Source organism: Nonomuraea sp. NPDC050022 (genome assembly GCF_044460705.1).
GTDB lineage: Bacteria > Actinomycetota > Actinomycetes > Streptosporangiales > Streptosporangiaceae > Nonomuraea.
The window spans coordinates 56,529-171,871 of record NZ_JBITKE010000011.1 but is presented as its reverse complement, the minus strand read 5'-3'; the positions used below and the strand labels follow the sequence as shown (position 1 = coordinate 171,871).

Here is a 115,343-nt window from a genome sequence, read left to right as displayed (position 1 = left end):
TCATCAACAAGATCATCGAGGAGATCGACGAGGAGATCGACGGCATCCCGTAGGGCTACGGCTTGCGGGCCACGGCGCAGAACGCGTCCACCTCGTCGGGCACGCCGAACACCGAGGACTCCACCCGCCACCGGGAGACGGAGACGACGCCCGGATCCACCAGCTCCAGGCCGTCGAAGAACCGGGCGATCTCGTCCGGGGTGCGCAGGCGGTAGGAGTATGACTGCTCCTCGTCGTGGAGCCGTCCGGCCTCCGCGGCCGCGTCGGGCTTGATGGTGTTCGTACCGTCTTCGAACACCAGGTAGCTGCCCGACGGCAGGGCGTCCAGCAGTTGCCGCGTCAGCGCGTGCGCCTGGTCGTCGTCGAAGATCGTGCCCATCACGCCGAGGAGCATGAGCGCGGTCGGCCGGCTGAAGTCCAGCGTCTTGGCCGCGAACTCTAGGATGGCGGCCGGCTCGCGCACATCGGCCTCGATGTAGTCGCAGGCGCCCCGAGGGTCGCTGGCCAGCAGCGCCTGGGCGTGCACCAGCACCAGGGGATCGTTGTCGACATAGACGATGCGGCAGGACGGGTCCACCCGCTGGGCGACCTCATGGGTGTTGTCGACCGTCGGCAGCCCGGTGCCGATGTCCAGGAATTGCCGGATGCCGGCGTCCTCCGCCAGATAGCGGACGGCGCGGCCCAGGAACGCGCGGGCGTGGCGGGCGATATCCTCCATTCCCGGATAGATCTGCCGGAGTTGCTCTGCGTGCTCGCGATCTACCGGGTAGTTGTCCTTTCCGCCCAGCCAATAGTTCCACACCCGGGCCTGATGCGGCTTGTCGGCGTCGATCTTGGAGGGGAGTGCGGGATCGTTGTCGAAGGATTCATCCGCCACGACATCGTCTCCTCTTTTGTCGCTTATATATATCTAAGCTGAGTGTCCTGGCGTCTCGTCGCGCTGTCACGCCTTAAAGCGGGATCTCCTAACCTTCCAGATAAAAGTTGCCGCTTAAGACAGATGTCTGGTTGGCGCTTTCTGCCCAGAACCGTGCGCAGATGAACCGATCTTGACTGATTCCCGGGGGTTGGCGCAACTGTCACACGCCGCGCGGGGCACTCAGTCAGGTGCCGCCGGGCCCGCGGGCCAGGCGGCACAACCCGTACTCCAGAGAAGCGACGCTCAATTCTGGCGGATCAGCGAGGCGAGGATGTCGATGCCGATCGGGATCGCCTCCTCCACCACGTCGAAGTTCGCGCTGTGGTGCGGCCCGGGGCTGGCGCCGCCGATCATCAGGTACGCGCCCTTGCCCCCGCGCCGCTGCACATGCCGGATCAGCAGGTTCGCGTCGTCGCTCCCGGCGAACGCCTGGGTCCTGATCACCTCCGCCACCTCGGGCAGCGCACCGGCCACCTCGACGATGCGGTCGATCACCTCGTCGTCAGGGGACACGGTCGAGGACTGGCCCATCACGGCCAGCGTCACCTCGACACCCTGCGTGCGGGCGGCTCCTTCCACGACGGCCCGGATCCGGTCCACCAACTCGTCGACGACCTCGTCATCGGTGGCGCGCGCCTCGCAGGTCAGCACCGCCGCGGACGGCACGATGTTCACTCCGTCGCCGGCGACGAGCGTGCCGACGTTGAGCCGGGTGTCCGCGGAGCTGAAGCGCGGGATCGCCATGATCCCCAGTGCGGCCATGGCGGCGGCGAGCAGCGCGTTGCGGCCCGTCTCCGGCGAACCGGCGGCGTGGGAGGCCCTGCCGGTGAAGTCGACCTTCAGCTTGCGGGTGGCCATGCCGCCGGTGAAGCTGCCCACGACCGAGCCCAGGGCCAGTTCGCCCGCCATGTGCACGGCGAGCATGGTGTCGATCGGGTCTGCGGCCCCGGCGTCGATCATCGTCTGCGCGCCCCGTACGCCCTCTTCCGCGGGCTGGAACAGGATCCGCAGGGAGCCGGCGAAGTCGCGGTCGGCGAGACGGTGCAGCAGGCCCACGCCCATGGCCACGTTCGCGTCATGGCCGCACGCGTGCATCGCGCCGTTCGTCGCGGCGAAGCCGTTCGCGACCGGGAAGTGAGCGGGATCGTCTGATTCGCGCATCGGCAGCGCGTCGATGTCGATCCGCAGGCCCCATCGGGGGCCCGGCCGGTCGCCGGCCAGATCGACGACCATCGCGGTGCCGTTCTCCCGGAAGTATCTGGCGCTTTCGGCGGGAACGCCGGACGCGACCGCGCGAGCCTCCCACTCGTCGAGCGTTTGCGGTGACGGGTAGTTCACGACGGGGGAGAGGTCGTGGGCGTCCTTCCCGGTCAGGACGCGCACCGGCAGGCCGTCGATGGCCTGTTTGATCCGGGCCGCTGTCCCGATCTCCACGAACGCGGGTTCCGGATTGCGGTGCACTTCTCGCCGAAGCGCCCTGAGCTGCTCGAAGTCCACAAGACCCCTTCTCGCCACGATGATCGACGGCCGGACGGCCGCCTCGCTCAGGCTAGGGAAGGCACCGCGGAGCGGGGTCGATCGCGCGCGATCCTGCACGAAACACCAAATTTCCGAGCATGGTCCGCACGAAGTCGCGTCGAGCTAGTCCTCGAATACCGGCTGACCGCCGACCGGCACGTAACGCAGGCGCCGGCTGTCGAGGTCGAGGATGTAGCCGGTGCGCTTGGCGATCCTTGGCACGATCCATCGGTCCTTGATCGGCGCCTTCGGGAACAGCGAGGCCAGCTTGCCCTCGATCTCGTCCAGCTCCTGGAGATCGCGCAACCAGAGGAAGACCGCCAGATTGGTGGCGCCGGTCACCGACGCGCACATCCGTACATTCTCCAGCGACCGGAGCATGGAGACGAGGCGCTCCAGCTCGGAATGCTGGACGTCGAGCCACAGCACCGCCGCGGCCGACCAGCCCATGAGGGTGTGCGCGAAGTCGACGCGCCATCTGACCCAGTCCGCGGCGAGCAGCGCGTCGATGTCCCGGGAGATCACCGAGATCGAACGGCCCAGCTCTCGCTGCATGTCGGCGGCCGTCCGGCGTACGTCCGTGCTGAGCGCGGTGATCACGTCGCGGTGGATGGGCTTGCGGTGTTCGGGTGGTTCGGACGGCCGGAGCAGGCGCAACGCCTCGACCTGCTGGTCGGACAGCGCGTTGAGCCGCCAGCCCGATCCTTCGAGGAAGATCCGCCGCAGATAGTGCGTCTGGGTGCCGACGATGCCGGGGATCACGGCGATGTGCTCATCGATGTAACGGTCCATGGACAGCAGGGTGTGCGTCGAGACCATGATGTAGAGATCGCGGGGACCCGAGGTGCAGTGCACGCTGAAAATGGGTCCCTGTCGGCCGAGTTCGGCGATCACGTCGACGCGTCGGCCGGGGGCGCACCGGATCTCGACCAGAGCCGAGATCTCTCGCCCATGGGACCGCTGCCCGTCGGCCTCGAAGCAACTCGTCCACACCTGCCGCTCGTGGGTGAGCGCCGACCAGCGACGAGAAATCGTCGAAGGATCAACCCTAAGAATCCTCCCCAGTTGCGCCCAAGTGACCCGAGGGTGGATCTGGAGCGCGTTGATGATCTGAAAGTCCAGCCCGTCCACCATCCGTCCATCATGCAGGAAAGGCCAGGTCCCCCCCACGATCGGGCACCTCCGCAGATGTCACCACAAGATCAAGTAAGCATCGTGTGCCGGTAACACGCGGGAAACCTGCGGTAGGCGGCCTTTCCGGAAGGATCGTGCACCCGACCCGCCTTATCCCTCAATTCCGTGCAAAGTGGGTCGCGAAAACCCGCCACGTAGCACGCAGAACCTAAGCTCACGCCATTCCTTTCGCGGTTGGACCTGGAGGATTGGTGTATCGCAAATCGATTCTTGCGCTGTCGGTGACGGCCGCGGTCGCGCTGGGCGCGGTCGGCTGTGGTGCCGGTGGGGGAACCACCGACACCATCAACATGTCGCTGAACACCGATCCGGCGACCTTCGACCCGGCGCTCGCCAAGGGCGGCGACGACTTCACCGTGGCGCGCCTGCTGTTCGACACAGTGGTACGCAAAGACGCGGGCAACACCCTCGCGGGCGGGATCGCGTCCTCGTGGACCGCCGAGGACGCCGCGCACTACACGCTCACCATCCGCAGCGGGCTCAACTGCTCGGACGGTTCGCCGATCACGCCGACCGTGGTGGCGGCCTCACTGACGCGCTTCGCGGCCAAGGAGACGAGCTCCTCGGGCCGTACGCTGGCCCTGGGCGGGGCCACCGCGACGTTCACCCCCGATGACAAGGCGGGCACGGTGAAAGCCGAGTTGTCGGCTCCGTGGTCCGACTTCCTCACCGGGCTCACCCTGCCGCAGGCCGGGATCGTGTGCCCGGCGGGCCTGAAGGACACCAAGGGGCTCGCGGCGGGCAAGGTCGCCGGCGCGTTCTCCGGCCCCTACTCCCTGACGGCCTCGCAGCCGGCGGTGTCCTACCAGCTGTCGCTGCGCGAGGGCTACGCGGCCTGGCCGAAGTTCGCCAAGCCGCTGACGGGCGAGGCCGCCAAGCAGGTGATCCTCACGCCGATCACCGACTACGCGACGATCGCCACCCAGTTGCTGGCCGGCAGCCTGGACGTCGGGACGGTCAGCGACGAGAACGTGGCCCGCTTCGACGGCAACAAGGGGTTCACCTCGTCGGTCGCCTCGAACACCACGACGTACCTGCTGTTCAACGAGCGTCCGGGGACGGTGTTCGCGGACAAGCCGGAACTGCGCACCGCGGTGGCCCAGGCCATCGACGCCCAGGCCTTCAGCGACATCATCAGCGGCAAGCGCGGCAGCACGATCCTGTCGGTCGGGTCGGCCAAGCTGGCCTGCGTCAACACCGACAAGTCGCTGCTGGTCGCCCAGGATGCCGCCGCCGCCGGCAAGAAGCTGACCGGGGTCCGCTTCCGCATCGTCGGCACCACCCTGCTGCAGAGCGGCAACGACTACATCGCCGAGGCGCTGCGCAACGCCGGCGCCACCGTGACCGTCGACTCCCTCGACAACGCCAACTGGGCCACGCTGACCACGGCCGGCGGCAAGGACTGGGACATCAACGTCCAGGGCGACAACAACCAGCTGGGCGTCCTCACCTCCTCCCTGCTGCGGGTGATGGGCCCGGCCACCGAGGACGGCGGCCGCAACAAGACGGGCGAGCCCAACAAGGAGGGGTACGGCTTCGTCACCAAGGCGATGAGCGAGATCGACCGTAACGCGCAGTGCTCGGCCCTGCAGTCCGCGCAGAAGTCGTTCCTGGAGCGGGTCGACGCGATCCCGCTGGCGACCCTGCCCGCCACCACGGTCGCCGCCGCCGGGTTCGACATCCGGACCTTCGACGACTACCTCGACCCCGCCACGCTCCGCATCGTCAAATAAGCAAACAGCCGGAAGGCGCGTCAGTAATGGCCTCTCTCGATTCCACGCGTGCTCTGGGAGTCCCCCCACCGGACCCCCTGACCGGAGCGCGGCAGCGTCCGGCGCGGATCTCCTCCGCCTGGCTCCGGTTCGCCGTGCGGCGGCTCGCCAGCCTGGTGGTGATCTTCGTCGCGCTGCTGGTCGTGTCGTTCCTGATCGTCCAGCTCATCCCCGGTGATCCGGCGGTCGGCATCGCCGGCGCCAACGCCGACCTCGCCGACATCCAGCGCATCAGGGGAGAGCTGGGACTCGATCGCCCGATCTGGGAGCGATTCCTCGACCACGTGGGCGGCGTCCTCTCCGGGGACCTCGGTACGTCCTTCATGTACCGGCAGCCGGTGTCGTCGCTCATCGTGAACCGCCTGCCCTTCACCGCGACCATCGCGGTGACCGGCATCCTCGTGGTCCTGGTGATCTCGGTCCCGCTGGGCATGGTCGTCGGGGTGCTCACGCGTGGCGGCCGGCGCAAGTGGCTGGACGTGGCCTTCGGCATGGTCACCGGTTTCCTGGATTCGATTCCCGGCTACATCATGGCGTCGTTCCTGGTCGTGACGTTCGCGCTCGGCATCGGGCTGGTGCCGCTGTTCCCGCCGGCCTACACACCCCGCTTCGGGGCCGCGTCGTTCGTGCTCCCGGTCGTGGCCATCGCGATCGGCCCGATCTGCACCATCTCCCGTGTCGTCCGTCGCGAGATGGCGGTCGTGCTGGAGACCGACTACATGCGGACGGCCCGGGGCTGGCGGCTGCCCGCCCTGCGGCGTCACGTCCGCTGGGCGCTGCCGAACCTGCTCACCACCACGCTCACCCTGAGCGGGCTGATCCTGACGGGCATGGTCGGTGGCGCGATCATCATCGAATCGGTGTTCGCGCTGCCGGGCCTCGGCAGCGGCATCATCAAGGCCATCCTCGACCGCGACTATCCGGTCATCCAAGGCATGGTCCTCGTCATCGGCATGATCACCGCGATCATCAACCTCCTCGTAGACGTCCTGCTCGGACTGATCGACCCACGGACCCTCGGGGGGTCACATGTCTCCACGTAGCCGCTCGCGCCGCTGGAACCCCGGTCTCGTGCTCGGCCTGGGCGTGCTGGGCTGCGTCGTGCTGATCGCCGTACTGGCCCCGATCCTGTTCGCCGGCCAGGCGAACGCGCTGGGCCCGCGGTTCGCCGCTCCTTCGTCCGATCACCCGCTCGGCACCGACGCGGCCGGCCATGACGTGCTGCTGCGCAGCCTGGTCGCCACCCGCCTCACCCTGCTGATGACGGTCGGCGCGACGGCCATAGCGGTCGTCCTCGGTGTCGTCCTGGGTACGGGCGTCTGGCTCGTACCGCCCCGGGTCAGGGAGATCTGTCTGCGGGTGATCGACGCGATGGTGGCCTTCCCCGGGCTCTTGCTCGCGCTCGTCGTGGCGGCCGTGCTCGGCGCGGGCGGCTCCTCCGCGGTGATCGCCATCGGCCTGTCCGGCATTCCCTATTTCGCGCGCCTGACCGCGAATCTCGCCGCGAAGGTCTCCCAGCAGGAGTACGTCTCGACCGCCCGCCTCCTGGGCGTCAGCCACGGCCGGATCGCGATCAGGCACATGCTGCCCAACATGGCCGAGCCGCTGCTCGTGCTGTCGGCCTCGACGTTCGCGGCCACGCTCACGGCCATCTCCGCGCTGTCGTTCGTGGGCCTCGGCGTCCAGTCGCCCTCCTACGACTGGGGCAAGCTGCTGAACGAGGCCCTGCCGTCGCTCCTGGCGGGCCGGCCCTTCCAGATGGCGGGCTCGGCGGCCCTGGTCATCCTGACCGGGCTGGGCGCGGTCCTGATCGGCGACGGACTCGCCGCTGCGGCGAACCCGCGGGGGCGCACGATGGCGAGCCGGAGCGCGGCACCCTCCACCACCCCGGACGAGGCGGCGCCGGAGAGCGACCACCTCGCCGACATCCGCGACCTGTGGATCCACTCGGGCGACCAACCGCTGGTCAAGGGCATCTCCTTCGGCATCAGGCGCGGTGAGATCGTCGGCATCGTGGGCGAGAGCGGCTCGGGCAAGACCCTCACCGCGATGTCGCTCGCGCAGTTGCTGCCGGACGGCCTGACCTCGACGGCCGGCCGCATGGCCATCGGCGATCTGGACCTGCGCCGGCCCGTCGCGCCGGCGCTCATGGCGGAGGCGGTCAGCCTGATCTACCAGGACCCGGGCTCGACGTTCAATCCCGCGCTCCGCATGGGCGGTCAGCTCACCGAGGTGCTGCGTACCCACAAGGGGCTCGGCGCGCAGGCGGCCAGGCAGCGTGTGCTCGACGCGCTCAAGGTGGTCCAGATGACCAGGCCGGAACACCGCATGAAGCAGCACCCGCACGAGCTCTCGGGCGGCATGCGGCAGCGCGCGATGATCGCGACCGCGCTGGCCGTCGAGCCGCGCCTGATCATCGCCGACGAGCCGACGACGGCCCTGGACGTGACCGTCCAGGCCGAGATCCTGCGCGAGCTCAAGCGGGTCAACAGCGAGTTCGGCGCCTCGATCGTGTTCATCTCGCACGACATCGGGGTGGTACGCGCGCTGTGCGACCGCGTCCTCGTGATGTACCACGGGGAGATCGTGGAGGAGATCGCCGCGGCCGACCTCGCCGTGGAGACCGTCCGCCACCCGTACACGAAGAAACTCCTGGAAGCCGCACCCGACATCGACGGCCCCGTGGGCGGCCGGCCCGGCGACCCGGAGCACGCGAAGGAGCACTCGCATGGATGAGGCGATCGCCGTCGAGGTGCGCGACCTCGAGGTGGGCTACGGCTGGGGCGGCAACGCGACGCGCATCCTGCACGGCATCTCGATGGACGTCGCCCGGGGCCGTACGGTCGGCATCGTCGGAGAGTCAGGATCGGGCAAGTCGACGCTGGCCAAGGCGCTGGTCGGGCTCGTCCGTCCGACGGCGGGCAGCGTCAAGGTCGGCGGCGTGCACGTGTCCTCCGCACGCGGCGCGGACCGCCGGGCGATGCGGCGCAAGGTCCAGATGATCCCGCAGGACCCCTACTCCTCACTCGATCCCCGCCGCACGATCGGCGAGGCGCTCGCCGAGGCCGTGGACCCGCGCCGGGCGAAGGTGAAGACTCACCAGGAGGAGATCGTCCACTGGCTGGAGACCGTCAGGATGCCGGCCGACACCATCGACCGCTATCCCCACGAGTGCTCCGGAGGGCAGCGGCAACGGGTCGCCATCGCCCGCGGCCTGATGATCCGGCCCGAGGTGGTGATCGCCGACGAGATCACCTCGGCGCTCGACGTCTCGGTCCAGGCGGAGATCCTCAACCTCCTGGCGAGCCTGCGCCGCGAACTCGATCTGACCATGGTGTTCATCTCGCACAACCTCGCCGTCATCCGGCACGTGAGCGACGAGGTCGTGGTGCTCTACCACGGCGACATCGTCGAACAGGCCCCGGCGGCGGATCTCTATCAGCGCCCGCGGCACGAGTACACCCGCGCCCTGCTCGACTCGGTGCCGGGCGCGCCAGGCTTCGACATCCGGCCCAGGCCACGGAAGGACGCCTCTTGAGGCTGCAGCGCGATCTTCGGCTCACCAACGTCAGGATCATCGACGGCAGGGGAGGGCCGCCCATCGAGGACGGCGTGCTGGAGGTGACCTCGGACGGCGTCATCGGGTTCGTCGGCAGGGCGGCCGAGGCCCCGGACGGCCGCGACGCGGACGTACGCGATCTACGGGGCCGGACGCTGCTGCCCGGATTCATCGACTGTCACGTGCATCTGGGGTTCGCCCTGGCGAACGGGCCCTACCACCGCCTCCAGAACGATCCGGCGCTGATCCACCTGGAGTCCGCCGCGCGGATCCGGGAGACGCTCGAAGCGGGCATCACCAGCGCGCGCGATCTCGGCGGGCTGTCCGCAGGCTTTCGCGAGGCGATCGAGCGCGGGCTGATCGCCGGACCCCGGCTGAAGCTGGCGGTGAGCCCGATCAGTCACACCGCGGGCCACGGGGACTTCCACGTGCCCGGCGGAGAGGTCGCCTACACCGTGCCCGAGCTGATCGAGCTGGCCGACACCGTCGAGGAGGTCCGCCGGGCGACGCGCCGGGTGCTCCGCCAGGGGGCCGACCTCGTCAAGATCTGCACCAGCGGTGGCATGGGCAGCAGGCACGACCATCCCGACGACGAGGGCCTGCGCCTGGACGAGGTACGGGCGATCGTCGACGAGCTCGACCGGCACGGCGGCAAGCCGATCGCCGCGCACGCGCAGGGGCGCGTGGGGATCCTGACCGCCCTGCGGGGCGGGGTGACCAGCGTCGAGCACGGGTACGGCATCGACGACGAAGGACTCGATCTCCTGGAGGAGCGCGGCGCCTTCCTCGTCCCGACCCTGTCGACCGTGTTCGCGATCGACAAGGAGAAGATGCAGCCCTACCACTACGCCAAGAAGGTGAAGTGGTCCGAGATCACCAAGAAGAACATCGGTCACGCGATCGCGCGCAAGGCCAAGATCGCCCTGGGCACGGACGCCGGGGTCTGCCCGCACGCGCGGAACCTGCGCGAGCTCGGTCATCTCGTCGAGCTCGGCATGTCCCCGATGGACGCCCTCGTCGCCGGTACCCGGACCGGGGCCGAGGCGCTCGGCATCTCCGACGAGGTGGGCACGCTGGAGACGGGCAAGCTCGCCGACCTCGTGGTCACCGACGCCGATCCGCTGCGCGACATCCACGCGCTGGCCGATCCCGCGCACATCGAGATCGTGATGCAGGCGGGCGTCGTCATGAAGGACGACGTCATGAACAAGCTCGGGAAGGCCGACGGGCTGTCCCGCTGAGCGGGAGCCTGCTCGGCCATGGCACGCACCGCCGTGAGGGGGTGGCGCGGCCCGGATCTGTCGTTCACGATGAGGGCTCGGATCACCATGACAGGGAAGGGTCAAATCGCATGCGTTTACCTGTTCACCTGGCGCTGGTCGCCCTGGTCGCCGCCGCTCCGCTGACGGTCCAGCCCGTGGCGTCGGCCCAGGCGGCGGTGAGGTTCCACGCCGACTCCGGCGACTCATGCCTTCGCGGGATCACCGAAGGGACGCTGGACTGGCCGACCGTCAAGGTCGACGGGTATCTGTCCGATGACGCCGCCCTCTCGCCCTGCTCTCGGGACGGCATGTACTCCCGCGCCGTCTTCAACGCCTACAACGGCACCACCCTCGTCGACTCGGAGACCTACAAGGCGGACGACGCCCAGGTCCCGCTCTCCTTCTGGCTCTCGGATCCGGCGGGGGTCGCCGCCATCGATCGCGTGGTCGTACAGGTGTGCCGGTTCAGCAGCTCGCCGATCGGGGTCAGCTACTGCGGCAAGGCCGCGGAGTACAAGATGCCGTGAATATCGTCATGAAGGGCCTCTGGAAGGCTGGCGAACTATCCCGCTGAGCACGTCGTCCAGGGTGACCACGCCGAGCACCTGCCCCTTGTCGCCGGTCACGGCGGCGAGCTGGGCGCGGCGCTGACGCATGGTCGCCAGGACGTCCGCGAGCGTCGCCGTGCCGGCGATCAGCGGCAGGGCGCGGATCGGCAGCGGCTGACGGGTTCCGTGCCCGTTGAGCGCGTCCAGGACGTGCAGGTAGCCGCGCAGCTCGGCGGGGCTGTCACCGTGCACGGGGAAGCGGGAATGCCCGTGGCGGCCCGAGTATTCCTGCAGCCCGAGGCTGTCGATCGTCGCGGGGACGCTCACCACCTCGCCGATGGGCACCATGACCGTGTGGACCGGCCGGGCCTGCAGCGCGAGCGTGGCGATCATCCGGTCCCGCTCGTCCTGCCGCAGCAGTTTGTGCCGGCGGGACTCCTCGATCAGCACCGGCAGCTCCGCCGAGGTGTAGACGGTGTGGATCTCGTCGGCCGGCGGGATCCGCAGCAACCGCAGCGCCGCGCCCGCCATGGCCTGGATCAACGTCAGCACCGGGCCGATCGCCCGGGCCAGAACGAACAACGGGGGCACCAGCCACAGCGCCGCCGTGTCCGGGCCGGACAGTGCCAGGTTCTTCGGCACCATCTCCCCGATGATCACGTGCGCGGACACCACCAGGAGCAGCGCCAGCGTGAAGGCGACCGGATGCACCATCTTCTCGGGCAGCCCCACGGCCGCGAACAGCGGCTCCACCGCCCGCGACACCACCGGTTCGCCGAACGCGCCGAGCATCAGCGAGGCCAGCGTCACGCCCAGCTGGGCCGCGGCGAGCATCTTGGGCACCGTGTTCATGGCGGCGAGCACCGCCTGCGCCCGGCGCGAACCCGCCCGCGCCTGCGGCTCGAGCTGGGTGTGGCGCGCCGAGATGAGGGCGAACTCGGCGCCCACGAAGAACCCGTTGACCGCCAGGAGCAGCACCAGGGCCAAGCCGTCGCCGATGGTCACGGATGCTCCCGCCTCGGCGCGGTGAGGGTGACCTGCTCGATCCGCCGGCTACGCATGGCCTCCACCCGGAGCGTCCACCCGCCCACCTCCACCTCGTCACCCGGATCGGGGATGCGGCCGAGCCGGGCCAGCACCAGCCCCGCGAGCGTCTCGTAGGGCCCCTCGGGCATGCGGAAGCCCGTACGTTCCTCGGCCTCGTCCGCCGTCAGCACGGCCGGCACGCTCACCGAGGCGCCCGGCGCGAGCAGCGCGGCCTCGGGCTCCGCCGACTCCTCCTCCGGCAGGTCGTACTCGTCGGCGATGTCGCCGATCAGCTCCTCCACCAGGTCCTCCGCGGTGACGACGCCCGCGAAGCCGCCGTACTCGTCGATCACCACGGCCATCTCGACGCCCGTGGAGCTGAGCCGTTCCTGGACCACCTCCAGGCTCACCGACTCGGGCACCTGAACCGCCGGCCGGACGATCGCGGACACCGGCGTCCGCTCCCGCTCCTGCTCCGGCACCGCGCACGCGCGCGGCACGCTCGCCACGCCGAGGATATCGTCCAGTTCCGTACCGCATACGGGGATGCGCAGATGCCGGGTGCGGCGGGCCAGCCTGAGGAACTCGGCGACGCTGGTGGATCCGGCTATGGTCACGCAGTCCGTACGGGGGGTCATGGCCTCCGCCGCGATCTTGCCACCGAAGCGCAGGGCCCGCTGGAGCATGGCGGCCGTGCTCGGCTGGAGCGCCCCCGCCTCCGCCGACAGGCGTACGAGCAGGCTCAGCTCCTCGGGGGAGCGGGCCGAGGCGAGCTCCTCCTGCGGCTCGGCCCCCAGCCATCGGACGATGCCGTTGGCCACCGCGTTGCACAGCTTGATCAGCGGCCCGAACGCGGCGGAGAACACCCGCTGCGGCGGCGTCGCCATCCTGGCCACGGCCATCGGCCTCGACAGGGCGGCGTTCTTGGGCACCAGCTCGCCCAGGACCATCTGCGCCACCGTGGAGATGACGATCGCCAGGGCGACGGCGACGCCAGGAGCGGCGGGGACGCCGCCCAGAAGCGGCTCCAGCAGGCCGGCGATGGCGGGCTCGGACACGACGCCCAGCAGCAGCGACGTGACGGTGATGCCCAGCTGCGCCCCGGACAGGTGGAACGACAGCCGCCGCACCGCGGCCTCGATCCCCTGCGCGCCCCGGTCTCCGGACTCGGCCAGCTGGTGGACCCGTACGCGCTCGACCGTCACCAGGGAGAACTCCGCCGCGACGAAGATCCCGTTGGCCACGATCAAGGCCAGCGCCCCGAGCAGAAAGACCACATTCAGGATCACGGGCGAAAGCTAGCACCGGTGAAGGACTGGTGGAAGCCAACGCGGCGCGACGACCGGCACCTGGTGGACGTCAACGCGGCGCGACGACCGGCACCTGGTGGACGTCAACGCGGCGCGACGACCGGCACCCGCTGGGGTCGAAGACCGGCATCCGCTGGCATCGTGGACGGGCGTCGCCCGGCGAGTGGGAAGCTTGGGGCGTGCGTGTGATGCTGCTGGGTCCATTCGAGACGCGGGCCGACGACGGCCGTCCGATCGAGATCCCGGGCACGAAGTTGCGCGCGCTGCTGGCCAGGCTCGCGCTGGAGGCGGGCCGGGTCGTGCCGGTGGAGGTTCTCATCGCGGCCATCTGGGCCGATGAGCCGCCGGCGGGCAGCGCCAACGCCCTGCAGGCCCTGGTCTCCCGCACCCGCCGGTTGGTCGGCGCCGCGACCATCGAGTCGCAGCCGCCCGGCTACCGGCTGGCGATCGAGCCCGTCGAGGTCGACGTCACACGCTTCGAGAGGCTGGTGAGCACCGGCGACCTCGCGGCGCTGCGAGCGGCCGAAAGACTGTGGCGCGGGCCCGCGTTCGCGGAGTTCGCCGACCTGCCGTTCGCCGCGCACGAGGGAGTACGCCTGGCCGAGCTGCGCCTGTCGGCCGCCGAACAACGACTGGAGCTCGAACTGGCCGAAGGCACTGACGTCCTCACCGAGCTGCGCCCACTGGCCGCCGCCCACCCTTTGCGCGAGCGCCTGCAGGGCCTGCTGATGCGGGCGCTGTACGCGGCCGGACGGCAGGCGGACGCGCTGGACGCCTACGAGCGGACCCGGCGCACCCTGGCCGACGAGCTGGGCGTCGACCCGTCGGCGGAGCTGGCCGAGGTCCACCTGAGCCTCCTCCGGCACGACCCTCGGCATCAGCCTCGCCGTCGGACCCGGCGTAGCAATCTGCGCGCTCAGGTGACCAGCTTCGTCGGCCGGGAGGAGGAGCTGGCGCAGCTGACCAAGGCGCTGGAAGCCGCCCGCCTGGTCACCGTCGTCGGGCCGGGCGGCGCGGGCAAGACCCGGCTGGCCACCGAGGTCGCCCAGCGCTCCGCCGAGCTCGCCCCCGACGGCGTCTGGCTGGTCGAGCTGGCGGCGGTGACCGAGCCGCTCGACGTCGCCCACGCGGTGCTCACGGCGATCGGCGCCAGAGACTCCGGCTGGTTCGAGCCCGCGCCCGCCGACGGCACCCCGGCTCGCGGCACCCCAGCTCGCGACGCCCCGGACCGTGACGCCCCGGACCGCGAGGCCGCGGCTCACGATGCCCCGGCTCGCGATGTCATGGACCGGCTGGCAGAGGCGCTGGACCGGCTGTCCGAGGAGCTGGACGGCCGGCGGGTGCTGCTCGTCCTGGACAACTGCGAGCACGTCGTGTCGGCCGTCGCGCACCTGGCCGACCGGCTGCTCGGCGCCTGTCCCGACCTGCGCGTCCTGGCGACGAGCCGGGAGTCGATGGCCATCGCGGGGGAGAGCCTCTATCCCATTCCGCCCCTGGAGTGGCCGGCGGCCGCGGTGCGGGATCCGCAGACCTATCCGGCCGTGCGGCTCTTCGTCGAGCGCGCGGCCTTGGTCCGCCCCGGCTTCGTACTGAACGAGGAGAACACGGGCACGGTCGTCGAGATCTGCGGACGGCTCGACGGGATGCCGCTGGCCATCGAGCTGGCCGCCGCGCGGATGCGCGCGTTGAGCGTCGAGCAGATCGCCGCCAAGCTCGACGACCGGTTCCGCCTGCTCAGCAGCGGCAGCCGTACGGCACTGCCCCGGCATCAGACCCTGCAGGCGGTCGTGGACTGGAGCTGGGACCTGCTGTCCGGCCGCGAACGCGAACTCGCGATGCTCCTGGCCGCCTTCCCCGGCGGCGCCACGCTGGACGCGCTCGAAGCGGTGAGCGGACATGTCGCCGACACGCCCCAAGGTGTCAGCGGACCGCATGCCGCCGACGGCACGATCGAAGGGGCCAGTGGGCTGGACACCGCCGACGTGCTGGACGTCCTCACTGCCCTGGTGGACAAGTCCCTGGTCGAGCCGTCCGGTGAGCGCTACCGCATGCAGGAGACCGTCCGGTCGTACGGGATGGCGAGACTGACCGAGGCCGGGCAGGACCGGGCCGTCCGTGACCGGCACGCCCGCCACTTCCTCCGGCTCGCCGAGACCGCCGACCCCGAGCTGCGCAAGGCGGACCAGCTCCACTGGCTGGCGCGGCTGCGGGCCGAGGACGACAACCTCCTGGCCGCGATGAGGCTCGCGGCCGAGGCCGGGGACGCGGAGCTGGGCGTACGGCTCCTCGCGGCCGTTTGGTGGTTCTGGTACCTGGAGGGCAGGTCCCTCGAAGGCATGCACTGGGCGCGCGGCGTCCTCGACCTGCCCGGCGAGGTGCCCGAGGCCCAGCGCCCGGTGCGGCTGGTGCTGGAGGCGTTCGCCCACCACGGGCTCGGTGCGGTCGAGGCGGCCCAGCGGGCGATGTCCACCGGCCTGGAGCTGCGTGACCGGCTGGGCGGCGGGGTGTCGGGGTGGGTTCTGCTGCTCTTCGCGCCCATCTGGCTGGGCGATCCCGCGGGCGCCGCCCGTTCGGCCGATCGGCTGCTGCCGGGGCTCACCGGCTGGGAGCGCGCGACGGCGCTGATGACGCAGTCGATCGTGGCGGAGTACGAGGGCGAGGTCGCTCACGCCTTTACCCTCCTGGACGAGGCCCGCCGAGAACTGGAGGCCCTCGGCGAACGCTGGGCCTTGTCCTCGGCGTTACGCGTACTCGCCGAGCACCACGCCCGCCAGGGCGACCTGAGCGCCTCGATCGACGCGCGGGTGAAGGCGCTCCGCCTGGCCGGCGAGCTCAGCATCCTCGAAGATCAGGCGGCCATCCTGGCCGGCCTCGCGATCACCCGCGCGCGGCTGGGCGAGCTCGACCGGGCACAGAGCGACATGCTCGCGGCCTGGGACTTCGCGGAGCAGCTGCGCAAGCAGGAAGGCCTCGAATACATCCGGCTGGCGCGGGCCGAGATCCTGCTCAGAAGCGGCGATCGGGCAGCTGCCCGGCGCGAGCTCGATGCGGTGGAGGCCATGGCCCTCCACTCTCCGGTTCGGGCGTCGGCCGGCTGTTACCGGGCCATGGCCGCCCTGCTCGACGGCGACGCCGACGGCGCCCGGCCGCTCCTCGACACCGCGATCGAGCTGGCCGCCGACGCGGTGGACATGCCGACCCTGGCCGGCGCGGCACACCTGCGCGCCGCGCTCGCCCTGGCCGAGGCCGACCCCACGCGCGCCGCCCACCTGCTCGGCCTGGCCACCGCACTGCGGGGAACGACGGACCTGAGCGGCTTCGACAACCTGCTGCGACCCACCGAACGCGCCCGCGCCCTACTCGGCGAGGCGGCCTTCACCACGGCCTACGACCGCGGTGCCGCACTCACACGTGACGCCGCGATCCAGGCCGTACGCGGCCACTAGCGCGATGTCCACGACCGTTCGCCTCCTCTCCCTCCGGAGGGGGCGTCCCCGCAGGCGTGACAGACCGTCTCCCTCCTGGGGACCTCTGCCACGACGGGCCGTCACCGAGCTCGCGGTGCTGTCCTTCGCGAGTCATTGTCATATATTCATTATAAACAGCGGAAAGTCGGGGAAATCATGAGTGCAGAGCCGGGGCCGCGCCGCTACGACTCGTTGCGCCGGGCGACGCAGGCGCGGGAGACGCGGGCCGACATCGCCGGGGCCGCCCGCCGGCTCTTCGTCTCCCAAGGGTGGGCGGCGACGACCGTCCGCGACGTGGCGCGCGAGGCGGGAGTCTCCGTGCCGACGGTCTACGCGGTGTACGGGAACAAGGCGGGGCTGACCCAGGCCCTCGCGGACGCCGCCGACCTGTCGGCCGACGTCGCCCGGGAGCTCGCCGAGCTGGAAGCCGCGGCGACGGACCCCCGGCGGCAACTGGCGGCGATGGCCGCCTACGACCGGCGGCTGTTCGAGCGCGCGGGCGACGTCATCACGCTGGTGCGCGAGGCCGGTCGCACCGAGCCCGAGCTGGCGGCGGCCTACCGCGACGCCCGCCGACGGGGCGACGAAACCCGGGTCCAGGTGTTCTCCTCCTGGCCGGTCGGTGTGCTGCGGGACGGGCTGGACGTACGATCGGCCGTCGACATCTACGCGGCCCTGTGCACCATCGACGTCTACACCACGCTGACCACCGAACGTGGCTGGTCGCCCGATCGGGTCCAGCAGTGGTGGAGCGAAGCCCTGGCTCGCGAACTCCTGGCATGAGTGCCGGCCCGCCAACTCCTGGCCTGAAGCCCCTGGCTCGCGGAAGCCAGGAAAAAACTTCCGGCCGGATGTAGAGAACGGCCGCGCGACTCCGACTCCACCACGAAAGCGAAGAACACCGAGCGAAGGAGCGGGACATGCGCAAGATCATCTACTGGGTGCACACGTCGATCGACGGCCACATCGACGGGCCGAAGGGCGAGTTCGACTGGCCCGAGATGGGCGAGGAGCTGTCGGACTACTCCGACGCGCTGACCGACAGATCCGACACCTTCCTGTACGGGCGCGGCGTGTGGGAGGGGATGGCGAGCTTCTGGCCGAACGCCGAGTCGATGTCGAACCACCCGCACGTCCTCAGGTTCGCGCCCATCTGGCGGGACACCCCGAAGATCGTCTTCTCGACCACGCTGAAGGAGACCGACTGGGCCACCAGGGTCATCGGCGACAACCTCGCCGCGGAGGTCGCCGAGCTCAAGCGGCAGCCCGGCAAGGACCTGCTGCTGACCGGCGGCTCCCGCCTGGCCGCCGCCCTGACCGACCACGGCCTGATCGACGAGTACCACGTCGCGGTGCATCCCGTCGTGCTGGGCGGCGGCAAGCCGCTGTTCGTGCCCCGCGAGGACCGGATCAACCTGCGGCTCGCCGACTCGCGCACCTGCGACTCCCGCGTGGTGGTGATGCGCTACGACCGTACCCAGTAATGGGGCTAGGGGATGCGGCGGGCCGCGGAGGCCGTCCAGGTGCGCAGGTAGGACTCGGCGCCCGCGGCCATGTCCCGCACGATGTCCGGGCCGACGATGATCCGCATGTCCTCGATCCAGTCGGGCACCAGGCCGTAGTTGGCGACGCCGTCCGTGTTGACGTCCCAGACCCGATCGCCGGTACGCAGCCGGTCCAGGGAAACGCTTCCGTCGAAGGACGTGAAGGGGTACGTCACCGGGTTCGCGGCGTTGCCGGTACGAGGCGCGGGCAGCCGGCCCAGGCCGTTGGCGTCCAGGCCGTAGCCGTAGCCGGGGATCTGGTGCGCCTGCCTGAGCGGCTGGGTACGGCGCCACTCGGCGACGAAGTCCCGCGCGTCGTGCCCGTACTGCGTGATCATCCCGCCAAGGGCGTAGATCCGGTCGAAGTAGCTCGGGTCGGCCCAGCTGTGGGAGGAGATCACGCCCGGGTAGCCGGCCGCCTCGAGGATGGCGAGCGTACTGCCGGCGGCCTTCGCGCTCATGTGGTCGAGCTCCACCAGCATGCCCCGGCGGATCATCCCCTTGACCATGTACTCGCCCAGGGCGGTCAGCCCTCTGGTGTTGCAGTGCGGCGCCGGGGGATAGATCGGCAGCGAGACGCCCGGTGGCAGCAGCCCGGCCAGCTGGTCGGGCAGGACTCCGCCGGGATCGATCGGATTGTCGTGCTCGGGCCCGGTGCAGGTGCGCGCCTGCCAGAAGGAGCCGGTGCTGAGCAGGTTGCCCAGGTTGACGATGGCGCCCTGGGTGCCGGAGTCGAAGCGCACGCCGCACAGGGCGTTGTCGTACTTGTGGCAGACGAACATGCTCCGTACGCCGAGCGCGTACATCTCATCCAGCCCGCGGTCGATCTGCCCCTGGGTGCACTGCGGGATGCCGAGGATCTGGCGGCAGCCGAACGGCTCGGAGGTCTCGATCCCCAGAACGACGGCGAGCTTGCCCGCCTCGACCGTCCGCCTGGCCTCGGCCGGGTCGAGCACGATCCTGAACCAGCCCCGTCCGGGCCCGCCGTACTGGGCGTCGATGTAGTCCTGCAGCTCGCGGGCCCGCTGCGCCTCCAGCCTGATCGTGGTCATCTCGTCGCAGGAGTTCTTCCTCAGCGGGTAGATCGCGCACAGCTGGCGGTTGGCCACCAGGTCGTTGACCATGATCCGGAGCCCGCCGCGCCAGGCCCGCTCCACCCACGTGTAGTACGCCTGCTGGTGGGTCAGCGAGTCGTGCGCCGGCCAGTCGCGGAACGTGGGCCAGCCCACCGGGTCGTGGGTGCCGGTCGCTGAGCCGGTCCGGGTGAAGTTCTCGAACCAGGCCAGCTCGCCATGGGGATAGTGATCGGGGCAGTCCGCCAGGGCGCGGGAGATGCCACCTGGGTCGAAGGGCTTCCCGCACAGCAGCATGCCGCCGAACGCCTCGTAGGAGAACAGGTGGCTGTGCGCGTCGACGAACCCACGCACATCAGACGCCGCCGCCGCCGACCTGCCTTCCGCCGCGACCGCCGCCGACCTGTCTCCCGGAGTGGCCGGTGAGGACGCCGCCGACGATCTTCCCCCCGGCGGCGCCAGTAAGGCGGTCAGAAGGAGGAGGACGACGGCGATGGATCGGCGACGCATCACGGACACCTCACACGGCTGGGGGGCCTGCCGCCAGCATCCGCCGCCCGCGCCACTCCAACAAGGCCCAAACGTGAGCCCATCTCATCACCGCTGTTAGATGCGCTATGTCCGGTCTTTACGGGTTGGGCGTAGCTTGCTGTTGTTGGGCATAATCAAGGAGCTATTCGACACGTGGAGGAGACGCCGCATGAGTGACGAGGCCCGGTGGATCGCAGGAATCGACTCCAGCACACCGAACCTCGCCCGGATGCACGATTACTTCATCGGAGGCAAGGACAACTTCGCCGTTGACCGGGAGGCGGCCGAGGCCGTGCTGGCCACCGCGCCGGAGGTCCGGGTCATGGCGCAGGAGCACCAGGCGTTCCAGGGACGAGTGATCCCGTTTCTGGTGGAGCAGGGCATCACCCAGTTCATCAACCTGGGCTCGGGGCTCCCCAGCGAACCCAACACCCACGAACTGGCCCGATCCCTGGCCCCCGGCGCCCGCGTGGCCTACGTGGACAACGACCCGGTGGTGCTCGCGCACGCCCGCGCGATCCTGGCCCGAGGCGCCGGGACCGGCGTCGTCAAGGGCGACATCCTGCATCCCGCCGAACTGCTGGCCGACCCCGACCTGCGGGCGGTCATCGACCTCGACCAGCCGGTGGCGGTGCTGTTGTTCGGCGTCCTGCAGTACATCCCGGACAGCCATGAGCCCTTCTGGCACGTGGCCGAGCTGCGTGACGCGTTGCCGGCCGGCAGCCACATCGTCATCACGCACGTCGTCTTCGACTCCCGCCCTGAGGTGGCGGAGCCGATCGTCGCCCTCTACCGGAGGATGCTGGGCCACGCCGAGGGCGGCGCCCGTACGCGCGAGACGGTGCTGCCCTTCTTCGACGGGCTCGAACTGGTCGAACCCGGGCTGGTGTACGTCCGGGAGTGGCGGCCCGACAGCCCTTTCCAGTCCGAGAGACCGGAGAAGGCGTGGGTGATGGTCGGCGTCGGCCGCAAGGCCGGGCCCCCGCCAGAGGACGCCCACCCCTAGCGACGGCCCCGGCCGTATGCCGTGCCGACGTCCGGCGCACTACCGGTCGATGACGTCGATTCGGTAGTCATCACCGCCCCGCGCCCGGAACGTCACGGTATCTCCGTCCACCTTGTACGCGACCGGACGACCGTGCCCCGCCGTGACCCGCACCCCGCCCCGGAACGCGTCGTTACGGAGCTTGACCTCGCCGCCCTGGTCGGAGGTCAGACGGGCCTCCGACAGCCGCCCGGACGCCCAGCTCACCCCCACCGTGTGCGCGCCACGGGCACGCAGGCCCGTCACCCGGCCGTCCGCCCACGCGGCGGGCAGCGCCGGGAGCAGGTCGATCGCTCCCAGGTGGCTCTGCAGCAGCATCTCCGTCATGCCGGAGGTCGCGCCGAAGTTCCCGTCGATCTGGAACGGCGGGTGGGTGTCCCACAGGTTGGCCAGTGTGCTGGTCTGGAGCTGGTCGCGCAGCAGCTTGTGCGCGCGGTCGCCGTCGAGCAGCCGCGCCCAGAAGTTGATCTTCCACGCCTTGCTCCACCCGGTGCCCACGTCGGTACGGGCGTTGAGCGAGACCTTGGCCGCCGCCGCGAGCTCCGGCGTCGTACGCGGGGAGATCTGCCGCCCCGGATGCACCGCGAACAGGTGGGAGACGTGCCGGTGAGTCTCAGCCGGATCGTCGATGTCCTCCTTCCACTCCTGGAGCTGCCCCCACCGGCCGACCCGCAGGCCGGGATCCAGCTTGCCCAGCACGTCGGCGGCCGCGGCCGCCTGCTGCCGGTCGCCCACCAGGCCCGCGGCTTCACGCAGGTCGGTGAACAGCTGGAAGAGGATCTGCTGAGACATCGACGCCCCCGCGGTGGCCGGGCCGAGCTCGGGGGAGCGGCTGGGGATGGCGACGAGCCTGCCGTCCTTGGGGTCGGTCCGCAGGAAGTCGAGCCAGAACTGGGCGGTCTCCTTCATGATCGGGTACGCGGTCCGCTTCAGGAAGCGCTCGTCCAGCGTGAAGCGGTAGTGGTCGTAGAGCTGCTCGGACAGCCAGGCCCCCGATTCGGGGAAGAAGTAGGCGGGGTGGTCCCAGGCGCCGGTCTGGCCGAAGATGTTCGAGGCGTGGTGGGCGACCCAGCCGCGCGCCCCGTACATCTGCTTGGCGGTGACCCGGCCGGGTTCGCGCAGCTCGTTCACGTAGTCGTGCAGCGGCCGGGCGAGCTCGGCCAGGTTGGTCATCTCGGCGGGCCAGTAGTCCATCTGCAGGTTGATGTTGAGGTGGTAGTCCGACTGCCATGGCGGGGCCTCCTGGAGGTTCCACACACCCTGGAGGTTGGCGGGCAGCGAACCGGGGCGGGAGGAGGCGATGAGCAGGTAGCGCCCGTACTGGTAGAAGAGCTGCTCCAGCGCCCGGTCGGCGGCCGGGGACGCGCCGTTGCCGTACTGGGCGAGCAGCTCGTCGGTGGGGATGGCGGGCAGGCTTCCCCCCAGATCCAGCCGTACCCGGTCGAACAGCGCGGCGTGGTCGGCCCGGTGCGCGGCCAGCAGCCTTGCGTAACCCTGGCGCGCGGCGGCGTCGACCCGCGCCGTGAGCTTGGCGTGCGGATCCTCGCCCTTGTAGGTGGGGTAGTCGGCCGCGTAGTCGGTGCCGGTGCCGAGGATGAGGACCACCGAGTCCGCGCCGGTCACGGTGACGGTGCCGTCGGGGTTGTCGGTCCGGCTCCCGCCCTGGTTGAGCACCCGCAGCTGGGCCTCGTACGCCATCCCGTTGCTCGTCAGCGCCCCCTTCACGGTGAGCCGGCCGCGCTCGGCCGTGGCGCTCACCGAGCGGTTGGCCGGCACGGCGATGCCGGCGGTGAAGGTCACGCCGCTCGGCCGGTCGGTGGCGAGCCGGGCCACGATCACGCCCGCGGGCGCGGACGCGAAGTACTCGCGGCTGTGGCGGACGTCGCCGGCCGTGAACGACACGCCCGCCACCCCGCGCGCGAGGTCGAGCCGTCTGCGGTAGTCGCCGGTCTGCTCGGGCAGGCCGGGGAAGGCCAGGCGCAGGTCGCCGAAGCTCTGGTACGCGCCGAACCGGCGCTGGCGCGGCGTGTCCGACCTCAGCCCGAGCGCGGCCAGGACGTCCTCGGGCGGGATACCGCCCTCCTTCCAGATCCGCTCCCTGATGGCCTCCAGCGCGCCGGGCCGCGGGGCGTCCCAATTGCCGAAGTTGTAGTCGGCCACGCCGGGGCCGCCGGTCCACAGAGTCTTGTCGTTGAACTGCAGCCGCTCCGCTCCCACCCCGCCGAACACGGTCGCGCCCATGGCCCCGTTGCCGATCGGCAGCGACCGCGTCTCCCAGCCCTCGTTCGTGTCGGGGGCGGGCTCGTCGTACCAGAGCGTGTACGGCTCCGCGGCGGGCTCACGAGCCTGCGCCGGTACGGCCGGGGCCACGGTCAGCGCCGCGCCGAGAACCAGGACGATCGGCCCTGCCAGAAACCGTTTTCTCATCAAAATGCAACCTATACATCGGAGGTGTGGGTGGAGCGCTGATCGGAGGTCTAGCGGTCGCAGGTCGTGATCCGGGGATGCCAGCGGCAGGCGACGGCGGCGTATCCGCCCTCGTTGGGCACCGGCACCGACAGCCGGCCGCGGGGCCCGTCGACAACGTGGCTCTCGCGTACCAGGCCGGTCGGGCCGTCACGGACGACCTCGACCAGCCATCGGCCGCGCAGCATGCTCAGCGGCACGTCGAGCGTGCGCGCCGCGCCCGAGATCCCGGCCCCCACGAACCAGCGGTCGCCGCTGCGGCGGGCCAGCACCACGTGGTCGGCCGGGCGGCCGGACAGCAAACGCGTCTCGTCCCAGGCGGTGGGGACCTGCTCGAGGAAGCGTTCGGCCTCCGGCCTGGCCTGGTAGGACTCGACGGTGCCCGCCAGATCCTGCAGGCCGGACTCGTACGTCACCGCCAGGCCCAGCTCGTGCGCGTCGGAGGTGGGCCGCCCCGCCCGGTGGAAGGCCATCGGCGTGTAGTCCATCGAGCCGACGACGTTCCTGGTGAAGGGCAGGGTGGTGATGTGGGCGGTGGTGAGCGTGCGCTTCTCGCCGCCGTGCACGCCCTCCATGGTCATCACGTGCGGCCAGGTGCGGTGGATGCCCTTGGGGATGGTCGAGCCGTGGAAATTGACCAGGAGCCGGTTCGCCGCGGTCGCCGGGAGGATCTCGTCGTACCAGCGCAGCCGCTCCTGCGACTCGGAGTCCATGAAGTCGATCTTGACGCCGCGCACGCCCCAGCGGCTCAGGGTGGGCAGCCACAGGCCGCGTTCCTCCGGTGTGTCCAGGTCGCGGAAGTGGATCCAGACCACGATCCCCACGCCCTTGGCCCGCCCGTACTCCACGAGTCGCGGCATCCAGCTGGTGGTCGGCCAGTTCGGATCGGTGACGTCCCATTGGTCCTTCAGGAAGTACCACCCGGCGTCCACCGCCACGTACGGCCAGCCGCGCGCCGAGGCGTAGTCGACGAACGCCTGCTGCTTCTCCAGGCTCTGCCCCGCCTCCCTGCCGCCCGCCAGCCACGTCCACAGCACCTGACCCGGCGCTATCCAGGAGGTGTCGCGGACCCGGGAATCGGGCGCGAGGTCGTCCACCAGCGTGGACTCGGTGACCGTGGCCAGGTCCCCGGCGATCAGCACCCGCCATGGGGTCTGGCCGGCCTGCACTTTCTCATCCCAGAGCCGCAGAGCGTAGGTGCCGGTGCCCTCCTCGTGCGCCAGTCGCGGCCCGGAGTAGCCGCCGTCGAGGCCGGACTCGGTGATCAGGAGGTAGTCGCCGCCGGTCTCGAACAGCGCGGGCACCATGTAGTCGGCCGCGGGCGCGGTCAGGGCCGTGTACTGGACGAACGGGTTCTCGTAGTCGCGCCGGTGCTGGGCCAGCCAGGCGGTGGCGTTCTGGGGCAGCGCGTACGCGGACGTCTCGCGCAGAACGGGACCGTAGTCGGCCGGTAGCCGGTACCTGTAGGCGACACCGTCCCGCGCGACCCTGACGACCAGGTCGAGCCGGGCGCCGGTGGCGTCGGCGAAGGTGAAGGTCGCCTCGCGCATGAGTGCCGAACGCTTGAGCCGCTTGCCCACCGTGGTGGTGTAGCGCTCGGTCACCAGACGGTCGCGGCGATGCAGGAAGCGCAATCCCTGGGACAGGTCGGCCCGTTCGGTGACGATGCCGACCGGGCTCGGCTCCAGGACCCGGACACCGCGGCGCGTCGCGGCGAAGGTGAGGGTGCCCGCCTGGGGGTCGAGCGAGAGCTCCGCCGCCGGACCGCCGGGTAAGGCGGAGATCGTCCAGCTCGTGGCTGGGGCGGCAGAGGCAGGCAGGGCGGGCAGGAGGAAAAGGCACAGGAGGAGGGCGGCGCACAGACGTATCGGTGTGGCGGTCGGCATGACAGCTCCTGAGGGCCACATACATCGGATGTGTTCCCGGATGGTAACCCGTGCGGGTTTGTTTGACCAGAGCCAAGATCGGACCTGTCTCCAGCGTGTCAGATCCCGGGATCCAGTCGGAAAGTCAATCTCTTATCTGGCCCAGGTCGCTGCGCGGCAGCCGCGCGGGCCGGAGCGACCTGGCGGTGGCCGCCGGCGTCAATGTCCTGCTCCCCTCGCCGCTACGAACCGGCGGGCCCGGTGCGGCACAACGTCGGCGCAGGCACGGACAACAACCATGATCAACCGGGAACAACAAGAAGCCCCAGACTCTCGGCGGTTGCCGTGAGCTGGGGCTATGGCTCCTGCGTGAGCAGGTCTGCCATGGAGCATGGTGGACGATACTGGGATTGAACCAGTGACCCCTTCCGTGTCAGGGAAGTGCTCTCCCGCTGAGCTAATCGTCCTGGGAGGTGGAGACGGGATTTGAACCCGTGTAGACGGCTTTGCAGGCCGTTGCCTCGCCTCTCGGCCACTCCACCGAGCCGGAAGCTCCGAGCGGAAGACGGGATTCGAACCCGCGACCCTCACCTTGGCAAGGTGATGCTCTACCACTGAGCCACTTCCGCGTTGTCTCCGCTGGTGTGCGGCGACGAGAGAACTCTAGCGAATCCTGGCCGAGTCCCCAAACCGGAGGGTTCCCACCTGTTCGGCGTACCAGCTGATCCCGGACACGTGCTCGGCGATCTCGCGCAGGGTCCAGTTGGGGGAGCGCGGTAGATCCCAGGCGTCCGGGGCGGTGGTGTAGCGGTTCACGTAGGACTGGCCCAGGCGGGTCCAGCGGGAGCGGGCCTCCGCCAGGTCCAGCTCCGTGAAGCGGGCCCAGTCGGCTTCCAGCGTCACCATCCGGCCGTGCCAGTGGTCGTCCTGCGGGGTGGCGCCGGCCAGGAGCGCCTCGACTTCGGCCAGGTGGTCGATGAGGTGGTCCTGGATGCGGCGTACGGCTTTCGCCGGGGTCCACAGGTTGGCCCCGTCGGTCACGATGGGGGTGCCGTCCCAGGCGAGCCAGGTCTCGGCGATGGTGAGGCACCGGTCGACGGCTTCGGCGACAAGGAGCGCGGGATTGGTGGCGTTGTCTGTCATGGGTCGATCGTGGTCGTGGAATGGTTGGGGCAGCGTCTAAGCGTGGTGGCGACTGGAGGGCGCTGCGGCGGCACAGGGGCCGGGCCGTGGGGCTCGCCGTCGTGCCGAGCGTCTCGAGGGCCGGGTCAGCCGATGGTGTGGCCGCCGTTGACGGTGATGCGTTCTCCCGTGACGAACGCCGCCGCCTCCGAAGCCAGGAAGGACACCGCGCCCGCCACGTCGTCAGGCGTGCCCATCCGGCCGAGTGGGATATGCGCCCGGTACGTCGCCAGCTCTTCAGCGCCGATCTCGGCGTGCCGTTCGACGGGGATGAAGCCGGGCGCGACGAGGTTCACCGTGACGCCGTACGGTCCCAGCTCGCGTGCCCATGCCCGGGTGAGCTCGTGCTGGGCGGCCTTTGCGGCGATGTACGCGGACATGCCGGGCAGGGCGCGGTCCACGATGTCCGAGCCGATCTGGATCACGCGGCCCCGGCCCCGTGCCTTCATGCCCGGCAGGGCCGCCTGGATGAGGAGCGTGGGGCTCTTCACGAAGAAGCGGAGCTGGTCCAGGTGCGTCTGCCAGGTGAGATCCTCGAACGCGACCTTCGGCTGGGGGCCGGTCGCGTTCAGGACCAGCACCTCCACGGGGCCCAGCCGGTCGGTGACCTGGGCGACCAGGTCGGCCGTCGCGGCCTCGTCGGTGACGTCCCCCGCGAACGCCTCGGCCGATCCACCGGCGGCGCGGATGTCGGCGGCCACCCGGCGGGCGTTCTCGTGTTCGGAGTTGTAGTTGACGGCCACGGTGTGGCCGTCGGCGCCTAACCTGCGGGCGATCACGGCGCCCAGACCGCGGGACGCTCCAGTGACGAGCGCGATGCCGGCTCCCACTGCCGAGGCGTCGGCTACTCCTGCCGAGACGCCGGTATCTGCTGTCGACGGGACTGCCAACGGGACCCCCTGGTTAGGCTCACCCGCAGCCTAACCGGGCGCCGGGTGCGGCCGAAGGGGGCGATGCTTCGACGGCCGGCGAAATGTCCGTGGGTTAACGTCAAGTATGGCCGCCGAATACATCGCCCAAGACTCCGACATCGCGCCCGTCGCGGCGCTCATAGCCGACCCCACCAGGGCGGCCATTCTCACCGCGCTGCTGGGCGGTCGCGCGCTGGCCGCCGGGGAGCTCGCCAGGCTCTCCGGCGTGAGCGCCGCCACCGCGAGCGCGCACCTGTCCCGCCTGCTCGACGGGCGGCTCGTCGACGTCGTACGGCAAGGCCGCCACCGCTACTACCGCCTGGCCGGCCACGAGGTCGCCGAGGTGTTGGAGGTGCTCGCCAGGGTGAGCACCCGGCCGCCCATCCGGTCTCTGCGCCAGTCGCGTCAGGCCAGGCAGCTGGAGGAGGCGCGTACGTGCTACGACCACCTGGCCGGGCGGGCCGGTGTGGCGCTGTTCGACCAGCTGGTCCAGGGCGGTTTCCTGGTGAACCAGGAGGTCACGGACAAGGGGGAGCGGCTGCTGGCGGGGCTCGGGGTGGACATGGCGGGGGTACGGAAGACCAGGCGGCGGTTCGCCCCGGAATGCCTGGACTGGACCGAGCGCCGGGCCCACCTCGGCGGGGCTCTCGGCGCGGCGGTGACCGGGGCGCTGCTCGAGCGCGGCTGGTACCGGCACGGCACCGTTCCACGGGCCGTGGTGCTGACCGATGAGGGGAGAGAAGGGCTGGTCGCCCTGTTCTCCGGTGGCGAGGTCAGGGAAGGGCTGGCCAACCGGTTCTCCGGTGATGAGGCCAGGGACGGGCGGGCCGCCCGGTTCTCCAGTGGCGAGGGCGGGGAGGGGCAGGCCGCTGCGTTCGCCGGTAAGGAGCTAACATCACATACGCCGGTTACCTAAGCGGGAGAGTCATCATGCGCGACAACGGAGTCGTGAACGTCGGTCCAGAGCCCCTCACCTTCGACGACGTCATCCGGGTGGCCCGTCACGGCGCCCCCGTACAGCTCACCGACGACGCCATCGCCGCGATCTCCGCGGCCCGGCAGCTGGTCGACGAGCTGGCCGAGAGCCCGGTGCCCGCCTATGGGATCTCGACCGGGTTCGGGGCCCTGGCCACGCGGCACATCGACCCGGCTCTGCGCGCCCAGCTCCAGCGCTCGCTGGTCCGCAGCCACGCCGCGGGCAACGGTCCCGAGGTCGAGACCGAGGTGGTGCGCGCGCTCATGCTGCTGCGCCTGCACACCCTGGCCACCGGTCACACCGGCATCCGGCCGACCACCGCGAAGACGCTGGCCGCGCTCATCAGCGCGGGCATCACGCCGGTCGTGCACGAATACGGCAGCCTCGGCTGCTCGGGCGATCTGGCGCCGCTGGCGCACGTGGCGCTCACGCTGATGGGCGAGGGCGTCGTACGGGATGGGTCCGGAAATATCACCGCAGCGGAAGAGGCGCTCAAGCAGGCGGGCATCGAGCCCGTCGAGCTGGCCGCCAAGGAGGGCCTCGCGCTCATCAACGGCACGGACGGCATGCTCGGCATGCTCATCCTGGCCATCGACGACCTGACCATGCTCGTCAGGACCGCCGACGTGAGCGCCGCGATGAGTGTCGAGGGGTTGCTGGGCACCGACCGCGTCTTCGCTCCCGAACTGCAGGCGCTCCGGCCGCAGCCCGGCCAGGCCCTCTCCGCCGCCAATATGACGAAAATTCTGGATCAATCCGGCATCATGGCGAGCCACCGCGACCCGACCGCCTGCACCCGCGTCCAGGACGCCTACTCCCTGCGCTGCGCCCCCCAGGTGGCCGGAGCCGCCCGCGACACGATCGCCCACGCCGCGAACGTCGCCACCTGGGAACTGGCCAGCGCCGTGGACAACCCCGCCGTGCTCTCCGACGGCCGCGTCGAGTCCAACGGCAACTTCCACGGCGCCCCCGTCGCCTACGTACTGGACTTCCTGGCCATCGTCGCCGCCGACCTGGCCTCGATGTCCGAACGCCGCACCGACCGCTTCCTGGACGTGGCGCGCAACCACGGCCTGCCGGCGTTCCTGGCCGACGACCCCGGCGTGGACTCCGGCCACATGATCGCCCAGTACACCCAGGCGGCCATCGTCTCCGAGCTCAAGCGGCTCGCCGCGCCCGCCAGCGTGGACTCCATCCCCAGCTCCGCCATGCAGGAGGACCACGTCTCGATGGGCTGGTCGGCGGCCCGCAAGCTGCGCAAGTCGGTCGACGGCCTCACCCGGGTGCTGGCCGTCGAGGTACTCACCGCCGCCCGCGCCCTCGACCTGCGCGCCCCGCTGGAGCCGGCGCCCGCCACCGGCGCGGTGGTCAAGGCGCTGCGCGAGACCGTCCCGGGGCCCGGCCCCGACCGCTTCCTGGCGCCGGAGATCGAGTACGCCGTCCGCCTGGTCGCCGACGGCGGCGTGGTCGCCGCCGCCGAGTCCGTCACGGGCCGCCTAGCGTAATTTATCGCCGTATTTCGGGTCTCGCGCTGCTACGGCAGCGCGACGATCGCGTCCATCTCCAGCAGCAGCCCCGGCATGAACAGCTTCGACACCTCCACCGTCGTGCTCGCGGGCGGCGTCCCCGGGAAGTACTTGCGCCGCACCTGCCCGTACGCCACCCGATCGTCCATGTTCGTCAGGTACGTCCGGAGGAACGCCACGTCCTCGAACCCCGCCCCCTGATCGGCGAGAATCCGTCCCAGACACTGGAACACGTGCTCCGCCTGAGCCGCCATGTCCCCCTCCCCGACGAGCCGCCCGTTCGAGTCGAAGGCCGCCTGCCCCGAGACGTACAGCATGTCGCCCACCCGTACGGCATGGGAGTAGAAGCCGTTCGTGGCCGGCACGGTCGAGGGGTTGATCGGCACGGCCCGGTGCGCGGGCCGCCCGCCTACGTGGGCGGCGATGGCCGTCACGTCGTGGTCGCCGAGCCCGGCCGCCTCGGCCTCCTGCAGGCGTGCGCGGGCCGCGCTGGCCAGGGTGGCGCCCGGCCAGGCGGCCAGCGTCAGGTCCTTGGCCGCCAGGCCGAGCGCGTAGCGGGTCTCGGGGGCGGGCGTGCGCAGGCGTTCGGCCAGGACGCCCAGCGGGGTGGCCGACAGCACCTCGGCCAGGGCGTCGCGGTCCACCCCGTGCGCCTCCCCGTACGCGTAGGTCTCCGCCAGCAGCACCTGGGCCGGCACGAGGGCGCTCATGACGGCGAGCTTCATCGCCGCGCCCGCCCCCGGCGGCCCGCACTCGCGCACCGTGCCGAACACCGCCAGCACGTCGCGCACGCCCGCCAGATCACCGCCCGCCAGCACGGTCAGCGTGCCGTCGGCCGCGGGAGCGACGCTGCCCAGGACGGGCGCGTCCACCAGCTTCACGGAGGCGGGCAGCAGCGCGCGCAGCTCCCGCACCGCCTCCGGGCCGATCGTGGACATCTCCACCACCGTCGCGCCGGGCCGCAGCCCCGGCAGCGCGGCCGTCAGCACCTCGCGCACGGCGGCCGGGTCACGCAGCATCGTGATGACCAGCTCCGCCCCGTCGACCGCCTCGGCGACCGGGACACCGGTCCCGCGCCGCCATGTCGTCACCTGATGCCCGGCCTCGCTGAGCCGCCGGGCCATGGGGACGCCCATGCGTCCCTGTCCGAGAAATGCAATCACGTTCCCTAGTTAACTGACATGCGAGGCATTCCACCACCGACTAGATTGCATGTCAGCCATGACAGACACGAATGCCTTCGACACCGTCGCGCTCCGCCTCTTCGACGAGGTGGCCAAGAGCGGCTCGTTCACCGCCGCCGCCGAGCTGCTCGGATACACCCAGTCGGCCGTCTCGCGGCGGATCGCCGCCCTTGAGCGGGCCACCGGCGGGCCGCTGTTCGAGCGGCTGGCCAGGGGCGTACGCCTGACGCCGGCGGGAGTGGCGCTGCACCGGCACGCCGTCGCCGTGCTCGACCGGCTCGACCGCGCGTGCGAGGAGCTGACCGCGATCCACGGCGGCAGCGGCGGCACGCTGAGGGTGGGCGCGTTCGCCACGGCCAACGTCGATCTCGTGCCCGTGACGCTCAAGCGGTTCGCCGAGCGCCGGCCGGAGGTCGGGCTGCGGCTGGTCGAGGGGCTGACGACGAGGCTGATGGAGCGGCTGCAGGCGGGCGCGCTGGACGTCGCGGTGATCAGCGACTATCCCGCCGGCCTGCCCGCCGACGGCGGCCGGATCGTGCCGCTGCGCGAGGACCGGCTGCTGGTGGCGCTGCCGCGGGCGCACCGGCTGGCCGCCGAGCCCGACGTGGACCTGCGCGACCTGGCCGAGGAGACGTGGATCGAGGCGGCGCCGCGCGGACAGCCGACGCTGCTCGTCACCGCCTGCGCCGCGGCCGGGTTCACGCCGCGCAGCGGGCTGCGGGTGGCCGAATGGACCGGCAAGTTCGGCTGCGTCGCCGCCGGGCTCGGGGTGACGCTGGTGCCGGAGCTCGCGGCGCGGGCCGTACCCGCCGATCTGGTGTTGCGGCCCCTGAGGGGGTTGGTCCCGGCGCGCAAGGTGTACGCGGCCCTGCCCGAAGTGCCGCTGCCGTCCGCGCGGGAGTTCGTCCGATTGCTGGGAGAATGGCAGGTGTGTACGACGGCTTCGCCTCCGTAGGCAACCTCCTGGCCACCGGCCTGCGCGACCTGACGACCGACCTGGCCGCGCTCGACGGCGACGGCTGGTGGGCGGTGGTGGTCGACTATGAGGGCAAGGTGACGTGCGCCCGCTTCGACCACGTACGCCAGGGGCCCCTGCCCACCCCCAGGACCCCGTGGCACGGCCCCGCCCCCGACCGGTGGCACAGCTCCCTCGATCAGGCCGCCTACGAGCGCGGGGTCCAGGCCATCCGCGACTACATCGAGCGGGGCGAGGTCTACCAGGCCAACCTCTGCCGCGTCCTGACCGCGCCGCTGCCCCACGACGCCGACCCGCTGGCCCTGGCCGCCCGCCTGGCCACCGGCAATCCGGCCCCCTACGCGGCCGTCGTCCAGGTGCCCGGACTGAGCGTGGTGTCGGCCTCGCCCGAGTTGTATTTGTCGCGCGAGGGGGACCTGATCGAGTCAAGACCGATCAAGGGCACCGGCGCCACGGCGGACGACCTGCTGGAGAAGGACTACGCTGAGAATGTCATGATCGTCGACCTGGTCCGCAACGACCTCGGCCGGATCGCCGCCGTCGGCTCCGTCGAGGTGCCGTCGCTCTGCGCCGTCGAGGAGCATCCCGGGCTGGTCCACCTTGTGTCGACCGTACGGGCCAGGCTGGCGCCGGAGGCGGGCTGGCCGGAGCTGTTCGCGGCGACCTTCCCGCCCGGCTCGGTCACCGGCGCGCCCAAGTCGTCCGCGTTGCGCATCATCAATGAGCTCGAACCGGAGCCGCGCGGGCCGTACTGTGGGGCCGTGGGCTGGGTCGACGCCGACCGTCGACGGGCGGCGCTGGCTGTGGGCATCCGTACGTTCTGGATCGAAGCAGGCGAGATCCGCTTCGGCACGGGCGCGGGCATAACCTGGGGCAGCGATCCCCGGCGTGAATGGCTCGAGACCGAGCTGAAGGCGTCCAGGCTCATCGCACTGGCATCCTCAGGAGGAAATAGATGACCATCCCTGTCTGGGTCAACGGGGAACTGATCGACCCCGCGCAGGCGACCGTCTCGGTGTTCGACCATGGGCTGATGGTCGGCGACGGAGTCTTCGAGACCATCAAGATCGTGCACGGCGAGGCGTTCGCGCTCACCAGGCACCTCGACCGGCTCGCGCTGTCGGCTCAGCGCATGGACCTGCCCGAGCCCGACCTCGGGGCCATCGAGGACGGCGTCGGCAAGTGCCTGGCCGCCGCCCCCGACTGGCCGCTCGGCCGCATCCGCGTCACCTACACCAGCGGCCCGGGCCCCCTCGGCTCCGACCGCGGCGACCAGGGCACCACCTCGATCGTGATCGTCGACGAGCAGAAGCCGTTCCCCGGCACCGCCAACGTCACCGTCGTCCCCTGGCCGCGCAACGAGAACGGCGCCCTGGCCGGCGTCAAGAGCACCTCCTACGGCGACAACGCCAAGGCCCTGGCCCACGCCAAGGCGCGCGGCGGCGGCGAGGCCATCTTCGGCAACCTGGCCGGCAACCTGTGCGAGGGCACCGGCTCCAACATCTTCATCGTCCGCGACGGGCGGCTGCTCACCCCGACCCTCGAGTCCGGCTGCCTGGCCGGCGTCACCAGGGCGCTGGTGCTCCAATGGTGCGGCGGCGAGGAGGCCGACGTACCGCTGTCCGCCCTCTACACCGCCGAGGAGGCGTTCCTGACCTCCACCACCCGCGACATCCAGCCGATCAGGCTCGTCGACGAGACCGAGCTGCCGGTGGCCCCGGGGCCGATCACCGCGAAGGCGATGCGGATCTTCGCCGAGCACGCCGCCGCCGACCTCAACCCCTGAGCGGATGGCCGTCGATACACCCCGGCCGGGCGACCCGCTGCGGCTCGGCGGCTATCTGATCGTGGGCCGGCTCGGGCAGGGCGGGCAGGGCGTGGTCTACCTGGCCGAGAAGCCGGGTGGCGAGCGAGTGGCGATCAAGGTGATGGCGGGCGGCGTGGCGGGCGGCGTCGATCGCACGGCGCAGCGGGAGCTCGCCGCCGCCAGGCAGGTCGCCGAGTTCTGCACGGCCCGGGTGATCACCGCCGACCTCGACCACGACCCGCCCTACGTCGTGAGCGAGTACATCGACGGCCCCTCCCTGGAGGAGGTCGCGCCCCTGCGCGGCACGCCCCTCACCCGCCTGGCCATCGGCACGGTCACCGCGCTGACGGCCATCCACCGGGCGGGCGTGGTGCACCGCGACTTCAAGCCGGGCAACGTGCTGATGGCCCAGGACGGGCCGCGGGTCATCGACTTCGGCATCGCCCGGCTCGCCGGGCTCACCGCGACCAAGACCGGGCTGGCCGGGACACCGCGCTACATGGCGCCCGAGCAGTTCGGCGACGGGCCCGTCGGGGCGGCGGCCGACGTGTTCGCCTGGGGCTCCACGATGGCGTACGCGGCCACCGGGCAGGCGCCGTTCGGCGGGGACACGATCGCCGCGGTCGCCTACCGGATCCTGCAGGGCGAGCCCGACCTGGGCGATCTGGCCGAGCCGCTGCGCGGGATCGTGGCCCGCTGCCTGGCCAAGGACCCCGCGGCCCGTCCCACGGCGCGCGGCGTCCTGCTGGAGCTGCTCGGCGAGGACCGGCGCTCGGAAGAGGCCGACGTGCTCGAACAGGGCGCGCTGGCGGCGGCCGACACCTTGGTGGCCGGGCCGCCGCCGCCCATCCATCCCGGGCGGGCGCTGCTGGCGCGCAGGAAGATGCTGGCCGGGGCGGGCCTGGCGGCGACGGCGCTGCTGGTCAGCGGGGTGCTGCTCTGGGAGCGGGCGGCCGGCCGGGCACCCATCACACCGGCCGCCGCCACCGGTACACCCTCGCCTTCCACCGGCATGGCCGAGTCCATGGTCCCCCCGCCGCCGGCCAGGCGCGCGGAGCTGGTCGCGGCCGTGGAGGCGGCGACCATCGTGACGCCGCTGGCCGACTTCACCTACTCGGGCGGCCTGAGCGAGAGCGCGTACGCCGGCCAGGCCCAGGGCCGGCTCGTGTTCGGCGCGAGCGATGACACCACCACGGACTTCGACATGCGGGTCGAGTCGGTCGGCGACAGCCGGAAGGTGGTCGTCATAGAGAGCTCCGACACGCCGACCGTCTACCTGGACGGCAAGCCGGTGAAGGGCAAGGAGGCGTCGGCGGCGCTCTACTTCGCCGAGATGCTCCCCGTGACCGCGGGCATCGGCGCCCTGCTCGACGTGATCAGCCTGACGCCGCGGATCAGCGCGGAGGGGCGGTCCTACTCCGGCTCCCTGGTGACCAGCAAGGGCCCGCGGGCCCTGCAGGACAAGATCTCGGAGATCACCGGCGGGTGGACCGTCGATGACCTCGCCGACACCCAGCTCACCTGGAAGCTCACACTGGACCCGCGCGACAGGCCGGTCTTCTTCGACCTGTCCTGGCGCGCGCTCAACGAGAACATCCGGCTGGCCTCCTCCTTCGCCACCACCTACAGCAACTGGCGGGCGGGGACCATCACGGCGCCTCAGTAGGACTTCTGGGTCTGGACGTTGAAGTCGTCCATCTTGACCCGCTTGGCCGGGTCGGTCAGCGGATCCTTGATCTCGATGACGTCCAGGCCGCCCCGGATGTCACTGGAGTAGATGTAGCCGTTGTAGTAGTAGGCCGACCAGGACCCCGCGACGCCGTCGAACGGGGGCGGATCGAAGTAGCCGATCTCCTTGGCGTTGGCGGAGTCGGTGAAGTCCCAGATCGACACGCCGCCCTGATACCAGGACTGGACCATGATGTCCTTGCCCGGCACCGGGAGGAGCGAGCCGTTGTGGGCGACGCAGTTCTCGTCCTGCTCCTGCTCGCGCGGGATCTTGAAGTAGCCGCGCCGCTCCAGCTGCCCATTGGTGAGGTCGTAGATCGCGTCCGCGCCCTTGGTCCGCGGCGTGTCCCGGTCGCAGGTCGGCGCGGAGCCGCCGCCCAGCTCGTCGCTGAACACCACCTTGGTCGCGTCGTTGTTGAACGTCGCCGAATGCCAGAGCTGGAAGTTCTCCTCGTCGCGTATCCGCTGGAGCAGCTTCGGGTTGACCGGGTCGGAGATGTCGAGCAGCACGCCGTCACCGAAGCAGGCGGCCGCGGCCAGCTTCTTCTCCGGGAACGCCGTGATGTCGTGGCACCCGGCGCCCGTCTCCTCGCGGTCGGGGAAGAAGTTCGGCCTTGCCACGACCTTGGCGGCCTTGGGGTCCTTGGTGGGGATCTCCACGACCTGGAGGAGCTCGTGCGGCGGCGGGCACGTGTCCGACTCCGGCTCGGGGCCGGGCGACGACACGTACACGTACAGCGTCTCCCCGTCGGGGATCATCGTGTGCGTGTGCGAGCCGCAGTCGGTCGCGACGGCCGAGACGTACTTCGGGTTCTTCTTGTCACTGACGTCGAAGATCCGCAGCCCTTCCCAGGCCTGACTCTTCGTCGTGGAGGCGCAGCTCTCGTCGCTGCGCGGCTCGTCGATCGACAGGATCAGCAGGTCGCCGTAGATCGAGACGTCGTTCTGCTGCGCCGGGCAGGCGACCTGGCTGACGGTCTTGGGCTTGGTCGGGTCGCTGATGTCGTAGATCGAGAACCCGCCGAAGTTGCCCACGTACGCGTAGTCGCCCTGGAAGGCCAGGTCGGTGTTCCAGTCCATGGCGCCGTTGAGCGGAGCCGTGCGGGGCACGTGGGCGACCCGTTCGACGTTCGGGCTCGTCTTCGCGTCACCGGTCGGCTGGGCGGTGGTGAGGGGCTCACCCCCGTCTCCGGAGGGATCCTCCCCTCGCGGACCGGCGCTGCACGCGGCCATCAGCAGGAGTGCCGCGCACGCTGCCGCCACCCGTACCTTTCCGAAGATCACGCACTTCCCTCTCGTTCCTGGGTCACTATGGAAGCTATGTCAGAAAGGTCCCGATCGCGTGCGCTCATTCCCGCAGTCTTGGCGGCACTCGTGCTGCCCGTGCTGTCGGCGTGCGCCCAGGAGGCGGAGCAGCCGTCCGCGATCGGCACCGACGCTCCGGTGATCGTCCCACAGGGCCCGGGCAGCCCCGCCCGCACGGCCACGCCCGGCGAACGCCTCGGCCAGCCGCCGCCCGCCCCGGCCGCCGCCGACGTGCGTTTCGCCGAAGGCATGATCCCGCACCACCGGCAGGCGCTGGAGATGACCGGCCTGGTCAAGGACCGTACGACGACACCGGCCGTACGCCGCTTCGCCGAGCAGATCGCCAGTGCGCAGCGTCCCGAGATCACCGTCATGTCCTCCTGGCTCGCCTCCCTCGGCCGCCCGGTCCCCGCCGAGCACTCTCACGGCCCCGAGGGCTACGGCATGGCCACCCTGGAGGAGATGAACGCCCTGCGGGCGGCCCGCGCGGCCGCCTTCGACCGCCTGTTCCTGCAACTCATGGTCAGACACCACGGGGGCGCCCTGAAGATGGCCGGCGAAGAGCTCGCCGCCGGCACGGACCAGCCGATGAGGCGCATGGCGAGAGACGTCTACTCGGGTCAGAGCATCGAGATTACGAGAATGAAGGCGGCTCTGACCGAGATCACCCAATAATCCCAGCAAACCATCAGGAACCCGACATACCGTCTATGGTCATGTCGTCTCTGGCGCGGACCTCGGGCACGCGTTCACCGGGACCCCGACCTAATGATCAGACCCCGGGCGGCCCCGCACAAATCATGAGACCCCGGCCCAATCCCCGGACCGGGGTCAAGAATGCGCACGTAACGGCGCCCGGCCACCTCCACCGGAGGAGCGTGCCCCTGGACAGGCCCCAGCCCTGTGTGGAGGGTGGGGCCCACCGTGCTCTGCCGTAAAAGATCGAAAAGAAGTCAGCTCGGCCAGAGCATATTGGTGAGTTCGGCGTCGAGGTCCATGAAGTCGGTCTCGCGGCCGGCGGGCACCTTCTCGTAGGTGCGGTGGAGGAACTCGGTCAGCGGCGCCAGCGGCACCTCGAACAGTGCCTGGCCGAACGGCGAGGTCAAACTGATGTGCAGGGTGCGTTCGCCGTCGGCGCGTGCGGGCCATACCTGCACGTCGCCGTCGCCGACGCGTCTCACGATGCCAACTGTCAGCAACTCACGGGCAAAGATCCACTCGACCGGTTCGTCGTTCCCTACGTGGAAGGCCATGCGGATGGCGTACGGGTCGTCGGCCGTGTAACTCAGTCCGGCGAGCAGGGGGACGGTAGTACGGTCGGGGACCACAAGCCGAAGGCCAAGCTCGGCGGAGACGGTGGTGCTGTTCATCGTCAGCCAAACCTTTTCGTCGAAGGTCCCCTCTTCGGGGCTATCACTGCTCTGACGGACTTCGTCCTGAGCTATCACGCGGAACGAAGAAACCTGTAGGAAAGATTCCGCTCCTAGGCCCTTCTGTAACGCACATCACAGCTGGACATTTAGGCATCTACCTGGCTAAACGGCATCAATCGGGTCGTATTTACAAGGGTTTTGCGTGTTCGTGGAGCCTGTTCCGGGGGGCCCACCAAGAACGTTCCTTGAGAAAAGATCACGATCGGCACCTACCGGAACACGACGATGGTATGCCAACGAGCCGTCACGCCGATGGGCAACCGCACCCTTTCCCCGAATCGCCCTCCGCGCCTCCCGCCGCTTCGCCACCTGGTCCCGGAGTGCGGTATGGTTTTCCCGTCGGCGCCGCAAGGGGCCGCAGGGCGGGCGATTAGCTCAGCGGGAGAGCGCTTCGTTCACACCGAAGAGGTCACTGGTTCGATCCCAGTATCGCCCACCACGCTTGCCGCAGGCCAGAGGCTCGTTACTCGTCATGAGGAGCGGGCCTCTTCTCATGTGTGCGTCGCTGGTGCGGCCACACGGGCGCCAGATGGCGGTCGGCGATCACGGGTGGCCGGATGTGGACACCGACCCGGTCAGCCCGAGACACCCGCTGTGAGCAGAGTCCCCCTGGGATGTCGAGGCGCCCTGTGAGCTGAGACGCCCCGCCCACGCCCAAGATGGACAGGGCGTCTTCACGGCGCACCGCTACTTGGCGGCGTCGACGAGGTTGACGATGGCCACCGCGGCGCGGAAGTGCTTGTTGCGGCCGAGATCGCCGATGGTCTTGATGTTGAACGCCTTGGCCAGCGACTCGGCGTCGGCGTCGCTCACCCCGGCGAGCGCGCTCACGGGGGCGGTGGGCAGCTTCTCCAGGTCGTACTTCTCGAATGCCTTGTCGAGCAGCTTGTCGAGATTGGCGTTGATCGTCATGGCGCACCTCCGTGCGATGATCGGACAGCGGGTCACTGCATCTCCCACGGGGAGGTTTTCAGCCTTGTCGTGATCCGCCCTGGAACGACCCGGCCACCTTTCCTGGTCATGAGAGTGGCTTGCCGAATCTCTGGAACCGGTGCCGGACGACCTCCGGTCACACGGTCAGGGCTTGGCGGACATCGGGTCCGGCCCGCGCGCCGGCAAATCGTTTGAGGCGGGATGGCGCGGACGTGGATGATGGGATCATGGAGTATCGCGAGGCCGACGGCCGCGTTCCAGCCCGCCGGGAAGTCCTGGTGGAGCTGCACGGCTCGCTGGATCGTCGATACCGGCCCGAGGACGTGGCCGACCTGGTGCTGCGGGCCCTGGACGGGAGCGTGTCGCGCCGTGAGCGGGTGCTGCTGGAGCGGGCGGCCAAGCACTCGGCCCGTCGACAGGGCTGGTTCTCCTCGATGTCCGCCGACTACGCCCGGCCGGTCGGCGGTGCCCGGCAGGTCGCCGCCGCCACCCGGCTGTTCGACCGGACCGTGGAGGTCGACCCGGACGATCCGGAGTCGTTGCTCGAGTTCGCCGCGGCCATGGGACGCGACATCCGCTGGACGCCCCAGCGCACCGACTTCCTGGCCGACCGGCTCAACCGCGACGCGCGCGAGACGGCGGGCATGGAGCTGTCCAAACGGCAGTACAACCGTCGTTTCCGGATGCTGCGCCGGATCGCCGCCAAGACCGCCACGCTCGGCATCGAGCAGGACAAGCGTCGCCTGCTCATGGTGGGCGTCACCGGGTTCGGCACCGATATCCCGCTGGAGCGCTTCCTGGCCGACGCCGACGCGGCGTGCTTCGTGGCCTACTTCACAGCCCGGCGTAAGCTGCGCCGGGAGTTCAGCCTGTCGGGGCGGGAGAATCCGTTCGACGAGATCGCCGCGATGCTGCTGGAGCGGTGTACGGCCGACAGCGACTGGTGGCTGATCGCTCAGGTCCGTACCTCCCCGGACGTGCTGGAACGCCTGAGCGAGCAGGAGCGGGGCAGGCTGCTGGGCCAGTGGTCGGCGGTCATGCGCCACAGCGCCGACCTGCTGCGCGAGCGGTGGAACCCGCGCACGGACCGGACAACGATGATCGTACGGCGGGGCGACGACTCCAGCACGTGGAACAACCTCGCCACCGCCTACAACGCGGCCCGTTCCGGCTGGCTGGCGTCTCTGGCCTCGCTCGGCGCGCTCGACCTGCTGGAGGTGGCCTGCCCGGGAAAGGCGATGCGACTGATGGCCGGCGACCTGGTCGCCTGGCACAGCGGTGACGTCGACCCCAATACCGCGGTGTGGGCGGCGTTGCCGCTGCCGTGGGAGGTGCTGGACGGAAGCGCGGACTGCACGCGGACCCAGGTCGAGGCGGCGTGCCGTACGGCGAGGCTGGATCCGGAAAGATCCGGCTGGACGGGGCCCGCGCCCAGGCGCGGCGTGGCCGTCTTCCGGCCGACGCCCGAGCTGGTGCACGGGGTGAGCATCGCCGACCCGGTCTGGGCGGGGCTGCTGCGCCGTGCCGGGGTGTTCAGCGGCAAGCACGTCAAGCCGGAACTGGCCGACGACGCCACGCGCGGGCTGGCCTCCGGGGTGGTGGTCAGCGACCTGCCGATCAAGGACGCCCCATGAATCGAACCCGGTCGCCATTAATCCGTGGTGCCGGTGGAGATGATCGATTAGGTTGAGAGGCGGCCCGCTTGGTTCAGCGGTGGAACGCCTGACTCTTCGTACGGGCGGCCGCCGGTTCGAGCCTGGTCGGCGGTGCCTCGCACGATGGCATGGCCTTGCTGTAGCTCAGTGGTAGAGCGCCCGGCTCTGAGACCGGGTGGACGCCGGTTCGAGCCCGGTCGGCGAGGCCTCCATCGACCTGGCCCGTGAGGAATCGGGCAGAGCCCGCGTCGACGGAATTCCCTGAACTCCTCAAGGTCAGGCGATGTACTCTATTCCGGATTTGGGGCGGGCCGTTGCATATGCGCAGCTCGGCGTTTTCGATTCCTCGGGGGATGCCATGGAGAATGACGGGTTGTCTGCTGTCGTGCGGAGTCTTCTCGTGGCGGTGGAGGACCGCCCAGACGATGTGCCTCTCCGTGTTCATGTCGCGGGCCTGCTCGTCGATCAGGGGGATTCGGTGGCCGCGCTGGCGCACTGCTCCGCCGCTCTGGAACGTGATCCCGGCAACGCCGAGGCGCTTGCCGTCCTTTCCCGGGCGACGGATCGTCTGCGTGGCGTGTCGGCCCCAGCGGAGCCCGCGAAAGCGGCAAAGGCCGAATCGGGAAAGACCGAGTTTGACTGGGACGCCGCGGAGGGCGAGGTAGCAGGCATCGTCCAGCCCGCCCTGATCGAGGATCCCGGGGTTCTTCCGGATGGCGAGGCCGAGCGGCCTGACATGACCTTGTCGGACGTCGGTGGGCTGGAAGAGGTGAAACAGCGCCTGGAGGCATCATTCCTCGTTCCCATGCGCAATCCGGAAATGCGTCGCCTTTATGGCCGTAGCCTTCCTGGTGGCCTCCTGCTGTACGGACCTCCGGGATGCGGCAAGACCTTTCTCGCTCGCGCCATCGCCGGGGAACTGGGGGCGCGCTTCTACGCGGTCTCGATCTCCGACATCCTGGACATGTGGATCGGCTCCAGCGAACGCAACCTGCATGAGATGTTCGAGATCGCCCGCCGCAACGCGCCCTGCGTGCTGTTCTTCGATGAGATCGACGCGCTCGGCCAGAAGCGCACGCATCTGCGGACGAGCACCGCGATGCGCGGGACGGTCAATCAGCTGCTGACCGAGATGGACTCGGTGAAGAGCGCCAACGACGGCGTCTTCATGCTGGGCGCGACCAACCATCCGTGGGACGTGGACACCGCGTTGCTGCGGCCGGGACGGTTCGACCGCCTGCTGCTGGTGGCCCCGCCCGACGATTCCGCGCGCGAGGCCATCCTTCGGTATCACCTGCGTGACCGGCCTCTCGAAGGCATCGAGATCGCCACGCTGGTCCGGCGCAGCGGGCATTTCTCCGGCGCCGATCTGGCCCACCTCTGTGACACCGCGGCCGAGCACGCCATGCTGGACTCGGTCCGTACGAAGGAGGTACGGCCGATCCGGATGGCCGACTTCGATCAGGCGTTCGTCGAGGTGAAATCGTCGATCGGGCCGTGGCTGCAGGACGCCCGCAACGTGGTGATGTTCGCCGACTCCGCCGGCAAGTTCGATGATCTCCTCGCCTACCTCAGGCAGCGGGGCATGGCATGAACGATGGTCAGAAGGCGCTTCTGACCGCACGCAACCTCGTACAGCTGGGGAGATGGCGAGACGCGGCGAAGGCTTTGGGTCCCGCGCTGGCCTCGGAGGACACCGCGTACGAAGCTCTCTGCCTGCGCGCCGTCTGCCTGCTGAACGCCCGCTCCGAACTGAACGAGTTCTGGAGTTCAGAAGCCCACGACGCCGTGAAGGCCGCGCTGCGCCTCGACCCACACGAAGCGTGGGCGCATGGCCTGATGGCCTCCATGCTCCTGGACCGTTACCGGAACGCCGCCGCTCTCCGGGAGGCGACGGAGGCGGCACGACTGGATCCGGCGGGCGTATGGACACTCCGTGTGCTTGCGCAGTGTCAGCTGGCGGTCTTCAGGATCGACGACGCGCGGCGCACGGCCGAGGCGGCGGTCGAAGCCGATCCGCAGGATCCGATCGCCTACCTGACGCTCGCCGACGTGGCGCGCGCTGGAAACGACTGGGCCGGGGCCGAACGCGCGTACCGGGAAGGGCTCCGGCTCGATCCGAACGACGAGAGCCTCGCCCTGGGCCTGGCAGACCTGCTGTTCCTGCTCCGTCGTCCGCTCGAGTCGGCGGCGGTTTATCTCGCGGCCGCCCGGATCAATGCGAGGAGCGCCGCGCTCCCCAAAGCGCTCAGCGAGATCTGGTGGTACCTGAGGATCGCCAGGGACAGCTGGCAGCGGAATCCCCGGTCGATGTCCGCTCCGGCGATCGGCGGCATCACCGAACTGATACGACTCGCATGCTCCCCGCCGATCGACGCGGCCGTACGCGAGCTCCTCGCTGTGACGTCCAGGTCTCGGATCACGGTGGAAAAGTTGCTCGAACGGGCCCTCGACGTGTTCGGCTCGGTCGCCGGGCGCCTTGGCGCGGATCTGTACACAGGCCAGCTATCCGGCGAGCTGAAGAAATTCGATTATCCGATGCCGGAGCCGGTCCCGCCTGCCCAGGATCCGGACTGGAGCGTCCTGGACATGGAGGGCGATCCCATCCCTGATGACGTCTCTCGTTTTCGCCTGGCGGTCTCCACGTTGGAGTATGACGCCGAACTCACAGCCGAATACGGCAGCCAGTTCGACGCGGCGGCCGATGGGAGCGCCGGTCTGCGGGTGCGAGACGGTGATGACGCCGACTTTCACGAGATCATGGTGAAGATCCACGCGGAGACGACCAGACTCGCGACCGCCTATCGTGCCTGCGCCGACGCGCTGTCGGACTTCGCCCGCAGCGTGGAGCTGGCCAGGTCACAGGCATCCGGTGCAAGGATCTGGGCGGGGAGCGCGCACAGGGCGCATGATCAGGCCGTCCAGAACTTCCGTTCCCTGGTTCGGGCGCCGGCTCCGCCGGGCGGTGACTGGCGCGCCTTGGACGAGTTCATGGCCGAAGAGCTCATCCGCGATCTGTCCGATCCGCACAGGAAGGAACGATCCCTCGAGATCGCCCGAGAGGCGCGCGAGTGGGAAGAAGAACGCCAGGAGGCCAAACTTTCCGCCCTCAAGGCGCTCAACATCCGCGCTGAGGCCGAAAACCGCTGCGTTGAGGCGATTCGCTCCGTACTGCCGCCTGATGCCGCACAGCTTGCGGCTGTCGATGAGCGAGACGCCCTCCCAGTTCTGCCGCCGATGGTGGAGAGTCTGCCTGATGCCTCGGAGATCGAGCGATTGCTCGCGGGCTTGGACGGAACCTCCTGAGCTCCTTGCGAGCGCTCGTGCCCGATGATCAGGTGTGGCGCGGCACGTTGATCGGTAGCGTGGGAACCAGTTCATCGGACCCGGACAGGACGCGGGTCGAAGGGCGTCGGTCATCTCTTCGAACCAGATCACACCGGTGCTCGTCGCCACATCCGCGTCATCTCTCGGCCCGATGAACTGGTCAGGTCCGGTGCCGGCGCGGGTCGAAGTCCTGTCGGTTATCCACTCATAATGGGGCGGTCGCAGGTTCGAGTCCTGCCCGGGGCTTCGGCTTCGGTAGCTCAGCCGGCAGAGCACCTGAACACCGGTGGGCATCCCCACATCCGTGCCGGTTCCCGACCTGATCGCTCGTCAGTCCTGCCGTTGGCGCGGGTCGAATCTGATCGGCTATCTGGCATAACAGGTTCGAGTCCTGTCGGGTCGCTTGCGACCTGAAGCCGGTTGGAATCTCCACATCCGTGCCTGCGGCAGGACTGACGAGCAAGGGGAGCGGGTCGAACGTCGTCATCCGCTCCCCTTTCGCATATCCACATCCGCTCATGCGGGTCGAACTTGGAGGACGCCATGGCGCGTGATCCCCTTGCCGCTGTCTCGACGGTCGCCACGCCGCAGTCTCAGCCCATCCCAGGCCAGACGCAGGTGAAGAACGCTGCGGGCGGCTACGTCTGGTGCGTGTATGCCCTGACAGATCCGCTGACCGGCGCTGTCTTCTATGTCGGCAAGACCATCCGACTGCGGGTCCGGATCCGGGAACACCTGAACGACCGGACTGACAGCAAGAAGGCCCAGAGGATTCGGGCGCTGCGGCTGGCCGGGCTCGCACCAGCCGTGTCGATTCTCGAAGAGGGTACTGGTGACTGGTGCGAAGCTGAGCGGCGATGGATCGCCGAGCATCGCGCTGCGGGCGTGGTTCTCGCAAACCGGACCGATGGCGGCGAGGGGCTCCACGGGGCATCTGCTGAAACCCGGCTGAAGATCTCCCTCGCCCAACGGGCGCGCTGGGTTGGGGGTCGCCGTGAGCAGTCGCTAGCGATCAGTCGGCATCCTGAGCGGCGGCTGGCGATCTCGGAGGCGCTCAAGGGGCGGAAGAAATCACCGGAGCACGTCGCCAACTTGCCCCAGAATCAACGCGGATATGACTGGGCGCCGGACATCCTGGAGCGACGTCGCGAAGTGCTGCTTGAACGGGCAATGCCGGTCGCGCACTCGATGGAGCGCAGTCCTGCACAGCAAGAGCATCTGAAGCGCGTGCAGGAGGCCAACCGAGGTAGGCCGGGCTGGGCTCGCGGGCGTGTTCTCTCCGAAGCCGAGCGCGCCGTACGAAGCGCCGCCCTGACCGGCAAGCCGAAGACGTCAGAACACAAAGAGCGCATTCGCCAGGCTGCCCTGCGCAGGTGGGCACGAACGCGCGCCGCCGCCAATCAATTGCCACCAGACGGTGCTGAGTAGACGCCCTTGAGCGCCGCCAGCTTTAGAGGGAGGACATATCCATGTCCCGCGATCCACTCGCAACGTACTCTACGATCTCGACTCCGCAGACTCGCCCAATCCCCGGTCGCAATGATCAAATCCAGAACAGCGCTGGTGGTTATGTCGTCAGCAAGGATATCTGGGAGCGTGTTGAAGACTTCATCCTGCTTGGAACATCCGGCGGCACCTACTACGTCGGCGAGGACAAGCTGACTGCGGAGAACGCGGGCGTGCTGTTCCAGGCCATCGCTGAGGACGGACCGCGAGTGGTCGCTCTGCTGACGGAGGTTTCGGCGGCTCGCCCGCCCCGCGCCCCGAAGCAGCGCCCGGCCCTGTTCGCTCTCGCTGCGGCGTACGCGAAGGGCGACGCCGATACCCGCCAGGCCGCGAAGGTGGCGCTGGCGAAGGTGGCGCGTACGACCGACCATCTCGCGCAGTTCTTCGGCTACTACAAGAACCTCGGCGGCAAGGCGACCGGTCGCGGCACCTCGCCTGTGGTGGGCCGGTCGCTGCGGACGGCGCTCGGCTCCTGGTTCCTCACCGGGAGCGCCGACGACGTCGCGTTCAAGGCGTGCAAGGCCGCCCAGCGCCGAACGCCGCAGGGTGAGGCGTTCAGCCTGCGGGACGTGCTGCGGGTGGCCCATCCGGTCGCCGACGACGAGCAGCGCAAGGCGTTGTTCGGGTGGATCGCCGGGAACGTCGCCGACGAGCGGGCTCGCGAAATGCTGCCCGCCGTGGACCGGTTCCTCGCGGCGAAGGCGGTCACGGGCGCCGACGAGGCGATCCGGGTGGTGAACGAGTCGCGGGTGCCGTGGGAGTTCCTGCCGGACGCGATGCTGCGCGAGCCGAAGGTGTGGGAAGCCCTGGTCGACACGGTCGGGATGACCGCGCTCATCCGAAATCTGGCCCGCATGACCCGTCTCGGCACGCTGACGCCGCTCGGTGCGGCCACCCGGCGCGCCGTGGCCCGACTGAGGGACCGGGCGGCGCTGCTGCGTGCCCGCATCCACCCGATGGACGCGTGGCTCGCGATGCGCGTCTACGCCTCCGGCCGGGCCCAGCCCAACCCGCGCGCCGACGTCCAGACGTGGACGCCGGTCCCGGCGATCCTGGACGCGTTGGAGCAGACGTACGAGCTGTCCTTCGGCAACGTCGCACCGACCGGGAAGCGGCTGCTGGTCGCCGTGGACTCGTCCGGGTCGATGAGCTGGAGCAACCGCGTCGCCGTTGGCGGGTCGCCGGTCGGGTCGCCGTACGAGGTCGGGTGCGCGCTGGCCGTCATGCTCGCCCGCATGGAGGAGAACGTGCACGTCATCGACGTGGACACCGCCGTGCACGCCTCCAAGGTGACACCGCGCACCAACCTGCGGGAGCTCGCCTCCTGGGAGCCGTCGGGCGGGGGCACCGACCTGTCGCTGCCGTTCACCTGGGCGGCCAAGGAGCGGATGAACGTGGACGGGATCATCGTCTTCACCGACAACGAGACGTGGGCCGGCCGCTCCCACCCGACGCAGGCGCTCGATGGCTACCGCCGGCAGATCAACCGGGACGCCCGCGTGGTGGTCGTGGCGATGACCGCCGCCGGTTACTCGATCGGCGAGCCCAGGGACGCGGGTGTGCTCAACGTCGCCGGGTTGGACGCGTCCCTGCCGCTGATCGTCAACGGCTTCGTACGCTGACCGGATCCTGAAAGCTTCGCGCCGCTGACCGATCCTGAGAGCGCCGATCAGAATCGCCGCTCAGGCTCGCGGTCGGAGCGGTCGGAGCTGTGGGGGCGGTGGGAGCGGTCGGCAGGCTCGGTGGGTTCGGCGGGCTCGTTTCTGGGCGGCGGGCGGTGCGTGACGTCGGGGTCGGCCGGGAGGCGGACGGTGAACACCGCGCCGGCTCCCAGCCGCCCGTCCGCCGTGATCGTGCCGCCGTGCCCGTCCACCACCTCCCGTACGAGGGCCAGCCCCAGCCCGAATCCCTGGCCGACGAACCGGGTGAACACTCGCTCGGAGTCGGCCGGATCCAGGCCCACCCCGTCGTCCCGCACCGTGAGCTCCACCACCTCCGGGCCGCCGACGACCGTCATCCAGATGTGCCCGCCCGCACTCGTGTGGCCGAGCGCGTTGTCCAGCAGGGCGGAGATCACCCGGCGGAGCGCCGACTGCGCCCCGCGCACGGTGTGGGCGTCGAGGCCCTGGCGGTGTACCTCGATCCTCACGCCGCGCGCCGCCGCGCGGGCCGCCTCGGCCACGGCCAGTTCCTCGGCCAGCGCCGCCAGGTCCACGGCTACGAACGGCCGGCGCAGCTGCCTGAACTGGGCCGACACCAGCAGGTCCTCGACCACCTCGCCCAGCTGGCGGCTGCCGGTGACCAGCTGGTCGGCCTCGTCGATGACCAGGATCGGGTCGGTGCCGCGCCGCAGCTGGCGGGCCACGAGCTGGGCGCGGGTGTGCAGACGGGTCAGCGGGGTGCGTAGCTCGTGGCTGACGTCGGCGGCGAACCTGCGCTGGCGGGCCAGGGCCTCGCCCAGTGGCGCGATCGCCCGGCGGGCGAGGACCTGGCCGATCAGCAGGGCGGCCAGCAGCCCGGCGAGCTCGGCGGCGGCGATCGTGCGCAGCAGGCGTTGCCGTTCGGCGGCCTGGTAGCGAAGGTCGATCGCCGCCTGGGTCGCCACGTCACCGCGCCGCTCAGTGCGTACGAGATAGCTCTGCCCGGCCAGCTCTGCCCGGGTGACCTGCGGTTCGCCGCCGGCGGCGGCCAGATACAGCGCGGTGCGCAGGGGGAGCGCCGCCGGTGCGCCGGGAGAGGCCTGTACGGTGCCGTCGCGCAGTTCGAACAGCCAGACGCAGGGGGGCGGGTGGGCGATGGAGCCGTGTTGCGTCGCGGCGGCCAGGTCACGCCGTGCGGAGGCGCTCTGGTCGCTCACGGTGACGCAGTAGACCATCACCCCGAAGAGCGCGAGCACCACCGAGATCGCGCCCGCCACCTGCACGGTGACCCGCCGGCGGGCCCGGTTCAGCAGGCGTCGCTCCGGATCGTTCAGGGTGTCCCGGCGGCGACCGCGGAGCGGCGGGCGTCGCTCCGGATCGGACACGGTGTCCCGGCGGCGACCCCGGAGGAGCGGGCGTCGCTCCGGATCGGCGGCCGGCTGCTCCCTCACAGCTCACCCAGGCGGTAGCCCACGCCTCGTACGGTGCTGACGATGCCCGCCCCCAGCTTGCCGCGCAGGTAGTAGACGTAGGTGTCCACGATCGCATCGGTGCGGGCGCCGTCGAAGACCCGCTGTCGCAGTGAGGCGCGTGTGTGCACCTGCCGCGGCCGGATCGCCAGCGCGTGCAGCAGCCGCGCCTCTTGGCCGGACAGGGTCACCTGCTCGCCGGTCGGCAGCCGTACGGTGTGGGCCTCCGGATCCAGCCAGCCCGGGCCGACGGGCAGCAGCCCGGCCTGGTCGAGGTTCCTGCGGTGCAGCGCCCGTACCCTGGCCAGCAGCTCGTCGATCTCGAACGGCTTGACCAGGTAGTCCTCGGCGCCCGCGTCGAGCCCGGTGACCCGGTCGGCGACCGTGCCGAAGGCGGACAGGACGAGCACCGGCACGGTGACGGCCTGCCTGCGCAGCCGCCGCAGCAGGTCGATGCCGTCGACCACCGGCAGACCCCGGTCGACGATCATGGCGTCGTAGGCGCGGCTCAGGCCCAGGTGCAGGCCACGCTGCCCCTCCAGGGCCAGGTCGACCGTGTAGCCCTCGTCGGTGAACAGGTTCACCAACATGCCCCCGAGCTCGCGGTCATCCTCCACGAGCAGCAGCCGACGGGCGGGGGAGCCGGCTGTACTCGATGTCCCAGCCACGGATCAACCGTTGCATCACCGCCGCAGAATTACCAGGGTCCCGACAAGTGTTGACATTTCAGGAAATGGTGGGCCGGGCGGCGGCTGTCTGCTCCTCCAGAGGGCGGGGCTGTTCGGGGTCGGTTCTCCTGGCCTGCTCGAGGCGTTCGGGCAGCGCCAGTTTGTAGAGCGGCAGGGCGCCCGCGGTCGTGATGATGGCCACGAGCACCAGCATGGCGAACAGCTCCGGCGTGATCATGCCCTGAGCCAGGCCGATGTTGATGAAGATGAGGATCATCAGCCCTCTGGCGTTCATGAGCGCGCCCACCGCGTACGACTCGCGCCAGTTGAAGCCCATCGCCCTCATCGACAGCGAGCAGCCGAAGTACTTCCCGCTGAAGCCCGCCACCAGGATCAGCGCGAAGGCCAGCAGCATGGCGCCCCCGGCGATGCCGTTGAGATGGGTGTTCAGCCCCGAGAAGGTGAAGAAGACCGGTAGCAGCAGCGTCGAGACGACGTCCATCATGCGGCCGTGCAGCACCTGACGGAACGCCGGATCGCGGGGCATGGTCAGTCCGGCGAGGAAGCCGCCGAAAACCGAGTACACACCGATCCAGTCGGTGAGCCAGCCCGCTGTGAGCGGTACGAGGATGACGACGTACATGGCGCCGGGGCCGAGCCGGCCGGTTCGCGCGAGACCGCGGCCCAGCGGACGCAGCAGCCGGGCGACCACTGTCAGCATCACCAGCGCGAAGATCGTGGCCAGGCCGATGGTGCGCAGGGCGCCGCCGGGGCCCGAGCCGAGGTGGACCGCCGACAGCACCGCGAGGATGCACCACGCCAGGGCGTCGTCGATGGAGGCCGCGATCAGCGTGAGCCGGCCGAGCGGGGAGTTCTCCAGCTTCCGCTCGTACAGGATTCTGGCCAGCATGGGGAAGGCGGTCAGCGACAGCGCGCCCCCGACGAACAGGGCGAACTCCCACCGGCTGACGTCCGGGCGGGAGAGCACGTCCCACAGGAGCAGGCCGGTGCAGGAGCCCAGGAGCAGGGAGGGCAGGATGCCCGAGACGGCCAGGAGCGAGCCCCGGCGGACCTCGCCCGGCGAGCGCGCGCTGTGGTCCAGCCCGGCGCCGACCAGGAACATGTACAGCGTCAGCCCGATGGTGCTGAGCACATACAGGACCGGCCGGACCTCCTTGGGGAACAGGGCGGCCTGGGCCTCCGGGAACAGCCAGCCGAACAGGGTCGGGCCGAGCAGGACGCCGGCCACCATCTCGCCGAGGACCCGCGGCTGCATGACCATCAGCGCCAGCCGGCCGCACACGCCCGCGGTCAGCAGGATGACGACCAGGGCGGGCAGCACCTTGAGGATCAGTTCGAGGTTCGGGTCACCGGCGGCGACCAGGGCCATCGTGGGCATACCATTCCTCCGCTCGTAATCCGGACGATCAGGACAATCAGGACGATCGGTTGGGTGGCGGGTCGGTTGGGGCGGTCAGCGGGTGATCGGCTGGGCGGGACGGTCAGTGGGCGACCGGCTGGCCGTCGTCCGCGAAGTGGCGCTCGCACAGCCGCTGCCTGCGCGCGTCCCAGACCATGTACGTGCCGAGGACGAGCTGGACGAGGCTGCGCCAGACGTCCTCCCAGCGGTCCCTGAACCGCACGAACAGCAGCAGCGGCCGGTGGGCGGCAATCCTGCGGGCGTAGCGCGGGGTGAGCAGGCACGGTCCCCGGTTGGGCAGGGACCGGGTGTGGGAGGCGGTGGAGTCCAGGGCGTACAGGCGCAGGATCTCCTCCGCCGCGACCCGCATGGCGATCGGCGCCAGCCGCCAGGCCGGGCACGGCCGATTGGCGGCGATGCCGAACGGGATGTGGTTGAGCTCACGGACCGCGGTCCGGTGGGGGCGGGGGTGGGCCGGGTCGAAGCGGCTGGGGTCGAAGTGGTCAGGGTCGGTGAAGCCCGCGCGGTGGAACTCCGGGTAGTTGAAGCACAGCACCGAGCCCGCCGGGATCACCGTGCGCTCGTCCAGCGGGATGTCGCCGGTGGTGACGCGATGGGCGATGCCGAAGAGCGGGTAGAGCCGCAGCGTCTCCGCGATCACCTGGTCCAGGTAGCGCGGACCGCCTGTCAACGCCCTGGCCTGTACGTCCGGGTGCTGGGCGAGGACCATCAGCAGGTGGGCCATGGCCTCCGACAGCTGGACCACCGCGGTGTTGAAGAAGGCCCCTTGCAGGTAGAGCGCCTGCTCCCGGGCCGACAACCCGTCGGGGAGCGGCTGGCGCACCAGGGGCAGCCGGTCCATGAGATACCGGGTCAGCCGGTCGCGCCGGTCCATGTGCCGCAGCCCGCAGCACTTGAGCGAGGTGACGACGTCGTTCGCGTTGCCGGCGATCAGGTCGCGGGCCGTGCGCGGGCATGGCCTGCCGAAGACCAGCTCGTACGAGAACTCCGCCCAGAGCGGCATCATCAGGTCGCGCAGCCGGACCAGCCCGCCCGCCTCCCGCAGCGTCCGGGTGACGCAGCGGCGGGTCAGCTCCTCCGCTTCCGTACGCGGGATGGAGAGAAAGCCGCGGGTGGCCCGGGCGACGGCGTCATACCGTTCGCCCGCTTCCAGGTGTTCCTGGTGCATCTCGGGGCCGGGCGCCAGCCAGTACCAGAACAGGTCCGACAGTGCGGCGCCCTTGCTCCGGCCAGCGGCCGCCGGATGGGAGTAGACCTCCTTGAACCGCTCGATCCCCACCAGATCGCCGGGCACCGGAATGCCTTCGTCCCCGTTGACCCGGTTGAAGACCCGTACGCGCAGTGCCACGACCCGGCCCGGCAGCCACCACGGCAGGCTCAGGACCGCGACGACGGCGACCGCCGCGGCCACTGCGGCGAAAGCCCCCGTAAAAGCCCCCGTCAAAACCCCGGTCACCACGGCCGTCGCACCATCCCAGGTTCGAGCTCGTCGATCGACGCGCAGCCGCACAGGGTGAGCGCCCGCTCGACCTCCGTACGCAGCAGGCTGAGCATCCGCCCCGCGCCCCGCTCCCCGTCCGCCGCCAGCCCCCAGATCACCGGGCGGCCCACCGCGACCGCGGCGGCACCCAGCGCCAACGCCTTCAGCACGTCGGTGCCGCGCCGCACACCCCCGTCCAGCAGCACCGGGACGGTTCCGCCGACGGCGGCCACGATGTCCGGCAGCAGGTCGACGGCGGCCGGGACCGTGTCGAGCTGCCGGCCGCCGTGGTTGGAGACCACCAGCGCGGAGACGCCGTGGTCGAGCGCCAGGCGTACGTCGGCGGGATGGGCGACGCCCTTGAGCGCGATCGGCAGCGCGGTCATCTCCCTGAGCCGGTCGAGGTGCGCCCAGGAGATCTCCGGTGACATGACGATCGGCCGCACCCGCGCGCCGTCGCGCAGGTTCTCGCAGCACAGGCCCTCGGGCAGGTCGTGGAAGCCGTTGCGCCGGTCCCGGGGCCGCGCTCCCAGGGTGGGGGAGTCCACCGTGACGACCAGCGCCGTGCAGCCGGCCGCCTCGGCCCGCCGGACGATGGTCTCGGTGAAGGCCAGGTCCGGCTGGATGTAGAGCTGGAACCAGAGCTTGGCCCCCGGCGCCGCCGCGGCCACGTCCTCGACGGCGACCGTGGACGCCATGGAGACGATCATGATCGTCTCGGCGGCGGCGGCGGCCCGCGCCGTGGCCCGCTCGCCCTCGGGGTCGGCCAGCCGGTGGAACGCGGTCGGCGCCACCAGCACGGGCATGGCCGCGCGGCTGCCCAGCAGGGTGACGCCGAGCTGGAGCTTCCCGGCGCCGCGCAGCACCCGGGGCACCAGCGCCAGCCGGTCGAACGCCGCCTCGTTGGCCCGCAGCGTGACCTCGTCACCGGCCCCGCCGGCGAAGTAGTCGTAGTGCGCGGGGTCGAGACGCGCGCGGGCGGCGGCTTCGAACTCACCGAGCGTGTCCATCTCGCCGTTCTCGTACTCACCGAGCGTGTCCATACCGCCGTTCTCGAAATCGCCGGGCGTGTCCATTTCGCCGGCCTCGAACTCGCCCGGCGTCTCCATCACGCCGGCACCGAGGCGGCCTGGCGGGCGAAGAAGGCTCGCAGCGGCGCGACGTGCACCTCCGGGGAGGTCCAGTCGTTCTCCAGGTTCTCGGTGATGTGGTGGACGGCGGCCGGGGCGCCGGGCCGGTGATGCCGGACCACCGGATGCAGGTAGTGGCCCTCGTGGGCGCGGGCGGAGTCGCTCTGCCGGATCCGGCCGACCGCGATGTCGAAGGGGTCGACCTTGTCGTGTTCCGGCCCGTACTCCAGGGTGATCGCGAAGTGGCCGGCGTCGCTGATCGGCGAGCCCTCCAGATCGACCGGTAACTCCTCCAGGTAGCGGGCCCCGCCCCGGCCGTCGGGGACGATGACGTCGGCCAGCAGCCCGAACTGCTGCCACAGCGCCGAGGAGTGGTTGACCCGGTCGAGCACCGCCGCGGCCATGGCCTCCGGCTCTGCCGCGAGGTCGCGGCCGGGCCACGGTACGTCGTGGTACCTGTGCTCCAGGACGCGGTGCAGCGAGCGCGTGCCGTACCTGAAGCCGTGGATGAACCCGCTGGTGCCGCGCTTGAAGTCGCGGGACTGCGTCAGCGTCCCGGCGAAGTAGAGGCCGGGCACACTGACCGACTCGTAGGCGGGGGTGAGCGCCGGGAACCGGTCCTGGATCATCAGCTCCGGACGGCACCCGTCGTCGAAGATCGAGGCGTCGAACCGGAAGCCGGTGCAGACGATCACCCGGTCGTACGGGATGTCCTTGGTGACCTCGTCGGCGCGGGCGAAGCTCACCGCCACCAGGTACGAGCCGTCGGCCTGCTGCTCGATCCGCTTGACGGAGCCGTCCAGCACCGCGTTCTGGGACTTGAGCTGGTAGGTGTCGAGGAAGTTGTTGTTGACCGCGCGCAGATGGCCGACGAAGTGAGTGCGCCACGCCATCCGTACGGAGTTCGGGCCCGCGACGTGGATCACCGCGGCGGTCTCGACCAGGTTGTCCGCCGTCTCGAAGGCCGAGTTGCCCTTGCCGATGACGAGCACCCGCTGGTTCACGTAATCGGCCGGGTCGGTGGCGACCGTGCCGTAGGGCTCGGCGGTCTCGATGCCCGGTATCTCCGGGATGTTGGGCCGGCTGACCCCGGTCGCCACGATCAGGCGCTTCGCCTCGTACGTCCGGCCGTGCTCGTCGGTCACCCGGAAAGGGCCCACAGCGGGTGCGCGGGTGATGTGGACGGCGCGGGCGTCATGGACGATCCGCAGGCCGCACGCGGCGGCGTAGTCGGCGAGGTAGCGGACCATGTCGTCGGCGGCGGGGAAGTAGCGGTCGCTGTAGCGGGTGAACAGCAGGTCCGGGTCGTCCGACAGCAGGGAGTTCCAGTCCATCCGGAGGTTGAGCTCCGGGTCGGAGGTTCCGTTGTACCTCTTGTTGATCGAGATGAGCGTGCGATGGCGCGGGAAGGTGCGGAAGAACGTGCCCGGCGTGGGACCGGCTTCCAGGATCAGGTACGACCGGCCCGCCTTTTCGAGGAAATATCCCAGTTGCAGCCCCGCCGGGCCGGCGCCGATCACCAGGTAGTCGAGGGCGTTGTCCGGCACGTAGGCCTCCGTCACAGCGATGTCATGAAACGAGCGATGTCATGAAACGGACGACCTCAGTGTTGGCGGGCGATTCTCAGAGAATGCTCAGAGCATCCGCCCGCCGGGCCGGTCCAGCAGGGCGCGCTTGTCCGGTTTGCCGCTGGCGGCGACCGGGACGGCCGACACCACCGTGATCGTCCGGGGCACGCTGTCGTCGCCGAGTTCGGCGCGTACCAGGGCGGTCAGCGCGTCGCGGTCCGGGGTCCGCCCGGTGGCGGGCACCACGAAGGCGTGTACGGCCTCGCCGGTCAGCTCGTCCGGCGCCCCGGCCACGTACGCCTCGTCCACGTCGGGATGGGCGGCCAGCACCCGCTCGATCGGACCCGCGTACACCACCATCGCGTTCACCATGATCACATCCCGGGTCCGGCCGACCAGGTACAGGAAGCCGTCCTCGTCCACGTATCCCAGGTCGCGGGTGCGCAGCCGGCCGTCCCGCAGCGTGTCGCGGCTCTCCTCCGGCTGCCCCCAGTAGCCGGACATCAGGTACGGGCTACGTACGTGGATCTCGCCGGTCTCTCCCGCGGCCACCTCCCGGTCCGCCTCGTCCCGGACACTGATCTCGACCCCTGGATGCGGCCGGCCCACCGAGGCCACGTTGCCCCGGGCGATGTCGGCGGGCGTGAGCATCGCGATGTTGCCCGCCTCGGTCTGGCCGTAGCCCTGGTAGACGACCGGGCCGAGCCGTTCCACCGCCGCCGCCAGCCGGGACGGGCTGAGCGGAGACCCGGAGACCATCAGCGCGCGCAGGCTGCCGACGTCGACCTGGTCATCCTTGAGCAGCCGGAGCATCTGGTACAGCCTGGGCACGGTGATGATGGAGCCGGTGATCCGGTGGCGCTCGATCGCGTACGGGAAGACCGGCCGCCCGTCGTCCTCCGGGATCACCGCCGTCCCGCCGCCCAGCAGGCACGGCGCCAGGAACTCCATGACGACCATGCTGGCCAGGGTGCCGAACAGCAGGTAGCGCCCGAACGACTCGGCGAGCGCCACCGCGACCGGGCCCCACACGCGGGGCTGCCACGCCCAGTGCTCGCTCAGCGCGCGGTAGGTGATCGCGCAGCCCTTGGGCCGACCGGTGCTGCCGCTGGTGAAGGTCAGGGCGGCCACGTCGTCCGGACGCGCCGTGACGGCGAGGGGGCGGCCGTCGTCGGCGCGCGCCAGCAACTCCGCCAAGGACAGGACAGGAAGCGGCCCCTCGGGCACCGCGCTCGACCGGTCGGCCGGCACAGGTACCGCGCTGAACCGGTCGAGTGGCCCCTCAGGCATCGCGCTCGACCCGCCGACCAGCGTGGGAAGCGACCCGTCGACCATCAGGACGTCGACCCCCATCCCCAGCACGTGGGCGAGCTGCGCGGCCGGGTAACCGGGCCGGACGCCCACGACGCGGCAGCCCAGCGCGTGCGCGGCCATGTGCGCGGCGAACGCCTCCGGCGAGACGGCGGTCCGGATGGCGACACCCCGGCCGGGCCCGAGCCCGGCATCGGCCAGCGCGCCGGCCAGCCTACGGATCATCTCCAGCAGCTCACCCCGTGAGACGGTCCGGGACCCGTGCTCGAACGCCACGCCGCCGGGCGAGTCCCGCAGCGCGTCGAGAAGGGGATGCGGGAACAGCATGGTCGGCTCCTCACCATTGCGGCGGTCGGCTGCGACATGTATCTGGTCATATAACCGGCTTGTCGTCCACTGCGACGGTAGGCACCGCGGATCAGAGGCCGATCAGAGGCGGGAGGGAGCGCGAGGTGAAGGTGATCGGCGCGGGATTCGGCAGAACGGGGACGAGGTCGCTGAAGGCGGCGCTGGACCGGCTGGGGTACGGCCCCTGCTACCACATGTCCACGGTCATAGCCGAGCCGTACCGGGTCCGCCAGTGGCTCGACGTGGGGGAGGGCCGCGCCCGCGACTGGGACGAGATGTTCACCGGCTTCCAGTCGGCGGTGGACTGGCCCGCCGCCTCCTACTGGCGGGAGCTGGCCGAGCACTATCCCGACGCGAAGATCATCCTCACCGTCCGCGACCCGCGCCGGTGGTACGACAGCGTCAGCCAGACCATCTTCGCCGGCGCCCTGGCCGAACGCCGCCCGATGCCGATCCGCCGCCGCGTCATCCGGTGGCTGGTGGCGCGCCGGGCGCCGGACTTCGCCCTGTACCCGCGCATGGCCAGGGCGACCGTCATGGACCGGGTCTTCGACGGCCGCGTCGACGATCCCGCGTACGCCATGAAGGTCTTCGAACGGCACCTCGCCGAGGTCCAGGCGGCGATCCCGGCCTCGCGGCTGCTGGTCTTCGACGTCCGGGAGGGATGGGAGCCACTGTGCGCCTTCCTCGGGACGCCCGTCCCGGACGAGCCCTTCCCCCAGGCAAACGAACGCGAGGCGTTCCGGCGCAAGCGGACCGGCAGACAACTGCGCCTGATCCTGCGCGGGCGCTGACCGTCCCCGGCACCGGGCAGAATGAGAGGCGTGCCGCGACGTGACTCGAAATCCGCCTCAGCCCCGTGCCCATGCGGGCTGCCGGCGACCTACCGGGAGTGCTGCGGGCGGCTGCACCGCGGCCTCGCCGCCGCGCCCACGGCCGAGGCGCTCATGCGGTCCCGGTTCAGCGCCTTCAGCGTCGGCGACGCCGGATATCTGCTGCGCACCTGGCATCCGGCGGCCCGCCCGGCCCGGCTCGACCTCGACCGGGGGACACGCTGGACCCGGCTGGAGATCCTGGAGACCACCGGGGGCAGCGTCGTCTCCACCGAGGGCACCGTCCGATTCCGGGCCCACTACACCGACAACGGCGAGGCGGGCTCCATGGAAGAGCACAGCCGCTTCGTCCGGCACGAGGGCGCCTGGACCTATGCCGGGGCCGACTGAGGGAGAGCGTTGACCTACGACCTGTTGTCCTGGCTGCGCGCCACGATCGAGGGCGACAACGCGACGGCCGAGGCGGCGACTCCCGGCCCGTGGTCCTACGACCCCACCAGGGAGTGGTACGACGGCGACGACTTCGTCACCATGACCAACGGCCAGGAGTTCGTCGGCTTCGGCGACCCGTCGGCCTTCCGTGGCGCGGTCTGCATCACCGGCGACGCCGGACACACGCCGTCCATGAGGGACGCCGTGCACATCGCCGTCCACGATCCCCGTGACGTCATGGCCCGCTGCGCCGCCGAGCTGCGCCTGATCGCCGCGCACGGACACGGCGCCGGGGACGGAGACGAAGACGGGCGCGCGGACGGAGACGGGCACACAGACGAGGGGCCCTGCGACACACTGCGGCTCCTCGCCTACGGCTACCGCCATCGTCCGGGCTGGCTGCCCGAGTGGGCGCCACGCTGAGTTCGACGACCGGCGTTCGGTGAGCGCGGCAGCGGGTACTGGCCGCCCACTACCAGGAGGGGTTCATGGGATTACGGGCAAGGCTCAACAGCCGGTTCGGGCGTAAGGGGCGGCGGCTGCGGGCCACGGCCCGGCAGACCTTCGACTGGAAGGACCTGCGGCCGGGCCAGCAGGAGGCGATGGAACACCTGCTCGACGGGCGTGACGTGCTGCTGGTCATGCCGACCGGCGCCGGCAAGTCGGCGGTCTACCAGGTGCCCGCGCAGCTGCGCGACGGTCCCACCGTGGTCGTCTCACCGCTCATCGCGCTGCAGCGCGACCAGGTGCTCGGCCTGGAGAAGGCCGACGCGGGCGGGGCCGTCGCGGTCAACTCCACCTCCTCGGTCAAGGCGGGGCTGGAGAAGGTCACGGCGGGGGAGGCGGAGTTCGTGTTCCTGTCGCCCGAGCAGCTGGCCAAGCCCGACGTCGTCGCCCAGCTGGCCAAGGCCAAGCCGTCGCTCATCGCGGTCGATGAGGCCCACTGCGTCTCGTCATGGGGGCATGACTTCCGCCCCGACTACCTGCGGCTGGGCAAGGTCATCGAGCGCCTGGGGCATCCGCCGGTGGTGGCGATGACCGCCACGGCGGCGCCGAACGTCCGGGAGGAGATCGTCCGCTCCCTCGGGCTGAAGGACCCGGTGCAGATCGTCCGCGGGTTCGACCGGCCCAACATCCGGCTGGAGGTACGCCGGTTCGTCGGCGACGACGACAAGAGCCGGGCCCTGGCCGAGCACGCCGCCTCCCTCGACGGGCTCGGCCTGGTCTATGTCGCCACCCGGCGCGAGGCCGAGGAGTACGCGGCGCTGCTGACCGGGATGGGCCGCCACGCGGAGCCGTACCACGCCGGGATGCGGGCGGCCGAGCGGACGCGCGTGCACTCGCTCTTCACGGCCGGCGAGGTGGACACGGTGGTGGCCACCTCGGCGTTCGGGATGGGGATCGACCGGCCCGATGTCCGCTACGTGCTGCACGCGTCCCCGCCCGAGTCGCCCGACGCCTACTACCAGGAGATCGGCCGGGCGGGCCGGGACGGCGGGCCCGCCCGCGCCGTGCTGTTCTACCGGTCGGAGGATCTGGGCCTGCGCCGCTTCTTCGCCAGCGGCCGGGCGGACGCCGAGGCGCTGCTGCGGGTGGCGACCCTGGTGAAGGAGCACGGCGGCACCGTGCCCGTCACCGAGCTGCGCGCCCTGCTGGAGGTGGGCGCCTCCCAGCTGACGAGCCTGGTCAACCTGCTGGAGCAGGCCGAGGCGGTGACCGTCACCGACTCCGGCGACCTGCGCTACGCGCCGGGCGGGCCGCCGCCGGAGAAGGCCGCCGCGCGGGCGGTGGAACTCGACGAGATCCGGCACCGCGTCGACGACTCGCGCATCGACATGATGCGCGGCTACGCGGAGACGACCGGGTGCCGCCGCCGCTTCCTGCTGGAGTACTTCGGCGAGCCGTACGACACGGCCTGCCGGACCTGCGACACCTGCCAGGACGGCCTGGAGCCCATCGCGACCGGCGAGGGACCGTACCCGCTGCACGCCAAGGTCGAGCACCAGGCATGGGGGCGGGGCACGGTCATGCGCCGCGAGCCGGACCGGATCACGGTCCTGTTCGACTCGGTGGGCTACAAGACACTCGCCCTGGCCGCCGTGGAGGGCGTCCTGCGCCGCGCGGACGACGCGTCGTAGGCCAGGGTCACTTCATCCAATCCTCCAGGCCGCTCGCCGACAGGGGCAGCTCGGCCGAGAGCACGTCGATGCCGTCCGCCGTCACCAGCAGGTCGTCCTCGATGCGCGCGCCGATCCCGCGCAGCTCGGGCGGCACGGTCAGGTCGTGGGCGTGGAAGTACAGGCCGGGCTCCACGGTGAACACCATGCCGGGCTCGATGAGCGCCCCCTGGTAGGCCTCGGGCGCGGCCTTGGCGCAGTCGTGCACGTCCAGGCCGAGGTGGTGGCCGATGCCGCAGATCAGGTAGCGGCGGTGGTGCTGGCCGCGCTCCGACAGCGCCTCCTCCACCGAGACCGGCAGCATCCCCCAGTCGTCCAGCCCGCGCGCGATGACCTCCATCGCGGCGTGGTGGAAGTCGGTGAACCGGCGGCCGGGGGCCACCTGCGCCAGCGCCGCCCGGTGCGCCCGCTCCACCAGGTCGTGCACCTGGCGCTGGGCGGGGGAGAAGGTGCCGGAGGCGGGGAAGGTGCGGGTGACGTCCGCGGTGTAGTGGCTGTGTACCTCCACGCCCATGTCGAGCAGCAGCAGCTCCTCCGGCAGCACCGGGCCGTCGCAGCGCACCCAGTGCAGGGTCGGGGCGTGCGGGCCGCTGCCCACGATCGAGGCGTAGCCGGGGCCGTTGCCGTACGCCCTGGCGTACCGGTCGAAGGTGCCCTGCAGCCAGCGCTCACCCGGCCCGGCCACGGCGGTCGGGATCTCGGCGAGCACCGCGGCGAACCCCTCGACCGTCCGGTCCACGGCCTCCCGCAGCTGGCCGATCTCCCAGTCGTCCTTGATCATGCGCAGCTCGGCCAGTACCCGGGCGATTTCGTCGTCGGTGGAGAGCGTGCCGTCGAAGTCGGTCAGCGGCCTGACCGGCACGCCCAGCGCCGCCGACCACTCGGCCAGTCCGGGGGCGGCGCCCACCCACAGCTCCCCGTGGGCGGCGTCGGCGAAGAAGCCCGGCTCGCCGGGATAGGCGGGGACGGGCAGGTAGACGACCGCGTCGCCGTCCCTGACCACCGCCACGGCGTCCTCGGCCACGCAGCCGGTCAGCCAGTAGAAGTCGCTGCCGGGGCGGAAGTCGTAGGAGGTGTCGTTGCTGCGCACCGGCGCCTGGCCCGCCGCCACCACGACGGTCCGGCCGGGGAGCGCGGCGCCGAGCCGGGCCCGATGGGCGGCGGCGGCCTCCGCGGCGCCGGGGACCACGGTCGGGGTGCGGTCGGGGATGTCCCAGCCCTTGCCGATGTAGTCAGTGAACGCGGGAATGTCCAGCAGTTTCGGGGGCCTGCCGTCAGTCACCTGTGATGCCTCCTCCGATGTCACGCACCAGTTCGGTCAGCCGGGCGAAGACGCGCTCCTCGCCCAGGCCGTCGTGCTCGTACTCGTTGGTGACCCACGCTTGGGCGTTGCCGATACGAGCGGCGGTGTCCAGTTGCAGGCCGGAATCTACATACATGTCGTCGTAATACACGGCGGCGGCCAGCGGAACCTCGTTGGCGGCCAGGCGTACCGGGTCATAGAGCGGCGGCCAGTCCGCCCGCTCGGCCAGCAGCTCCACGGCCGCGCGGAACGGGCGCAACACCCGGATCTCCGCGAACATCCAGGGGTACATCATCTCCCCGGTGAACAGCAGCGGCCGGGCCGACTCGGCGAAGGCCGGGTGACGGGCCCGCTCGCGCTCGGCGGCCCAGCCGGTGGCTCCGGGGCCCGAGCCGTAGATGCTCTCCTGGAGCGCGGCGAACAGCGGGTTGTCGCTGTAGGAGGAGCGGGCCAGCACCTGCTGCAGGAAGGTGTCCGTCACGTGCTCGCCGTCGAGCGCCTCGTCGAGCAGCCAGTGCATGCGCTCATAGCCCGGCTTCATGCCGAAGTCGATGCCGAGCGACTGCAGCCGCCGTACCGTGAGCACGTCGCCGTCGGGCAACCGGACGTCCTGCGCGGCCAGCCGGTCGGCCAGGCGGCCGACGGTCTCCACGTGGTGCGGGTAGCGGCGGTAGAACTCGGCGTTCTTGGCCGCGACGCGGGGATAGGTACGCCGGTAGACCTCCGCCGCGTCCGGGTCCAGGCCGGGCAGCCCTCCGGTGACGTAGCAGGCGCGCAGCCCCTGCGGCGCCCGCGACAGGTACGTCAGCGTGAGGAACCCGCCGTAGCTCTGGCCCAGCGTCTCCCAGCGACGGCCGCCGAAGACGGTCGTCCGCAGGTGCTCGGCGTCGGCGACGATCGAGTCGGCGCGGAAGTGGGCGAGATAGTCGGCGGCCTCCCGCGCGCTGCCGAACGCGCTCATCACCCGCCCGTCGATCCGCGAGCTGCGGCCGGTGCCGCGCTGGTCGAGCAGGATCACCCGGTGCGTCTTGAGCGCCTGGCCGAGCCAGCCGTTCGTGCCGATCGGGCGCGGGCCCTTGCCGCCGGGACCGCCCTGAAGGTAGAGCAGGCACGGCAGGTCCTCGGCCGCCCGCACCGGATCGGCCAGCTCCCGGGCGAACACCGTGATCGTGTCCCCGCCGGGCGCGGACCAGTCGAGCGGCACCTCCACCCTGTGGTCGCGCACGCGCATCCCGGGGATGATGTACGTGGTCAACGGGGGCTCCCTTCACGGCGCCTGCGGTCCCATTCGGGGTTGATGCGGGGGATGGCGGCCAGGAGCGTACGGGTGTACGGGTCCCGGGGGTCGCCGAAGACGCTCTCGACCGGCCCCTGCTCGACGATCCTGCCCTTGCTCATGACCGCCACCCGATGGGCGATCTGCCGGACGACGGCCAGATCGTGGGCGATGAAGATGTAGCTGAAGCCGCTCTCGGCCTGCAGCCGCCGCAGCAGCTCGATGACCTGGGCCTGCACGGAGACGTCCAGGGCGGACACCGCCTCGTCGCAGATGACCAGCTTGGGGTGCACGGCCAGCGCGCGGGCGATGCCGATCCGCTGGGCCTGACCGCCGGAGAACTGCGCGGGGTAGCGCTGGGAGTGGTCCGGGTCGAGCCCGACCCGCTCCATCAGCTCCCTGGCGTGCGCCCGCTTCCCGCCCGTCGGGGGGATCCCCTGGTACACCAGTGGCGCCATCAGGATGCGCTCCACCGTGTGGCGGGGGTTGAGCGAGGAGAACGGGTCCTGGAAGACGACCTGCACGTTGGCCCGGTAGCGGGCCAGCGCGGCCCCCTTGGCGACGGTGATGTCCTCGCCCTCGAACTCCAGGGTGCCCGCGCTCGGCTCCGTCAGCCTGGCCACCATGCGGGCGGTCGTCGACTTGCCGCTGCCCGACTCGCCCACCACGGCCAGCGTCTCGCCCGGCCGGACGTCGAAGCTGACGCCGTCGACGGCGACGAACTCGGCCTTGCCGCCCAGCGGCCCGCGGGTGACGAACCGCTTGGTCAGCTCGTTCGCCCTCAGCAGGGGCTCGCTCATGACATCACCTCGTCGATGGGGGAGTCGTCGATGCGCGGAACGCTGTCCAGCAGCATGCGGGTGTAGTCGTGCCGCGGATCGGAGAAGACCTGCTCGGCGGTGTCGTACTCGACCTGCTCGCCCCGGCACATCACCAGGACACGCGTGGCGATCGAGCTGATCACCGCGAGGTCGTGCGTGATGAACACCATCCCGGTGCCGCTCTGCCGCCGCAGGTCGGCGAGCAGGCGCAGAATCTGCGCCTGGACGGTCACGTCGAGCGCGGTGGTCGGCTCGTCGGCGATGAGCAGGGCGGGGGAGCAGACCAGCGCCATCGCGATCATGACGCGCTGCCGCTGCCCGCCGGAGAACTGGTGCGGGTAGTAGTCCACCCGCCGCTCCGGGTCGGGCAGGCCCACCTGCTCCAGCGCCTCGATCGCGACCCTGCGCGCGGCCTTGCGCGAGCGGCCCTTATGGGCCCGGTAGACCTCCTCGATCTGCAGGCCCACGGTGTAGTACGGGTTCAGCGACGACAGCGGATCCTGGAAGACCATCGAGACCTGGTCCCCCCTGATCCGGCGCATGTCCTTGTCGCTGCGGCCGAGCAGTTCGGTGCCGTCCAGCCGGATGCTGCCCCGGGTCACCGCCCCCCGGGGCAGCAGCCCCATGATCGCGAGGCTGGTCATGGACTTGCCCGAACCGGACTCACCGACGATGCCGACCGTCTCGTCGCTCCCGACGGTGAAGCAGACGTCCTTGACGACGTCCACCGGCCCCCGCGTGGTGGGGAAGGTGACGGTGAGGTCCTCCACGACAAGCAGGTCACTCATTTCGCGGTGATCCTCACTCTCGGGTCCAGCGTGGTGTAGACGAGATCGACCACCAGGTTGCCCACCACCACGAAGAACGCGGCGAGCAGCGTCACCGCCATGATCACCGGCTGGTCGTTCTTGGCGATCGAGTCGGCGGCCATCTTGCCGACCCCGTTGAGGCCGAAGACCGTCTCGGTGATGAGCGCGCCGCCCAGCAGGGCCGCGAAGTCCATCCCGAAGATGGTGGCGATCGGGGTGAGCGCGGGCCGCAGCGCGTGCCGCCGCATGGTGAGCATGGGCGGCAGGCCCTTGGCCCGCGCCGTGCGCATGAAGTTCTCCGCCAGCGTGTCGATCACGTTGGCCCTGGTCAGCCGCGCGTAGAGGCAGGCGTAGCCGGTGGCCAGCACGACCCAGGGCATCAGGTACGACTGGAACCACAGCACCGGTCCGTCGGAGAAGGAGACCGCCGACGGGAAGGGCAGGATCTGCAGCCACACCACCAGCACGTACTGCAGCGCCAGCGCCAGCACGTAGTTGGGGATGCTCGACCCGCCGAGGGCCAGCCCCATCGCGGTACGGTCCCACCAGGTGCCCTCCTTCACCGCGCTGAGCAGCCCGGCCAGGATGCCGATCAGCAGCCAGAGCACCGCGGCGCCGATCGCGACGGTGGCGCTGACCGGCAGCCGGTCCACGACCATCTCCCAGACCGACTGATTGGTCTGGAAGCTGTAGCCCAGGCACGGGGCCGCGCAGTGGATCAGGTTGGCCCCCGAGCCGTAGTCCCGGCCGACGAAGATGGCCGTCAGGAACGTCCAGAACTGGGTGAAGTACGGCTGGTCGAGCCCGAGCACCCCGCGAATCTGGTCGATCCGCTCGGGCGTGCACGTCTTCCCGCAGATCATCAGCGCCGGATCCGGCGACAGGGTGAAGAAGATGATGAAGGTGAACAGGCAGACCAGGAACAGGATCACCACGATGCCGGCGAACCGCCCGGCGACATAACGCGCCATCAGGAGGCCTCCCCGGCGTCGAAGGCGGCACGCAGGCGGTCCCCGAGCACGGTCAGGGACAGCACGGTGCAGAACAGGAAGGCGCCGGGCACCGCGAAGTACATCGGGTCCACGGCGTACCAGCCCACCGAGCTGAAGATCATCTGCCCCCAGGACGGTGTCGGCGGGGTCACGCCGACGCCCAGGAACGACAGCCCCGCCTCGGTGCCGACGTAGCCGGGCACGGCCAGCGTGGTCATCACGATCAGCGAGCTGCGCAGGTTCGGCAGGATCTCCCTGAACACCAGGACGCCCGTCGAGGCGCCCGACACCCGGGCGGCCTCGACGAACTCCCTGTTCACCAGCGTCAGCGTCTGGCCGCGCACCACACGGGCGAGATACGGCCAGCCGAAGACGCTGATCACCACCACCAGCAGCACCGACCGGTTGCCCGCCGGCAGCGAGGACAGGATCGCGATCATGAAGATGAGGGCGGGGAAGGCCATCAGGAAGTCCATGATCCGGGAGATCACCTGGTCGACCCAGCCCTGGTAGAAGCCGGCCAGCATGCCGAGCACCACCCCGAGCAGGGTGGTGAGCGCGGTGGCCGCGGCCGCGATCAGCAGCGAGACGCGCGCGCCGTACGCGATGCGCGCCAGGATGTCGCGGCCGTTCTGCGGCTCCACACCGAGCAGGTGGTCGGCGCTGATCCCGCCCAGCGAGCCGCGCGGCAGCCCGCCGAGGTCGGTGTCGATGGCCGCGCTGTCGAAGTCGTTCGGCCCGTGACCGGTGATCGCGGAGATCAGCGGCGCGCAGATCGCCATCAGCAGGATCAGCATGAGGAAGGCCGTGCTGAGCACGGCCGCCCAGTCGTGCAGCAGCGCGCCGGCGACCCGCCGGGCCGAGGTGGCGGGCGCCACGGGGGCGCCCGCCGGTGGGAGGACAGTGGTGGTGGTCATCTTCGGCTACTTGCCCGGCTTGGCCAGCCCGACGGATACCAGGTCGATGCCCCCGGAGAAGGCGTAGGACTGGTACGCGCCGGCGATGTTGGCGCCAGAGACGATGACGTACTTCTCATAGGCCAGCGGCACGATCGGCGCCAGCTTCATGATCTCCTTGTCCAGCTCGCCGTAGGCGGCGTTCGCGGCCGTGACGTCGGTCATCGCGGCGATCTCGTCGATGCGCTTGTTGATCGCCTTGTCGTTGATCTGGGCGATGTTCTGGTTGCCCTTGGCGGTGATGTTGCGGCCGTCGAACAGCGGCGGCAGGAACGTCGCGCCGGACGCCCAGTCGGGGCACCAGCCGGTGATGGCGGCGTCGTGCTGCTGCGCGGGTGTGCCGATCACCTCGTAGAACGTGGAGGTGTCGATGTTGTTGATCTTGACGTCGATCTTCACCGCCTTGAGCGCCTCCTGGATGGCCACGGCGACCGCCGCCATCTTCGGGTCCGGCCGGGTGTCGAGGGTGAGGCTGAAGCCGTCGGCCAGGCCCGCCTCGGCGAGCAGCTTGCGGGCCGCCTCGGGGTCGGTGGGATAGGGGTCGTAGTCGACCCGGCCGGCGACCGTCGGCGGCTGGATGGAGGTGCCCTTGGCCGCCAGGCTCGACCCGCCCATCCCGGCCACCACCGTGTCCTTGTTGATGGCGTAGTTGATCGCCTGGCGCACCCGCACGTCGTCGAGTGGCTTCTTGGTGGTGTTCAGGCCCATGTAGGTGGTGCAGCCGTTGAGCCCGCTCAGCGAGCGCGCCTTGAGCTGCGGAGTCTGGACCCGTGCCACGGTCGCCGCCTGGATCGTGCTCCCGACGGCGTCGGTGTCGGTGCCCTGACCGGCCAGCATGCGCTCGTCGATGGTGGCCGCGTCCAGCCCGAACGTCCACTCCCAGGCGTCCGGCTTGGCCGACCTGACGCTGTCGGTCTCGGCCTTCCACTGCGGGTTGCGCACCAGCTTGAGCGAGGAACCGCGGTTGTAACTGGCCACCTTGTACGGCCCCGACGCGATCGGCTTGGTGTCGAACGCGGCCGCGGCGCCGGTGCCCTTGGGGAAGGGGATGAAGTTGGCCATGGCCAGGGCGCTGGGGAAGTCGGCGAAGGGCTTCTTGAGGTGGAAGACGATGGTCTTGGCGTCAGGGGTCTCGATCGTGTCGAGGTCGCCGGAGACGTACGGGCCCTTGTAGTCCTTGGGCGCGTCGAGGAGCAGCTTGGCGTACGGCGAGCCGATCCCGGCCTCGGGGTCGAAGCCGCGTGTGACGCCGAACTTCACCGCCTCGCTGTTGATCGGCGTGCCGTCCTCGAAGAACAGGTTGTCCTTGAGGGTGAAGGTCCAGGTCTTTGCGCCGTCGGAGGGCTTGCCCGTGTCGGTGGCGAGGTCGGGCACGATCTTCGTGCTCTCCGCGCCGGGGGCCGCGCCGAAGGTGGTCAGGTTCCGGTAGATGAGCCGGTAGAAGTTGTTGACGCCGCCGTCCCAGCCGCGGGCGGGATCCAGGTGGGAGAAGTCCGCCTTTAGTAGGAAATGAACGGTGCCACCGGTGGCGGGCTTCGCGGACGAGCCGGACGAGCCGGATCCGGTGGAGTTGGAGGGGGCGGCGCCGCCCCCACAGGCCGCGAGCGCCAGCATGGCGCTCACCGCGACGCCCGAAAGCGCAGCCGATCTCCTCATGTCGCCTTCTTTCTGAATCAATCCATTAGGTGGGGGTCACGCGTTGCGGACCCACACCCGCATGGCCTCGGGGCTACGGTTGCCCCACATGAAGTACGGGACGAAGGTCGTGGTGACCGTCGTCTCCGGGGACGCCGGTTCCTGCGGCAGCTCGGGGTAGAGCTCCGCGGACAGCGGTGGTGCCGTGGCCGCCTCCACCTGGAGGACGACCGCGCCTTCCGACATGGCGGTGTTGGCGCTAACAATCCGTGGTAGGACCAGGTCGTCCACGTCCACAGGGCAGTCCTGCTGTTCGACGCAGTACACCAGCGGGCCGCGCGCCAGGCTGGCCGCGCCCCGGGTGGCGTCGAGGTGGGGGTGCGAGCCGTGCGCCCTGACCGGCATCGGCAGGCTCAGGCGTACCTCGTCGCCCGCCTGCCAGACCCGCTCGACACTCAGCCACCCGTCCCGCGCGGTGGCGTCGGCCGCCGCGCCGTTGACGGTGACCGTCACGTTCTTGGCCCAGCCCGGCACCCGCAGCATGATCGTGTACGGCCCGTCGGGCGCCCGGTCCAGGACCAGGCGGACGTCGCCGTCCCACGGATAGTCGCTCTCCATCGTCAGCCCGAGCGCCTCGGTGTCGATCCTGGCCGCGGCGTAGGCGGCGATCAGCAGCGCGCCATCGCGTTCGGCGGCCATGTGGTCGCCGAGCTGGGTCATCCAGCGCACGATGTTCGGCGGGCAGCAGGGGCAGCCGAACCACGGCCGGCGCAGCGGGTCGCCGCCGTCCTCCGCGCCGCTGCGCTGCTCGTGGTCGGGGCGGCGCTGGAGCGGGTTGTCGTAGAAGAAGGCGGTGCCCTCGGCCGACAGACCCACCGCGTAGGCGTTGTACTGGATCCGCTCGAACACGTCGAGGTACTTGGCGCCGCCGGTGGCCAGGAACATCCGCCACGCCCACTGCATGGTGCCGATGGCCGCGCAGGTCTCGCTGTAGGCGCGTTCGGACGGCAGTTCGTAGCGGTCGCCGATGGCCTCGTCGGAGTGGCGGCTGCCCAGTCCGCCGGTGACGTAGAGCTTGGTGGCCACCATGTCGTCCCACAGCCGCTCCAGCGCCTCGAACAGGGAGCGGTCTCCCGTTTCGAGGTACACGTCGGCGGCGCCGGCGGCCAGGTAGGCCATGCGCACGGCGTGGCCGGTCACCGAGGGCAGGTCGCGGAAGGGCAGGTGGTCCTGGAAGTACTCGGCGGTAAAGATGCTGTGCTTCAGGTGCCCGTGGCCGCGCCGGTCGACGAACAGCCGGGCCTGGGTGAGATAGGCGCGCTCACCCGTCTCCCTGAACAGCTCGACCAGCGCCATCTCCACTTCCGGGTGGCCGCAGACGGCCTCCTCGCGGCCCTCGCCGTAGCGGGCCACGACCAGGTCGGCGAACTTGACCGCCACCGCGAGCAACCGCCGGTCGCCCAGGTGCCGGGCGGCGGCGACGGCGGCCTGGATGAGGTGGCCCAGGTTGTACAGCTCGTGCCCCCAGGCCAGGTCCTCCCATGGCTTCTTGGCGGCGGCCGGGTCCTGGAAGAAGGAGTTCAGGTACCCGTCGTCCGCCTGGACCCGCTCCAGCAGACCGACGACCTCCTCGTAGAACTCCCGTACGGGCTCGGCCGCGGTGCCCGTGGCCAGCTCGTACGCCAGCCCTTCGAGCGTCTTGTACAGGTCGGTGTCGAGGAACGGGTAACGGCCCCGGTACGGGGGCGGGTCGTCCACCAGCAGGCGGCTGAGGTTGTCCACGTTCCCGGCGGCACGCAGCCGCTCGATGGCGTGGGGGACCGTGGCCGCGCTGTTCCTGAGCTGCCAGGCATGCAGCAGGCCGCCCACGATGCGGACGGCGACCGGCTTGACGTGCTCGGACACCAGCTCTTCATCAGTAATGTGTGGCATTGCACTGAACGATAGGTGTCTGGCGGGTGGACTGCCAAGGGTTACGGCGAGGAATTCATTCGCCGTAACCAGACCGTAAACCGGGAAAGGGTTTGTCCGCGTCGTTTACCGCAGGCGTACGCAGTCGGGGTCGAGCCCCTCGACGCCGCCCACACCCAGCAGTTGCAGGGTGCGGACCAGCTCGGCGCGCAGCATGGCCAGCACCCGGTCCACGCCGGGCTCACCGCCCGCCATCAGCCCGTACAGGTAGGCCCGGCCGACGAAGCAGGCCCGCGCGCCCAGCGCCACCGCGATGGCGATGTCCGCGCCGCCGCGTACCCCGCCGTCCAGGAACACCTCCGTGCGGTCACCGACCGCGGCCACCACCTCGGGCAGCAGCTCCAGCGGGGTGGGGGCGCGGTCCAGCTGCCGCCCGCCGTGGTTGGAGACGACCAGCCCGTCCACTCCCACGGCCGCCAGATCCTTGGCGTCGTCCACCCGCTGCACGCCCTTGACCAGCAGCTGGCCCGGCCAGACCGACCGGATCCACTCCAGGTCCCGCAGGGTCACCGTCGGATCGAACATCAGGTTCGTGATCCCCGCCAGGTCGTCCGGCGCGCCGTCGACCGTGGCGAAGCGCAGCGGCTCGCTGGTGATGAAGTCGAACCACCAGGCCGGACGGCTCAGCGCCTGCAGCACGCCACGCCAGCGCAGCGCGGGCGGCATCGTCATGCCGTGCCGCACGTCACGCAGCCGCGCCCCCGCCACCGGCACGTCCACGGTGACGACCAGCACGTCCATGCCCGCCTCACGGGCCCGGTCGAGCGTCTCCTGACTGCGCCCCCGGTCGCGCACGACATAGAGCTGGAACCAGTTCCAGCCGTCCGGCGCCGCCGCCACCACCTCCTCGGGCGTCGTGGTCCCCATCGTGGACAGCGTGTACGGCACCGCCGCCCGCGCCGCCGCCCTGGCCACGGCCCGCTCGCCCTCGCGGTGCATCATCCGGGTGAAGCCGGTGGGCGCGAGCACGACCGGCATCGAGATCCGCTTGCCGAGCACCTCCACCGATGTGGGCGCCTCGGAGACGTCCCGCAGCACCCGTGGCCGCAGCTCGGCCCGCGCGAAGGCCGCCACCGACCTGGCCAGCGACCGCTCCGCCTCGGCCGCGCCGTCGACGTAGTCGAACACCACCCGTGGGGCGCGCCGCCACGCCAGCCGCCGCATGTCCGCCAGATCGGCCACCGCCGCCAGCCGCCGCTCCCGCGACGGGAACAGCCGCGGCCGGGGCGGGAGTACGGCACGCAGTTCCTGCCAACGGGGCAGGCGCCGGGGATCCCTCGCCGTCGGCTCCATGCCAAGAACGCTATCAAGCCGGTATATCCCGGTATACAGCCCGCACACATGCGCTTCCGATGAGTGCGCGCCCCCGCTCGCCGGCCTCTCGCCCAGCACCGCGCTCGTGAGTCGCCGGGTGGGGTGATCTACGGTGGTCTCCATGCGCGAGGACTGGCTCACCCTGGTGACGGATTCCGCGGCGGCCAGGGCCACCGGCGCGGAGCTGGTCGCCCGCTGGGCCGAGCCGCACCGCCGCTACCACACGCTCGCCCACCTCGCCGCCGTGCTCGCCGCGATCGACCGGCTCGCCGACGCCGCCGCCGACCCCGTCGCGGTACGGCTGGCCGCCTGGTTCCACGACGCCGTCTACGACGGGCGGCTGGGCTGGGACGAGGAGCGCAGCGCCCAGCTGGCCCAGGCGCGGCTGCCCCGTTGCGGCGTGCCCGCCGACCGGGTCGCCGAGGTGGCCAGGCTGGTGCGGCTGACGGCCGCGCACGACACGCTGGCCGAGGGCGACCGCGACGGCGCCGTCCTGTGCGACGCCGACCTGGCGGTCCTGGGCGGTCCGGACTACGAGCCCTACACGGCGCGGATCCGCCAGGAGTACGCGCACGTGCCCGACGAGCTCTTCCGCCAGGGGCGGGCCGCGGTGTTGCGCAGGCTCCTGGCCGTACCCCGGCTCTATCGCACGGACGAGGCGTACACGCTGTGGGAGGAGCGCGCACGGGCCAACATGAGCGCCGAGCTAGTGGCGCTTGCGGCGGCGCAGGCCGCCGGCGATGAGGCGGCGCAGTAGCTCGCGCGAGCTGACCGCCTCCGCGCCCAGCTCCACGGCACGGGCGTGCACGGTCTCCGGCACGTCGTAGTGGTCCCGGTCGAAGGCCCGCTCCGGCACGCCGAGCCGGAGCGCGAAGGCGTGCAGCTCGTCCAGGGAGCTGTCGCTGACCAGATGCGACCACATGAGGCCGCGCGGCCCCGGCCAGGCTGGGGGATCAATAAGGACCGTCACGACGTCAAGGTTAAGAGGTAAAGGGTAGGACCCTGCCGCGCACGGCCAGCTCGGCGAGGTCCTTCACCACCACGTCCGCGCCCTGGGCGTTCAGCTCGGTGGTCTCGCCGTGCCGGTCGACCGCGACGACGAGCCCGAAGCCGCCCTTGCGGCCCGCCTCGATGCCCGGCAGGGTGGCCTCCACCAGGGCCGCCTTGGGCGCGGGCAGCGCCAAGCGGCGCACCGCCTCCAGGAACAGCGCGGGGTCCGGCTTGCCCGGCAGGTTCATCAGGGCCGCGTCGTTGCCGTCGACCACCACGTCGAACAGGTGCAGCACGCCCGCCGAGCCGACCAGCCTGCGGCCGTGCAGGCTGGCGGAGACGGCCGCCGTGCGCGCCCCCCGCTGGCGCAGCTCGTGCAGCAGCGCCACGGTCGAGGGGAAGGCGGCCACCCCGTACTTGTCCACCTGCGACATGAACAGCCGGTCCTTGGCCAGGCCCAGGCCGTGCACGGTGGGCGCACCCACCTCGTCGTCGGGGGCGCCCTCCGGCAGCGTGATGCCGCGTGAGGCGAGGAAGGTACGGACGCCGTCCAGCCGTGGACGGCCGTCGACATGCCGCAGGTAGTCGTCGCGGATGTCGAAAGGCGCCGAGCGGCCGCGCAGGAACGCGTCGAAGACGTGCTTCCAGGCGGCCGCGTGCCCCCGAGCGGTGTCGGTGACCACGCCGTCGGTGTCGAACACGACGGCGCTGATCGTGGTCAGGTCGATGACGGGCTCGTTCACTCTGTGAACGTAACCGCTCTACCACGCTACGGGTAGCTTCTCCACGCCATAGACGATGGCGAGCTTTCTGAACGGCACCTCACCCGCCACCCGGAGCCCCGGAAAACGCCGCAGCAGCGCGGGAAAGGCGATCCGCATCTCCATCTGGGCCAGGGGCGCCCCGACGCAGCGGTGGATGCCGTGGCCGAAGGCCAGGTGCGAGCCCGCCGTCGGGCGCTCCGGCCGGACCTCCTCGATCCCCTCGCCGAGGTGGGGGTCGCGGTTGGCCGCCGTGAGCGAGCAGAGCACCATCTCGCCCTTCTTGATCGAGTGGCCGAACAGCTCCAGGTCCTCGCGGGCGAAGCGGGGGAAGGCCACCTGCACCACGGTCATGTAGCGCAGCAGTTCCTCGACCATCTGCTCGGCGTAGCGGTCATCCTCGCGTACCCGGGCGGCCTGCTCGGGGTTCTCCAGCAGCCAGAGCGTGCCCAGCGCGAGCATGCTCGTGCTGGTGTCGTGGCCGCCGGTGAGCAGGCCGTCGGCCATGCTGGCCAGCGTCCGGTCGTCGAGGTCGTCGCCGTGCTCGCGCAGCAGCTCCCCGAGCAGGCCCTCACCGGGGTTCAGCCGTTCGCGGGCGACCAGGTCCGTCAGGTACGCCATCGCGTCGTTGATCGCCTGAAGGGACGCCTCGGGCCCGGCGGTGAGGTCGAAACGGTTCGTGCTGATCTTCAGGAATTCGGACCGTTCCTCGTACGGCACACCCAGCAGTTCGCACACGACCAGAGAGGGGATCGGCAGCGCGAACGACTCCACCAAATCGGCCTCTGACCCGCTGGCCGCCATCCGGTCCAGGCACTCCTCGACCAGGGCCTCGATGCGCGGCACCAGCCTGCGCAGGCGGTGCACGGTGAACTCCGGCGTCAGGTACTTGCGCAGTCTGGTGTGCTCAGGCGGATCGCGGAAGCCGAGGCCGCCCGGATCCTCCTGATTAGTGCCCAGACCGATCACGTTGCCGAAGTCGTTGCTGAACCGTTCATGGTCGGCGAGCACGCTGCGCACGTCGTCGTAGCGGGTGACCAGATAGACCGTCTGGTCTCCCGGGATCGACATCGGGAACACCGGCCGCTCGGTGCGGATGCGGCCGAGCTCGGCCACCGGGTCGAAGCCCTCGCGCATGAACTGGACGAGCGGGAACTCTGAGTCTGACATCGAAATCCGTCCTGCTGGGATACATCACACTTTGTTGGGATAAATCCCTACATAGATGGTCCCATCCGCAGGACGCGATCTGGCCAGGCTCAGCCGAGCGCCGGCATGCTCGTGACCTCGTCCGGAGATGGGATCGACCGGTCGCGCGCCCGCACCGGAGGCTCGGGCAACAGGGCCTGCGCCATCAGCGACGGCGGCGCCGGTTTGGGCCGGCGTGGCTCGCGCACCCCGCCTTCTCCTCCGCCCGGTTCGTCGAACGGGAAATCCTCGTCGTCGGGGCCGTGCGGCTCGCCCGGACCGAACCCGGGCAGCCAGCTCGGAGCCCCACTGGGGAGAGCACGGCGTCTGCGCGATCGCTTGCTCACGAAGCCTCCTAGGCCGACCGGCTCCATTCTGCGTCACGAGCTTCATGAACGCGAGGTCTCCTGTGCCGGGGGAGGATTGTGGTAAACGTGGGCAAAGCGGGGCGGCAGAGGCCGTTTGGCGTACAGGTACGCCACATTCTGCGATGATCTCGCTATAAGCGGAGTTTGAGCCTCACGGATAGTGACTGATGCCCACCACATTCGAGGAAATAGCTGCCTTCGTCGCCGACAAGCCGTTCGCCACCGCGGTCATAGCGCTGCTGGGCCTGGCCGGGCTGGTGCTCGCGTACCTGATACTCAGGGTCGCCTGGCGGGCCCTCGCCTGGGTCGTCTCGCGCTATATCGCCCCACGCCCGATCGAGGACGTCCTGACCGTCGTGGCCGCCTCCATCGCCACCGGTGTCTCCGCCCAGGGCATGTGGCGCTTCTCCGGTGACGTGCTCGGCCTCGACGGGCCGCTGCGGCTGCTGCTGTTCGCGTTCATCGAGGTCGCGATCATCACCTCGGCCGTACGGGCCCGCCGCAACATGCGCGAGAACTTCTCCGCCGGGATCGACGGCATCGCCGTGTGGGCGCTGACCTGCCTGACCGCCGTACTGTCCAGCATGGACGCGCGCAGCCTGCCCGAGGCTGTCTTCCGCCTCGCCGCGCCGCTGGTCGCCGCCTGGCTGTGGGAGCGCGGCATGGCCATCGAGAGGCACCGCATCAGGGGCACCGGCCGCATCAACTGGCGCCTCACCCCCGAACGGCTGCTGGTCAGGGTGGGCCTGGCCGAAGTGAGCGACCGCACCGCGAGCGAGGTCGACGCGCACCGCAGGCTCACCCGCGTAGCGCTGGCCGCCAAGCGGGCCAAGTCGCTGCGCGAGGGCGGCGCGTCCGAGCGCAAGCTGCGCGGCGCCCTGGCCAAGCTCGACAAGGCCATGGACCAGGCCGTCGAGCACACCGGACTGGCCGTCGACCAGGGCCGCCAGGAGGCGCTGCTCGCCCAGATCGCCGCCCTGTACAACACCTCCGCCCTCATCGACGCCGACCCGCGCGTGCCCTGGGAGCCGGAGGCCGACCACCACCCCGTGCCGGCCCGCCCCGCCCTGCCGCCCGCGCTGGTCGAGCTCGTCCAGGACGACGACGAGGACGTCCAGGTGTTCGACACCACGCCGCAGGTCGTCGACACCGCCCAGCGGGCCGCGCTGATGCGCTCCGCCCGCGACTACTGGGACAGGCAGATCGCCAAGGGCATCGTGCCGCGCACGATCGACATCGCGCAGGAGATCGGCCTCTCACTGCCCGCCGCCCGCCAGTATCGTGCCCTGTGGAAGCTGGAGCCCGAGGCGCACGCGCTCATCGAGGCTCTGTACCAACAACATGGCATCGTGGACACCGGCGCCTTCCCGGCCATCGCCGACGACGGGCGGATGCTGACCACCAAGTCCTGAGCCCGGGGGGCCGGTTGAGGGAGCGCACGCTCGAACGGGTCAGAAAGCTCCTGGCCAAGGCCGAACGTACCGACAACGAGCATGAGCGGGCCACGTTCATGGCGGCGGCGGCGTCGCTCATGGCCAAGTACGGCATCGACTCCCTCGACCCGGCCGACACCCGCCAGACGCCGGGCGACCGGATCGTCACCATGCCCAACCCATGGGCGCGGGAGAAGGCGCGGCTCGTCAGTCTGGTCGCGCAGGCCCTGCGCTGCCGGCCGCTGCTCATCGGGCGCGGCGACGGCGGGCAGCGGGTGCACGTCTTCGGCTTCGCCGCCGACCTCGAACGGGCCGACGTGCTGGCCACCTCGCTGCTGCTGCAGATGGCCACGGGGCTGGCCCGGGTAAGGCCGCCCGACACCGCGATCCGCGCCTACCGGCGCTCGTGGCTGCTCGGGTTCACCGACGAGGTGTACCGGCTGCTGCGCGAGGCCGAGACGCGGGCCGAGGAGCGGGCCCCCGCCGCGAGCACCGCGCTCGTGCTGGCCGACCGGCGGGCGGAGGTGGAGCGGGTGGTGGCGGCGCACTACCCGCGCATCCGGCTCAGCGTGCCGCGCACCAGCGGCACCGGCTACCGCGCCGGCGTCGAGGCGGGCCGCCGCGCCGACCTGGGCCGCACCCGCGTGGACACCCAGCCCGGCCGCGAACTGACCTGACCTCAGCTCAGTGTGGCCGAGACCAGGGAGCGGGCCTCCTTCTGGACCTCGGCCAGGTGCTCAGGCCCCTGGAAGGACTCGGCGTAGATCTTGTACACGTCCTCGGTCCCCGACGGCCGGGCCGCGAACCAGGCGCTCTCGGTCGACACCTTCACCCCGCCCAGCGCCGCCCCGTTGCCGGGCGCCGCCGTCAGCACCGAAGTGATGGGCTCGCCGGCCAGCGACGTCGCCGTGACCTGGTCGGCCGACAGCTTGCCCAGCACCGCCTTCTCCTCCCGCGTCGCGGGCGCGTCCACCCGGGCGTACGCCGGCTCGCCGTACCGGGAGGTGAGCTCCTTGTAGTGCTCGCTCGGCGAGCGCCCCGTGACCGCGAGGATCTCCGACGCCAGCAGCGCCATGATCACGCCGTCCTTGTCCGTCGTCCACACCGACCCGTCGCGGCGCAGGAACGAGGCTCCGGCGCTCTCCTCGCCGCCGAACCCGAGCGAGCCGTCCAGCAGCCCTGGCACGAACCACTTGAAGCCCACAGGCACCTCGTAGAGCCGCCGCCCGAGCGACTCCGCCACGCGGTCGATGACGCTGCTGCTGACCATCGTCTTGCCGACCCCGGCGCCCGTGGGCCAGCCCTCGCGGTGCGCGTAGAGGTAGGAGATCGCCACGGCCAGGTAGTGGTTGGGGTTCATCAGCCCGTCGTCGGGCGTGACGATGCCGTGCCGGTCGGCGTCGGCGTCGTTGCCGGTGGCGATCTGGTACTCGCCGCTGCTGGCGATGAGCGAGGCCATGGCGTACGGCGACGAGCAGTCCATCCGGATCTTGCCGTCCCAGTCGAGCGTCATGAACCGCCAGGTCGGGTCCACCAGCGGGTTGACCACGGTCAGGTCCAGCCGGTGCCGATCGGCGATCTCCCCCCAGTAGGCGACGCTGGCCCCGCCGAGGGGGTCGGCGCCGATGCGTACTCCCGCCGACCTGATCGCGTCGAGGTCGAGGACCGAGGGCAGATCGCCGACGTAGGCGCCGACGAAGTCGTAGCGCCCGGTCGTGTCCGCACGCAGGGCCTTCGTGTACGGAACGCGGAGGATGTTCTTCATGCCCCCGGCCAGCAGGCGGTTGGCCCGGTCCTGGATCCAGGTCGTGGCGTCGGTGTCGGCCGGGCCGCCGTGCGGCGGGTTGTACTTGAAGCCGCCGTCGGGCGGCGGGTTGTGCGACGGCGTGATCACCACTCCGTCCGCCAGTCCGGTGGAGCGGCCGCGGTTATAGGTGAGGATCGCGTGCGAGACGGCGGGCGTCGGTGTGTAGCCGTCGCGGCTGTCGATGAGGACCCGTACCCCATTGGCCGCGAACACCTCCAGCGCCGACACCCGCGCGGGCTCCGAGAGCGCGTGGCTGTCGACGCCGAGGAACAGCGGCCCGTCCGTGCCCTGGGCGTGGCGGTACTCGCAGATCGCCTGGCTGGTGGCGAGGATGTGATCCTCGTTGAACGCCGTGTTCAGCGACGAGCCACGATGCCCGGAGGTGCCGAACGCCACCCGCTGCGCCACCTCGTCGGGATTGGGGTGGAGGGCGTAGTAGGCGGTGACCAGCTTGGCCACGTCGACCAGGTCGGCGGGCTGGGCGGGCTGTCCGGCGCGTTCGTGGGTCATGAGGCCACTTTACGAGTGGCCGCTCGGAGAGGGTCGGCTAGACTCGCGTCAGTCACTAGAATGGAGTTCTGTTGCCATGCGTATCGGACTGCTCCTGAACGAATCTCAGGATCCGGACCCGCTGGGCGGGCTCCGCGACAAGCTCGCCAAGGCGGCCGACGAGGGCTTCGCCTCCGCCTGGCTTTCGCACATCTTCGGGCTCGACGCCCTCACCACGCTGGCAGTGGCGGGCAGCCAGGTGCCCGGCATCGAGCTCGGCACCGCCGTGGTGCCGACCTTCCCGCGTCACCCCCTCGCGCTCGCTCAGCAGGCCATGACGGTCAACGCGGCGGTACGCGGGCGGCTGTCGCTCGGCATCGGCCTGTCGCACCAGATGGTCATCGAGAACATGTTCGGCTACAGCTTCGAGCGGCCGGGCCGGCACATGAAGGAATACCTGGAGATCCTGATGCCGGCCACGCGCGGCGAGCAGGTCGACTACGACGGCGAGACCCTCAAGGCCCACGCCCGGCTCACCACGCCGGGAGCGGGGTTGCGGGTGCTGATCGCGGCCCTGGGCCCGCGCATGCTCAAGCTGGCCGGCACCGTCGCCGACGGCACCGTGCTCTGGATGACCGGCCCCAAGACGGTGGCCGAGCACGTCGCGCCCACCATCACCGCCGCCGCGAGCGAAGCCGGGCGGCCCGCGCCGCGCGTGGTCTGCTCGCTGCCGATCAGCGTCACCGACGACGTCGAGGCCGCCAGGGCCCGCGCCAACGAGATCTTCGCCATCTACGGCCAGCTGCCCTCCTACCGGGCCATGCTGGACCGGGAAGGCGCGGCCGATCCCGGTGGCGTGGCGATCGTCGGCGACGAGGACAGCGTGCGCGCCCAGCTCGACGGGCTGGCCAAGGCCGGGGTGACGGAGTTCGTGGCCTCCGAGTTCGCCCATCGGGAACGCACCAGGGCATTCCTCAAGACACTCCTCTGATCTGCCCCGACCTGCCCTCATCGGCCCTCATCGGCGCTGATCGGCGCTGATCGGCTTTGATCGGCGCGTCGGTGGGGTGACCGGGAGGCATCCGAATAAACTCCCGCAAGGTGAAGCGCTTGCTGCATGGCATAGACGTGTCCAACTGGCAAGGTTCCGTCGACTGGACCGGCCACGCGGGAGCCGGGGTAGCGTTCGCCTTCGCCAAGGCCACCGAGGGCGGCGACTACACCGACGCGTACTTCGCCCGCAACTGGCAGGGCATGCGGGAGAGCTGGATCGTCTGCGGCGCCTACCACTTTGCCCGCCCGAAGGGCGACCCCGGCGAGCAGGCCCGCCACTTCCTGAACGCGGTGGGGGCGGCGGGCGGCTTTCGCCGCGGCGACCTGGTCGCGCTCGACCTGGAGAGCAACGACGGTATCCGGCCCGAGCAGGTCGCCCAGTACGCCCGCCGCTGGTGCCGCTACGTCGAGCGGCACGGCGGCGTGCGCCCGTTCGTCTACACCTTCCCGTGGTTCGCCCGCGGAGGTCACTGCGCGGGGCTCGGTGACTATCCGCTGTGGATCGCCAACCCGGAGAAACCCTGTGGCGAGCCGCTGGTGCCCGGTCCATGGGGCGAGTGGACGATTCACCAATACGCCAACAGTCCGCTGGATCGCAACGTCTTCCGCGGGAGCCGGGAAGACCTGACAAGGCTGGGGTTTCACCCGCGATAGCATCGGTGCTTACCAGCAACCGTGCTATCCAAGGGAGTCACCGTGTCAGCCGAGCTACGCATCACCCTCGCCGGAGCCGAGCGTGTGGTCGCGGCCGGCACGACGGCCGGTGACGCGCTGGAGGCCGACGGCCGCACCGTCATCGCCGCCAGGGTCAACGGCGAGGCCCGCGACCTGGCCCACCTGGTCGCCGATGGCGACGTCGTCGAGCCGATCGAGGTCTCCAGCGACGAGGGCCGGGCCATCGTCCGCCACTCCACCGCCCACGTCATGGCGCAGGCGGTGCAGGAGTTGTTCCCGGGGGCCAAGCTGGGCATCGGGCCGCCCGTCGAAAACGGCTTCTACTACGACTTCGACGTCGAGCAGGCGTTCCACCCCGATGATCTCAAGCGCGTCGAGAAGCGCATGCGCGAGATCGTCAAGCAGGGGCAGCTGTTCTCCCGCCGGGCCGTCGCCGACGACGAGGCCCGCGAGGAGCTGGCCGGAGAGCCGTACAAACTCGAGCTCATCGGGCTCAAGGGCGGCTCGCTCGAAGAGGAGAGCGTCGAGGTCGGCGTGGGTCAGCTGACCATCTACGACAACCTCGACCCGAAGACCGGCGAGCTGTGCTGGAAGGACCTCTGCCGCGGCCCGCACGTGCCGTCCACCAGGTCCATCCCGGCCTTCAAGCTCATGCGCTCCGGCGGCGCCTACTGGCGGGGCAGCGAGAAGAACCCGCAGCTGCAGCGCATCTACGGCACCGCGTGGGAGTCGCGCGACAAGCAGGACGACTACCTCAAGATGCTGGAGGAGGCCGAGAAGCGCGACCACCGCAAGCTGGGCGCCGAGCTCGACCTGTTCTCCTTCCCCGACGAGCTGGGCTCCGGGCTGGCGGTCTTCCACCCCAAGGGCGGCGTGATCCGCCGGGTGATGGAGGACTACTCGCGGCGCAAGCACGAGGAGGCGGGCTACGAGTTCGTCAACACGCCGCACATCACCAAGGAGAAGCTGTACCAGGTCTCGGGTCACCTCGACTGGTATCGCGACGGGATGTTCCCGCCCATGGAGCTCGAGGGCGCGCGTTACTACCTCAAGCCGATGAACTGCCCGATGCACAACCTGATCTTCCGGGCGCGCGGGCGGTCCTACCGCGAGCTACCGCTGCGGCTGTTCGAGTTCGGCACCGTCTACCGCTACGAGAAGTCAGGCGTCGTCCACGGCCTGACCCGGGTGCGCGGCCTGACGCAGGACGACGCCCACATCTACTGCACCCGCGAGGAGATGCGCGACGAGCTGGCCTCGCTGCTGCGCTTCGTCCTCGACCTGCTGCGCGACTACGGGCTCGACGACTTCTACCTGGAGCTGTCCACCAAGGACCCGGAGAAGTTCGTCGGCTCCGACGACGCGTGGGAGGAGGCGACCGAGACGCTGCGCGAGGTCGCCGAGTCCGAGCACCTGGACCTGGTGCTCGACCCGGGCGGCGCGGCCTTCTACGGGCCGAAGATCTCCGTGCAGGTACGTGACGCCATCGGCCGCACCTGGCAGATGTCGACGATCCAGCTCGACTTCAACCTGCCCGAGCTGTTCGAGCTCGAATACCAGGCGGCCGACGGCACCCGCAAGCAGCCCGTCATGATCCACCGGGCGCTGTTCGGGTCGATCGAGCGCTTCTTCGGCGTGATGGTCGAACACTACGCGGGCGCCTTCCCTCCGTGGCTGGCCCCCGTGCAGGTCGCCGGCATTCCGATCGCCGACGCGCACATCCCCTATCTGCAGGACGTGGCCAAGAAGCTGCGCGAGCGCGGCATCAGAGTCGAGGTCGACACGGCCGACGACCGGATGCAGAAGAAGATCCGCAACGCCCAGAAGTCGAAGGTCCCGTTCATGCTGCTGGCCGGTGACGACGACATCGCCAACGGGGCGGTCTCGTTCCGCTACCGCAGTGGCGAGCAGAAGAACGGCGTGCCCGTGGAGGAGGCGATCGCCGAGATCGTCAACGCTGTGGAGCGTCGCATCCAGGTCTGACTTTCCAGCATTTATGAAGGGGTACAGCGGGAGTCCGCCGTACCCCTTCTTGCGTGCTGCGGCCTGACACATTCGTCCGCGTCGCGGCTTGTGCGGCCTGACGCGTTGGTGCGCGCTGCAACCTGTGCGGCCTGACATATTCGTCTCACGGTTGAAGCTCATCAGCCGGGCGTCATAGGGGACGGCACCGTGCGGGCGGAAGATGTGGGCGCGTTTCTTGCTTGCGCGCCGGTTGGCGTAGGCGCCGGCGACCCGGGCGATCGCCCGCACGGCCGCCTGCGCGCCCAACCCGGCCACCTGCCCGCGCACCTCGTAGTAGGCCAGCCGATGCAACTCCAGCACGGTGAAGACGCGGTGCTGCCAGGCCAGGCGGGAGATGACGGTGGCCGCCTGATTACACACCTGCACCGCCGCGGCCAGGGCGTCGGCCTGGGCCGGTGCGGGCGTGAGCCGCAGTTGCACGATCGAGGGCAGGCCGTGGCGTTTGGTGGCGGAGCGGCGGATCGCCATCGCGCACCTCCTGTCACAGCAACCTCACCCACCGCACATATTACCGAACGTGACCGAGTCTTTCCATGCTGTTTTCGAAAGGAGGGGTGGCGCTTCCTCCCGGCCCTGAAGGACCGGGTCTCCGCGCCACCATTCAGATGAAACGGTCCTTTCGATGGGGAGTTGGGCCGGGCGTTCCGGCATGGCGAACCCGGTCGGTATTGCGCCGCGGGGATGATCACCGCGGAGCACGCAACGCTAGCAACAGGAATCACCGGCCACCGGCGTTTCGCCGTTTTGCCAGCTAACGCCCCCACATTGTGAAATATCCGCCATAGCACTCAGCAGCTCCCAGCACCGCCGCCCAGGCCCGCGCATCGCCCGCAATCCAACGGCCCTGGGCATCGCTCCGCAATCCCAGACGCGCAGCACCGCCCCACAGCCCGGCATCGTTCTACAACCCCAGGCCCCACGGCGCCGTCGGTGGGAGTGCCCGGCGATCGGAGGTTGCTCGGGGGCGGAGGGGGCGTTCCTCCAGGTAGTCGCATTGCCGCTACTGGCCTTCGACCGCACTCCCACCCCTCACCGGACAGGCCCCGGTCGGCTTGTGCAGAGGGCGTCACGGTCGGTTGTGGTCGCCTGGTCCACCGCTTCCCATCGCGGTGCTGCGCGGCGCCGTCGGGTCTGGCGGGGGTTAGGGAGTTGGAGTTGACGAGGCCTGAAGTTGCGGTGCGATGAGGATGCGGTAATCTGCCCGTACTCTGAAGATCACGCTTCCCAGAGATATGCCGCAGAGTGGAAGCAAGGCCCGCACATCGCGTGTGAGGACCCCGGAGGGGCGGTGCGATCTGCTCGCATGCCCTTTCGAAGGAGTGTTCTCCCGATGAACGTAGGTCTCGGCCTCCCCATCAATGACCCCGCCCAGCTGCTGACCTGGGCCCGCCGCGCCGACATCGGCCCCTTTAGCGCACTCGGCCTGCTCGACCGGCTCGTCTACGACAACCCCGAGCCACTGGTCACCCTCGCCGTCCTGGCCGGTGCCACCTCGCGCATCCGCCTCCAGACCGAGGTGCTGATCGCGCCCCTGCACAACACCGCGATCCTGGCCAAGCAGGCCGCCACGCTCGACCGCCTCTCCGGTGGCCGGTTCACCCTCGGTATTGGCACGGCAGGGCGCGAGGATGACTACCTGGCAGCCGGTGTCGATGTCCACCGCCGAGGGCGCCGCCTCGACGAACAGCTCGCCTCTCTGCGACGCGCCTGGTCCGGCGAACCGTACAGGGTCGGTGGTGGCGATGGTGTGGGTTCGTTGGGTTCTGTGCCTGCTCGCTATGAGGGCGATGGCGTGGGTCCGATCGGTCCCGCGCCTGCTCGGCTGGGTGGCCCCGAGGTGCTGTTCGGTGGCTTCGTTCCGGCGGTGTTCGAGCGGGTCGCCCGATGGGGTGATGGCTTTCTGGGTGCCGGGCTCGGGCCCCAGTGGATGGACACGGCCTTCCGCGACGTGGAGCGACGATGGGAGCTTGCCGGTCGCGAGGGCCGTCCCCGCCTGGTGGCCCAGGTCAACGTCGCCCTCGGTACGGAGACGGTGCTGGCGGAGGCCAGGAACGAGATGGGCGATTACTACGCCTTCACCGGGCGCCCCGAGCACATGCTGGCCGGGCTGCTCACCACGCCCGCCGCGATCCGGGACGCGGTCGCGGCGTTCACCGGCATCGGAGCCGACGAGGTGATGCTCTACTGCTGGGCCTCCGACCCGGACCAGATCGACCGCCTGGCCGACGCGGTGGCCTGACCCGCCTGTATGTGCCGTCTCCCGGCGGTACGTGCCACCTCTGGGCGACGTGCCACCTCCGGGCGGTACGTGCCACCGGACTTCGGGCCAATGCTCCGATCCCGGGGTGCTCGCCTGTTGCCCCGGCTCTCTGGTCCTGCTCCGGACCGGTGCTCTGGCCACCGCTCTGAGCTGGTGCCCTGGCCCGTGTTCCGGTTCGGGGCCCGGCGCCGGGTGGTTGGCTCATTGGTCCGCTGCCCTGCGTCGATCCGGACCGTTGCGTCGCTCCGGATCGTTGTTCTGCACCGGGCCGGAGTTCAGGTGTTCTCTACCGGTCCGGTGTTCGGGGGTCCTGCTTTTTTTGGGGGGTAACTGCTTCGAGTTGAGTTAACTCTAGTGTGTATTGCAGCCTCTGAGTGGGCGTTATGATCACTGAATGAACCTGAAGGAATGGGCGGTAGCGAACGGTGTGCACCCGCATACCGCCTATCGCTGGTTCCGTGAGGGCACACTGCCGGTGCCCGCCGAGCGGGTGCAGCGCACGATCTTGGTGAACATCGAGGCGAACTCTTCCTCACCGTCCGTGACGGGTGGTGTGGGTTTGTATGCCCGTGTGTCGTCGCATGATCAGAAGTCGGATCTTGAGCGGCAGGTCTCCCGGCTGGCCCAGTGGGCCGCGCAGGGTGGTCACCGGGTGGTGCGGATCGAGTCCGAGACCGGATCCGGGATGAACGGCGGCCGTGCGAAGGCGAAGCGACTGCTGGCCGATCCGGACGTGACCACGGTGGTCGTGGAGCACAAGGACCGGCTCGGGCGGATGAACGTGGAATTGATCGAAGCCGCGCTGTCCGCCACGGGCCGTCGCCTGGTCGTGCTGGATGACGGCGAGGTCGAGGACGACCTGGTGCGCGACGACCTGGTGCGCGACATGGTGGAGGTCCTGACCTCGTTGTGTGCCCGCCTGTACGGCCGCCGCTCCGCGAAGAACCGGGCCAAGGCCGCTCTGGAAGCGGCGGCGGCCAGTGGCTGAGGCCAGCAGGCAACTGCGCACCATCGCCTCGCCGTTCGTCGCCCTCGGCCCGTCCGGTGTGTCGATACGCGACCGCCTCAAGAACCTGACCCCGCAGGATGAGGAGGTGCTGCGTCTGGTCGGCGCGCACCTCGGGTCGCTGGCGTCGAAGGACCTCAAGGCGCGCTGCGCTGACGGGCTGGAGCACTCCACCACCTCGTGGGCGGGACGTAAGCGGGACCTGACCGCCGTGTCGTCGTCCCGCTGGGCTGGGAGCATCACGAAGGCGACACACGATCAGTGGGCGCTCGCCCGGCGCGGGCAGGCCGCGCATCTGCGGTCGTTGGAGGCCGGCGTCAAGGCTGTCGCGCACCGTCTGTCGTTGCCCATCGGTGAGAAGGGCTCCAAGCGGGCCCCCGGTGGTTACCGGTCCAAGGGCGAGTGGTTCCACAAAAGACGTCGTCTGGACCTGCTTGAGGGCCGTCTCGCCGAGGTTCGGGCGGATCGTGAGGCCGGTGTCGTGCACGTGGTGCGGGGCGGGCGCAAGCTGCTCAACACCCGGCACAACCTGGATGCCGCCCGGCTCACCGAGCCCGAGTGGCGCCAGAAGTGGCAGGCGGCACGCTGGTTGCTGTCCGCTGCCGGGGAGTCCGGCAAGCGGTTCGGCAACGAGACGATCCGGATCACGCCCGAAGGCGAGGTCAGCATCAAGCTGCCCGCGCCGCTCGCCGACCTGGCGAACGCCGAGCACGGCCGATACACGCTGGCCGCGAAGGTGTCGTTCCCGCACCGGGGCACCGAGTGGGCCGACCGTGTGGAAGCCAACCGGGCCGTGGCCTACCGCATCCACTACGACGTGGCCCGGCAGCGCTGGTACGTGGACGCCTCCTGGACCTTCCCCATCGTCGCCACCGTCTCGATGCGGACCGCACTGGCCCAGGGCGTGATCGGCGTGGACACCAATGCGGACCACCTCGCCGCCTGGCGGCTCGATGCGCACGGCAATCCGGTCGGGCAGCCCCGCCGGTTCTTCTACGACCTGTCCGGCACCGCCGATCACCGTGACGCCCAAGTGCGGCACGCCCTGTCCCGGCTGCTGAACTGGGCAAAGACCTGCGGCGTTGCCGCCATCGCGGTAGAGGACCTGGACTTCGCCGACTCCAGGACACGAGAGAGGCACGGCCGTAAGCGTCGCTTGCGGCAGCTCATCTCCGGCATGCCCACGGGAAAGCTCCGCGCCCGCCTCACCTCGATGGCCGACGCCACCGGTATCGCGATCATCGCGGTCGATCCGGCGTACACCAGCATGTGGGGAGCGCAGCACTGGCAGAAGCCCATGCACGCCCCCACCCGAAAGACCAGCCGACACGATGCTGCGAGCATCGCCATCGGCCGACGTGCCCAAGGGCACCCGATCCGGCGACGGACAGCACCGCCCCGTAACGACCAGAGCGATCGTTACGGGCATCGGACCGTCCAGGCCCGACCGGAGACTCTTGGGCGTGAGGAAACCCGCCGCCCCGTCACGGACCGTGCACACGATGCACGCGCCCGGACAGGGACAACACCACGTACGCGGGCGACCAGTGCATCCAAAACCGTTTGGGATGCGCGCAGCGATCAGGGATGGGTCCCAGACTCACCCCTGCTCACTGATTAGGAACGGTCTGGTTCCGAGGGCTCTTCGGTGGGCCTGGGCTTGCCGGGGAGGCGGACGTCGTCGACCGTGACGTTCACCTCGGTGACCCGTAGGCCGAGCATGCGGCTTACGCTGCGGGCCACATTGGTCTTGACGGTGGCGGCGACGTCCATCACCACGTGGCCGTACTCGACCACGATCGTCAGGCTCACCGCCACCTGGCGATCCTGAATCTGGGCGCTTATCCCTTGGTTGCCGCGCCGCGAGCCGATGCCGATGCGGTCACGGACCGACTCGAAGGCCTGGGCGAGGTCGCCGCCCATGTCCGCGACGCCTGCCACCTCCATTGTCGCGAGATAGGCCACCTTCTCCACCACCTCGTCGGCGACCTTGATCTGCCCCTTCACCACGGCCGCGGTGGCCGTCGGCCGGTCCCCTGGGAACGCCGGTGCTGCCGCCTCTCCGTACGGCGCGGTGCCGGATCCGGCAGCAGGAGTCGCGGCGGATCCGAGCCCGGTGGATCCAAGCCCTGTGGGTCCAGGGCCGGTGGGTCCGAGCCCTGTGGGTCCAGGGCCGGTGGGTCCGAGCCCTGCGGGTCCAGGGCTGCCAGGTCCAGGGCTGGTGTGGCGAAGTTCGGCGGTGCCTGGTCCGGAGGGGCCAAGTTCCGAGACGCCGAGGTCAGGCAAACCAGGGTCAGGGAAACCAGGGCTGTCCAGGCTGGCCTCTGGGGTGGCGGGGGCGATGCCGCGGACTCCGACGCGGCTGGAGTCGGCGCCGCCTCGGCGGGATCCGCCACCGCCACTGCCACCGCCACTGCCACTGCCGATGCTTCGGGCGCTGACGACGCTGGAGTCGGCATCGGTGCCACGGATCCCGGCGTCACCAGATATGGAGCCGATGGAGCGGACTCCCACGTCGCCGGAGTCCAAGCTAGAGCTGGAGTGGGAGCCCAGACTGGAGCCGGAATCCGAGCTGGAGCTGGGCCCCAAGCCAGAACCTGAGCTGGAGCTGGGCCCCAAGCCAGAATCCGAGCTGGAGCCCACGCCGGTACTCCAGCCGGAGCCGGAGTCCGTGTCGACGCTGGAGTTGGGCCCGATGGAGCGGAGCGGGCCGCCACCGTACGGTTCGGGGCCTCGTTCTGCGGTGCCGGTGTCGGTATCGCCATATCCCATGGCGAGGTATGCCGGGGGTTCGTATCCCGTGCTGTTCGTCCCCGTGGTGCCCGGGTTGGTGGTGTCGTCGCCTAATGCGTCGGTCATCGCGGCCTCCTCTGGGCGGTCTTGAGGATTGTCCCGGAAGCCTGTGCCGTTTGTCCCAAGACCTGGGGCCCTATGCTGCTAGATATGCACGATCAGGCAGGGGCCGGGGCACCAGACAACTTCCAGCGGCTGTGGACCCCGCATCGGATGGCCTACATCAAGGGCGAGGGCAAGCCGACCGGGACGGGCGCCGACGACGGGTGTCCATTCGACGCCATCCCCAAGATGAGCGACGAGGAGGGGCTGATCGTGGCCAGGGGGGAGGTCGTGTACGCGGTGCTCAACCTCTATCCCTACAACTCCGGCCACCTCATGATCGTGCCCTATCGGCACGTACCCGACTATGACCTGCTCGATGGCGCCGAGCTGGTGGAGCTGGCGGAGTTCACGCAGCGGGCGGTGCGCGCGCTGCGCAAGGCGAGTGGGGCCCAGGGGTTCAACGTCGGCATGAACCTCGGTCAGGTGGCGGGGGCGGGCATCGCCGCCCACCTGCACCAGCATGTGGTGCCGAGGTGGGGCGGGGACACCAACTTCATGCCGGTCGTCGCGCAGACCAAGGTGTTGCCGCAGCTACTTCGTGACACGCGCGAGCTGCTCGCCGACGCTTGGGACTGACGGCCGCGGCAGCGCGGAGATGCCTGCCGACAGCAGCAGCGGGATCGCCAGGGCCAGGGCCATCGACAGTACGGCCGCGCCGGAGTCGTTGACCAGCATCCCGAGGACGCCGCTCACGAGCGTGCCGATCAGCCCGGCGCGCAGCGCGGGGGAGTAGGTGAAGGCGGCGGGCACCACTCCGGCCGAGGCCTGCTCGGGCCGCAGGATCGCGTAGACGAGGAACGCGGTGGCGGCGATCACGATCGGCATCAGGTTGGGGCTGAGCAGCGTGGCGAGCATGGCGCTGAGCTTGCGCAGGATGACCTCGAGCGCCTCGCCGCTGAGCACCTGTCCGACGAAGCGGCCCAGGTGGGTCTGCTTGTCGGGCGGCTGCAGGTAGTTGATGACCGCGAACGTCATCACGATCACCGCCCCCGCCACGCAGAACGCGCCCAGCTTCACGATCGACACCCGCTTGCCCGCTATGAGCAGCGCGGTCACCGCGATGCCCGGGACGAACGCGATCACACCGCCGAAGTCGCTGCCCATGCCCGAGCCGCCGAGCACCATCGCGAACGCCCCCAGCACCGCCACCGCCGCCACGCCCACCTTGCCGGGGAAGTGGTGGGCGATGGTCGTGGTCGCCAGCAGGGTGCCGGTGGCCAGCAGCGCGAACGGGATGTTGCCCAGGCCGTAGTAGCGGGCGCCCACCTCGGCGCTGTAGCCCATGATGCTGTTGAGCTGCAGGGTCGTGCCGGTGAGCAGGTCGCCGGCGAGCGTGAGCGCGGTGATGCCCGCCACGACGGTGAGCGGGCCGAGCGGGCTGCGCCGCCACGGCCCCGCGCAAGCGAGGAGGGTGATGGCCGCCGTCCAGCCGAGCGCGCCGCCGATCAGGCCCGGCAGGGTGGACCACGGCAGCAGGTTGACCAGGTAGCTGGAGACGGGCAGCGAGGCCAGGGCGACCGCCGCCAGGCGTACCCAGGGCAGGCCCTTGCGGCGGCGCAGCAGCAGGAACGCGATCAGGTAGAACAGGACCTGCAGCACGGCTACGACCGTGAAGTAGATGCCCTTGACCGAGCGGATCGTCTGCGCGGTGGCGTCGGCGCGGCGCAGCCGGTCGATCGTCGCGCTCTGCGCGCTCACCTGGAGCGGCACGCCCACGACCGTGGCGGGCACCGGCACGCCGACCGTGGTCAGCGCGGTGGCCGTCAGGTCGGGCAGGATCGAGATGTCGTCGCGGTGCGTGGAGGCGGCGCCGAGCAGGCGGCCCTGCGCGCCGGACTGGCGCAGCATCGCCACCCGCAGGTGCGGTACGGAGCCGTGGTCGGACAGGCCGGCCAGGATGACGGTGGCGTCGGCGGGCAGAGCCGACAGCAGGGCTCCCGCCTTCGCGTCGGCCTGCCGCAGGGCGGCCCGGCGCTCGGGGGCGCCGAGCTGGTCGGGCACGCGGGGCAGCCTGCCGGCGGCCAGGTAGGGGCGGATGAGGTCGTCGACCTCGGCCGCGACCATCCGGCACTGCGTCAGGTCGGCGGCCGTGACCTGGTCGGGGGAGGCGAGGTAACGGGACACCGCGCCGCTCCGGTCCGCCAGCGCCAGCGCGGCGCCCGGGCCGATCGCGACCGAGCACTGGCCCGCGGCCTTCAGCGCCTCGCCGAGCGTGCCCGCGTTGCGCTGGCCCGCCACGTCGATGAGGTAGCGGTAGTCGGGGATGACGGCGCCCTGGCCGCTCGCCTCCGGCGCCGGCGGCGCGCCGCAGCTGTAGCCGGAGGCCGACCTGGTGCCCGCCGACACGGTGAGCCATCCGTCGTAGGGGCAGGTCAGGCTGCCCACAGTGCGTACGGACAGCGATCCGATCGCACTGGCACCCGCGAGCCGCCACAGATTGGGCGTGTCGTTCGGGGTGATGTCGTTCCAGTGGAGCCCCGGCACACCGATGAGCGCGACCCGCCCACCACCGTCCTCGGCCTGCCCCGCCTGGGCGAACCCCCCGACGAACAGGAGAACCGCCATCACGACCAGCACGCGCCTCACGGGAATGTCCCCCTACGATCTACGGCTACCGTCCGCAGCATCGTCTCACCTCGCCGTGGGTGGCGAGACCGTTCAACTCCAGGGTCCCAGGTCAGCCCCAAGACCGTCAGGTCAGCCCCGTCAGGTCCGCCCCAGGGCCGTCAGGTCGGCTCCAAGGCCTCAAGCCGGGGCGACCGTCACCTTGGCGGGCTTGCTCTCGTTCTGCAGGCGGTCGAGGGAGGTCACCAGGTAGGTGCCCGGCGCGCCGGCGGTGAACGTGGGTGTGGTGACCACGGCCACCAGGTTGCGGGCGTCCACGGCCTGGCAGTCCTGGCCCGACTTCGGGACCTCGTAGACCGCGTACGAGCGGGCGCCCTGGCTCGCTTTCCACGAGATGACCTGGCCGGCCGCCTTGACCGCCGCGGGTTTGGCCGGGGCCTCGCCGCCGCGGTCCTTGATGAGCGGCAGCAGCGCCGGGCGGCTGTAGTGCTCCTTGGCCAGGCGGTCGACGGCGCCCAGCGGGTTGCTGAGCAGTTGCGCGGCGCTGAAGTAGACGTCGCCGCCGATCTGCCGGTATTCGCGGTTGAGCGTCAGATGGGCGGACAGCTCGCCCGGCTTGGTCCACGCCTTGTCGTCCCTGGTGCCCACCCGGTAGAGGGCCTGGCCGATGTAGAGGTCGACATCGGTGCCCTTGACCTCGTTGGCCCACCATGGCGCCAGGGCCCGGTAGTCGGCCGCCTTGAAGCCGCGCGACCAGTAGAGCTGCGGCATCACGTAGTCGACTGTGCCCGCCTTGATCCAATGCCGCGCATCCGCATAAATCGAGTCATAGGCCGACATGCCGGAGGTCTTGGAGCCCGTCGGATCCTCCGCCTTGTTGCGCCAGATGCCGAACGGGCTGACGCCGAACTTGACGTACTTCTTGGTCGCGTGCACGGCCTCGTCGACCTGGGCGATCAGCTTGTCGACGTTGTCCCGTCGCCAGTCGGCCAGGTTCTTGCCCTTGCCATACTTTGTAAAGGCGGCCGCGTCGTTGAACGTGCCGCCCTCGCCCGGATACGGGTAGAAGTAGTCGTCGAAGTGCACCCCGTCGATGTCATAGCGCCGCGTCACGTCGGTGACGACCTTGGTGACGTGCTCGCGGACCGCCGGCAGACCGGGGTTGTAGTAGAGGCGCCCGTCGTACTTGACGGTCCAGCCCGGGTGCTGGCGGGCAGGGTGGTTGGCGGGCAGGTCGGCCACGTCGCCGTCGTAGGAGGCGCGATAGGGGTTGAACCAGGCGTGGAACTCCAGGCCGCGCTTGTGCGCCTCGGCGATGAGGAACGGCAGCGGGTCCCAGCCCGGGTCCTTTCCGGCGGTGCCGGTCAGATATTGCGTCCACGGCTCGATCGAGGACTTGTAGAGCGCGTCGGAGGCCGGCCGCACCTGTACGAACACCGCGTTGAAGCGGCGTTTGACCGCCGCGTCCAGAATCTTGAGGTATTCGGCCTGCTGCTTGGCGACGGACAGGCCGGTGCGCGAGGGCCAGTCGATGTTCTTGACCGTGGCGATCCAGATGCCGCGCAGCTGGCGCTTGGGGTAGCGGACGTCGGCGGTGCAGGCGGCCCCGTCCCGCGTTTCGGCTGCCGTCTTCTTCGCGGCGGTGGTCGAGGCGGTCACCGCGGGTGTCTGCTTGGCTGCCGGTCCGAAGAGGTAGGCGGCGCCGACGGTGACGGTGGCGAGGGCGGCAGCGGCGATGAGAGGGCGTCCGGTTCGCATGATGTTCCAGTCTGGCATTGGCTCCGACGTGCGCAGGCCGGAAAAAAGAAATCGTTTCGTGATGTTCGAGTGGCCAGAGTAATGGATGTGCCGGGAGGGACGGCTGCCCCTCCCGGCTCGGTCCGTACGTCAGTCCGTGACGGCGACCTTCTCCGCCACGTGCGTCGGCAGCGGCTCGTAGCGCAGGAACGCCCGCTGGAAGGTCCCGGTGCCGTGCGACATGGACCGCAGGTCGATGGCGTAGCGGGTGATCTCCAGCTCGGGCACCTCGGCCTTGACCAGAGTGCGTCCGGTGCCCACCGGCTCGGTGCCGAGCACCCGGCCGCGCCGCGACGACAGGTCCGACATCACCGAGCCCACGTAGTCGTCGGCCACCAGCACCGACAGCTCGTCGACCGGCTCCAGCAGCAGCGTCGGCACCTTGGACGCGGCCTCCTTGAGCGCCAGTTGCCCGGCGATCTGGAAGGCCATGTCGGAGGAGTCGACCGAGTGCGCCTTGCCGTCGTACAGCGTGACCCGCACGTCCACCATCGGGTAGCCGGCGACGACGCCCCGCTCCATCTGGGCGCGCACGCCCTTCTCCACCGACGGGATGAACTGCCGGGGCACCACACCGCCGACGATCTTGTCCACGAACTCGAACCCGCCGCCGGACGGCAGCGGCTCCACCTCCAGATGGCAGATCGCGAACTGGCCGTGACCGCCCGTCTGCTTGACGTTGCGGCCCATCGCCTGGCACTTGCCGCCGAACGTCTCGCGCAGCGGCACCCGCAGGTCGATGCGCTCGACCTCGACGCCGTGCCGCTTGGACAGCCGGTCGAGGAGCACATCGGTGTGGGCCTCACCCATGCACCAGAGTACGAGCTGCCTGGTCTCGGCGTTGTTCTCCAGCCGCAGCGTCGGGTCCTCGGCCACCAGGCGGCCCAGCGCCTGCGACAGCTTGTCCTCGTCGGCCTTGGACTTGGCCTGGATGGCGACCGGGAGCAGCGGCTCCGGCGTCTCCCACGCCGTCATGAGCAGGGGCTTGTCCACCTCCGACAGCGTGTCGCCGGTCTCGGCCCGGGAGAGCTTGGCCACCGCGATGATGTCGCCCGCCACCCCCTTCGGCGCGCCGCGCTGCTGCTTGCCCAGCGGGCAGGTGAGGGTCCCGATGCGCTCGTCCACGTCGTGGTCCTCGTGCCCGCGCTCGGCCAGGCCGTGCCCTGACACGTGCACGGTCATGTCGGGGCGCAGGGAGCCGGAGAAGACGCGTACCAGGCTGATGCGGCCCACGTACGGGTCGCTGGTGGTCTTGACGACCTCGGCGACCAGCGGGCCGTCGGGGTCGCAGGTGATGCCCTGGACAGGCTTGCCGTCGAGGGAGGTGATCTCCGGCATCGGGTGTTCGAGCGGGGAGGGGAAGCCCTGCGTCATGAGTTCGAGCACCTCTTGGGCGCCCACGCCGATGCCGCTGCACAGTACGGGGAAGAAGCTGCCCCGCGCGACGGCCTTCTCGAGGTCCTCGATGAGGACCTTGGTGTCGATCGGCTCGCCCTCCAGGTAGCGCTCCATGAGCGACTCGTCTTCGCTCTCCTGGATGATGCCCTCGATCAGGACGCCGCGGTGCTCCTCGATCTGCGACTCGTACTCGGCACCCGGGTCCTTCTCGGTGCGCGTGCCCGTGGCGTAGTTGTAGAACTTCTGCGACAGCAGGCCGATCAGGCCGTTCACGTGCCCGTTGGTGATCACCGGCAGGTAGAGGGGGGCCACGCCGTCGCCGAAGACGTCCTGGCAGGTGGCGAGGACCTCGTCGAAGTCGGCGCGTTGGTGGTCGATCTTGGTGATCACGACGGCTCTGGGCATGCCGACCTGGCTGCACTCCTCCCAGAGCATCTGGGTCAGCCCGTCGATGCCCTCCGAGGCCGACACGACGAACAGGGCGGCGTCGGCCGCGCGCAGTCCGGCGCGCAGGTCGCCCACGAAGTCGGCGTAACCGGGGGTGTCCAGAAGGTTGATCTTGATGCTGTTGTGCACCAGCGGCGCCAGTGACAGGTTCACCGAACGCTGCTGACGTACCTCCACCTCGTCGAAGTCGCTGACCGTGTTGCCGTCCTCCACCCGGCCGGCCCGCTGAACGGTGCCCGTCGCGGCCAGCAGCTGCTCCACGAGGGTCGTCTTACCCGCCCCTGAATGGCCGACCAGCACGACATTGCGTATCGCATCCGCCCTGTCGGCCGCTGGTGCCCTGCCCGCGGCTCCCATGGCATGACCAGGGTTCTTCTCTGCCACATTCGCCTCCCGCGTCGTCGGTTGACGTGCCAACGCCGCGCCCGAGCGAGGGGACAGAAACCGCATGGACGCGGTGTGTTCACCAAATACCCCTGTGGCGGATATCACAAGGGGGGTGGGGCAAAGAAAGTCGTCGGCTCGTAAATGGCCTACGATCAGACCGCGATGCTGAAACTCCTGCGCCCGGCCATGACCCGGATACTCACCCCGCTGGGCAGGGCTCTGGCCGCCCGCGGAATCGGGCCGAACGTCGTCACGGCGATCGGCACGATCGGCACCGTCGTCTGCGCGCTGCTCTTCTTCCCGCTGGGCCAGCTGTCCTGGGGCGCCCTGCTGATCACGGTGTTCGTGCTGTTCGACCTGCTCGACGGCCTGGTGGCCCGGCTCGGCGGCAAGGGCGGCAGCACCTGGGGGGCCTTCCTCGACTCGACCCTCGACAGGGTGGCCGACGCGGCCATATTTTCCGGGCTGATTCTTTACTTCATCTCGAAGGACGACGCGCTGATGGCCGCGGTGACGCTGGCCTGCCTGGTCGCCGGGACGCTGGTGTCCTACGCCAAGGCCAGGGCGGAGGGCCTCGGGCTCACCTGTGACGTCGGGCTGGCCGAGCGGCCGGAGCGGCTGGTCGTCGCGCTGGTGGCCACCTTCTTCGCCGGTCTCGGCGTACCGTACGTCCTGCCCGCGGGGATGTGGCTGCTGGCCCTGGCCAGCGCGGTCACGGTGGTGCAGCGGGTGGTCCACGTCCACTCACAGACGCGGCAGACGAGGGAGCGATGAGCCAGAAGATCTCGGTCACCGATCGGGTCGTCGCCGCGGGGTTCGCGGCCGGCTGGAAGCTCGTCCCGCTGCTGCCCCAGCGCGCGACCGCGGGGGCCTTCCGGCTGCTGGCCGACCGGGTGTGGCGCAAGCGCGGCAAGTCGGTGCGCCGCCTGGAGTCCAACCTGGCCAGGGTGACCGGGCTCGATCCCGGCAGCGGTGAGCTGCGCGAGCTGAGCCGGGCCGGCATGCGCTCCTACTTCCGCTACTTCCACGAGGTGTTCCGGCTGCCGTCGATGCGCCGCGAGGACATCGTCCGCCGCACGCACGTGACCGGCGCCGAGCACATCCACGACACGGTGGCCGCCGGGCGCGGGGTGGTGCTGGCGCTGCCGCACATGGGCAACTGGGACCAGGCCGGCGCGTGGCTGGTGGGCGTGGGCCACCCGTTCGCGACCGTCGCGGAGCGGCTCAAGCCCGAGTCGCTGTTCCGGCGCTATGTCGCCTTCCGCGAGGGGCTGGGCATGGAGGTGCTGCCGCTCACGGGCGGTGACGGCCACAACTTCGGGACACTGGCCACGCGCGTACGCCGGGGCGGCGTCGTCTGCCTGCCCGCCGAGCGCGACCTGACCAAGAGCGGCATCGAGGTGCGCTTCTTCGGCTCGGCCACCAAGGTGCCCGCCGGCCCGCCGCTGCTGGCCGTCCAGACGGGCGCGGCGCTGCTGCCCGCCACCGTCTACTTCCACGGCGACGACTGGGGGATCGACATCCACGAGGAGATCCCCGTGCCCGAGGAGGGCACCAGGCAGGAGAAGGTCGCCATCGTGGCGCAGCGGCTGACGGACGTCTTCGAAAAGGGCATCGCCGAGCATCCGGAGGACTGGCACATGCTGCAGCGGCTCTGGCTGGAGGACCTGGCGAGATGAAGGTGGGCATCGTCTGTCCCTATTCCTGGGACATGCCCGGCGGGGTCAAACAGCACATCGACGACCTGGCGCAGGCGCTCATCGCGCAGGAGCACGAGGTCTCGGTCATCGCGCCGGCCGCCGACGACGAGGAGCTGCCGCCGTACGTGACGGGTGCGGGCCGGGCCATCCCGGTGCCCTACAACGGGTCGGTGGCCAGGATGTCGTTCGGCTTCATCTCGGCGGCGCGGGTGCGGCGCTGGGTGCGCGACGGCCACTTCGACGTGCTGCACATCCACGAGCCGCTGGTGCCGAGCCTGGGCGTGCTGGCCTGCTGGGCGGCCAAGGGGCCGATCGTGGCCACCTTCCACGCCTCCTGGACCCGCTCGCGGGCCATCGCGGTGGCCGAGCCGCTGCTGCGCAGCGCGCTGGAGAAGCTCAGCGGCCGCATCGCGGTCTCCGACGCGGCCCGAAAGAGCCTGGTCGAGCAGTTCGGCGGCGACACCGTGCTGATCCCCAACGGGGTGACCGTCAGCCGCTACGCCCACGCCGAACCGCTCGACGGCTGGGGGCCCGACGGCGCCACGCTCGGCTTCCTCGGCCGGATGGACGAGGAGCGCAAGGGCCTGCCGATCCTGCTGGACGCCTTCAAGCCGCTGGCGGCCGAACGTCCGGAGCTCAAGCTGCTCATCGCCGGGCCGGGCGACGCCAAGGACGTCTACGACCGGGTGCCCAAGGAGCTGCACGACCGGGTCACCGTGCTCGGCATGGTCAGCGAGGCCGACAAGATCCGCGCCTACCACTCGGTCGACGTGTTCTGCGCGCCCAACACCCGGGGCGAGAGCTTCGGCATCGTGCTGGCCGAGGCCATGGCCTCCGGCGCGACCGTGCTGGCCAGCGATATCCCGGCCTTCCGCAAGGTGCTGGGCGAGGGGCAGGCGGGCGCGCTGTTCGCCAACGGCGACCCGGCCTCGCTGGCCCGCGAGGCGGCGGCGCTGCTCGACGCCCCGGAGCGCCGCGCGAAGCTGGCCGAGGAGGCGCTGGTCGCGGTCGGCAAGTACGACTGGTCGACGGTCGCCCGTGACGTCGTCCGGGTCTATGAGACGGTGACGGCCAGCGGCGCGGGCGGCGTGGAGGAAGACCTGTGACCTCGGCCGGCGGCGTGGGCGACACGGAGGACCTGTGACCTCGACCATGATCGTGCTGATCGCGGGCATCGTCGTGGTGCTCACGGCCGTCTACATCTCCTGGCGGGCGGGCCGCCTCGACCGGTTGCACATCCGGCTGGAGCTGGCCCGCGAGGCGCTCGACGCCGCGCTCATGCGGCGCCGGGCCGTGGTGCTGGAGCTGGCCGGCTCCCGGCTGCTCGATCCGGCGACCTCGCTGGTGCTGGCCGCGGCGGCGCACGAGGCCAGGATGGCCGGGCCGGACGATCGCGAGCACGCCGAGAGCGACCTGTCGGGCGCGCTGCGCGCCGTGGTCGAGCAGGAGCGCTTCACCGAGAAGCTGTCGGAGTCGCCGGGCGGGCAGGCGCTGCTCGAAGAGCTCGGCGCGGCCGTGGCCAAGGTCGTCTATTCGCGCCGTTTCTACAACAGCGCCGTGGGTGTCACGCGTACGGCCCAGCGGCGCTGGCTCGCCAGAGTCCTTCGCCTGGCCGGACATACCGAATACCCCCAATTCTTCGAAATAGATGACAATCCGCCGGCGACTATGGCAACTGAATGACCCGATTTGGAGAGCGCCGGTAGGCTTCTTCCGTTTCTTGGCCCATGCGGAGGAGTACACAGGTGCGGCTACCTCGGATGATTACCGTGACGCTGGCCGGAGCGGCGGTTCTGCTGCCGGTCGCGGCCTGCTCGTCGAACGAGCCCGCGGCGGGCAAGGCCCCGCAGGCGACCACGGCGTCCCCGACCGAGGAGCCCGCGGCCGAGCCCGGCAAGACCCACCCGTTCACCGGGCTGCCGATGGAGGGCGCCGCCAAGCCGGTGCTCGCCGTGAAGATCGAGAACACCGCCGCCGGCAAGCCCCAGCTCGGGCTCAAGAGCGCGGACATCGTCTACATCGAGCAGGTCGAGGCCGGTCTGACCCGTCTGATGGCGGTCTTCTCCTCCAAGCTGCCGGCCAAGGTGGGGCCCGTACGTAGTGCCCGCATCTCCGACCTGCACATCGTGCCGCAGTTCGGCAAGCCCGCCTTCGCCTACTCGGGCGTGCAGTCGCTGATGCTGCCGTTCATGGCCAAGGCGTCGCTGTACGACGTCGGCGACACCCGCAACCCCGGCGCCTTCTTCCGCCAGCCGGGCCGCTTCGCCCCTTACAACCTGTTCGCCAACACCAAGAAGCTGCTGTCGCGGGCCCCGGGCGCCGACAAGGCCAAGGACATCGGCTTCACCTTCGGCGACGCCCCGGCCGACGGCGGCGTGGACAAGAAGACCTACAGCGTCAAATGGCCCGGCGCCCGCTTCACTTTCGGCTGGTCCGAGGACGACAAGAAGTGGATGATCTGGCAGGACGGCAAGAAGGACATGGCGGCGGAGGGCGGTCAGCTCGGCGCGCCCACGATCGTCGTCCAGTACACCAAGACCGAGCGCTCCCAGTTCCACGACAAGAACCAGAGCTACACGCCCCTGGTGCACAGCGTCGGCAAGGGCTCGGCGGTGGTGCTGCGTGACGGCAAGGCGTACAAGGCCAAGTGGGAGCGCAAGTCGGAGGAGAGCGGCACGACCTTCACCACGGAGAGTGGTGAGCCGATGAACTTCGCGCCCGGCCAGGTCTGGGTCGCGCTCGCCAGCCGCAAGCCCGTCATCCCCTAGAAATGCGCACCTAGATGTACAAGAGGGCTGATAAATCCTGACATGGTGGCGTGTCAGGGGAGAGGCCCTCAGGACCTACCATGGGTTTGATAACTTACCGTTCGCTTTTGTGAGGAAGACCGTCGTGTCCAGCACGCCCGAAAACACCCCCGTCACCGGCACCGCGCGCGTCAAGCGTGGCATGGCCGAGATGCTCAAGGGCGGCGTCATCATGGACGTCGTCACCCCCGAGCAGGCGAAGATCGCCGAAGACGCCGGCGCCGTCGCCGTGATGGCCCTGGAGCGCGTGCCCGCCGACATCCGCGCGCAGGGCGGCGTGTCCCGGATGAGCGATCCCGACATGATCGACGGCATCATCGCCGCCGTGTCGATCCCGGTCATGGCCAAGGCCCGCATCGGCCACTTCACCGAGGCCCGCGTGCTGCAGGCCCTGGGCGTCGACTACGTCGACGAGTCCGAGGTGCTGACCCCGGCCGACTACGCCAACCACATCGACAAGTGGCAGTTCACCGTGCCCTTCGTGTGCGGCGCGACGAACCTGGGCGAGGCCCTGCGCCGCATCACCGAGGGCGCGGCCATGATCCGCTCCAAGGGTGAGGCCGGCACCGGCGACGTCTCCAACGCGGTCACCCACATGCGGACGATCCGCGGCGAGCTCAAGCGGCTCAGCTCGCTGCCCGAGGACGAGCTCTACGTCGCGGCCAAGGAGCTGCAGGCGCCGTACGAGCTGGTCGCCGAGGTGGCCCGCACCGGCAAGCTGCCCGTCGTGCTGTTCACCGCGGGCGGCATCGCCACCCCGGCCGACGCGGCGATGATGATGCAGCTCGGCGCCGAGGGCGTGTTCGTCGGCTCCGGCATCTTCAAGTCGGGCGACCCGGCCAAGCGCGCCGCCGCCATCGTCAAGGCCACCACGTTCTACGACGACCCCGACGTGATCGCCAAGGTCTCGCGCGGGCTGGGCGAGGCGATGGTCGGCATCAACGTCGACGACATCCCCCAGCCGCACCGCCTCGCCGAGCGCGGTTGGTGACATCGGTCGCTGTGCGGCGTGTCGCCGCAGGTCACGCGCGACTCGGAATGAAATGATCTAGTACGCCGGGCACACCGCCACGACGACGGAAATTTCCGAAGAAGGCGATATCCGTGAAGGATGTCGCCTTTTTCGTGTTAGGTGGTGTTCACCCGGGCGTCACGATTCTGAGTCAGGCTACGGGACGCCCCCTCCCCACTGATCGTCCCAGGAGCGCCCCGTGTCCAAGCTCAACCGCCGGCACTTCCTCGTCGCCGGGTTAACCGCGGGTGCCGCCGCGGCTCTCCCGGCCACCGCCGCCCACGCCGACCCCACCCCGGACCCCGCCGCCGAGACCGCCCAGAGCCTGGCCTCGCGGGGCCTGACCACCGACCCGTTCACGCTCGGCGTCGCCAGCGGCGACCCCGACCACGAGGGCTTCGTGCTGTGGACCCGGCTGGCTCAGCAGCCGCTGGCCGAGGACGGTTTCGGCGGCATGCCGCAGCGGCCGTTCCCGGTGCTGTGGCAGATCTACTCCGACGAGCGCTGCCGTCGCGTGGTCCGCGGCGGCGTCACCGTGGCCGCCCCCGAATGGGGCCACAGTGTGCATGTCGAGGTCGACAGTCTCGGCTCCGACCGTGAGTACTGGTACCGCTTCCGCGTCGGCCCGTACGTCTCGCCCGTCGGCCGGGCCAGGACCGCCCCGGACCCGCTGTCGTACGGCGGCGCCCTGTCGATGGCCTTCGTCTCCTGCGCCCAGTACGAGCACGGCTACTTCACCTCCTACCGGAGGCTGGCCGAGGAGCACCCGGACCTCATCCTGCACCTGGGCGACTACCAGTACGAATACACCAAGAACACCTACAACATCCCCGGCGGCAACGTACGCAACCACGAGGGCCCCGAGACCGTCACGCTGGCCAACTACCGCCAGCGCCACGCCCAGTACAAGGCCGACCCCGACCTTCAGGCCGCCCACGCCACCGCCCCCTGGCTCGTCGTCTTCGACGACCACGAGGTGGACAACAACTGGGCCGACGAGGTCCCGGAGCACGCCGAGGACCAGCCGACCTTCCTGCAGCGCCGTGAGGCCGCCTTCCGGGCCTACTACGAGAACATGCCGCTGCGCCGCACCTCCATCCCGCGCGGCATCGACATGCAGCTCTACCGGCGCGTGCGCTGGGGTCGGATGGCCACCTTCCACATGCTCGACACCCGCCAGTACCGCGACGACCAGGGCTGCGGCGACGGCTACAAGGACTGCCCGGCCGCGGTGGACCCCGCGAGGTCGATCACCGGCGCGGCGCAGGAGGAGTGGCTGGTCGACGGCTTCCACAAGTCGCGGGCGCAGTGGGACATCATCGGCCAGCAGGTGTTCTTCGCCCAGCGTGACAACAACGCCGGCCCGGCCAAGGTGACCAGCATGGACGCCTGGGACGGGTACGTCGCCTCCCGCCGGCGGATCACGCAGGGCTGGGTCGACGCCAAGGTGCGCAACCCCGTCGTGCTGACCGGTGACGTGCACGCGCACTGGGCCAGCGACCTGAAGCTGAACTACGACGACCCGACCGGCCCGAGCGTGGGCTCCGAACTGGTGGCCAGCTCGATCTCCACCGGCGGCGACGGCGCGGACTCCGACCCGGCCACGCACCCGTTCCTGGCCATCAACCCGCACCTGAAGTTCTACAACAACCAGCGCGGCTACGTGCTGACGAAGATCGAGCGCGACGCGCTCACCGCGGACTTCAAGGTGGTGCCCCACCTGCGGGAGCCCGGTGCGGAGGCGTACACGAGGGCGACGTTCGTGGTCGAGGACCGCGTCCCCGGGGTGCAGCAGACGTACCTGCGGCCGCTCGACCCGTCCGTGCTCGCGCGGCGCGTCACGGTGGACGAGACCGTCCGTCTGGAGACCGAACGCCCGTAATTTCCGGCGAGGCGGCGTCCGGCAGGGCGCCGCCTTTTCACGCCTGGAATATTAGCCAGGCTAAGTTAGTTAGGCTAAGTATTATGAGGGACGATCCCACCGAGCTGGCCGAACAGGTCTCCGCGGTGCTCCGCCACCTGGTGCTGCTGCTGCGGCGCACGGTGGCGGGCCAGCCGGTCACCAGCCAGCAGTACGCCGTCCTCGGCTCCCTGGAGCCCGGCCCGCGCCGGATGACAGAGCTGGCCGAGGAGCACGCCGTGCAACTGCCCACCATGTCCGTGCAGATCAACCGCCTGGAAGAGGCGGGGCTGGTGGCCAGAGGCGCCGACCCGGCCGACGCCCGCGTCAGGACGGTCGAGCTCACCGACGAGGGCCGCGTCCGGCTGCGGGCCGTACGCCAGGCCAGGATCGCCCACCTCAGCCGGGAACTGGCGGCGCTCAGCGATGACGAGCGAGCCGCCCTGGCGGTCGCCTTGCCCACGTTGGCGAAGCTCGGCCGCACATGAGAGGAGCACTATGCAGTCCGGTGGCGGAATCCTTCGTCAGCCGATGTCCGTCTGGGCCACCGCCTTCGCCGCGGTGGTCGCCTTCATGGGCATCGGTCTCGTCGACCCCATCCTGCCGTCCATCGCCCAAGGTCTGAAGGCCACGCCCAGCCAGGTGTCGCTGCTGTTCACCAGCTACTTCCTGGTGACCGCCGTCGCCATGCTGCTGACCGGCTGGGTCTCCAGCCGCATCGGCGGCAAGCGCACCCTGCTGGCCGGGCTCGCGCTGGTCATCGTCTTCGCCGCGCTCGCGGGCACCTCCACCAGCGTCACCGAGCTCGTCGGCTTCCGCGCCGGCTGGGGCCTGGGCAACGCGCTGTTCGTGGCCACCGCGCTCGCCGTCATCGTCGGCGCGGCCAGCGGCGGCGGCGCCGCGGCCATCATCCTGTACGAGGCCGCGCTCGGCCTGGGCATCTCTGCGGGCCCGCTGGCCGGCGCGCTGCTCGGCGACTGGAACTGGCGAGCCCCCTTCTTCGGCACCGCCACGCTGATGGCCGCCGGGTTCGTGCTGATCGCCACGCTGCTGGAGAAGACGCCCAAACCCGCCGTCAGGACCAAGCTGAGCGCGCCGCTGCGGGCCCTGGCCCATGGGGGCCTGTCCACCACGGCCTTCACCGCGCTGTTCTACAACTTCGCCTTCTTCACGATCCTCGCCTTCACCCCGTTCATCCTGCACATGAGCGCCTACGGCATCGGCGCGGTGTTCTTCGGCTGGGGCGTGTGCGTGGCGCTCGCCTCGGTGTTCGGCGCGCCGCCGCTGCAGCGCCGGATCGGCTCGGTGAACGTCCTGCACCTGGCGCTGGCCGTGCTGGCCGTCCTCCAGGTCGGCATCGCCGTGTCGGGGCACGCCGGGATCATCGTCTGCACGATCCTGTCCGGCATTCCGATCGGCCTGAACAACACCGTCTTCACCGAGTCGGCCATGGAGGTCTCCGACGCGCCCCGGCCCGTCGCCTCCGCCGGCTACAACTTCGTCCGCTGGATGGGCGGCGCGCTGGCCCCCTTCATCGCCACCAAGCTGGGCGAGGAACTCGGCGCGCCGGTCCCGTACGCGCTGGGCGCTCTGTGCTGCCTGATCGGCATGGCCATCCTGTACGCCCGGCGCCACCACCTGAGCGCCCTGTCCCGCGTGGACGTCGTGGTCCAGGAGGCCGCCGCGGCGGCGTGATCGCCCACCCCTAGGAAGATCCCAGGCCGTCCTGGTGTTGAATTGTCCAGACCCCGTAAGCCGGACGGAAGGATCACCGTGCCCACGATCGGTGTACTCGCTCTCCAAGGAAGCGTGCGCGAGCATGTGCGCATGCTCCAGGAGGCCGGCGCGTCGGCCATCGCCGTACGCCGGCCCGCCGAGCTGGACACGGTCGACGGCCTGGTCATCCCCGGCGGCGAATCGACCACGATGTGGAAGCTCGCCGACACCTTCGACCTGCTCGAACCCCTGCGGATGCGGATCAAGGACGGCATGCCCGCCTACGGCTCCTGCGCCGGCATGATCATGCTGGCCGACCGGATCGAGGACGGCGCCGAGGGACAGCAGACCATCGGCGGCATCGACATGGTCGTCAGGCGCAACGCCTTCGGCCGCCAGATCGACTCCTTCGAGTCCGATCTGGACTTCGCCGGCGAGCGGGTGCACGCCATCTTCATCCGCGCCCCATGGGTCGAATCGGTCGGCACGGACGTCGAAGTGCTGGGCATCGCCGAGCCTGGGGATAGGATCGTCGCGGTCCGCCAAGGGCCGCTGCTCGCGACCTCGTTCCACCCTGAGCTGACGGGTGACACGCGCGTGCACCGATACTTCGTAGACATGCTGAGGGAGCTCTAGGTAATGTCCGGCCACTCCAAATGGGCGACGACGAAGCACAAGAAGGCCGCGCTCGACGCCAAGCGCGGCAAGCTGTTCGCGAAGCTCATCAAGAACATCGAGGTGGCGGCCCGGACCGGCGGCCCCGATCCGGACGCCAACCCGACGCTCTTCGACGCCATCTTCAAGGCCAAGAAGAACTCGGTGCCCAACGACAACATCGAACGGGCCCGTAAGCGCGGCGGCGGCCTGGAGGCGGGCGGCGCCGACTGGCAGACCATCATGTACGAGGGCTACGCGCCCGGCGGCGTCGCGGTGCTCATCGAGTGCCTCACCGACAACCGCAACCGCGCGGCCTCCGAGGTGCGCGTCGCGCTCACCCGCAACGGCGGCTCGCTGGCCGACCCCAACTCGGTGTCCTACATGTTCCACCGCAAGGGCGTCGTGCTCGTGCCCAAGCAGGGGCTCGACGAGGACGACGTGCTGACGGCCGTGCTGGAGGCGGGCGCCGAGGAGGTCAACGACCTGGGCGACTCCTTCGAGGTCGTCTCCGAGGCCGGCGACCTGGTGCCGGTGCGCAAGGCGCTCCAGGAGGCGGGCATCGACTACGACTCCGCCGAGTCGAGCTTCCTGCCCACGATGAGCGTGCCGCTCGACGAGGACGGCGCCAAAAAGGTGTTCCGCCTCATCGACGCGCTCGAGGACAGCGACGACGTGCAGAACGTCTTCGCCAACTTCGACGTCTCGGACGAGATCATGGAGAAGCTGGAAGCGTGATGGCGCACGCCTGATCTGAGTCCGCTGTAAGGTCGGGCGTCGTGACCTCCCCCCGTACCTCTACCGACATCTCGCCCGCCTTCGCGTCTCCGGCTCTCGGCTGGCTGCTCCTGCTGCCGGCCCTGCTGGGTACGTTGATCACCTTGCTCCTGCCCACCGTCCAGACGATCCTGCTCAGCCTCCAGTCGGCCGGGCTCACCGGCCCGAGCGTCTTCGTGGGACTGGCCAACTACGGGCAGGTGCTGGGTCAAGGGGCGTTCTGGAAGGCACTGGTCTTCACGCTGTCCATAACGGTCATCCCGCTGCTGGTGGCCGTGGTGGTGGGGCCGCTGCTCGCGCTGGCGCTCGACTGGTCGGGAGCGTGGCCGAGGCGCGCCGGGCGGATCGTGCTGTCACTGGCCCTGGTGGCGTTCTCGCCGGTGGCCGTGGCGGTCTCCTGGATGCGCGGGCTGATGCCCGACGCGTCCGGCCTGGCCACGATGACCGAGGGCGTGCGCGACCCCGCCACGGCTCCGGGAACGCTCCAGCTCATCCTGGCCGCCGCCACCTTCGGCGTGGTCTGCGCGCTGGCGACGATGGCGTTCCTGCCCGCGCTGCGCGGCGGCACGGTCTCACCGGCCATGCTGGCCGTGGGCGGGCTGGTCGCCCTGGCGATGGTCGCCGCCGGGCTGCAGACGTTCGCGATCGGGCTGACCATGACGCACGGCGGCCCCAACGGGTCCACACAGACGCTGAGCCTCGTCCAGTACACCTACACCTTCATGGTGGGCAGGGTCGGGCTGGGCGCCACGGTGGCGACCGTCATGGGGCTGGTCCTGGGCGTCCTGGGGATCGGCGCGGTCTGCGTGGCGGCGGCGAGCGGCATGCGCATCACGATCGAGCCCCGGGGGGCGACCCCGGATCAGGACGTCGTACGCGCCGGCTCCGGGGCCAAGGTGATCGTCGGCGTGGCGGCGCTGGTGGTCGTCGCCGCCGTCGGGCTCGCCTTGACCTGGCCGTGGCTGTCGGCGCTGCTGGCGCCCGCCCAGCCGGGATCCGCGGCCCCGTCCGGGTGGCGCACGGTCGTCAACACCTGGGCGCCCGCACTGATCGGCGCGCTGGTGTCGGTGGGCGTCGCCTACCTCGGGGCACTCGGCATCGGCGGGCTGCGGCCGCTGGGCCGCAGGAGCGAGTGGCTGCTGCTGGTGTTCGCCCCCTGGCTGTTCGTCGGGATGGGCCCGCTGAGCCTGGCCGGCTGGCGCACCGTCCGCGGCATGAGCCTGATCGACTCCTTCGTCGCCCTCGTCCAGCCGGTGCTGGTCAGCGTGCCCGCCCTGCTGATCCTGACGCTGCTGTGCAAGGGGCTGGCCGCGCGGACCGGCAAGGACTTCCTGGGCGGCGTGGTCCTGCCCTCGCTCCCCATGGCCGGCATCCTCGTCCTGGCCGTCACGCTCGTGAACGGCCAGGAGCTCCTGTGGCCCCTGCTGGTCGCCCAGGACCCCGGCCTGGCCACCGCGCCGGTCCAGCTGCTCACCCGGACCAGCGGCTACACCTCGGCCTTGCCCGACGTCGGCCTGGCCACGCCGCTGGCCGTGGTCGCCGCCGCGCTGATCGGGATCGTCGCCGCGCAGCTGCTCTACCTCGACCGGCTCGCCATCACCGTGGGCCGTTCGCGGGCGGACGCCTCACCTGCGTAAATTGTGGGACCGTGGACATCCGTGATGTGACCTCCGACGACCTTGACGCCGTTCTCGACCTTCGCCAGCGCTCCTTCGGCCTGGTTCCGGCCGCCGAGCGGGAGCGCTGGCGCCAGGCGGCGCTGCCGGCGCTGGCCGAGGGCCGCTACCTGGGCATGTTCGACGGGCCCAGGCTGGTCGCGACCGCGCGGCTGCGCCCGTTCACCCAGTGGTGGCACGGCAAGCCGCAGCCCTTGGCCGGGGTCGCGGCCGTCACCGTCAGCCCGGAGGATCGCGGCAAGGGGGTCGGTGGCCGGCTCATGCAGGCCACCGTGGAGCGGGCCGTGGCGTTCGGCGACGCCGTGTCCGCGCTCTATCCGGCCACCACGCCGCTCTACCGCTCGGCCGGCTACGAGCACGCGGGGGCGCAGCACCGCGTCACGCTCCCGGCCGAGTCGCTGCGGACGATCCCGCCCAGCGGCCGGGTCGAGCTGCGCAGGATGGGTCCCGGCGACGCGGCCGAGGTGGTCTCGGTGCTGCGGCGGGCGCACGGCGCCGCGCGCGCCTCCGGCCCCGTCTCATGGGACGAACGCACCTGGGCGCTGTGGCTCGGCCAGGAGGACGACTTCCTCTATCTGGCGCCGGACGGCTACGTCGTTTACCGCTGGGCCGGCCCGGACATCGAGGTCGACAACCTCGTCGCCGAGTCCGAGCAGACCGCCAGGGCGCTGTGGTCGCTGGTGGGCAGCGCGTCGTCGATGGCCGCGCACGTCACCGCCAACGTCGCGCCCGACGACCCGGTGCTGTGGCTGCTGCGTGAGCGGTCCACGGAGACCATCAAGCAGGTGCGGTGGATGTTCCGCGTCCTCGACGTGGCGGCGGCCGTGGAGCGCAGGGGATACCCGGCCGCGGTCGCGGGCGAGGCGGTCGTCGAGGTGACCGACCGGCTGCGGGCGGGCAACACGGGGCGCTGGCGGCTGGAGTTCTCCGGCGGGGCCGGGGCCGCCACGCCGCTCGGGGACTCGGGGGAGTCCGGGGCGGTGCTGTCGATCAACGGCCTCTCCGCGCTGTACGCCGGGATCCCGGCGGCCACGCTGCGGCGCGGCGGCCTCATGTCCGGGCACGAGCGCTACGACGAGCTACTGGACACCGTCTTCGCCGCCAAGCCGTACATGCTGGACTACTTCTGACCGCCCCAGCCACGTCCGCTCTCCGGCGGTCGTACGGTCGCGGGCGTTCCAGAAGGCGGTCGTACGGTCGCGGGCGTTCCGGAGGGCTGGCGCACGGTCGCGGGTGTTCCCGGCGGATGGCCCATGCTCGCGGGCGTTTCCCGATGCGCGGGCACGTCAGCCGGGGTAGAGTCTCGTGCCGAACAGATGTTCGGCGGCGCGGGGAGGCAGGCCGGTGCGGGTGATGGGCGTCGATCCGGGGCTGACCCGGTGCGGCCTTGGCGCGGTCGAGGGGCGGCCGGGCGCGCCGCTGTCCTTGGTGGCCGTCGGTGTGGTGCGCACCGGCGCCGACGAGGAGCTGGGCACCCGGCTGGTCGGCATCGAGGCCGGCATCGAGCAGTGGCTCGACGAGGTGCGTCCCGACGCGGTGGCGGTCGAGCGGGTGTTCAGCCAGCACAACGTCCGCACGGTCATGGGCACTGCCCAGGCGGCGGGCATCGCGGTCCTGTGCGCGGCCAGGCGCGGCCTGCCCGTCGCGCTCCACACCCCGTCCGAGGTCAAGGCGGCCATCACCGGCAGTGGCACCGCCGACAAGAAGCAGATCGGCGCCATGGTGACCCGCCTGTTGCGGCTCAGCGAGATGCCCAAGCCCGCCGACGCCGCCGACGCGCTCGCCCTGGCCATCTGCCACGTGTGGCGCGGCGGCGCCCAGCACAAGCTGGCCGAGGCCGTGGCAAGGGCCCAGAGCCGCACGGCCCGGGCCCCCCGTACGACACAGGGCCGCACGGCCCAGAGCCGCGCGACAGAGGACCGCACGTCCCTGAGCCGTATGGCAGAGGGCCGTCCGACAGGGAAGGACGTGGCGCTGTGATCGCGTCCGTGGCCGGGCAGGTGACGGCGATCACCCCCTACGGCGCGGTGATCGAGGTCGGCGGGGTCGGCATCCTCACCCACTGCACACCCGCCACCCTCGCCGCGCTCAGGGTGGGCGAGGAGGCGCGGCTGGCCACGTCGCTGGTGGTGCGGGAGGAGTCGCTCACCCTCTTCGGCTTCGCCACCGCCGACGAGCGCACCGTCTTCGAGTTGCTCCAGACGGCCAGTGGCGTCGGCCCCAAGGTGGCGCTGGCCATGCTCGCCGTCCACACGCCCAACGCGCTGCGCGTCGCCGTGGCCTCCGCCGACCTCAAGGCGCTCACCAAGGTGCCGGGCATCGGCCCCAAGGGCGCCCAGCGCATCGTGCTGGAGCTCAAGGACCGGCTCGGCACGCCCGACGAGACGCTCGACGCGGCCCTCAACGGCGACCGGCGGGCGGCGGCCTGGCGCGACCAGGTCCACTCGGGGCTGGTCGGGCTGGGCTACTCCGGAAAGGACGCCGACGAGGCCATCGCCGCGGTCGAGCCGCAGGCGGGCGACGACCCGCAGATCGCCGTCCTGCTCAAGGCCGCCCTGCGAACGCTGAGCAGCGCGCGATGAGCGGGGAGGTCCAGGCGTGAGCCTTGAACGTGATCTCGTCTCGCCCGACGCCGAGGGCGACGAGCTGCAGATCGAGGCGGCGCTGCGGCCCAAGCGGCTGAGCGAGTTCATCGGCCAGGCGCGGGTGCGGGAGCAGCTGTCGCTGGTGCTGGAGAGCGCCATGCGGCGCAATCGGCCGCCGGATCATGTGCTGATGAGTGGTTCGCCGGGTCTGGGCAAGACGACACTGGCTATGATCATCGCAGCCGAGTTGAGCGCTCCGCTCCGCATCACCTCAGGGCCGGCCCTGGAGCGGGCCGGTGACCTCGCGGCCATCCTGTCGACGCTGGCCGAGGGCGAGGTGCTGTTCATCGACGAGATCCACCGAATGGCCCGGCCCGCGGAGGAGATGCTCTACCTCGCGATGGAGGACTTCCGGGTCGACATCATCGTCGGCAAGGGCCCCGGGGCCACCGCGATCCCGCTCGACATCGCGCCGTTCACCCTGGTCGGCGCCACCACTAGGGCCGGTCTGCTGCCCGCGCCGCTGCGCGACCGGTTCGGCTTCACCGCGCACATGGACTTCTACGAGGTCGAGGAGCTGGAGCGGGTCCTCTACCGCTCGGCCAGGCTGCTCGAGGTGACGCTGCCGGGCGAGGGGGCGCACGAGATCGCCAGGCGCTCGCGCGGCACGCCCCGCATCGCCAACCGCCTGCTGCGCCGGGTCCGCGACTTCGCCGACGTGCGGACGGAAGGCGTCATCGACCGCGACATCGCCTCCGCGGCCCTCAACCTGTACGAAGTCGACCCCGAAGGACTCGACCGGCTCGACCGCGCGGTGCTCGGGGTGCTGCTGCGCAAGTTCGGCGGCGGCCCCGTCGGCCTGTCGACGCTCGCGGTGGCCGTCGGCGAGGAGCCGGAGACGGTCGAAGTGGTGGCCGAACCCTTCCTCGTACGCCAAGGTCTGCTGGCCAGGACCCCGCGCGGCCGGGTCGCCACCGCCGCGGCGTGGCACCACCTCGGGATGACACCGCCACCCGACGCATTCGGAGCGACACTTTTCGACTGATCACAGAACGGTTGCAACCGTTTCAATATGGGAACTTCCCCGCGCGCCGAAACGCTGCTTCGTTGCCGCGTTTCGCAACAAGCGCCTACACTCCGTGGCTTGGCTGGCTGTGTAGGCTGACGGGCTGAGCGGCGCGGCCCCGAGGCTACACACGGAATTTCCGGCGCGAGGCCGGTGTCAACTTCTTGTACGACAATGGAAGGTCGCCCCTTATGAACATGGGACAACTCGGAAGCATCCTGCCGCTGATCCTTCTGGTGGTGGTGTTCTACTTCTTGCTGATCCGTCCCCAGCGCAAGCGCCAGCAAGAAGCGACCGCCATGCAGAACTCATTGGCTCCGGGTGCCCGTGTCATGACCACCACCGGCCTGTTCGGAACGGTGGTGGCGGTGGACAATGAGGACGTGATTCTCGAGGTCGCCCCCGGGATCGAGACCCGATGGGTGAAGGCCGCCATCGGGCGTGTCGTCACTCCCGGAGACGCTCCGGCCGACGAGTCTCTCGCCGACGAGCCCGTGGTGGACGACGTCGTCACGGACGACACGGCCGACCACGAGGTCGTCAAGGGCGACGACGTTAAGGGCGAGGATAAGGACAACACTCCCCGTGAGGAGACCGAGACGACCGTGGAGCGCAACGGCGGCAAGGACTCCAGCACCAAGCAGTCCTGACTAGGCTCTGCCTCAAACCCCTATCTGAAAGACTGACGACCAGTGGCCCGACCGACCAGCCGCCACAGCCGACCGGGGCGAACGCTCCTGGTGCTGCTGGCGCTCATCATCGCCCTCGGTGGGACGATGTTCCTGCAGAAGGCGTTCACGCCCAAGCTGGCACTCGACCTCGCCGGCGGCACGACGGTGACTCTGTCTCCCCAGACCCTGAACGGCGCCTCCCCGCCTGAGGAGATCCTGGACCGCGCGGTGAACATCATCCGCGACCGGGTCAACGGCACCGGCCTGTCCGACGCGGAGGTCGCCAAGTCAGGCGACAACATCATCATCTCCGTTCCGGGCGCGGGTCAGGAGGAGGTCATCAAGCTGGTCGGCACCACGGCGGAGCTCCGCTTCCGCCAAGTGCTCGCCATGGCGGCCACGCAGGCTCCGCAGGAGCTCACCACCGAGGCCCCCAAGCCGGGCACCTCGCCGTCCGCCGCTCCGTCCAGCACGGCCACCTCCAAGCCGTCGGCCAAGCCGTCATCGTCGGCGGGGGCCCCCAAGCCCAGCACGTCGCCCACGGGCAAGGCCCTGTCCTCGGCGCTCGTCGCGCCGACGGCCACCCCGTCGGCCGGTGCCCCGGCGACCGAGGCGCCCAAGGCCCAGGAGACGCCGAAGGCCCAGGAGACCAAGAAGGGCCAGAAGGACGCCAAGGCCACTCCGGCGCCCACCCCGACGTCGAGCGGCCAGCCGCCGGCCCAGGACCCCAACGCGGGGATCAACACCCAGGGCATCGACCCGGCCGTGCTCGCGCAGTTCCAGAAGCTCGACTGCAGCGACCCGAAGAACCGCGGCAAGGGCGTCCAGGATGACCCGAAAAAGCAGTTCGCTGCGTGTGAGTCCGACGGCAGCCTCAAGTACGTTCTCGACGTGGCCAAGGTCGTCGGCACCGACATCGCCTCGGCCAGCGCCGGCGTCCAGCAGGGCAGCACGCAGTGGCTCGTCCAGCTCGACTTCAAGAGCAGCGGCGCGAGCGAGTGGAGCAAGCTCACCTCGACCGCCTACAACTCGCAGGAGCCGCGCAACAAGGTCGCCGTCGTGCTCGACGGCGTTGTGATCACCGCGCCCAACATCATCGGCCCGATCCCGGGCGGCCGCGCCGAGATCACCGGTGGCTTCACTCAGAAGACCGCCACCGACCTGGCCGACCAGCTCAAGTACGGCGCGCTGCCGCTGAAGTTCAACCCCAGCTCGATCGACACCGTGTCCTCGACGCTCGGCCAGGACCAGCTCATGGGCGGCCTGATCTCCGGCGCCTTCGGCCTGGCCCTCGTGGTGCTCTACTCGCTGTTCTACTACCGCGGCCTGGGCATCGTCGCCGTCCTCAGCCTCGCGGTCGCCACGATCATCACGTACACGGCGGTGGTCGTGCTCGGCCACAACGCCGGGTTCCGGCTGTCGCTGCCGCACATCATCGGCCTGGTGGTCTCGATCGGCATCACCGCCGACTCCTTCATCGTCTACTTCGAACGCATACGAGATGAGATGAAGGAAGGGCGGCGGACGCTCCGCGCGGCCGTCGAGGTGGCCTGGGTGCGTGCGCGGCGCACGATCCTGATCGCCGACGCCGTCATGTTCATCGCCGCGATCGTGCTCTATCTGCTGGCCGTGGGCGGAGTGGCCGGGTTCGCGTTCGCGATGGGCCTGACCACGCTGATCGACATCGTGGTGGTGTTCCTGTTCACCAAGCCGCTCATCGCGGTGCTGGCCAAGCTCAAGTTCTTCGCCAAGGGCCACCCGTTGTCCGGCCTCGACTCCGAGCGTATGGGCCAGGACCTCGGCACCACCGGCCGTACGACCACCCCGCAGGAGGCCTGAGATGGGACTGGGGCGTCGCCTCTACCGCGGCGAGATCGACGTTGACTTCGTCGGCCGCTGGAAGCTCTGGTACAGCCTTTCCGGCTTCCTGCTGATCGTCTCCCTCGCCGGGCTGCTCATCAACGGGCTCAACCTGGGCGTGGAGTTCAAGGGCGGGTCGGTCTTCTCCTTCAAGGCGCAGACCGCCACCATCCAGCAGGTCCGCTCCTCCTTCCTCGACGAGGGCGTGCACCAGCCGATCGTGCAGACGGCCGGCGATCGCTGGCGGGTCACCACCGAGAGCCTTGACCCGGGCGCGGTGACCAAGGTCCAGAACGGCATCGCGAAGGACTTCAGCGTCGCGGTCAAGGACGTCGACATCCAGTCGATCGGCGCGTCCTGGGGCGGTGAGGTCTCCAACAAGGCGTGGATCGGTCTGGGCGTCTTCATGCTGGCGATCATTCTCTACCTGTCGATGGCGTTCGAGCCGAAGATGGCGCTGTCCGCCATCGTCGCGCTCATCCACGACCTCGTCATCACGGCGGGCGTCTACGCCTGGTCGGGCTTCGAGGTGACGCCCGCGACGCTGCTCGGCTTCCTGACCATCCTCGGTTATTCGCTCTACGACGCGGTCGTGGTGTTCGACATGATCAAGGAAGTCACGGCCAAGCTGGGCACCACGTCGAAGCAGACCTACTCGATGGCGGCCAACAACGCCCTCAACCACACGCTGATCCGATCACTGAACACCTCGCTGGTCGCGATCCTGCCGGTGGCGGCGATCCTGTTCATCGGCACCACGCTGCTCGGCGCGGGCACGCTGAAGGACCTGTCGCTGGCACTGTTCGTCGGCATGATCGTCGGCACCTACTCCTCGCTGTGCGTGGCCACGCCGCTGCTGGTCACGCTGAAGGAGCGGGAGCCGAGATACCAGGCCATCGCCAGGCGGCTCGCCTCCACCGGCACCAAGGGTGGCAAGGGCGCCAAGAGCGCGGCGACGGCCAAGGGCTAGCCCGGCTCGGCCCACACGGGCCCGCACGCGCACGAACGACGCCTCCGCCCAGATGGGCGGGGGCGTCGGCTTGTAGAAGCCCTGAGGGCCCTCACAGAGCCGGACATAACCGGGTGAATGCCACTTACCACCCCCCGGCAGGCGCCGGTGGTCCGCCGGATGGGCCATCATGGAGGCCGTCAGTCGTGGGAGAGGACCGCCAGGCGGTCAACCGAAGGAGTGCCGTCATGAGCGACCTGAGCTCGTTGATCTGCGACCGGATCAGGGACGTTCCCGACTATCCCCAGGCGGGGGTCATGTTCAAGGACATCACCCCGCTGCTGGCCGACCCGGTGGCCTTCACGGCCGTGGTCGACGAACTGGCCGGCGCGTTCGACGTGGACAAGATCGTCGGGATCGAGGCGCGAGGCTTCATTCTGGCCGCTCCGGTGGCCTACCGGGCGGGCGCCGGATTCGTGCCCATCAGAAAAAAGGGCAAACTCCCCTCCGAAACCCTGGAGGAGTCCTACGATCTCGAGTACGGATCCGCGACCATCGAGGTGCACCGCGACGCCTTCGCCGAAGGCGACCGGGTGCTCATCGTCGATGACGTGCTCGCCACCGGCGGCACGGCGGAGGCCACCGTACAACTGGTGCGCAGGGCCGGTGCCGAGGTCGTCGGCGTCGCCGTACTGATGGAGCTGGCCTTTCTCAAGGGACGCGAGCGTCTCGCGGGAGTGGATTTGCGCTCCCTTGTGATCGTCTGAGCCCGCCCCGAGAGAGGCCAGGTTTCTCACCTGGATACACTGGGGGGCCTGGACTCGATGCTAAGGAGTCTGTGTGCCCCGTGATGTGGTCGTGCCCGACGTAACCGACGCTGGGAGTGCCGAGACGGCGCCCGGTGTCCCGGCGGTGCGTCGACGGCGATTTGGGGGTGGGGCCATGAATCCGGTGCTGGAGCCGCTGTTCAGGACGGTTCGCGCCACCCACCCCAAGGCCGACCTGCGCCTGATCGAGCACGCCTACGACGTCGCCGCCTACCATCACCGCGACCAGAAGCGGAAGAGCGGCGACCCGTACATCACCCACCCGCTGGCCGTGGCCACCATCCTGGCCGAGCTGGGCACCGACGACGAGACGCTGTGCGCGGCCCTGCTGCACGACACCGTCGAGGACACCGCCTACGGCCTCGACGAGCTGCGCGGCGACTTCGGCGAGACGATCTCGTCGCTGGTCGACGGGGTCACCAAGCTCGACAAGGTCAAGTTCGGCGACGCCGCGCAGGCCGAGACCGTGCGCAA

97 protein-coding genes and 5 tRNA genes (2 of these 102 cut by a window edge) are annotated in these 115,343 nt (G+C 70.3%); 60 read left to right on the top strand and 42 right to left on the bottom strand.

Features of this window, described 5'->3' with window-relative positions; translation table 11 throughout:
• Nucleotides 1–53: the end of a helix-turn-helix domain-containing protein gene (locus tag ACIBO2_RS41355; protein ID WP_397303918.1), read on the top strand. 790 nt of this gene lie to the left of the window's left edge; only the last 53 of its 843 coding nucleotides appear in the window; the start codon falls outside the window, past its left edge; the stop codon is at nucleotides 51–53.
• 2 nt (nucleotides 54–55) lie between these two features.
• Here ACIBO2_RS41355 and ACIBO2_RS41350 read toward each other — a convergent pair whose 3' ends face one another.
• The 3 genes from ACIBO2_RS41350 to ACIBO2_RS41340 all read right to left on the bottom strand — a co-directional run bounded on the left by ACIBO2_RS41350 (nucleotide 56) and on the right by ACIBO2_RS41340 (nucleotide 3,571).
• A complete protein-coding gene (locus ACIBO2_RS41350) occupies nucleotides 56–877 on the bottom strand; it encodes an SAM-dependent methyltransferase (protein WP_397303917.1) in 822 nt (273 codons plus the stop codon).
• A gap of 285 nt (nucleotides 878–1,162) precedes the next feature.
• The gene (locus ACIBO2_RS41345) at nucleotides 1,163–2,416 is read right to left on the bottom strand and encodes an amidohydrolase (protein WP_397303916.1); all 1,254 of its coding nucleotides are present in this window, start codon (nucleotides 2,414–2,416) and stop codon (nucleotides 1,163–1,165) included.
• A gap of 144 nt (nucleotides 2,417–2,560) precedes the next feature.
• The gene (locus tag ACIBO2_RS41340) at nucleotides 2,561–3,571 is read right to left on the bottom strand and encodes an Lrp/AsnC family transcriptional regulator (RefSeq protein ID WP_397303915.1); all 1,011 of its coding nucleotides are present in this window, start codon (nucleotides 3,569–3,571) and stop codon (nucleotides 2,561–2,563) included.
• A 251-nt stretch (nucleotides 3,572–3,822) separates the two neighbouring features.
• Between ACIBO2_RS41340 and ACIBO2_RS41335 the strand changes: the two genes are divergently transcribed.
• The 6 genes from ACIBO2_RS41335 (at nucleotide 3,823) to ACIBO2_RS41310 (ending at nucleotide 10,751) form a co-directional block, all read left to right on the top strand.
• Nucleotides 3,823–5,364, top strand: a complete 1,542-nt coding sequence (locus ACIBO2_RS41335) for an ABC transporter substrate-binding protein (protein WP_358546099.1) — start codon at nucleotides 3,823–3,825, stop codon at nucleotides 5,362–5,364.
• Between the two features lie 26 nt (nucleotides 5,365–5,390).
• Complete coding sequence (locus ACIBO2_RS41330; protein WP_358546097.1) at nucleotides 5,391–6,446, top strand: ABC transporter permease; 1,056 nt, start codon at nucleotides 5,391–5,393, stop codon at nucleotides 6,444–6,446.
• A complete protein-coding gene (locus ACIBO2_RS41325; RefSeq protein WP_397303914.1) occupies nucleotides 6,433–8,139 on the top strand; it encodes a dipeptide/oligopeptide/nickel ABC transporter permease/ATP-binding protein in 1,707 nt (568 codons plus the stop codon). The genes ACIBO2_RS41330 and ACIBO2_RS41325 overlap by 14 nt, the downstream gene beginning before the upstream one ends.
• Nucleotides 8,132–8,941, top strand: coding sequence for an ABC transporter ATP-binding protein (locus tag ACIBO2_RS41320; RefSeq protein WP_358546092.1), 810 nt, complete (start codon nucleotides 8,132–8,134; stop codon nucleotides 8,939–8,941). The genes ACIBO2_RS41325 and ACIBO2_RS41320 overlap by 8 nt, the downstream gene beginning before the upstream one ends.
• Nucleotides 8,938–10,203 (top strand): amidohydrolase family protein, encoded by a 1,266-nt coding sequence (locus ACIBO2_RS41315; protein ID WP_358546090.1) that lies wholly within the window; start codon nucleotides 8,938–8,940, stop codon nucleotides 10,201–10,203. The genes ACIBO2_RS41320 and ACIBO2_RS41315 overlap by 4 nt, the downstream gene beginning before the upstream one ends.
• Nucleotides 10,204–10,313: 110 nt before the next feature.
• Nucleotides 10,314–10,751, top strand: coding sequence for a hypothetical protein (locus tag ACIBO2_RS41310; RefSeq protein ID WP_358546088.1), 438 nt, complete (start codon nucleotides 10,314–10,316; stop codon nucleotides 10,749–10,751).
• A gap of 6 nt (nucleotides 10,752–10,757) precedes the next feature.
• Here ACIBO2_RS41310 and ACIBO2_RS41305 read toward each other — a convergent pair whose 3' ends face one another.
• Both ACIBO2_RS41305 and ACIBO2_RS41300 read right to left on the bottom strand, forming a co-directional pair.
• Nucleotides 10,758–11,777 carry a hemolysin family protein gene (locus tag ACIBO2_RS41305; RefSeq protein WP_358546085.1) on the bottom strand — a complete coding sequence of 340 codons (1,020 nt, stop codon included), beginning with the start codon at nucleotides 11,775–11,777 and terminating at the stop codon, nucleotides 10,758–10,760.
• On the bottom strand, nucleotides 11,774–13,087 hold the full coding sequence (locus ACIBO2_RS41300; protein ID WP_358546083.1) for a hemolysin family protein: 1,314 nt from the start codon (nucleotides 13,085–13,087) through the stop codon (nucleotides 11,774–11,776). Before ACIBO2_RS41300 ends, ACIBO2_RS41305 begins: the two co-directional genes overlap by 4 nt.
• A 209-nt stretch (nucleotides 13,088–13,296) precedes the next feature.
• On the opposite strand from ACIBO2_RS41300, the gene ACIBO2_RS41295 reads away from it, so the two are divergent.
• From ACIBO2_RS41295 to ACIBO2_RS41285, 3 genes are all read left to right on the top strand, one after another.
• A complete protein-coding gene (locus tag ACIBO2_RS41295) occupies nucleotides 13,297–16,554 on the top strand; it encodes a BTAD domain-containing putative transcriptional regulator (protein ID WP_358546403.1) in 3,258 nt (1,085 codons plus the stop codon).
• Nucleotides 16,555–16,731: 177 nt separating this feature from the next.
• Complete coding sequence (locus tag ACIBO2_RS41290) at nucleotides 16,732–17,358, top strand: helix-turn-helix domain-containing protein (protein WP_358546080.1); 627 nt, start codon at nucleotides 16,732–16,734, stop codon at nucleotides 17,356–17,358.
• 137 nt (nucleotides 17,359–17,495) lie between these two features.
• Nucleotides 17,496–18,059, top strand: a complete 564-nt coding sequence (locus ACIBO2_RS41285) for a dihydrofolate reductase family protein (RefSeq protein WP_397303913.1) — start codon at nucleotides 17,496–17,498, stop codon at nucleotides 18,057–18,059.
• A 5-nt stretch (nucleotides 18,060–18,064) separates the two neighbouring features.
• On the opposite strand, the gene ACIBO2_RS41280 is transcribed toward ACIBO2_RS41285, so the two are convergent.
• Complete coding sequence (locus ACIBO2_RS41280) at nucleotides 18,065–19,702, bottom strand: Coagulation factor 5/8 type domain-containing protein (protein WP_397303912.1); 1,638 nt, start codon at nucleotides 19,700–19,702, stop codon at nucleotides 18,065–18,067.
• A 190-nt stretch (nucleotides 19,703–19,892) separates the two neighbouring features.
• Between ACIBO2_RS41280 and ACIBO2_RS41275 the strand changes: the two genes are divergently transcribed.
• Entirely contained in the window at nucleotides 19,893–20,729 is an 837-nt protein-coding gene (locus ACIBO2_RS41275) for an SAM-dependent methyltransferase (protein ID WP_397303911.1), read from the top strand.
• A 39-nt stretch (nucleotides 20,730–20,768) separates the two neighbouring features.
• Here ACIBO2_RS41275 and ACIBO2_RS41270 read toward each other — a convergent pair whose 3' ends face one another.
• From ACIBO2_RS41270 to ACIBO2_RS41240, 7 genes are all read right to left on the bottom strand, one after another.
• On the bottom strand, nucleotides 20,769–23,195 hold the full coding sequence (locus ACIBO2_RS41270) for a glycosyl hydrolase family 95 catalytic domain-containing protein (RefSeq protein WP_397303910.1): 2,427 nt from the start codon (nucleotides 23,193–23,195) through the stop codon (nucleotides 20,769–20,771).
• Nucleotides 23,196–23,245: 50 nt separating this feature from the next.
• Nucleotides 23,246–25,120: a glycoside hydrolase family 97 catalytic domain-containing protein gene (locus ACIBO2_RS41265; RefSeq protein ID WP_397303909.1), complete on the bottom strand. Its 1,875-nt coding sequence runs from the start codon at nucleotides 25,118–25,120 to the stop codon at nucleotides 23,246–23,248.
• 371 nt (nucleotides 25,121–25,491) lie between these two features.
• A tRNA-Val gene (locus ACIBO2_RS41260) sits at nucleotides 25,492–25,566 on the bottom strand.
• 4 nt (nucleotides 25,567–25,570) lie between these two features.
• Nucleotides 25,571–25,641: transfer RNA gene (locus tag ACIBO2_RS41255), tRNA-Cys, on the bottom strand.
• A 15-nt stretch (nucleotides 25,642–25,656) separates the two neighbouring features.
• Nucleotides 25,657–25,728 (bottom strand) — tRNA-Gly (locus ACIBO2_RS41250).
• Between the two features lie 34 nt (nucleotides 25,729–25,762).
• The gene (locus tag ACIBO2_RS41245) at nucleotides 25,763–26,242 is read right to left on the bottom strand and encodes a hypothetical protein (protein WP_397303908.1); all 480 of its coding nucleotides are present in this window, start codon (nucleotides 26,240–26,242) and stop codon (nucleotides 25,763–25,765) included.
• A 125-nt stretch (nucleotides 26,243–26,367) separates the two neighbouring features.
• Nucleotides 26,368–27,171, bottom strand: a complete 804-nt coding sequence (locus ACIBO2_RS41240) for an SDR family NAD(P)-dependent oxidoreductase (RefSeq protein WP_397303906.1) — start codon at nucleotides 27,169–27,171, stop codon at nucleotides 26,368–26,370.
• Between the two features lie 106 nt (nucleotides 27,172–27,277).
• On the opposite strand from ACIBO2_RS41240, the gene ACIBO2_RS41235 reads away from it, so the two are divergent.
• Together ACIBO2_RS41235 and hutH are read left to right on the top strand one after the other, a co-directional pair.
• Entirely contained in the window at nucleotides 27,278–28,108 is an 831-nt protein-coding gene (locus tag ACIBO2_RS41235) for a helix-turn-helix transcriptional regulator (RefSeq protein ID WP_358546060.1), read from the top strand.
• A 14-nt stretch (nucleotides 28,109–28,122) separates the two neighbouring features.
• Entirely contained in the window at nucleotides 28,123–29,673 is a 1,551-nt protein-coding gene (gene hutH / locus ACIBO2_RS41230; protein ID WP_358546058.1) for a histidine ammonia-lyase, read from the top strand.
• Between the two features lie 29 nt (nucleotides 29,674–29,702).
• Here the strand turns inward: hutH and ACIBO2_RS41225 are convergent, their stop codons facing one another.
• Entirely contained in the window at nucleotides 29,703–30,857 is a 1,155-nt protein-coding gene (locus tag ACIBO2_RS41225) for a Rid family hydrolase (RefSeq protein WP_358546056.1), read from the bottom strand.
• Nucleotides 30,858–30,915: 58 nt separating this feature from the next.
• Here ACIBO2_RS41225 and ACIBO2_RS41220 point away from each other — a divergent pair, with 58 nt between their 5' ends.
• The 4 genes from ACIBO2_RS41220 to ACIBO2_RS41205 are packed head-to-tail and all read left to right on the top strand — an operon-like array spanning nucleotide 30,916 to nucleotide 35,327.
• Nucleotides 30,916–31,833, top strand: a complete 918-nt coding sequence (locus ACIBO2_RS41220) for a LysR family transcriptional regulator (protein ID WP_358546054.1) — start codon at nucleotides 30,916–30,918, stop codon at nucleotides 31,831–31,833.
• Nucleotides 31,800–32,813, top strand: coding sequence for a chorismate-binding protein (locus tag ACIBO2_RS41215; protein ID WP_358546051.1), 1,014 nt, complete (start codon nucleotides 31,800–31,802; stop codon nucleotides 32,811–32,813). Before ACIBO2_RS41220 ends, ACIBO2_RS41215 begins: the two co-directional genes overlap by 34 nt.
• On the top strand, nucleotides 32,810–33,640 hold the full coding sequence (locus tag ACIBO2_RS41210; protein WP_358546049.1) for an aminotransferase class IV: 831 nt from the start codon (nucleotides 32,810–32,812) through the stop codon (nucleotides 33,638–33,640). The genes ACIBO2_RS41215 and ACIBO2_RS41210 overlap by 4 nt, the downstream gene beginning before the upstream one ends.
• Before the next feature lie 4 nt (nucleotides 33,641–33,644).
• Nucleotides 33,645–35,327, top strand: coding sequence for a serine/threonine-protein kinase (locus tag ACIBO2_RS41205; RefSeq protein ID WP_397303903.1), 1,683 nt, complete (start codon nucleotides 33,645–33,647; stop codon nucleotides 35,325–35,327).
• Here ACIBO2_RS41205 and ACIBO2_RS41200 read toward each other — a convergent pair.
• A complete protein-coding gene (locus ACIBO2_RS41200; protein ID WP_358546045.1) occupies nucleotides 35,321–36,673 on the bottom strand; it encodes a hypothetical protein in 1,353 nt (450 codons plus the stop codon). The two genes, ACIBO2_RS41205 and ACIBO2_RS41200, sit on opposite strands and share 7 nt — an antisense overlap.
• A 78-nt stretch (nucleotides 36,674–36,751) precedes the next feature.
• Here ACIBO2_RS41200 and ACIBO2_RS41195 point away from each other — a divergent pair, with 78 nt between their 5' ends.
• Entirely contained in the window at nucleotides 36,752–37,369 is a 618-nt protein-coding gene (locus ACIBO2_RS41195; RefSeq protein WP_358546043.1) for a DUF305 domain-containing protein, read from the top strand.
• 278 nt (nucleotides 37,370–37,647) lie between these two features.
• On the opposite strand, the gene ACIBO2_RS41190 is transcribed toward ACIBO2_RS41195, so the two are convergent.
• Nucleotides 37,648–38,064 (bottom strand): SsgA family sporulation/cell division regulator, encoded by a 417-nt coding sequence (locus tag ACIBO2_RS41190; protein ID WP_020547189.1) that lies wholly within the window; start codon nucleotides 38,062–38,064, stop codon nucleotides 37,648–37,650.
• A gap of 427 nt (nucleotides 38,065–38,491) precedes the next feature.
• On the opposite strand from ACIBO2_RS41190, the gene ACIBO2_RS41185 reads away from it, so the two are divergent.
• Nucleotides 38,492–38,566: transfer RNA gene (locus tag ACIBO2_RS41185), tRNA-Val, on the top strand.
• A gap of 248 nt (nucleotides 38,567–38,814) precedes the next feature.
• Here the strand turns inward: ACIBO2_RS41185 and ACIBO2_RS41180 are convergent.
• On the bottom strand, nucleotides 38,815–39,039 hold the full coding sequence (locus ACIBO2_RS41180) for a hypothetical protein (protein WP_358546041.1): 225 nt from the start codon (nucleotides 39,037–39,039) through the stop codon (nucleotides 38,815–38,817).
• A gap of 248 nt (nucleotides 39,040–39,287) precedes the next feature.
• Between ACIBO2_RS41180 and ACIBO2_RS41175 the strand changes: the two genes are divergently transcribed.
• From ACIBO2_RS41175 to ACIBO2_RS41150, 6 genes are all read left to right on the top strand, one after another.
• On the top strand, nucleotides 39,288–40,694 hold the full coding sequence (locus ACIBO2_RS41175; protein WP_397303901.1) for a hypothetical protein: 1,407 nt from the start codon (nucleotides 39,288–39,290) through the stop codon (nucleotides 40,692–40,694).
• Between the two features lie 151 nt (nucleotides 40,695–40,845).
• A tRNA-Gln gene (locus ACIBO2_RS41170) sits at nucleotides 40,846–40,927 on the top strand.
• A 71-nt stretch (nucleotides 40,928–40,998) separates the two neighbouring features.
• Nucleotides 40,999–42,309 (top strand): AAA family ATPase, encoded by a 1,311-nt coding sequence (locus ACIBO2_RS41165; RefSeq protein ID WP_397303899.1) that lies wholly within the window; start codon nucleotides 40,999–41,001, stop codon nucleotides 42,307–42,309.
• A complete protein-coding gene (locus ACIBO2_RS41160) occupies nucleotides 42,306–44,021 on the top strand; it encodes a tetratricopeptide repeat protein (protein ID WP_397303897.1) in 1,716 nt (571 codons plus the stop codon). The genes ACIBO2_RS41165 and ACIBO2_RS41160 overlap by 4 nt, the downstream gene beginning before the upstream one ends.
• Nucleotides 44,022–44,585: 564 nt before the next feature.
• A complete protein-coding gene (locus ACIBO2_RS41155; RefSeq protein ID WP_358546031.1) occupies nucleotides 44,586–45,470 on the top strand; it encodes a GIY-YIG nuclease family protein in 885 nt (294 codons plus the stop codon).
• A gap of 251 nt (nucleotides 45,471–45,721) precedes the next feature.
• Complete coding sequence (locus ACIBO2_RS41150) at nucleotides 45,722–47,170, top strand: TROVE domain-containing protein (RefSeq protein WP_397303896.1); 1,449 nt, start codon at nucleotides 45,722–45,724, stop codon at nucleotides 47,168–47,170.
• A gap of 47 nt (nucleotides 47,171–47,217) precedes the next feature.
• Here the strand turns inward: ACIBO2_RS41150 and ACIBO2_RS41145 are convergent, their stop codons facing one another.
• The 7 genes from ACIBO2_RS41145 to ACIBO2_RS41115 all read right to left on the bottom strand — a co-directional run bounded on the left by ACIBO2_RS41145 (nucleotide 47,218) and on the right by ACIBO2_RS41115 (nucleotide 56,582).
• Nucleotides 47,218–48,639: a sensor histidine kinase gene (locus ACIBO2_RS41145; RefSeq protein ID WP_397303894.1), complete on the bottom strand. Its 1,422-nt coding sequence runs from the start codon at nucleotides 48,637–48,639 to the stop codon at nucleotides 47,218–47,220.
• Nucleotides 48,636–49,325, bottom strand: coding sequence for a response regulator transcription factor (locus tag ACIBO2_RS41140; protein ID WP_397303892.1), 690 nt, complete (start codon nucleotides 49,323–49,325; stop codon nucleotides 48,636–48,638). Before ACIBO2_RS41140 ends, ACIBO2_RS41145 begins: the two co-directional genes overlap by 4 nt.
• Before the next feature lie 58 nt (nucleotides 49,326–49,383).
• Nucleotides 49,384–50,724 carry a cation:proton antiporter gene (locus ACIBO2_RS41135; RefSeq protein ID WP_358546021.1) on the bottom strand — a complete coding sequence of 447 codons (1,341 nt, stop codon included), beginning with the start codon at nucleotides 50,722–50,724 and terminating at the stop codon, nucleotides 49,384–49,386.
• Between the two features lie 103 nt (nucleotides 50,725–50,827).
• Nucleotides 50,828–52,225, bottom strand: coding sequence for a cytochrome P450 (locus ACIBO2_RS41130; protein ID WP_397303890.1), 1,398 nt, complete (start codon nucleotides 52,223–52,225; stop codon nucleotides 50,828–50,830).
• The gene (locus ACIBO2_RS41125) at nucleotides 52,219–53,355 is read right to left on the bottom strand and encodes an alpha-hydroxy acid oxidase (protein WP_397304026.1); all 1,137 of its coding nucleotides are present in this window, start codon (nucleotides 53,353–53,355) and stop codon (nucleotides 52,219–52,221) included. Before ACIBO2_RS41125 ends, ACIBO2_RS41130 begins: the two co-directional genes overlap by 7 nt.
• Entirely contained in the window at nucleotides 53,355–54,938 is a 1,584-nt protein-coding gene (locus tag ACIBO2_RS41120; RefSeq protein WP_397303888.1) for an NAD(P)-binding domain-containing protein, read from the bottom strand. Before ACIBO2_RS41120 ends, ACIBO2_RS41125 begins: the two co-directional genes overlap by 1 nt.
• A 72-nt stretch (nucleotides 54,939–55,010) precedes the next feature.
• Nucleotides 55,011–56,582, bottom strand: coding sequence for a fatty acid--CoA ligase family protein (locus ACIBO2_RS41115; RefSeq protein WP_358546016.1), 1,572 nt, complete (start codon nucleotides 56,580–56,582; stop codon nucleotides 55,011–55,013).
• A 125-nt stretch (nucleotides 56,583–56,707) separates the two neighbouring features.
• Here ACIBO2_RS41115 and ACIBO2_RS41110 point away from each other — a divergent pair, with 125 nt between their 5' ends.
• From ACIBO2_RS41110 to ACIBO2_RS41095, 4 genes are all read left to right on the top strand, one after another.
• Nucleotides 56,708–57,397, top strand: coding sequence for a sulfotransferase family protein (locus tag ACIBO2_RS41110; RefSeq protein ID WP_397303886.1), 690 nt, complete (start codon nucleotides 56,708–56,710; stop codon nucleotides 57,395–57,397).
• Between the two features lie 21 nt (nucleotides 57,398–57,418).
• Nucleotides 57,419–57,826, top strand: a complete 408-nt coding sequence (locus ACIBO2_RS41105; RefSeq protein ID WP_397303884.1) for a YchJ family protein — start codon at nucleotides 57,419–57,421, stop codon at nucleotides 57,824–57,826.
• Between the two features lie 9 nt (nucleotides 57,827–57,835).
• A complete protein-coding gene (locus ACIBO2_RS41100) occupies nucleotides 57,836–58,291 on the top strand; it encodes a DUF6221 family protein (RefSeq protein ID WP_358546008.1) in 456 nt (151 codons plus the stop codon).
• Nucleotides 58,292–58,356: 65 nt separating this feature from the next.
• Nucleotides 58,357–60,006, top strand: coding sequence for a RecQ family ATP-dependent DNA helicase (locus tag ACIBO2_RS41095; protein WP_358546006.1), 1,650 nt, complete (start codon nucleotides 58,357–58,359; stop codon nucleotides 60,004–60,006).
• A gap of 7 nt (nucleotides 60,007–60,013) precedes the next feature.
• On the opposite strand, the gene ACIBO2_RS41090 is transcribed toward ACIBO2_RS41095, so the two are convergent.
• The 9 genes from ACIBO2_RS41090 to ACIBO2_RS41050 all read right to left on the bottom strand — a co-directional run bounded on the left by ACIBO2_RS41090 (nucleotide 60,014) and on the right by ACIBO2_RS41050 (nucleotide 71,101).
• Nucleotides 60,014–61,327 (bottom strand): aminopeptidase P family protein, encoded by a 1,314-nt coding sequence (locus tag ACIBO2_RS41090; protein WP_397303882.1) that lies wholly within the window; start codon nucleotides 61,325–61,327, stop codon nucleotides 60,014–60,016.
• Nucleotides 61,320–62,603: an alpha/beta fold hydrolase gene (locus ACIBO2_RS41085; RefSeq protein ID WP_397303880.1), complete on the bottom strand. Its 1,284-nt coding sequence runs from the start codon at nucleotides 62,601–62,603 to the stop codon at nucleotides 61,320–61,322. Before ACIBO2_RS41085 ends, ACIBO2_RS41090 begins: the two co-directional genes overlap by 8 nt.
• The gene (locus ACIBO2_RS41080) at nucleotides 62,600–63,424 is read right to left on the bottom strand and encodes an ATP-binding cassette domain-containing protein (protein ID WP_358545998.1); all 825 of its coding nucleotides are present in this window, start codon (nucleotides 63,422–63,424) and stop codon (nucleotides 62,600–62,602) included. The genes ACIBO2_RS41085 and ACIBO2_RS41080 overlap by 4 nt, the downstream gene beginning before the upstream one ends.
• Nucleotides 63,421–64,233: an ABC transporter ATP-binding protein gene (locus ACIBO2_RS41075; protein ID WP_358545996.1), complete on the bottom strand. Its 813-nt coding sequence runs from the start codon at nucleotides 64,231–64,233 to the stop codon at nucleotides 63,421–63,423. Before ACIBO2_RS41075 ends, ACIBO2_RS41080 begins: the two co-directional genes overlap by 4 nt.
• Nucleotides 64,230–65,225, bottom strand: a complete 996-nt coding sequence (locus tag ACIBO2_RS41070; protein ID WP_358545994.1) for an ABC transporter permease — start codon at nucleotides 65,223–65,225, stop codon at nucleotides 64,230–64,232. Before ACIBO2_RS41070 ends, ACIBO2_RS41075 begins: the two co-directional genes overlap by 4 nt.
• Nucleotides 65,225–66,163, bottom strand: a complete 939-nt coding sequence (locus tag ACIBO2_RS41065; RefSeq protein WP_397303878.1) for an ABC transporter permease — start codon at nucleotides 66,161–66,163, stop codon at nucleotides 65,225–65,227. Before ACIBO2_RS41065 ends, ACIBO2_RS41070 begins: the two co-directional genes overlap by 1 nt.
• A 6-nt stretch (nucleotides 66,164–66,169) precedes the next feature.
• Complete coding sequence (locus ACIBO2_RS41060; protein WP_397303876.1) at nucleotides 66,170–67,858, bottom strand: ABC transporter substrate-binding protein; 1,689 nt, start codon at nucleotides 67,856–67,858, stop codon at nucleotides 66,170–66,172.
• 36 nt (nucleotides 67,859–67,894) lie between these two features.
• Nucleotides 67,895–69,769 carry a glycoside hydrolase family 127 protein gene (locus ACIBO2_RS41055; RefSeq protein WP_397303874.1) on the bottom strand — a complete coding sequence of 625 codons (1,875 nt, stop codon included), beginning with the start codon at nucleotides 69,767–69,769 and terminating at the stop codon, nucleotides 67,895–67,897.
• A 105-nt stretch (nucleotides 69,770–69,874) separates the two neighbouring features.
• Nucleotides 69,875–71,101, bottom strand: coding sequence for an alpha-hydroxy acid oxidase (locus tag ACIBO2_RS41050; protein WP_397303873.1), 1,227 nt, complete (start codon nucleotides 71,099–71,101; stop codon nucleotides 69,875–69,877).
• Nucleotides 71,102–71,243: 142 nt separating this feature from the next.
• Here ACIBO2_RS41050 and ACIBO2_RS41045 point away from each other — a divergent pair, with 142 nt between their 5' ends.
• A complete protein-coding gene (locus ACIBO2_RS41045) occupies nucleotides 71,244–71,879 on the top strand; it encodes a metal-dependent phosphohydrolase (RefSeq protein ID WP_397303872.1) in 636 nt (211 codons plus the stop codon).
• On the opposite strand, the gene ACIBO2_RS41040 is transcribed toward ACIBO2_RS41045, so the two are convergent.
• The 4 genes from ACIBO2_RS41040 to ACIBO2_RS41025 all read right to left on the bottom strand — a co-directional run bounded on the left by ACIBO2_RS41040 (nucleotide 71,829) and on the right by ACIBO2_RS41025 (nucleotide 74,408).
• Complete coding sequence (locus tag ACIBO2_RS41040) at nucleotides 71,829–72,092, bottom strand: DUF4031 domain-containing protein (protein WP_225298128.1); 264 nt, start codon at nucleotides 72,090–72,092, stop codon at nucleotides 71,829–71,831. The genes ACIBO2_RS41045 and ACIBO2_RS41040 overlap by 51 nt on opposite strands.
• Nucleotides 72,093–72,102: 10 nt before the next feature.
• The gene (locus ACIBO2_RS41035) at nucleotides 72,103–72,855 is read right to left on the bottom strand and encodes an HAD family hydrolase (protein WP_358545976.1); all 753 of its coding nucleotides are present in this window, start codon (nucleotides 72,853–72,855) and stop codon (nucleotides 72,103–72,105) included.
• 18 nt (nucleotides 72,856–72,873) lie between these two features.
• Nucleotides 72,874–74,043, bottom strand: coding sequence for a cytochrome P450 (locus ACIBO2_RS41030; RefSeq protein WP_397303869.1), 1,170 nt, complete (start codon nucleotides 74,041–74,043; stop codon nucleotides 72,874–72,876).
• Between the two features lie 89 nt (nucleotides 74,044–74,132).
• A complete protein-coding gene (locus tag ACIBO2_RS41025; protein ID WP_364003555.1) occupies nucleotides 74,133–74,408 on the bottom strand; it encodes a hypothetical protein in 276 nt (91 codons plus the stop codon).
• A gap of 188 nt (nucleotides 74,409–74,596) precedes the next feature.
• On the opposite strand from ACIBO2_RS41025, the gene ACIBO2_RS41020 reads away from it, so the two are divergent.
• Both ACIBO2_RS41020 and ACIBO2_RS41015 read left to right on the top strand, forming a co-directional pair.
• On the top strand, nucleotides 74,597–75,841 hold the full coding sequence (locus tag ACIBO2_RS41020) for a hypothetical protein (RefSeq protein ID WP_358545970.1): 1,245 nt from the start codon (nucleotides 74,597–74,599) through the stop codon (nucleotides 75,839–75,841).
• Between the two features lie 14 nt (nucleotides 75,842–75,855).
• On the top strand, nucleotides 75,856–76,539 hold the full coding sequence (locus tag ACIBO2_RS41015) for a DUF2786 domain-containing protein (RefSeq protein ID WP_397303867.1): 684 nt from the start codon (nucleotides 75,856–75,858) through the stop codon (nucleotides 76,537–76,539).
• 2 nt (nucleotides 76,540–76,541) lie between these two features.
• Here ACIBO2_RS41015 and pgm read toward each other — a convergent pair whose 3' ends face one another.
• A complete protein-coding gene (gene pgm / locus ACIBO2_RS41010; protein WP_358545964.1) occupies nucleotides 76,542–78,179 on the bottom strand; it encodes a phosphoglucomutase (alpha-D-glucose-1,6-bisphosphate-dependent) in 1,638 nt (545 codons plus the stop codon).
• Nucleotides 78,180–78,255: 76 nt separating this feature from the next.
• Here pgm and ACIBO2_RS41005 point away from each other — a divergent pair, with 76 nt between their 5' ends.
• The 6 genes from ACIBO2_RS41005 to ACIBO2_RS40980 all read left to right on the top strand — a co-directional run bounded on the left by ACIBO2_RS41005 (nucleotide 78,256) and on the right by ACIBO2_RS40980 (nucleotide 86,798).
• The gene (locus ACIBO2_RS41005) at nucleotides 78,256–79,149 is read left to right on the top strand and encodes an LLM class F420-dependent oxidoreductase (RefSeq protein ID WP_358545962.1); all 894 of its coding nucleotides are present in this window, start codon (nucleotides 78,256–78,258) and stop codon (nucleotides 79,147–79,149) included.
• Between the two features lie 119 nt (nucleotides 79,150–79,268).
• Nucleotides 79,269–79,865, top strand: a complete 597-nt coding sequence (locus ACIBO2_RS41000; protein WP_397303864.1) for a glycoside hydrolase family 25 protein — start codon at nucleotides 79,269–79,271, stop codon at nucleotides 79,863–79,865.
• Between the two features lie 42 nt (nucleotides 79,866–79,907).
• Nucleotides 79,908–81,869, top strand: coding sequence for a threonine--tRNA ligase (gene thrS / locus ACIBO2_RS40995; RefSeq protein WP_397303862.1), 1,962 nt, complete (start codon nucleotides 79,908–79,910; stop codon nucleotides 81,867–81,869).
• Between the two features lie 1,372 nt (nucleotides 81,870–83,241).
• On the top strand, nucleotides 83,242–84,150 hold the full coding sequence (locus ACIBO2_RS40990; RefSeq protein WP_358545953.1) for an LLM class flavin-dependent oxidoreductase: 909 nt from the start codon (nucleotides 83,242–83,244) through the stop codon (nucleotides 84,148–84,150).
• Between the two features lie 415 nt (nucleotides 84,151–84,565).
• Complete coding sequence (locus ACIBO2_RS40985) at nucleotides 84,566–85,159, top strand: IS607 family transposase (RefSeq protein WP_358545950.1); 594 nt, start codon at nucleotides 84,566–84,568, stop codon at nucleotides 85,157–85,159.
• Nucleotides 85,152–86,798: an IS200/IS605 family accessory protein TnpB-related protein gene (locus tag ACIBO2_RS40980; protein ID WP_397303860.1), complete on the top strand. Its 1,647-nt coding sequence runs from the start codon at nucleotides 85,152–85,154 to the stop codon at nucleotides 86,796–86,798. The genes ACIBO2_RS40985 and ACIBO2_RS40980 overlap by 8 nt, the downstream gene beginning before the upstream one ends.
• Here the strand turns inward: ACIBO2_RS40980 and ACIBO2_RS40975 are convergent.
• A complete protein-coding gene (locus tag ACIBO2_RS40975; RefSeq protein WP_397303858.1) occupies nucleotides 86,795–87,184 on the bottom strand; it encodes an Asp23/Gls24 family envelope stress response protein in 390 nt (129 codons plus the stop codon). The genes ACIBO2_RS40980 and ACIBO2_RS40975 overlap by 4 nt on opposite strands.
• Nucleotides 87,185–88,120: 936 nt before the next feature.
• Here ACIBO2_RS40975 and ACIBO2_RS40970 point away from each other — a divergent pair.
• Nucleotides 88,121–88,651 carry an HIT domain-containing protein gene (locus ACIBO2_RS40970; RefSeq protein WP_308016238.1) on the top strand — a complete coding sequence of 177 codons (531 nt, stop codon included), beginning with the start codon at nucleotides 88,121–88,123 and terminating at the stop codon, nucleotides 88,649–88,651.
• Here the strand turns inward: ACIBO2_RS40970 and ACIBO2_RS40965 are convergent.
• The 3 genes from ACIBO2_RS40965 to ACIBO2_RS40955 all read right to left on the bottom strand — a co-directional run bounded on the left by ACIBO2_RS40965 (nucleotide 88,607) and on the right by ACIBO2_RS40955 (nucleotide 94,666).
• Nucleotides 88,607–90,661, bottom strand: coding sequence for a hypothetical protein (locus tag ACIBO2_RS40965; RefSeq protein ID WP_358545943.1), 2,055 nt, complete (start codon nucleotides 90,659–90,661; stop codon nucleotides 88,607–88,609). The two genes, ACIBO2_RS40970 and ACIBO2_RS40965, sit on opposite strands and share 45 nt — an antisense overlap.
• Before the next feature lie 159 nt (nucleotides 90,662–90,820).
• Complete coding sequence (locus ACIBO2_RS40960; RefSeq protein WP_358545941.1) at nucleotides 90,821–92,398, bottom strand: family 10 glycosylhydrolase; 1,578 nt, start codon at nucleotides 92,396–92,398, stop codon at nucleotides 90,821–90,823.
• A 129-nt stretch (nucleotides 92,399–92,527) separates the two neighbouring features.
• Complete coding sequence (locus ACIBO2_RS40955) at nucleotides 92,528–94,666, bottom strand: elongation factor G-like protein EF-G2 (protein WP_358545939.1); 2,139 nt, start codon at nucleotides 94,664–94,666, stop codon at nucleotides 92,528–92,530.
• Between the two features lie 144 nt (nucleotides 94,667–94,810).
• Here ACIBO2_RS40955 and pgsA point away from each other — a divergent pair, with 144 nt between their 5' ends.
• The 21 genes from pgsA to ACIBO2_RS40850 form a co-directional block, all read left to right on the top strand.
• Nucleotides 94,811–95,443, top strand: coding sequence for a phosphatidylinositol phosphate synthase (gene pgsA, locus ACIBO2_RS40950; RefSeq protein WP_358187255.1), 633 nt, complete (start codon nucleotides 94,811–94,813; stop codon nucleotides 95,441–95,443).
• Complete coding sequence (locus ACIBO2_RS40945; RefSeq protein ID WP_358545937.1) at nucleotides 95,440–96,348, top strand: phosphatidylinositol mannoside acyltransferase; 909 nt, start codon at nucleotides 95,440–95,442, stop codon at nucleotides 96,346–96,348. The genes pgsA and ACIBO2_RS40945 overlap by 4 nt, the downstream gene beginning before the upstream one ends.
• Nucleotides 96,345–97,475 (top strand): glycosyltransferase family 4 protein, encoded by a 1,131-nt coding sequence (locus ACIBO2_RS40940; protein ID WP_358545935.1) that lies wholly within the window; start codon nucleotides 96,345–96,347, stop codon nucleotides 97,473–97,475. Before ACIBO2_RS40945 ends, ACIBO2_RS40940 begins: the two co-directional genes overlap by 4 nt.
• 46 nt (nucleotides 97,476–97,521) lie before the next feature.
• Nucleotides 97,522–98,052: a hypothetical protein gene (locus ACIBO2_RS40935; protein WP_393465317.1), complete on the top strand. Its 531-nt coding sequence runs from the start codon at nucleotides 97,522–97,524 to the stop codon at nucleotides 98,050–98,052.
• A 77-nt stretch (nucleotides 98,053–98,129) separates the two neighbouring features.
• Nucleotides 98,130–99,137 carry a DUF3048 domain-containing protein gene (locus ACIBO2_RS40930; protein ID WP_358545933.1) on the top strand — a complete coding sequence of 336 codons (1,008 nt, stop codon included), beginning with the start codon at nucleotides 98,130–98,132 and terminating at the stop codon, nucleotides 99,135–99,137.
• Between the two features lie 109 nt (nucleotides 99,138–99,246).
• Complete coding sequence (gene pdxS, locus ACIBO2_RS40925) at nucleotides 99,247–100,167, top strand: pyridoxal 5'-phosphate synthase lyase subunit PdxS (RefSeq protein WP_357654753.1); 921 nt, start codon at nucleotides 99,247–99,249, stop codon at nucleotides 100,165–100,167.
• A 220-nt stretch (nucleotides 100,168–100,387) separates the two neighbouring features.
• Complete coding sequence (locus tag ACIBO2_RS40920; RefSeq protein WP_397303855.1) at nucleotides 100,388–102,070, top strand: alkaline phosphatase D family protein; 1,683 nt, start codon at nucleotides 100,388–100,390, stop codon at nucleotides 102,068–102,070.
• An 83-nt stretch (nucleotides 102,071–102,153) separates the two neighbouring features.
• On the top strand, nucleotides 102,154–102,576 hold the full coding sequence (locus tag ACIBO2_RS40915; RefSeq protein ID WP_358545928.1) for a MarR family transcriptional regulator: 423 nt from the start codon (nucleotides 102,154–102,156) through the stop codon (nucleotides 102,574–102,576).
• A 43-nt stretch (nucleotides 102,577–102,619) separates the two neighbouring features.
• Nucleotides 102,620–103,783, top strand: a complete 1,164-nt coding sequence (locus ACIBO2_RS40910; protein ID WP_397303854.1) for an MFS transporter — start codon at nucleotides 102,620–102,622, stop codon at nucleotides 103,781–103,783.
• A gap of 78 nt (nucleotides 103,784–103,861) precedes the next feature.
• On the top strand, nucleotides 103,862–104,440 hold the full coding sequence (gene pdxT / locus ACIBO2_RS40905) for a pyridoxal 5'-phosphate synthase glutaminase subunit PdxT (protein WP_357955577.1): 579 nt from the start codon (nucleotides 103,862–103,864) through the stop codon (nucleotides 104,438–104,440).
• A gap of 3 nt (nucleotides 104,441–104,443) precedes the next feature.
• Complete coding sequence (locus ACIBO2_RS40900) at nucleotides 104,444–105,196, top strand: YebC/PmpR family DNA-binding transcriptional regulator (protein ID WP_357654744.1); 753 nt, start codon at nucleotides 104,444–104,446, stop codon at nucleotides 105,194–105,196.
• A gap of 41 nt (nucleotides 105,197–105,237) precedes the next feature.
• Complete coding sequence (locus tag ACIBO2_RS40895) at nucleotides 105,238–106,872, top strand: carbohydrate ABC transporter permease (RefSeq protein WP_397303852.1); 1,635 nt, start codon at nucleotides 105,238–105,240, stop codon at nucleotides 106,870–106,872.
• Nucleotides 106,873–106,883: 11 nt separating this feature from the next.
• Nucleotides 106,884–108,041, top strand: a complete 1,158-nt coding sequence (eis, locus tag ACIBO2_RS40890; RefSeq protein ID WP_358545921.1) for a GNAT family N-acetyltransferase — start codon at nucleotides 106,884–106,886, stop codon at nucleotides 108,039–108,041.
• A 214-nt stretch (nucleotides 108,042–108,255) separates the two neighbouring features.
• Nucleotides 108,256–108,891: a crossover junction endodeoxyribonuclease RuvC gene (gene ruvC, locus ACIBO2_RS40885; RefSeq protein WP_358545918.1), complete on the top strand. Its 636-nt coding sequence runs from the start codon at nucleotides 108,256–108,258 to the stop codon at nucleotides 108,889–108,891.
• Nucleotides 108,888–109,493, top strand: coding sequence for a Holliday junction branch migration protein RuvA (gene ruvA, locus ACIBO2_RS40880; protein ID WP_358545915.1), 606 nt, complete (start codon nucleotides 108,888–108,890; stop codon nucleotides 109,491–109,493). Before ruvC ends, ruvA begins: the two co-directional genes overlap by 4 nt.
• 16 nt (nucleotides 109,494–109,509) lie before the next feature.
• Nucleotides 109,510–110,541, top strand: coding sequence for a Holliday junction branch migration DNA helicase RuvB (gene ruvB, locus ACIBO2_RS40875; RefSeq protein ID WP_357955567.1), 1,032 nt, complete (start codon nucleotides 109,510–109,512; stop codon nucleotides 110,539–110,541).
• Nucleotides 110,542–110,753: 212 nt separating this feature from the next.
• Nucleotides 110,754–111,212, top strand: coding sequence for a preprotein translocase subunit YajC (yajC, locus tag ACIBO2_RS40870; RefSeq protein WP_397303849.1), 459 nt, complete (start codon nucleotides 110,754–110,756; stop codon nucleotides 111,210–111,212).
• Between the two features lie 42 nt (nucleotides 111,213–111,254).
• Nucleotides 111,255–113,072 (top strand): protein translocase subunit SecD, encoded by a 1,818-nt coding sequence (gene secD / locus ACIBO2_RS40865; RefSeq protein ID WP_358545909.1) that lies wholly within the window; start codon nucleotides 111,255–111,257, stop codon nucleotides 113,070–113,072.
• A 1-nt stretch (nucleotide 113,073) separates the two neighbouring features.
• Nucleotides 113,074–114,063, top strand: a complete 990-nt coding sequence (secF, locus tag ACIBO2_RS40860) for a protein translocase subunit SecF (protein ID WP_358545906.1) — start codon at nucleotides 113,074–113,076, stop codon at nucleotides 114,061–114,063.
• Between the two features lie 227 nt (nucleotides 114,064–114,290).
• The gene (locus ACIBO2_RS40855; RefSeq protein ID WP_357955560.1) at nucleotides 114,291–114,809 is read left to right on the top strand and encodes an adenine phosphoribosyltransferase; all 519 of its coding nucleotides are present in this window, start codon (nucleotides 114,291–114,293) and stop codon (nucleotides 114,807–114,809) included.
• Nucleotides 114,810–114,984: 175 nt separating this feature from the next.
• A protein-coding gene (locus ACIBO2_RS40850; protein WP_358545904.1) for a bifunctional (p)ppGpp synthetase/guanosine-3',5'-bis(diphosphate) 3'-pyrophosphohydrolase crosses the window boundary here: on the top strand, nucleotides 114,985–115,343 show its 5' portion. 1,831 nt of this gene lie beyond the right edge of the window; only the first 359 of its 2,190 coding nucleotides appear in the window; it begins with the start codon at nucleotides 114,985–114,987; its stop codon lies off the right edge, out of view.

Coding starts and splice junctions, on each gene's coding strand:
- hutH (WP_358546058.1), top strand. CDS start 28,123: ATGCGCGACAACGGAGTCGTGAACGTCGGTCCAGAGCCCCTCACCTTC.
- ACIBO2_RS41125 (WP_397304026.1), bottom strand. CDS start 53,355: ATGGAGACGCCGGGCGAGTTCGAGGCCGGCGAAATGGACACGCCCGGC.
- ACIBO2_RS41340 (WP_397303915.1), bottom strand. CDS start 3,571: ATGGTGGACGGGCTGGACTTTCAGATCATCAACGCGCTCCAGATCCAC.
- ACIBO2_RS41320 (WP_358546092.1), top strand. CDS start 8,132: ATGGATGAGGCGATCGCCGTCGAGGTGCGCGACCTCGAGGTGGGCTAC.
- ACIBO2_RS40945 (WP_358545937.1), top strand. CDS start 95,440: ATGAGCCAGAAGATCTCGGTCACCGATCGGGTCGTCGCCGCGGGGTTC.
- ACIBO2_RS41325 (WP_397303914.1), top strand. CDS start 6,433: ATGTCTCCACGTAGCCGCTCGCGCCGCTGGAACCCCGGTCTCGTGCTC.
- ACIBO2_RS41285 (WP_397303913.1), top strand. CDS start 17,496: ATGCGCAAGATCATCTACTGGGTGCACACGTCGATCGACGGCCACATC.
- ACIBO2_RS41330 (WP_358546097.1), top strand. CDS start 5,391: ATGGCCTCTCTCGATTCCACGCGTGCTCTGGGAGTCCCCCCACCGGAC.
- ACIBO2_RS41265 (WP_397303909.1), bottom strand. CDS start 25,120: ATGCCGACCGCCACACCGATACGTCTGTGCGCCGCCCTCCTCCTGTGC.
- ACIBO2_RS41020 (WP_358545970.1), top strand. CDS start 74,597: ATGCCCACCACATTCGAGGAAATAGCTGCCTTCGTCGCCGACAAGCCG.
- ACIBO2_RS41175 (WP_397303901.1), top strand. CDS start 39,288: ATGGAGTATCGCGAGGCCGACGGCCGCGTTCCAGCCCGCCGGGAAGTC.
- ACIBO2_RS41160 (WP_397303897.1), top strand. CDS start 42,306: ATGAACGATGGTCAGAAGGCGCTTCTGACCGCACGCAACCTCGTACAG.
- ACIBO2_RS41030 (WP_397303869.1), bottom strand. CDS start 74,043: ATGTCAGACTCAGAGTTCCCGCTCGTCCAGTTCATGCGCGAGGGCTTC.
- ACIBO2_RS40940 (WP_358545935.1), top strand. CDS start 96,345: ATGAAGGTGGGCATCGTCTGTCCCTATTCCTGGGACATGCCCGGCGGG.
- ACIBO2_RS41210 (WP_358546049.1), top strand. CDS start 32,810: ATGACCATCCCTGTCTGGGTCAACGGGGAACTGATCGACCCCGCGCAG.
- ACIBO2_RS41060 (WP_397303876.1), bottom strand. CDS start 67,858: ATGAGGAGATCGGCTGCGCTTTCGGGCGTCGCGGTGAGCGCCATGCTG.
- ACIBO2_RS41205 (WP_397303903.1), top strand. CDS start 33,645: ATGGCCGTCGATACACCCCGGCCGGGCGACCCGCTGCGGCTCGGCGGC.
- ACIBO2_RS41275 (WP_397303911.1), top strand. CDS start 19,893: ATGAGTGACGAGGCCCGGTGGATCGCAGGAATCGACTCCAGCACACCG.
- ACIBO2_RS41290 (WP_358546080.1), top strand. CDS start 16,732: ATGAGTGCAGAGCCGGGGCCGCGCCGCTACGACTCGTTGCGCCGGGCG.
- ACIBO2_RS41280 (WP_397303912.1), bottom strand. CDS start 19,702: ATGCGTCGCCGATCCATCGCCGTCGTCCTCCTCCTTCTGACCGCCTTA.
- ACIBO2_RS41165 (WP_397303899.1), top strand. CDS start 40,999: ATGTACTCTATTCCGGATTTGGGGCGGGCCGTTGCATATGCGCAGCTC.
- ACIBO2_RS40900 (WP_357654744.1), top strand. CDS start 104,444: ATGTCCGGCCACTCCAAATGGGCGACGACGAAGCACAAGAAGGCCGCG.
- ACIBO2_RS41075 (WP_358545996.1), bottom strand. CDS start 64,233: ATGAGTGACCTGCTTGTCGTGGAGGACCTCACCGTCACCTTCCCCACC.
- ACIBO2_RS41155 (WP_358546031.1), top strand. CDS start 44,586: ATGGCGCGTGATCCCCTTGCCGCTGTCTCGACGGTCGCCACGCCGCAG.
- ACIBO2_RS40910 (WP_397303854.1), top strand. CDS start 102,620: ATGTCCGTCTGGGCCACCGCCTTCGCCGCGGTGGTCGCCTTCATGGGC.
- ACIBO2_RS41070 (WP_358545994.1), bottom strand. CDS start 65,225: ATGGCGCGTTATGTCGCCGGGCGGTTCGCCGGCATCGTGGTGATCCTG.
- ACIBO2_RS40915 (WP_358545928.1), top strand. CDS start 102,154: ATGAGGGACGATCCCACCGAGCTGGCCGAACAGGTCTCCGCGGTGCTC.
- ACIBO2_RS41245 (WP_397303908.1), bottom strand. CDS start 26,242: ATGACAGACAACGCCACCAATCCCGCGCTCCTTGTCGCCGAAGCCGTC.
- ACIBO2_RS41235 (WP_358546060.1), top strand. CDS start 27,278: ATGGCCGCCGAATACATCGCCCAAGACTCCGACATCGCGCCCGTCGCG.
- ACIBO2_RS40855 (WP_357955560.1), top strand. CDS start 114,291: ATGAGCGACCTGAGCTCGTTGATCTGCGACCGGATCAGGGACGTTCCC.
- ACIBO2_RS41095 (WP_358546006.1), top strand. CDS start 58,357: ATGGGATTACGGGCAAGGCTCAACAGCCGGTTCGGGCGTAAGGGGCGG.
- ACIBO2_RS40985 (WP_358545950.1), top strand. CDS start 84,566: ATGAACCTGAAGGAATGGGCGGTAGCGAACGGTGTGCACCCGCATACC.
- pgm (WP_358545964.1), bottom strand. CDS start 78,179: ATGACCCACGAACGCGCCGGACAGCCCGCCCAGCCCGCCGACCTGGTC.
- ACIBO2_RS41180 (WP_358546041.1), bottom strand. CDS start 39,039: ATGACGATCAACGCCAATCTCGACAAGCTGCTCGACAAGGCATTCGAG.
- ACIBO2_RS40970 (WP_308016238.1), top strand. CDS start 88,121: ATGCACGATCAGGCAGGGGCCGGGGCACCAGACAACTTCCAGCGGCTG.
- ACIBO2_RS41215 (WP_358546051.1), top strand. CDS start 31,800: ATGGCAGGTGTGTACGACGGCTTCGCCTCCGTAGGCAACCTCCTGGCC.
- yajC (WP_397303849.1), top strand. CDS start 110,754: ATGAACATGGGACAACTCGGAAGCATCCTGCCGCTGATCCTTCTGGTG.
- ACIBO2_RS41115 (WP_358546016.1), bottom strand. CDS start 56,582: ATGCTGTTCCCGCATCCCCTTCTCGACGCGCTGCGGGACTCGCCCGGC.
- ACIBO2_RS41295 (WP_358546403.1), top strand. CDS start 13,297: ATGCTGCTGGGTCCATTCGAGACGCGGGCCGACGACGGCCGTCCGATC.
- ACIBO2_RS40935 (WP_393465317.1), top strand. CDS start 97,522: ATGATCGTGCTGATCGCGGGCATCGTCGTGGTGCTCACGGCCGTCTAC.
- ACIBO2_RS41055 (WP_397303874.1), bottom strand. CDS start 69,769: ATGCCACACATTACTGATGAAGAGCTGGTGTCCGAGCACGTCAAGCCG.
- ACIBO2_RS41310 (WP_358546088.1), top strand. CDS start 10,314: ATGCGTTTACCTGTTCACCTGGCGCTGGTCGCCCTGGTCGCCGCCGCT.
- secF (WP_358545906.1), top strand. CDS start 113,074: ATGGGACTGGGGCGTCGCCTCTACCGCGGCGAGATCGACGTTGACTTC.
- ACIBO2_RS40990 (WP_358545953.1), top strand. CDS start 83,242: ATGAACGTAGGTCTCGGCCTCCCCATCAATGACCCCGCCCAGCTGCTG.
- ACIBO2_RS41270 (WP_397303910.1), bottom strand. CDS start 23,195: ATGAGAAAACGGTTTCTGGCAGGGCCGATCGTCCTGGTTCTCGGCGCG.
- ACIBO2_RS41220 (WP_358546054.1), top strand. CDS start 30,916: ATGACAGACACGAATGCCTTCGACACCGTCGCGCTCCGCCTCTTCGAC.
- ACIBO2_RS41135 (WP_358546021.1), bottom strand. CDS start 50,724: ATGCCCACGATGGCCCTGGTCGCCGCCGGTGACCCGAACCTCGAACTG.
- ACIBO2_RS41065 (WP_397303878.1), bottom strand. CDS start 66,163: ATGACCACCACCACTGTCCTCCCACCGGCGGGCGCCCCCGTGGCGCCC.
- ACIBO2_RS41105 (WP_397303884.1), top strand. CDS start 57,419: ATGAGAGGCGTGCCGCGACGTGACTCGAAATCCGCCTCAGCCCCGTGC.
- ACIBO2_RS41080 (WP_358545998.1), bottom strand. CDS start 63,424: ATGAGCGAGCCCCTGCTGAGGGCGAACGAGCTGACCAAGCGGTTCGTC.
- ACIBO2_RS40960 (WP_358545941.1), bottom strand. CDS start 92,398: ATGCGAACCGGACGCCCTCTCATCGCCGCTGCCGCCCTCGCCACCGTC.
- ACIBO2_RS41005 (WP_358545962.1), top strand. CDS start 78,256: ATGCGTATCGGACTGCTCCTGAACGAATCTCAGGATCCGGACCCGCTG.
- pgsA (WP_358187255.1), top strand. CDS start 94,811: ATGGCCTACGATCAGACCGCGATGCTGAAACTCCTGCGCCCGGCCATG.
- ACIBO2_RS41050 (WP_397303873.1), bottom strand. CDS start 71,101: ATGGAGCCGACGGCGAGGGATCCCCGGCGCCTGCCCCGTTGGCAGGAA.
- ACIBO2_RS41045 (WP_397303872.1), top strand. CDS start 71,244: ATGCGCGAGGACTGGCTCACCCTGGTGACGGATTCCGCGGCGGCCAGG.
- ACIBO2_RS41190 (WP_020547189.1), bottom strand. CDS start 38,064: ATGAACAGCACCACCGTCTCCGCCGAGCTTGGCCTTCGGCTTGTGGTC.
- ACIBO2_RS40930 (WP_358545933.1), top strand. CDS start 98,130: ATGATTACCGTGACGCTGGCCGGAGCGGCGGTTCTGCTGCCGGTCGCG.